The following is a 115343-nucleotide window of genomic DNA, read 5'->3' as shown; positions in this document are numbered from 1 at the left end:
GTATCCAGCCGGATAGTCTCGATGCGATGAACAATCTGGGTTTTGCTCTGATGAATTTAAATGAAATCGGCAAAGCCATTGAGACTTTAACCGAGGTGATTAAGCGAGAGCCGAAATATCTGAATGCCTATGATAATCGTGGACTGGCTTGGCAGAAACAAAAAGAATTTGCAAAGGCAGCAGAAGATTTTACAACCGCGATTCAACTCAGTCCCCAGAACCTGAAATTTTATCAGCAGCGGATGGTTGTATATGAGAAGATGAATCAACCGAAAAAAGCGAAGGCAGATGCAGAAAAAATTAGTTGGTTAAAGAAACTGGCAGTCATCAACGAAAGGATTGCCAAGTCACCTAAAGATGCAGATCTCGTATTAGAGCGTGCACAGTTTTACTTGAAGTCAGAGATGCGTGAAAAAGCAATGCAGGATTATGCGAAGATTGTTTCACTAACCCAGGATACGGGGCGTGGCTATTATATTCGTGGCGCACTTTACCTGGAAGAAAATAAACTTGATCGATGTATTCAGGAGTGCTCTCGAGCTATCAACATACAACCGAATCCAGAAGCCTATTCAATTCGCGGTGATGCTTTCATGAAACGCGGTGATATTGAGCATGCGCTCCGTGACTTCGAACGAGCCAAACGCATCGATGAAATTGTAGCGAAGGCCTATCTGATGCGATCGAAGACGCTCAAGAAGCAAGGCAAACTGAAAAAGGCCGCCGAAGATTTTGAACGTGCCGTCGCCATCGATCCTTCTTTGGGCCCCACTAAATTGAATGAAGAAAAAACGACTGCCAAGCCTGTCATTCGTCCCATTGATTGAGATCGAACTTTCATTCTTAAAAGCTGGTTAGGTTGAACGAAAATACTTGTTCGTTGGTTCGAGTGCTTTAAACGTTAGCGAGGGTCAAATGAGTGACGGTTTTCTGGATGATATAGAAGACTCAAGTGGGCGCTCTCCGGAATCTCAAGCACTTTCGATTGCCGACATGCTTTTCGTAAGTTTTAACTCACGCGTGATTGCACTGGATCGGGATACGGGCGACATGATCTGGAATTGGAAAACACCAAAAGGCAGGTCGAATTATGTTTCGATTTTAGTAGACGATGATCAGTTATTCGCGTCCGTTGACGGTTACACGTTTTGTTTAGATCCTCTCACAGGACGCCAAATCTGGTTTAATCCTCTGAAAGGATTCGGGTATGGAATTCCTTCATTGGCCACTGCGCAATTCAACAGCAACACCTCTCCCGCTGCTGAAATCCTCGCGCGCGAACAGCGCAGACAGCAAACGGGAGGGCAATAGGTAAGGTTTATCAGGTAGCATAAGAGACATTTTTTACGATAGCAACTCGGCATTCGTTAAGTGCCACCGGTCAGAATCGAGAATGGGCTTGATATCGAAGTCTGGCTTATGCTGATTGGCATGCACAAAGACTTTGATGGTTGAGCGTCTTTGAAAGAACCCAAATCTTGTCAGTAGTTTCATGACTTCTTTCTTCCCAAAGTAATTGAACACAATAGAATCGATCCCAATTCGCCGTGTATATTCACAGAATATTGCTAACATCTGTTTCAATGATTTCTGATCGCGACAAAAGAAGTCCTGAATTCCTGCGGCATAATCACCATTTCTACCAGATTCTCCCAAAACATAAACCATATAACCCAACAGTTCCTGTTGTGGATTTTCTAACGTTAGAATATGAAATCTTGTGTCTGGCTCATGGCGAAAACGCCATTCCAGAAATTCACGAGTTCGCTCTACCATTATACTTCCATCGGAATATTCAGAGAACAACGTCCCAAAGCGTTCATCAATCGGTGCATCAAAGTTGACTTTGATACGATGAGATAAAAACGTTCTCGTTTCGAGAGAATAAATTCGTAGTGAGAGATCAACGAGAGATGAAATGCCTTTTCTCAAGATCGTAGTTCGAATTTTGTCTTTTAATTTATATTCACTTCTAATTGGTTTTACCCAATATTGGAAGTTTCCGATTTCTTGATATCGGCATCGTTTAAAAACTGCGGCAGCAGTCTCTGTCATCCCAAATACAAAATCAAATTCTGTGTCTGGTAAATGGGAAATTAAAGCGCGTTGTAGTTTGAGCGCAGCTTGAGCACCACGATGTGCTTCATCGACATTGATTCCCTCAGCCTGACCCACTAAAAAAGGTTGTTTCGGTGAACTCATACGACGGGGCAATAAACCGGTCGAACCAACTAGTTTTCCAGCTTCTTCTCTGGCTAACCAGCAATAGTTATCACCAAAAGGGTTTTGCTGATGAGACCAGTTAAACCATTGAGAATCAGTTTTCTTAAAATTCCGATTAATCAACGAAAGCAGTTCTTCATGATCGTCACTCGGAGTTGTCTGAGTGATTGAATAACCCATACAGAATGAACCCGTCTATACATGATAAATGACTGAGAAAACAGTAGTTATTAACATTCATGAAGTCTAGGCCACAGGTGTTGGAAGTCAAATTCGATAAACGTTGATTGATGTTAGTGATCAAAGTCATGCACTTTATCAGATCGTATCTTTTGATAGAATTGTTATCATTCTGAAGCATAAGTGTTTACGAGGAGTTCGATGAGACTCTTGTTAGCTTCAGGGAATCGTAGATCCAAAAGGTGTTTTGCCGGAATCCAGTGGAATCCCTTCAGATTTTGATCGGTGAAAACTGTCTGAGTCTCAACGGGTTGGCATAACCAGAAATGCAGTTGAACGTCAGCATGATCATATGCATGCTCTTCATAACGTATTTCTTGCAAGGCCGTGACTTTAAGGCCCGTTTCTTCCAGACATTCTCTTACCGCGCATTGCTCAGCAGACTCATCTGGCTCACATTTTCCACCTGGAAATTCATGGAACCCTGCGAGTGGAGCGTGTGCATCCCGGACCCCAATCAGGAATTGCCGTTGATATTCAACAACGGCAATTCCGATTCGGTTTGATTTTCGAGCGCTCATCGCTTCAGTCCGTTTCGTTCCGGAAGCAGTTCAGAGAGACTTAAATAAGAGCACTTAACGACTTTCAGTCACGCGTCCAAAAATCATGCGGCCTGCGCTACTTTGCAGAACACTGGTGACAACAGCATCAACGTCGCGACCTACTAAATGGTTTGCTTGTTCGCAAACCACCATGGTTCCGTCATCCAGGTAACCTACACCTTGGGCCTGAGACTCTCCTTCTTTAATAATCTTTAATTGAAGATGTTCGCCAGGCAGGTAACGTGGTTTTAATGAGTTTGCCACGTCATTGAGATTGATAACATCAACTCCCTGTACGCTGGCGACTTTGTTCAGATTAAAGTCATTCGTTACTACTTTTCCACCAAGTTTTTTCGCGGCCACAACCAATCGTTGATCGACTGTCAGACCTTTTTCTTTGTCCGTTTCCTTAGCTTCATGCATAGAGATATCTACGTTCGGATTGTTCTGTAAAGTAGATAGAATATCTAACCCACGACGTCCACGAACGCGGCGCACTTTATCACTACTGTCAGCAATATCTTGTACTTCTTTCAAAATAAAGTCGGGAACAATCATTTCTGAGTCCAGAATTTTGGTTTCGACTACGTCAGCAATCCGGCCATCAATGAGAGCACTACTGTCGAGAACCAAAGGACGCCCCCCTTTTAATTCACGCGAAAATTCCACATAAGGTACAATGAACCTGAAATCATCTTTAGTTTGTAAAAGAAACGTGATACATAGATAAGGCAGTGTTAAAGTGGTAATCATTACCACTCCCTCACCCCACGGCGTCTTTGAAATCACAGGTCCTAGGGCCTGTATAAGTAGATAACTAAGTAGCACCCCTACCAATAACCCAAAATAGATAGCTGAAATGACTTCGATGCGCTTTCGACTGATGAGCAGGTCCAGGCAGGTAACGCCCTGGGTAAAGATCATCAAGAGCACAAATGCGACCAGAGGGTATTGATCGACAGGGCTGGGGGGATTGGAACTGACATAGGTTGCAATTGCTCCTGCACAAACAAAAGCGTAAAGCACTCGGATACTTATTAATAGCATTTTAAATGGGTCACTTTGAGTCTAAGACAATGGTACTAGTTATTTGTCCCAATTAACTCTCCCCACTCTAACTCCCACTTTAACAAAAGTCTGTCCAAGTCCGATGTGATAATTCGGACATGTTCCAGAAACATTCCTGTTCTCCGGTAAATGGTGTTAGACATCCAGAGAGTTTGGGAATGATTTTGACATCGACAATAACAGGTTTTAAAAAATTGAACCAACAAAATATTGATTTGATTTTCCTGACGAACTTGACTGATAGAGCGTGATTTACGCAAAACAATCTAGTTCAATCTATTAACAATTCGACATTCCAAGATCGCTTTTATTTAGTTTAAGTTAAGGACCTCGCCTATTCCTTTACTAAAACTTCATCATTCAAACAAACGAACGGAATGTGTTGCTGCTAACAGATGTCGAAGCAACAAAATCATTGTGTGATCTCCCAAACACACAACATATTGCAGCCTTCATTTCTCGGTCACATCAACTTTGAAAACCTAAGCTGTTATATCAAACTACTTTCTCAATATGAGAAAATAATAATCGTACACTATAGCTAATCAAAATTACTCCCGCCACTGAAAAGGAAATAGTATCAACTGATTCTGTAACTTAATCTCAATAAATACACAGGTAATCAGAACTCTTTCCATCTGAGAACGCGATTCCTATTCTCAGCTACCTTTGTATACAGGTCGTGATCTTTAACTCAAATCACTGTCGAAATTCAAGGAGTAGACATACAGATAGTCTTGCGTTAGAAACCAAAGAGATTGGTTATTGCTACTCTCTAGATGCAAAAAGAAGTGCAAAGGTTCCGAGAACGAGTAAAGAACTTAAATCTTAATAGATTTCCTGGAGTACCAGAGAAACTAATTGAACTTCCAAAGACACTGAAAGTCTTGTATTTAAGTTCCAGCAGTGGGGCCACCAACGGGAGGTGCAAACTTGATTTTCTCTATATAACGGATGATGTGTTTTCCCGAAGAATCAAGCCGACCTGTGCAAGCACTGACTGCTTTCAAAGTGTATTCAAAGTGCAGATTGTAGTCCGCTTCAATTTCGACTTCCATATCTTTTGTAATTGGATTACCGGGTCTCCCGATAATTTTTAAGATCTCATTATTCAAACCAGCAAAGACATTCGGTCCATTTCCCAAATTGACCTGTCCCAGCCGAATGGTATTCAGTGATCCATCTTCATTGGCTACGAGCCTGACTTTAATGTCAGGGAACTGAGGCATATCATCAGAAGGCTTAGAGTCATCAGTGATCGGCATGTTGACATTAAAATCACCTTCCGGTTCAACAATATTCAGTGTCAACATAAAGAAGATCAATAACTGAAAGACAACATCAATCATCGGCGCCATCTGCGGCTCGATCTTTTCTGCTTCCCGGCCTGAACTACGTAACTTCATAGGAATATAATCCTGTCATAAAGAGATCTGTAGAACCTACAGAAATTCTTAACTATACTTTGCTATTGAGTCTTTTGCGTTGCCTTGAATGCAAACTTTGTAAAACCATTCTCTTGAGCGAGCTTAATCAGATCCTGTATCAGACCCGTATCTACTAAAGCATCCGATCTTAGTATGACGGGAACGTCATTCGGATCCTGATTTTTCTGCTTGTAGATACGTGCTTCCTGTTCGAACTTTGGTCCAAATTTCAGTACTGGAATTTTTTCACCAGTATAAAAAACATAAGCCTCGGGGTCTGTAATTTCACCCTGCTGATTACGTTCAAAGCCAATATTCAAAACGAGTTCATCGGCTGCTTTGGTCTCAGGAGGTTTTGCCAGAGAATCCGAAGGCAATTTCACTCGTTCGTCTGCCTGAATCTGCTCAAAATTGGTAATCACCATAAAAAAAGCGATTAGTTGAAAGACTATATCAATCATCGGTGTCATGTCGACATCAGCGACTGCCGCTTTTTGAGATTTAATTCGCATTGGATAGTTCTCCACTCAAACAGAGTTGTGTTCTGAACCGTATTTGCTGCAAAACTGTTTAATTAGTTCAGGCTCTATTTACTATTAGCAGAAAAACGGTTCATCAGGCTTTCGCTAATCATTCCTACTTCCAGCGAAAACCGAGCTACACGATTTCTTAGCAGGCTATAGAAAATCATTGCTGGAATTGCGACAGTCAAACCTTCCAAAGTCGTAAACAACGCCGTTGAAATACCGTCTGCCAATTCAGAAGGTTTAGGTGAAGTTGCAGAACTTGCGATCGTCTGGAAACTCAAAATCATACCGTAAACAGTTCCCATCAGTCCGATCATGGGAGCGATGGCACCAATCAGTGCCAGATAGCTTAGCTTGTGCTCCATTGCCATGTTTTCGTCTTCGCCAACTTCCTGCATGCCTTCAATAGCCTCCGCATAACCTTGATTCAGCTTGCTTAAGCCTGCAGCCAACACGCGGGCAACGAATGAATCATCGCTTTTGGCTAATTCATAGGCGCCTTGATAATCTTTGCTATTGATTTTTTCTTCAAAGGCGCCGATCAGATCGGGAGGCATCAGATTGTCTCGTCGAATTGAGAGCACATTTGCCATGATCAAAGCAACCATCAAAAACGAAAGTAAGAGCAGGATTAAACCAAAGAAACCTGAGGCACGAATCATCCAGGACAGAAAACTTTCCGTTGCTGCTGCAGGAGCACCATTTTCTGCAGGAGGGTTTTCTGCTGCAGGAGCTTCATTCCCAGCTGCCGGTGCTTCGCCTGCCGGTGCGGCTTCACCACCTGCGGGGGCCTCTCCTGCGGCGGGAGTCTTTTCATCCTGATATGCCCAGATTTTTGAGTTCAGGCCAATCGGTGTAAAAACGACTGCGCAGAGAAGTAATATACTCAGGCTACGATAAGCCAGTGAAATCTGATTCCGTTCCAAGGAATTCCCCATCATCATTGCTGTGGTCTCCGGTCTTTTGAAAGGAGTGTAAATCGTGGATTTGTTGTGTTTCAAATATGAAGTATTTTTAACTTCGTTCATTATTTATAGGTCAAAATTGCATTGTAAAGGGAATACTGACTGAATCTTTCCAGCAATCTGACATTCGTACTAAAAAATTAGCTTCCTGTCGCTTTTTGCGTCCATTCACTGTTGGGATATTGTTGTTGCAAGACGGCACGCGCTTCGACGCCACGCTCGGGTTTCTGAACTTTCCCCCACAAATTAGAAAGGCGATAAAGCGCTTCAGCATGGACTGCAGGCTCTGTGGGGAACAAAACATCAATATGAAGATAGGCAATTAATGCTTCTTTGGACTCTCCTAATTCGCGGTAGCAGTCTCCTTTTCTTAAGTAGGCTTCTGCTAGTAAGGCGCTTTGTTGGGAATTAGCACTTTTGATGATTTCATCGAGCTTCTTGATCGCTTCTTTAGGCTTACCTTCTTTTTGTAAACACCAGGCACTGCCTAATTGTGCTGCTCTTTTACTGGCTAATTCTGATTCTGATTTGGCATCCATTTTGGCAACGGTATTGAATGCCGCTAATGCGCCGTTGACATTCCCTTGTGCAAGCAGAACGCGTGCTTTCAGATTTTTGGCATCCATCTGGTAGTCTTTCCACGGGGATGTTTCCAAAGTACTGAATGCTTTGTTTGCTGCAGCATAATCCTTTTTTGCCAGATAGGCTTCTCCCAGCAATTTTGTTGCCGGGTAATATTGATAATGATCACCGTTGGCTTTTATAAATGTATCGAGCATTTTAATAGCGTTATCCAAGGCGGCAGCGTCTGATTGTGCGCTTTTGGTAGTCGCGCGGGCAATCATGAACTGCAAATCCTTCTTGAGGTTGGCACTGCCACTCGCCTGTGACTTTTTATATTGTTCTAACGCTGCAGCGTAGTTCCCATTCCGCTCTTGATTTCGAGCAATATTCAATTGTGGTGGTTCGCCATCCCAGCGTACTCGCTCAACTTCATTTGCAGGAATTTTAACGCTTTTCGTGCCCCGTTTTAAAGTCAGTTCAGTTTTCGTATATCCAGTGACATCGCCTAGCAATGGGCTGCTACTGTTGTACTGATAAACCGAATCTGCGGCTTCGAGATTTGAAACCAGTAGAATTTGAAAACTTGCCAGCAGGCTTAAACAGAACCAGATTGGGCGTTTCATCAGTTTTTGCTCCTCAACGATAATATAGTCTCATCACGGATACGTGGTTTTGTCTGTTTAAAGGATATCAAGCGTCCTTTGATTCGCTTTCCGGACGAGGTCGTGACTGTTTTTGTTGTTTTGCTTGTGCGGCTTTTTTCTTGGCAATTGCTGCTTTACGAGCGGCTAATTCTTCTGGAGACATTTGGGCCAGCTTCGCTTTACGCGCCGCAATTTGTTCCGGTGTTAGTTTTCGTTTTTCCTTACCTGATTCCTCTTGCGCAGGTCTTTTTTTACTTTTGACCTTCTCTGACTCTATTGGGGATTGTGATTTTTCCACAACAACTTGCGGCTTGGAGGACTTGGTCTTTGTAGAACGATTCGGTTTGAGCGCCGGGGGTGGCTCAGGAATCTGTGAAGGCATTGTGACATTTGAAGCAAGTTGATATGACGGCCGGGCTTTTTTGCCAGGCTTTAAGCCAAAGAAGTAAAACGCGGCAGCACCTCCAATTCCCAGAAGTATGACAACCAGGAATAAAATCGTATTAGACCCGGCTTCTGTCTGCGGCGCTGTTGCAGATTGTTGTGCTACTTTTTGCTGTGTGTTTGCCGGAGTTTCTGTTTTTAACTGTGCCGCTCCATTTTCAGCTATCGTTTGTGCTGCGGTCTTGCGACGTTCCAGGTTTTGTGGATCTTCACCCAAGTCAGTTTGAATTTGTCGATAGAGTTGGTTAAATCGCTCCCAGACTTCATCTGGCAAATCAACGCTAATCTGACCAAAGACATTTGTTTCATATTTAGCACGCTTCAATTCATCTTCACTGTTGATGGCAATTCCATATTTCCGCCGAGACTCGATGCTATTGAATTGTGAATCATAATACATTTTCTTTAAATCATCGCGCCCAGTAGCAGCGATCGAATTTTGTAACAGACGGGCTAGATAACCCCAACCGCGAACAAGAACACCATCTGAAAGTGTAGTTCCATTAATGGCGTCCAGATATTTTTTGTGAGAATCACCCTGACCACTGCCAGCCCAATCTTGCAAGATGGAAGCTGCTTCAAACTGAACTTCAGGCGATTTGTCCTTCTCTTTAAGAACTGGAGTGATTAATTCCAGTGCTTCTTCGAACTCACCTTGCTGACGTTTACAATTGACAAGTCTCAGAGTAATTCCAACTTGAAAATTTCCAGGGATGAAATCGCCTGAAGCGTCTTGACGTTTCTGGATCTCTTCAAAGGCTGCTGCTGCTTTGTCAAAGTATTTTCGGGCGATGGCTGGGTTCTCACTGGCTCCTTGTCCCATCCCAAAATAAGTTTCTCCGATCCAAACTAAAGAACCGTATGTCTGGTCCTTTCGCTTGAAGATGTCAGTTAAAAATGTTTCCAGTGACTTGCGTACGTCATCAATGCGTTTGGTATCACCAGCTGCTTTCAGACGTTCAATCTCTTCAGTAATCTTCTCGCCCAGTTGGCGATACATTTCGGTAATGGATTCTCCGCCAGATCCCGATGCAGATTCTTCAAGTTGCTTCATCGCTTTCCGAGCTAATTCAATCTGTTGTAAGCCAATAAAAGCACGCAATTGAAGTTGATACACCAGATTGGCAAATTCGCTACTTTGAACTCCCTTGGCAGGTCGCTTTTTGCCTTTCGCGACGTGAATTGCTTTCAGGACGGAGTGTGGTTCTTTCGACAAAATATCGACAGCTTCCTGATAGTTGCCGTTGTTCAAAGCGATTTGAGCAAGTGAAGCTTTCGCAGCGGTGAGATTTTCTGGTGTCGCTGCTGTCTTAGGTAGAGATTTTAAAGTTGCTGAAATACCCGTTCGAAGGTGTTTCTCTGCGAGTTTAGCCCACTGATTTACATCAGCCGGTTTATCGTCAGATCTTCGCGACATTGTCGTTAGATAGCTATTCCAGTAAGCCTGCCCTGCTCTAATCTGGGCATCGACATATTGTGGTGCTGTCGGAGGGACTTGTGAGTACCACTTGGCAGCTTCTACCGGACGGTCTGTCTGACTGTAAATATTACCCAGTTGAATGCGGGCGTCGTTGGCGCGATCACTGTCAGGCCATTTAGCCGTAATCAGATTACAGATGCTCTCCATATGCTGATTATCAACATACCGCTGTTCTTTGGGTGAATCATTGTAAGCCTGTAGATAGCCTGCCAGCGCAAGGTAAGCCGCATCCAAAGCGATTTGCTCACTATCTTTGTGATGGAAGTTAGCGATAAATTCGCCAAGAATTGCAGATTCATAACTTCGTCTCAAATTATAGTATGTATAGCAGAGTAAAAATCGAGCGTGATCTAATTCTTTGGGATCTGTTTTGTTGTCGGCCAATTTCAGGGCAATTTTCAGAATGCGGGCCGTTTCTTCCATGAATTGATTGAGTTCGATCTGGGCATTCTTTTTATCTTTTGCTGACTTAGCAGCGGCAAGTTTGTCCTTCAGGGTTTTGGTCTGCTTAACACGGTCCTGCCCTAAGCCATAGGCCGTCTCAAAATCTTGAGGATCTCCTCCGGAATTTCCTTGTAACTTTGCGGTAATACGACTAATCAATAACCGGGAAACATCACGGTATTTGCCTCGGAATGCGTTAACAAATCGAGCATTCTTCAAAGCTTGTCGTAGAATTCGTTCCTGCTCGTTTTTCTTTTTTCCCTCGGTATTGGCTAACGCTTCTTGAGCACGCGCCAACTCCCAGGTGATTCCCTGACCGATAGAAGTACGATTCCGTGAACGGTTTGCTTTCAACCATTCCTCTGCTTCATTGATCACGAGTTCGTAATCTTTTTTCTTATCATCGTTCAGACAAATTAAACGGAACTGCAAGATATTATCTTTTAACTGTTTGATCGGCTGTGATTGTCCTGGGTGGCCTAGCAACTCATTATAAATTCCCAGCGCGCGGCCTAACTCTCCCTGTTCTTCAAAGCATTTGCCTTGCCACATACGGGCATAAAGTCCACCTACCTGGCTGCGATAGCGTTCGTGAATTTTGGCATATTCTTCTGAAGCCTTCTTCAAGAGGCGATTAAAGTCGGCACTACCAGGATCGTAGGTTTGTGCTTCTGCATAAGTACATTGTGCGAGATCGAGCTGCGCGCTCATGAACTGGATTTCTGCGTTTGCTCTGGCTTTGTATTTTTCAGGCTCCTTTTGTTTGTCAATAAAAGTAGCTGGGAACGATTTCCAGGTCTTTTCGTGCAGATTGTAAGCCTTCTGAAAAATTGCACGTGCCTGGGCAACAAGTTTCCTGGCAGCAGCCTGAGCTTCTTTTTTCTTTTTTACCTCTGCTGTGGCTTTAGCTTTACGAACTTCAACTTCCGCTTTTTCCAGAATAATCTTTCCCTGTTCGGTACTCGCTGTTCCCGCTTTGGGGTGATTAGGGCTCTGTTGGGTAAACAGTTTTAATTGTGCTAACGCCTGATTGAGCGTTGCTTCCTGATCTTTCGGGAGCTTCTGAGTTCGTGAAAACATCATCAGAGTCATAGCACGCTCAAAAGGAATCAACTCACGAATCTCTTTGGGCGTTGTTTGATCAATGTCGATTTGATCGAGATACTGCAAAGCTGTATCGTGATAGTTTTTGTCTCTTAGACCCTGCAGGAACTCAAGATACTGCTCTTCTGCATATGCAGGAGCCAGAGAAGTGAGTATGGCAGCAAAACTCACTATTGAAACTAAATGGAATAGACGCATATTACAAATTCCATCGCTAATGAACGGATGAACTAAGGCCGTGATAGAAAGGACTCAAACCCACGAAATCACACGATTGGAAGAAGCCATACAGAATGGAAACACCTTGACAATCATTATACCTACCTTATTAACAAAATGTTCGCTATCTGATTTCGATTTTCTTAAAGAGATGGTTTTCCAGAGGTGAGAGAGAACCATTCTTAGCTGAAAATCGTTAAATACCAGCATATCCCGAGAGAGAGGTCTCTGCAAGAAAGATGCTGGTAATCGTTGATAATTCAGCTGTTAAACCAATACGTCTTTGGTTTTATCTGGTACCTGATAAGGTCCCCGAATCTCTTACGACATTTTCATTGGGAAAGTTGGCAGTGAATGTAACCTGACCTCAAAATTGTACACCGCTTATTTGAAAATGAAGAATAAAAGCCCAGTCAGCCTTCGAATTTGACGTTGGACAGTGATGTCTATATAAAGAATGACACACGTCAGGCGAAACGGAGAGGTGACAGAGTGGCCGAATGTGCCGGTCTCGAAAACCGGTGTACCGCAAGGTACCGGGGGTTCGAATCCCCCTCTCTCCGCTTAGGAAAAATACAGGCTTGCAAACTGATGTATAAATTATGTTTGCAAGCCTGTATTTTTTGTAATCTGATATCTAATCTTTAAGCCACGACAGTTTTCTCTCTCGCCGTGATTCTAAAAAACTCACACTTACATATGAAACTTCTTCATGCTTTGAAGACTCTCGCCGTCGCCTGCGAGCGTGAGCAGGATTGGAAAGCCGCTATTCGAGCCCATCAACAGATCATTCAAATGGCGACAGATTTCAAAAAAAATACCGGCAGTGATCGGTTCCAAAACGCGATGCATAGCGCACATTCCAATTGTGAAAGGCTTTCGAAAGCGAACTTACTCCAGATTAAATCATCTTTGTAATATGGTAATGTTGATCTTCTGAAATTTCGACTTCTGCCAGATCGCCTGCTTTTTCGATCATGCGTTTGCAGTCGGCGTTGAGATTTCTCAGGTGTAATTCTTTTCCTTCCTGCCGATAGCGTTCCGCAATTTTGTTAATCGATTCAATCGCCGATTGGTCATAGACGCGAGAGAAGTAGAAATCGATGGCAACAAAAGGTGGATCATTCACCGGGTCTAGTAGTTCCCGGAAGCTACTGACTGATGCAAAAAACAAGGGACCATGTAATTGATACACTTTGGTGTCATCTTCAAAATGAATATCAGCCATCATATGTGTGGCATGATGCCATGCAAAAATGAGTGCCTGAACGACAATCCCCAGCAGTACCGCGATCGCGAGATTGTGAAACAGGACTGTATAGCCTGCGACGAGAACCATCACGAAGACATCACTTTTGGGAACTTTATTCCAGGTATGCAGCGTGCTCCATTCGAATGTTCCAATCACAACCATGAACATCACACCGACCAGCGCCGCCATGGGAACCATAGAAATGACAGGCTTCAAAAGTACAACCAGGGTCAATAAGCCTACTGCAGCCACAACGCCCGAAAGTCGACCACGTCCTCCGGAATTGACATTGATTAAAGATTGTCCGATCATCGCACAACCACCCATGCCTCCAAACAGTCCACAGACAATGTTAGCCGCTCCCTGACCAATACATTCGCGGTTTCCGCTGCCGCGTGTTTCGGTGATTTCATCGATTAATGTGAGAGTCATTAACGATTCAATCAATCCAACTCCGGCCAGGATCAATGAGAAGGGCATGATGATCATGAATGTTTCCCAAGAGAGGGGAGCAAGCACATACCGAGAATCGAGAAAGAACAGCATCGGTAACGGTTCTGCTGTTGCTTTCACGGAAGCCATAGCTGTGCTGATTTGTTCCTCGTTTAATACGGAAAGATCAGCAGTTATTTGTGGATCGTTTTGAATCTCAGGATTTTCAGAAGTTTGAACTGCCAGAGCAGCATCTTTAACGGCTTTCGCTTTGAGGTTATTCATCATCAGATCGTCAACAGTTTGCACAACATTTGCCTGCCCTGTTGGATTCCAGTTCTCAGGAGCAAATTTGTTGATCCCGATAGCGATCATAGAAACCACGATAATCGCAGCGAGCGAACTCGGAATGGCTTTCGTCATCCGGGGTAGCAACAAGATGATAGACATCGTCAACGCAACAAGGAAAATCATTATGGTTAATGAAGTTCCCGGTAGGAACGTCATTTTTCCATCGACACCCAGTGTTTTGAAACTTCCAATTTGTGCCAGGCCAATCACAATCGCCAGTCCATTCACAAATCCTAACATCACGGAATGCGGAACCAGGCGAATCAGTTTTCCCAACCTCAGTACACCCACGGTGATTTGAAGTAAGCCACACAGAATAACGGCGGGGAACAGGTATTGGATGCCATGCATGGCGACTAGCGAGACAACCACGACAGCCATCGCTCCCGTAGCACCAGAGATCATACCCGGGCGACCACCGGTCAGCGAACTGATAAACCCTATAAAGAAAGCAGAATACAATCCCACAGTAGGGGGGACACCAGCAACAAAAGCAAACGCAACAGCTTCAGGCACTAAAGCCAGTGCCACAGTGAAGCCCGATAAAATATCATCCTTGACAGAAGCAGTATGCTTCGAAAAATACGCTAACATCAAAACTCCAATAAACGTTCTCGAAATCGATCCGCACGGTCAGCCTGTACGACGAACGCATTCGTCTTCAGACTCTCCCTGCTGACGCGGGAAAAGGGGTGCACTTTGAACAATCCGCTCGAGTGCAAAAGCAGACTTGTAGTTCAGGATTACCGTTAAGCAAAAGTGAATTACAAGATTTAACAACACCAACTGTAAACCGTTTGATTCAAACGGGGACTCCAGACAATCACATGATTATTTCGGGGGTGTTGCAGGGAATCAGGTGGGGAGTTGAGATGATCAACCAAACTACTAAAGGGTGTCAAACTTCCTTTAGTTGTTAAATAGAACCCACTCGCCATTTCTAGTACATTCCAAATTTCTTCACAACCTCGATTAAGTAAGAACTTCAGAATTTAGGTCATGTTCATGGCCTATTCACGATAATCGTTACAGAAATTAATGATTGTCATCTCGACAATATGTAAATATGTACTGATTGATATTATTCGTTGTTCAAAATGAGGGACCATCTATCATTACTTTCCTGATTTGTAAATTTACATTCCAGAGATTTGATCTCGCACTTCTTCCCATTTCAGATCTTCAGGAATATCAAGAACCACAGGATTTTCTCCTACGGTAACCTCTGCAATCTTGGAACGTGCTCCCGTGATATAAGCATAGACAACATACTCACCCGGTGGAACTGCAGAGACGTAAGTGAAACTGACGTGATCATCTCGTACCGGCATCACGTGCGGCTCCTCTTCCTCCTTTGAAGGCCAGTAAACCACGTTGAGTACATCACCATTGGCTAATTTTCCAGAAACTTTCGTTCCTTCAGGAAGTACAACCTCTGGTTGTCGAGAGCAGGCAGTGAAAACGATTAATGCGCAACTCACAAACATGACTCTGAATAGAATATTATGGTTGTTAGAATACATAGGTATTGATACCTGAATTAGGAATGCTTGAATTTTTAATTTCATACAACTGTAGCATGTCACTTAGAATTCCCCGAGAACTTCGTTACCCTCTCGTGTTCCCAGAGCATGAGAAATCGTTCGGTCCAAATTATCGCTTAGGAATCGAACCGAACCATCGGCTAAAAGTCCGTGAGCACCTCCTGTGTGCATACTACGCATCGGTAATGCATATGCAGGTCCATTCACTGTACCAGGGCAATGTGGGCAATTTCCATCGCGCTGGCAGTCCGCGGCGGGATAGTTTGGTGGCCGTCCCATAATGATGTAGTTACGACCTTCTTTTGTAGACCAGTCTTTCCCTCGATATGTCAACGTGTTCGAACCATTGTTGGTAGAATCTGCCAAACAGTCTGACGCAGCGGCTGACCCTCCCTGATTCCAATATTTGTCTAAATGGTTCATTTCGCCATAGGCAAGCGTATTCGACAAACCATCGGTGACATCGCGGAACTTCAGTTTGTCAGTCCAAAATAACCCTCCCTTTAATCCATTAGCGGGATTGCCCGGAGCAGCAACTTGATGAGATCCGGAAATCGGCAAATAGGAAGTCTGTCGTTTGTTATTAGAAATTTCCTTATCGGAAGGGCAATGCAGTGGAACAAGTCGAACATTCGTATTAGTGCGATTGGTTGATCCTCCCGATGTGGAATAGTAGTCCTTGGGAGGGTTCTCAAAATCGAGCAGGTTATACAAGTTAGCTTGATCCAGGTTAGGCAGTAAGAAAGCCGTTGTACTCCAGCCACTGGAATAACTGCAGGGACCCCAGGATGCAAAGTTGTAATTGCGGGAGCATGTTCCACCAGGGGGCAGAACACTATGGGTCTCATGATAGTTATGAATAGCTATGCCGATTTGCTTCATATTATTTTTACAACTACTACGCCGTGCTGCTTCTCGGGCTTGTTGTACAGCAGGCAGTAATAGTGCAATCAAGATGGCAATAATCGCAATCACAACCAATAATTCAATTAGTGTGAAAGCCTTACGATGTCTTAGGGGAAATTGCTTTCTAAACATGGGCACGCTCCGTTCAGAAAAAAAGAATAAGTTTAAGGAGAGATATCTTGTTGATAGATACTGAGGCGGGGGGAAAGTTTTTGGCTTAAAAAATTATGCAAACGATGGAATATCTTAAAGTTTGCTTTTTGAAATCATATATGAATTTTATTTCACGATCAGTTCGATGTCAAATTCTTGCCATTAAGCATGATTTCTAATAATGACACGATAATTGGGGACGCTCGAAAGTAAAGATGAAATGAATTCATTAAGAAACAAAAAGAATACTTTTGAGCCGATTTCATTAAACGGAAATTAGTATCTTGGTAAATATATGCTGTCTTCTACTAATGCTCTATGGGTTAGTGATTACTGTTTCGCTGGATTTCACCGAGACGATTTATGACAAAAAATCGATTTCAAATTTATTTAGTCATCAAGTCGTTTTTTAAAATTCGAGTTTTAAGACAAAAGAATGTTTTATTGAGCAAGAAATCTTGTTGATTCAAAAATGGTGAATTCAATTCAGATCTGAATCTTCCCTTAGTATTTATCTCGATGAGTCAAATCATGAAAAGAAAAAAATTCCTGCACCTTTGCATCATCTTTACGACTGGCTTTGTCTGTCTCTTTCTGATTGGCTTTGCCTTCTTACAAGTGGTGAATTCGGTTATTGGAAGACTAAGTATTCCCGTCGATAGTATTTTGCTGTGTCTCATGCTTTTCATTACACTCCCCATGTTTGTTGCCATCTTTCTGAAAGGCAAAGATTGACGGTATCGTACATCTGATTTGTTTTATTAACAAATTAAATAAATCAATCCTCGTTTATTGAGTTGATTCACAGCTTTTGTTTACTGGCGTCACGTCTCTGCATTGGTTAATCTGAAACCATCTGTTAGTGGTATTTTTCATTATTCCTGAAGGTGTTTTCATGATCCGCGCTTTGACTCTGCTCTGTCTTCTATTTGTTTCGTCTACCAGCTTTGCGGCTCAGCGGCCGAATATTTTATTCATCTTCACCGACGATCATGCACCGCATGCAATAGGTGCTTATAAGGGTTGGCTCGAACAAGTCAACCCGACTCCTAATATCGATCAGCTGGCAGCAGACGGGATGCTGTTCAAAAACAGCTATTGCACAAACTCCATTTGTGGCCCCAGCCGTGCTGTCATACTGACTGGCAAGCACAGTCACCTGAATGGTTTCATGCGAAATGGTAACCGTTTTGACGGCGACCAGCAGACGTTCCCAAAACTGCTGCAAAAAGCAGGCTACCAGACCGCCATCATCGGTAAGTGGCATCTGTCTTCCGATCCGCAAGGCTTCGATCATTGGAAAGTTCTGCCGGGACAAGGGAACTATTACAACCCTCATTTCAAATCCGCCAAAGGACGTGAACAGATTCCCGGTTATTGCACCGACCTCGTTACTGACATGGCGTTGGAATGGTTGAAAGAAAATGCCAACTCCGACAAACCCTTTATGCTAATGTGTCAACACAAGGCACCACATCGAACCTGGATGCCTCCGCTCAGGCATTTGAATCTGTACGACGACATCGAAATTCCCGAGCCCAAAACGCTATTCGATCAATGGAAAGACAACGCCAGCCCCGCCCGTCATCAGGAAATGGAAATCGACGGTCATCTGAATCTGGTCTACGACGTCTTCGGCCCTCCCATCAATGGCTGGGACCCCAATGCGGGAAAGTCCGTCGATAAATCCGGATTCCGTAACTTGAAAAAAATGACACCTGGGCAACTTAAAGTCTGGAACGCCGCTTTTGATCCTAAAAATGAAAAGTTGAAACAAGCGGGTCTCACCGGTAAAGATCTGGTTCGCTGGAAGTATCAACGTTACATCAAAAATTATCTGCGCTGCATTAAAGGCGTCGACGAAAATATCGGTCGCATGCTCGATTACCTCAAAGAAACGGGTCTCGATCAAAATACCATCGTCATCTATTCCTCAGACCAGGGATTTTATCTCGGCGATCATGGCTGGTACGATAAACGTTGGATGTATGAGGAATCGTTCCAGATGCCTTTAATCGTCAAATGGCCTGGCGTCACCAAGTCCGGAACTGTCAATACAGACCTGGTTCAAAACCTGGACTATGCAGAAACCTTTCTGGAAATCGCCGGTGCAGATATTCCTGCCGATATGCAGGGACAATCGCTGGTCCCTCTCTTGAAAGGTGAAAAAGTAAAGTGGCGAGATGCCTTGTACTACCATTACTACGAATTTCCCAGCGTACATATGGTGGCGAAACATTTTGGAATTCGAAATCAACGATATAAGCTGATTCGCTTCTATCAGTTCGATGAATGGGAATTCTATGATTTACAGGAAGACCCTGAGGAACTGACGAATCAGTATAATAATCCAAAATACGCTGACACGATTGCGAAAATGAAAATTGAGCTCAATGAGCTGCGTAAATCGTATAAGGATGACTCTGATATCAGTGTGATGCCCGTCGAATGGCGTAAGAAGTTTCGACCCGAATTACGTTAGCATGAATCAAAGTCTGGTGAACAGTTCCGAATTCCATTCAGAGCGACCAACCAGACAACAGGAAATTACGGTTCAGACGTATCGAGATTAGTTCATCTGCCGACCTGATCTTCCATTAATTGACGAGCTTCCAGCGTGGCAGACTCCCACTCTCCTTCATGGGCCTGTGCCACAATTTCGTTCAGCCAGTTCGCTTCAGATTCAGTAATTTCTTGACTCTCAAGCGAACTCTGAATCAGTTTTGTGACGGTTTCCAGACGTTCCTTACTTTTTTGATTGCAGATCGAATACAAGGCCTTGGATATCTCATAAGTTTTAGGCGAAACCTCGGGATAGCCACACGCGTTTAATTGCAGGACAACAGCGGTCAGCAGTGTGATATCGAAGCATTTTTGTAGTGATCTTTGATTCATCTTAAAATTCTCCAATCACTTCACCTTCGTTGATACTCGAAAGTTCAGCAAAGAGAAGTAAGTCGATATTTTCTGAAACAAATCTCACGGAACCATCGCCCATACAGACATGTCCCCCTCCGGTATGCTCTGAATACATTTGCCCCACGTGAAATGTGGGGAAATTGATGGGATGCACAATCGGAAAGCCGGTAATGTCCAGTTCTCCCCCGGAGGGACCAGCATGCACCAAACACAGGGTCGCTGCGGCATCGGAACCATTTTCCGGACTGGAAAATTGAGGATGAGTAAACGCACCAGGAACGACTCCCACCCAGGTTTTGTCACTCAGCTTGGAGGAATGTTCGCCCAGGAAGATTGTGTTGGAAGTTCCATCAGTGACGTCTCGCATTTTAGTTCGGGAGTTACGGAAAAAAGGGCCATCAGCAACACGCGAGGCATCACCATTGATGGTCACTGTCGTTGTTGTTTTAGTATAGATATTCGTAAAAATAATACCTGTAGGGACGGCTCCGCACTCTCCCCAACACGATTCCTGGCCATGACTGGCTACATAATGTGAACGCCCAAACCGAATTTGTGATCCCCCTATCACCAGTGGCGCCCCTGGTTCGTCTCGTACGAGAAACGGTTCATCACTACCCGATGTTGAGGGACACAGGAAGACAGGTAACTTCGTTTGTACTATCGCAGCATGCGACGAATCCCAGCAGGCGCGATTCACTTCCAATGCATTATAGACAGGCGCCTGATCTAAATAAGGAAGTAGCATCGAACTCCAGGACCATCCAGGAGCGGCGTCCCAAGTATCTGGATCAATGTTTGCCCACGCAGGTCCTGAACCGGTGCTGGTCGCATACGAAAAATAACCGGCGGGAAATGCGGAATGAGTATCATGATAGTTATGCAAGGCAATCCCAAGTTGTTTCAAGTTATTCTTACACTGACTGCGTCGTGCGGCTTCGCGTGCCTGCTGAACGGCGGGGAGTAACAAGGCAATCAAAGTCGCAATAATGGCAATCACGACCAGTAATTCAATCAAAGTAAAACCCCGGCGTGTTTCGGGGAAAGTTAGTTTTCTCATCACAGCAGTCTTTCTGCTTCAGGTTGGTTTTGGTAGGTTGATAAATTGTAGCATCGGCTACATTTTTAAATATTGTAGCCAAGGCTACATCTGTGTCAATCAACAATGGAAAAAAATAATATCCAGAGACTTATTTTCTCGAAATCATCATTTCTGTATCGCATTCTTAGCTTCGTACGTTTCCTGCACACAACAGGAGAATTTACCGTAAGGGATTGATTTACAGGGAGATAGAATGCACTTGACACGCCCATGTCTCTGGAGAAACTAGCTCTTTGCGTCGCGCGCGCGAGGATTAAAAAATGATATGGTGCAAATCTCAGCACCTGTCTGCTTTTCACCATAAAACCCGCTGGTTTCAGAGCGATTTGGTTAATGCGTATAGGAGTTGGTTCTCGATGAGCACTTCTTTCTATACCACTTTCGAGACAGAGACGCGCATAAATTGAGTCCAGAGTAACCGCTCTACTACCACATCTCAGACAAAACCGCGCAAATCTTTGCTTGACACCTTCATGCCGTTCGCGACGATGATTCAAAGTCAGAGGATAGACGAGAATTGCAGACCAGAAAGCCATGCTTCACCTCATGTAAAAAACAACTTGTCAGAATCGCGCAAGTAATAATCGAATGGCCAAAGAGTCAGCACATAGTATTTCCATACAAACAAATTCTCCGCAAAAATAGATCCAGCACGAACCGTTTGTGGACAAGGCAAGCGAATTTTACCTGATTTGTTTATGCCGGGGAGAGATGAAAATCCGGCAGTCTTCATACAGACAGCAGAAATCAATTCCTTCAAAAACTATCAGGCAATGGAAAGTGGCACCACCTATGCAGGTATGGCATCCGCACAACGAGAATGGGTACTGCTGTTTAAGAATGACCTGCACATTTCAGTACATGGCGAAAAATCATTCATAGACCATGTTTGCGCATCTCTCGAACAGAAAAAGAAAAAATAAGGGGAGATGCGACGGTCTCGGCTCGAATTTATTACCTAATTATGCGGGTTTTGTGGAGTTCTGGAGTTGTTTGCTCATCTAGAAAAAAAGGTCACTTTCATGAATCATAAAGTTAGTTAGGTGCATCATTTGATGATGCACCGCTTTCGATATCACGAAACGGGTTGAACGACGTATTCATGGGTTGAATCAGTGCCTTACATTTCTCGCAATAGAAGGTACCTTCATAGAGTTCATACAATACAAGTCCCAATTCTGCATCACCGTGGCAGACTGCAAGTGCCCCCAGGAGGGGACGCAAGTGAGGTGGGCCTTCAACTGCCGCAAGTGATTGAAGAATCAATTTTCGTGTGAAAGGTATTGTGGCCTCAAACGTATTAATGAGTTCTGGAGCAGCAGGGGTTTTGTTTAGTCGCAAGCAGGCAGTTGCCCAGCCGAAGAACTTAAGCAGAAAAATCCTGTTTTCGTTTTCCGGGGTCGTCTTATTACAAATCGCTGTGAGATGTGGGAGCGTCGCATAAGTTGAATTGTAAGTACTCCAATCATGACAGATTTCCCAAACATCTCCGGTCTGTTCATAATCCAGTGGCTGGTTCTCCATAATCGCCTTTTCAATCAGACGCAGGGCGGGGGGAATTTTCGATGCAGAGCCAAAGCCATATTGCAGCGATTCCCACATTGGATCATCTAGTGGAATCATCAATCAAAGATCCTTTAGACAAGTGACGAGGGTCGCAGATAAACTGCCAAGCCGTAGGTTTGGGTATAAGCATCATTAGAACCGTTCAGTGCTCGAAAGTTCAAGGACTTATAAGTTGTGAACCGAGATTCTCCCGAATTGCTGTTTAGCAAGTCATCTGGAAGTAGCTCATTTCAATACTTAGAGTCTGCTAAAAAGTTTTGATTTTTTGAGTGGACACATTGGGTTGTTAACCATATTCAGTATTGGTAATCCGATGCGTATTGACTCCAATCAATGGATCGAATTTGTGCTTGAATCTTGTCGTCAATAGGAAATGCAAATTCGGCCTGAAACCAGATGATCGATAATGTCGAGGCGTCCATATTTTTGTCCTGCACAGTGTCGAAACAATCAAACTTCGTGATACACGTAATTTCAGGAATGGATGCGGGAGTACCAAAAGGATAATCGCGGTCTACTTTGATCAGTGTTTCCCGTGGCTGTATCAGGTAGGGAGCAAAATGCCATTGTTGTTTTACCCCTTCAATTGTGCGTTTGATGATGCGTTCATTCATTTCTTTAGTAGGGACGCCTTCCAACAGACCACCGTAGGTTTCCCATTGATCAATTCTCTTAAGATGAATTGAATGGCCATTATCGAGTTGAATTTCTTGACGGTGCGGCATGTGTAGTACCTTGTTTGAGTGGCATCACATCTGCTATCAGAGGATTGCAGGAGTTGACGATCTATTTGAAAAATTCTCACCACGGCCACCCTGATGTATGGCACGGTGATTCGCCGATTCAGGCAGTACCGGGAACACTTTCTAAGTCAGGAGCCGTGTGTCGGCTACACCACACACCTTGCGTTTAATTGGATTGGCGAAACCGATGACGAATACAGCCATTCCAATCATGGCACCGATCATAAAGCCACCAAAAAGGCAAATGACGCGAGTGAATATGCTATCATTTGCCACCAACAGATAAACGCCTGATGCAGTCAATACAGCCGCAATCAAGATGATGCCAACCATGAATTTTTTGGAGCATAGGAAATGCTGTACGTCGGTGGCATCTTTAGTATAGCGAGTATAATAGTCGCGAATATTCTCGCCTGTGTCCAACCATTCAAAATCAGACATGGGAAACATCGCACCACAACTTGAGCATTGAGTTTGTTCCATGCTGGACATCGGATTTGAAACAAGCTCGAATGGTTGGCCACTAACGACTGTGTCATTACCGCACTTGACGTGGCGATATGTCCGAGATTCAGGAATTTCTTGTTCGGGCATGGATGTATGCTCCAGGATTTGTATGTTGGATGACTAGTTTGTAACTAATTCTGCCTATTACCCGTCAGCCGCAAATCATCATCATTAATGAGATTGTATCAGCCATGGTTTGATTGTAAAGAAATTTTAAATGTGCTATGTGAATCTCCCTGATGTTCGCGAGAGGTGGTTATCAATCAATGTTCGGAGCTAGGAACACCACCTCAACTGCTCGACTCACGTCTTGACTTCTACTATTATCGCAGTTACTTTGAGATGTAGAGCACTTTCATTTTTCAGTTCGCACTCGAAAACGAAAACACTCTTTAATGGTAACTTAGTTGAGAAGATCACTACTCAATTTTGTGATGAACTTACAAAGTGAAAATAAGTGAAGCTGTAGCTTTGAAAACGGATTCGGTATCAGGGCTCATCCGAGTCTGCCAAAATTTTTCTTGTCTGTTTTTCGCTACCTGTCAGGAGATGTGGATTTGCTTTCCGGTCTGCTGGAAATTGGACTCAACGCACCATTGCATGTTCGTGAGGAACGGCTTTCATCGTGTCCCAATGCGTGTCGTTTAGCTTACGTCAGTGATATCCACTTGCGGACCGGCAGATCTGCTCACATTGTGCAGCAAGTGATTGATGCCGTGCGTTGCTGCAACGCAAATGCAATCCTCCTGGGAGGCGATTTGGTAGATCACTTATCCGAATTGGATCGCTTATGTGAGCTGGTTGAGCAGCTTACCCGATTCGCGCCGGTGCTTGCGATCGGTGGAAACCACGACAGATACGTCGGCGCTAACAAAGTACGTGATGCCGTTTTCAATGGAGGTGGTGTATGGATACATGATAGTAATATTGACATCACACACCATTCTCGTGTGATTTCAGTCTATGGCCCTGACTTTATTGATCAGCCAACCGGTGATGTGCGGGTGCTTTGTGCGCATAACCCCCGAATCTGGAAAACATCACGAAGTGTTGACTATGACCTCATACTTGCCGGACACTTGCATGGGTGCCAGTTTGTTGCCTTCGAGTTTCGCAACCGCTTATTTCCGGGAGCATTTTTTTACCCATACAATTATCTGAGTCATCAATCCGGTACAACACGTCTTGTCGTGAGCCGCGGCATCAGCGACCTTGTGCCGATTCGCTGGCGGTGTCCTCGCGAAGTTGTTCTCTGTTATGTCTGACATGGAAGTGGAGGAAAAGACAAGCCTATGATTTCTCCAATCAATTATGACTTTGAAAAGGCCGAGCCACAGCCAGGTCATCTCGCATCCAGTCTGGTTGCCATGATCAGTTTTTTTCGCGGGTTACCGTTTTTTATTTCCCGTCGGCCAAGAACTCCGCTCCGCGTCTTCTGTATGATGGCATTCGATACCGTTCACGTACTTCGATATGCGCGGCGAATGCCGTCAGACAAGTTACAAAACCTCGCGTTGCTACTCGATTTCGGCGCGAGTGCGAATGATTTCTTCGATAAGAATGGTTTCTCTCGTCAGGAATATCGAGTAACCCGGTGGCTACTCGAAAGGGCTGAAGCTAACGTGGCGATCGATGAATACATGAGTCGGTTGCGCTATCTTGAGAATCGACGCCCGTCGTTGAGTGGTGATAGTTTACAGCCTAAGAAGATTCGAACATATCGGGAATCGGTCATCCGGCTGTCGTTGGGAATGGTCGCTGCGACGGCACTCAACAACTTGACTATTGAAGACGGCATCCAGGCGACACACTGCGACGAAGATCTCGAAATGTTATACCGAATTGTAATGCTTTGCCAGATCATCGACGATGTCCTCGACTTTGCAAAAGACACCAGGGACGGACTGCCAAGTTTTCTGACAGCGCACATATCACCAAATCAAGCTTTAGCACTGACTTTAAAAGCAGCGATGCGATATGCTGACCTGGGCAGTTTGCCATCTTCGCCATATGTGTTTCCATTCCGTTTAGCGATGCTAGGAATGTTAATACTTACTAAGGTGGCAATCATGTTTGGGCGCTGGCGATTGAGATTCTACGTGCTGCGAAACCGGATCACATCAATCACAGGCTGGTACGCATCTACTGATGCTCATTCATGATGCGGAGCAAGTAATTATTTAGATCAATCGGCCATGATTTGGATTGTGAGTAAAGCAACTTAGTATTTACGATTTGCTAGTATCCGATAATTATAAGGCCGGTGATTCCACGATGCGAGGTGGTAAGTAAATTGTGAATTCTGTTCGGTTTTGGATGAGGACGCTATGAACGTTAAATATCTTACCACGTTCGACTATCCCAAGACGATCGAGTAGGTCGAAGCGTGCTGTCAGGACGTTGCCGACAGTTGTTTGAAGCCGGTCATGCCAAATTGCGTATGAGCCAAGTTTGCCATCTCGACGAAAGTAGTAACCCATTCGCGGATGAGTCAACAAAACCAAGCCCGATTCCAGGTTGTCGAAGCCTTTGAGTTCCGTTGGTGGATTCCCTGTATCAGTGAGTTCAACGTGCGCATCGGCCCAGCTATTGGTCGTTTGCATTCGGTAGGTCGTGTAGCGTTTCGCAGAAGTATCGAATTCACAATCGAATTGGATATTGGCTCGATGCCATGGCAGTTTCCACAGATGTCGAGGCACTGAAACGGTCCAGGAATCAAGAGAAGTGCCGATGAACCAGGCAACATGCGCACCTGTTTCGGAATCAGTTACGTAAATACGATAGTTCGTCTGCCCAAATCGCCACTTCGGCCAAGAGATTTTGGAAAAGCGAAAGTCCTGATCAACAAAAGGAACAACAGAAAGCAGCGCCCATTCACGGCCATCCACTTTGATGAGATCAAGATGGAAACGTGGATGGATCTGCTGCCGAACCGCATCGGGATTCACGAGGCAGGTAATGATGGCGAAGTGCGCGAGCGTCGTGTCGACATCAATGCCTGTTGGAGGCTTGCGAGAAAGCAAGCCATCGCTAAATGCTAACGTCTCGATTTTGTTCATTTCGTCGGTTTAACTTGTTTATACGCCGCTTCTGCCTATCACCTGCAGGCGGTAAATTGTGTAAATGAAATTGTTACAGCTTGTAAGGTATAAGTGATTAATGAAGCTACGTCCCACATCAGTAGTCTAATCGAATTTCATTTTTTTAATGTGCGCCGCTGCGGCGTCTGCCAGTACGTCGCGGAACATTCGGTCGGGATTGTCGAAAAAGGCGATGCTGATTCCCCGATCGACGGAGCGGGTGGCCAGCAAGGTTAGCATCGGTGTGGGAGGCACATAACGCTCCATATAAAGGAGCCGCATCCCATTCCCTTTAATGTGCAGCAGGTGTTCAAAGTACTGCATGGCAAGATTGTCTTTGCGGGCCAGCACGGCACCCTTCACTGAGACGCGCAGTTTCTGCCATTCTTCGGGCGTCATTTCTTTTTTCCAGGCCATGACCTGCCGGTGCATTGCATCGAGTTGGCTTGCCGCTGCTCCTGCAATATTCGCTTTAATCATGGGCAGCATGCTCCGCGTGAAAGTATGCAGCTCTTCGGTGCTGAACTGCTGTTGTTGAATCACCTTTTCCAGGAACTGCTTCGAATCAGCCAGGAGCTGTTTCTGCCGTTTGAGGTTTGCACCTTCCAGACCAATATGATCAATCTGTTTTTCGACCCGGTCGATTCGCCCGCGATATTCAGTTAGTTGTCGAAGGCGTTGAGCGTCGAGCTTGCCGGCCCCGGGGGGGCCGAGCATGAGGTAGATCGCGACAGGCATATGTGCAAAGACTTTTAATGTATCGTACCTGGGAAGAAGCATTTCGGATGTGGTTTCCGAATTGTTGCGGACCAGGACGAGTTTTCCATCGCGTAGTAAAATGATCGGCCCGCCAGAAGCGAGATCTAACTTTCTAGCGACCGTGTGAGCATTAATGAAGTCACGATTCAGATTATAAAGTGCAGTGCTCGTTGCTTCATTGATCTCTTCCGAATAAGCCGTGTGTGACAATAAAATGAAAATGAGGCCAGTGGAAAAAATTCGTCTCATGTTCCTGTCTCCCTGATTCAGAATAAGCTTACGGATCGACTTACAATAACGTGTTGGGTTGAAATAAAATCGTAGCAACTCGTGGCTCGGTTGTCGAATCTTTGTGATCAGAATCTTCACGTTGTATCTGAGAAGTCGTTATTGCTCTCCTCTTTGTGGATGCAACGCATACAGTCGATCTGGATAATCATAATCGGGCAGCATGACATCTTTCTCGTAGGTCATCCCGATTTTCTCAATCACCCGAATCGAGGCTGTGTTGCCAGGGTCGACCAATGCGATGATTCGAGTGAGGGAAAGCATATCGAACGCATAATCTCGCACAGCGATTGCGGCTTCCGTCGCATAGCCTTGTGACCAGAAACATGGTTCGAAACGAAAACCGATTTCAATTTCCTCTTGACCTTCAATGTCCGGAAATTCTGACAAGCCACAATAGCCGATCATGCGATTTGTCTTTTTCAACACGATGGCCCAGATCCCAAAACCGAGTTGGGAGTATTCATCAATGCGATTCTCTGTCCACCTCTTCACATCATCCGGAGTCTTCACTCCACTGCTGAACTTCATGACCTCTGGATCGCATAGAATCCGGCAAGCCGCTGTAACATCCGACATCTCAAATGGCCTAATAAGAAGGCGCTCAGTCTGGCTGATGATGCTTTGTCGCATGGATTTCTTTGTCTTATATGAGTTCAACTTATTACGAGTTAGCCACCCTTTTGCGGACTGGGATGGAGGTTGAATATTGTTTTAAATCACATTGTAGCAGTTTTTAATGTCATATGATTGGACATTCCTGAATGAAAACAGATGGTTTGTTTCTGTCACGCGTAATCCCAATCGTCTGGACTGTAAAATGACCAGAAATGACGTTATGATATTGCCCCGCATATAATCAATGATATTAAGGCGATTCAGGATGGCAAAAAAGCAAAAACCGAAGAATCAGCACGAACGCACACGTGTCGATCATGCCACGGAAATTGCCGAGGATTATGTCGAAGCGATTGCGGAAATCCTCGAAGAGCAGGACGTCTGCCGGGTGAAAGATCTTGCCGAGCATTTTGCCGTGAGTCACGTCACCGTGAATCGAACGGTGGCTCGTCTGCAGCGGGATGGTTATGTCACGACTGAGCCTTACAGTCCAGTAGAATTAACCAGCCAGGGAGCAAAGCTGGCGAAAAATTCCCGGCGTCGCCATGAAATTGTCCTCAGTTTTTTGATTGCGCTTGGTGTGACTGAAGAAACTGCAGCCACCGATACGGAAGGCATTGAACACCATGTCAGCCCTGAAACTTTGAGTGTGATGGAAGCCTTCATTTCAAAAGCCCATCACTAATTTGCGGCTGTTCAGCCGGTTGTTGAAAAACTCTCACTACGACCAGGATTCTTTACTGAAATAGGGTCAAGTCTCTGCTAGGATGGATTGAGATATCAGTTTGAGATTCCCTTAGCCTCAATGGAGATGATTAATGATTCGCAGTCTTGGTCGATTTATCACATGTGCATCTTGCCTCGCGTTATTTTTTCTGTGCACCTCTCAGATTACGCCAGCAGCAGAGACAAAGCCCAATGTCCTGTTTCTAATTTGTGACGATTTGAATTGTGACCTTGGCTGTTATGGTCATCCTCAAGTGAAGTCTCCTAATATTGACCAACTGGCAAAGCAAGGCGTTCGATTTCAGAACGCATATTGTCAGTTTCCCTTATGTGGACCGAGCCGCGCTTCTTTTATGACGGGCCTCTATCCTGATCAGACTTTGATTCATCGTAATGCCATCTACATTCGAGAACATGTTCCCAACGTCCAGACGATGTCGCAAATGTTTCGCAATCATGGATACTTCGCGACACGTGTGGGGAAAATTTACCACTATAATGTTCCCAAACACATCGGAACCAGTGGGCACGATGACCCTTATTCCTGGAATCAGACTTTCAATCCCCGTGGCCGTGATGTTGATGATGAAGACAAAATTTTCAGTCTGACTCCCGGCAGCTTTGGTGGAACCTTAAGTTGGCTGGCTGCTGAGGGGACCGATGCAGAACAGACCGATGGTATCGCTGCCAAGATTGCCATTCAGCAACTCAAAAAACATGCCGCCCAGAAGACTCCCTTTTTCATGGCTGTCGGATTGTTTCGACCACATACTCCTTACGTAGCTCCGAAGAACTATTTCGAAATGTATCCTACTGAAAAAATCAACGTTCCCCAAGTTCCCAAGGGATACCTTGATACGATTCCTCCACCTGCCCGTAAGAGTTTGTTGCGCAAAAAAAATCAGGTGAATCTGCCTGACAAATTAGCGCGCCAGGCCATTCAGGCCTACTACGCTTCGATTACTTTCGCTGACGCACAGATCGGCCATATTCTCGCGGCTCTTAAAGAGACAGGCCTTGATGAGAATACGATTGTCGTTTTCACCTCCGACCATGGTTACCATATGGGAGAACACGGATATTGGCAGAAAACGACGTTGTTTGAAAATGCCGCTCATGTGCCTTTGATTATTGCCGGTCCCGGAGTCTTAGCCAAAGGACAAACTGCGGTTTCTCCTGCTGAAATGGTTGATTTCTATCCGACGCTGGCAGAACTATGTGGCTTGAAAGCACCGGCTTCGATTTCCGGGGTCAGTCAGGTACCAACTTTGAAAGATGCCACAACGTCTTCTCGTAAAACCGCTTTGACACAATATGCAAACGGTTACAGCATCCGTACGCCGAGCTACCGCTATACGGAATGGGGAGAGGCAGGCAAAGAAGGAGTAGAACTCTATGACCACAATACGGATCCCGCTGAAATGAAAAATCTGGCAAATGATCCTGAAACAAAGCAGTTGCGGGACGAATTATCCCAAATATTACAGGCACGAATTCAACACGCAAGCCAGAAACCAAAAGGGGTCAAGCAGATCAAATTCGAAAATCGAAGGCGCGTTCCCAGGTAAAAACGGGTTTGCCCACTTGTAATTCCCGACTATGTTGAATTGAATAAAATGAGACGACTCGAACCAAACTGATACCGAATAGAAATTGGAATCAACCATGAATCTATCCCGCCGTGAATTTTCCAAATCACTTGCGCTCGCTGGACTCGGCTGTGTGACCGGACAATGGGCAACCAAAAAAGCTCTCGCAGCAGAACCGAAAATTGAAGCAGGTACGGGCTTCATTGATATGCACACGCATATTGGTACGTATACCGATCCTAAAAAGAATCTCTCCGTGGAAGGTTTGCTGAAATGGATGGATCAGTTTCAGGTCGAAAAATCCGTTGTGCTGCCACTGACTTCACCAGAATCAACCATGTATCTGCAAACGACCGAGTCGGCATTGGCAGCCGCCAAAGCATATCCCGATCGGTTGATTCCCTTTTGCTCGGTCGACCCGCGAACGACTCATGCCGGGAGTGTCAAATCTTTAGTGAATATGCTCCAACGTTGGGTAGATCAAGGGGCGAAAGGATTTGGCGAACATAAAGTCGGTCTGAATTTCGATGATCCTCTGATGATGCGGGTCTATGAAGCATGTCAGGAAGTAGGTATTCCTTTGCTATTTCACATCGATAACATTCGTGGCAAGGATGTTCCTGGCCTCAAGCGTTTGGAAAATGCACTCAAGACATTTCCCGAGTTAAATTTCATTGGACATGGCCCTGGCTGGTGGGCTTCCATTTCCGGTGGCCTCACTCAGCAGGAGTTGGGTGGCTATCCTAAGTCCAAAGTCAAACCGGGAGGTGCCATCGATGACTTAATGAGCCGCTATCCAAATCTCTACGGTGATCTTTCTGCTGGTTCCGGCGCCAATTCCATTTCACGTGATCTCGAATTCGGTACGAAATTCTTGATTCGCCGACAGGATCGCATACTGTTCGGAACCGATTATCTGGCCCCCGGGCAACATGTTCCTCAGTTCGAACTCTTCCAGAAAATAGAACTTCCTGCTGATGTTCGTTCTAAAATCTATCGTGAAAACGCCATTAAACTTCTCAAGTTGACTTAGTCTGAAAAACTATTGACTCAAACTTGTGGATGAAAAATAGATAAATAGATTATGTGTGTTATACACGACAGAAATGTGTTCAATTGTTCATTTTAATCTGTTTTTCAATAAATACTTGCGGAGTTCCGGTTGTTCTTTCCGATCATATTTGTATATCCTAATATATAAAGTTTCCTGCCTAAGTTACTCGCCACATAGGTACTAAATAAAGAACTGTCTCAGTCGAAATCAGCCGTTTTTAATGTGAGACCATTTTTTATCTAATCCTAATTAATAATCGACCATCGATTTTAGATATGGGAGAGTTCGGATGTCTCAACCAACCAGTTTCCCAAACAATCCACACCAACTTCATCACGCCGGTGGAAGCTCATTTTCTCATTTCGCACCGGGTAGCGATCTGGTTCACGTGGGGAGTCGGCGTTGGTTTCTTCAAATGGGCATGGCCGGAATTGCCGGGCTGTCTGTTCCTCAACTTCTTAAGCAACAGGCGCTGGCGTCTCCCGAAGCGAAAGTAGATCAGAAGGTACAAGCCAAGTCAGTGATTCTGATTTGGCTTTCTGGTGGGCCCAGCCAACTGGATACCTGGGATTTAAAACCGCAAGCTCCTAAAGAAATTCGTGGTCCTTTTAATTCCATTTCCACCTCGATCAACGGAATTGATATTTGTGAGCATATGCCGAAGCAGGCAGCGATGATGGATAAGTTTGCCATCATTCGTTCTATGGATGCCACGGCCAGCAATCACACACCAACGACTTTCCAGGCTGCGAATCCCAAGTCACGTCGAACGAACGACAATCGCGATGGCGGAGGTTATCCTTCGATGGGATCTGTGGCTGCCAAATTCCGTGGACCAAACGTACCTGGTATGCCAGGCTTTGTGGCACTGGCTGACAGCATGAAATCCGATATTTACGGTGCCGGTCATTTGGGGCATCGTTATGAACCATTGGATGGCGTGAAATCCGCGGGTAAGTTTGGCATGCCTGCCGGAGTTCAAACTTCCCGCTTGAATGACCGTAACGAATTACGTCGCCAGTTTGATCAGCTCCGAAAGCATGCGGATCTCTCGACTGAACTTTCATTGCAGGATCGTTACGTGCAGGAAGCTTACGATATGGTGTTGTCAGGAAAAGTTGCGAAAGCATTTGACCTGAACCGCGAACCACAGAAGCTTCGAGAAAAATATGGTAGCCACTCTTTTGGACAGAAGTCGTTACTGGCGCGCCGGCTTGTTGAATCGGGTGTGACTTTCATTACGATGAGTGATGCCTGGGGGCACTGGGATCATCATGGTGATGAAGTGAAATGGGGTGGCATTGAGAAAGGTCTCAAGCCCATGTTGCCGGTTCTCGACCATGGGATCACCACTTTGGTCAGTGACCTTGATGAACGAGGGCTGCTCGATTCGACGCTAGTGCTGGTACTTGGTGAATTTGGCCGTGGTCCGGTCATGACCAAAACCAATGGCCGTGGTCACTGGACTCCGGTGATGTCGATGTTGGCAGCCGGTGCAGGTGTTCCCGGCGGACAAGTCATTGGTGCCACAGATCGACGCGGTGGCGAAATTGCAGAGCGACGATTAGGCCCGGGAGACCTCGGTGCTACCGTATTCAAAAAATTGGGCATCGATCCTTACGGTCACTGGATCAAACCGGGTGGACGTCCTACACCATTGGTCGATGGTCCTGCTGGTCCGATTGCGGAACTTGGTTAATCAGTGATTGCAAACTCCAGAAAGCGAGATTCACTCGCATTCGGAGTGTTCGATTTTCTTTTCGATAAATCAATGGCAAAAGGACGTTCGATGCTATTTCCTGCCAGATCTTCGAGCACGGTTCCTGCAACCAATCGATAGTGACCTGTCTGCCACGGGCTGTCTGGTATGAATCGCCAAACGGACTCATGTTGACCGAGTTGAATCTGTCCTTTGACAATAGCCCCCTGCTCTGTCTGCACTTTCATCTGATCTTTGAGTAGTACGTAGTCCAGAGGTTCGCCCAGTTCACAGATCAGTGGCTTTCGTGTTCCTTTGAGGGGAACGCTTAATTTCCAGTCCTTCACGAATGGCTGACGTTCATCGATGGCGACTGCTGAGAATGGTTTCGAAACGGGTGTTCCCAGTGCGTGCCCCGATAATGAGGCCCACTTTGGGTCGATTTTCAATTCGTACTCGTCTCCCTCATTCAGAATCGCACCCAGTTCGACGTTCAGATTGACTCCTGCCTTCTGTCTCCCCGGATGGAACCAGAGTGTTAACTGTTTACCATCGGGAGACCAGAGTTCGGTATGGCGAAATGGGCGGGGGACTTGTTTGTTTTGAGTTTTGTTGAACAGAGAAAAATAATCAAAGATCTCTCCCTGCTGCATCGGCTCGGAGAATTGAATGTAAAATTTTAAGTGATTCGCGGGGAGCCTCTTTCCCGAAGGGTAAATCGCCAGCACACGGGGAGGCTTGAGATTGGGTAATGGAATATAATATTCGGCTTGAAGTAATTTTGCCTTCGTTTTTGCAGATAACTCTAACGGTTTTGGATCGAAGATTGCTTGATAGCGAGTCCCTCGGACTAAGGGAAACGCTGGCTCGAATTCCAGACGGTTTGTTTTAATGCGATAACGTCCCAGCATTGCTGGAATATTTTGTCCGGACTGTTTTTGCAACTTGAATGTCAGCACCTCATGAAGCTTTTCTTCATCAGCTTGTTTGAGAGAACTCCAGAACTCGGGTTGATTTGCTGTGACAACAACCAGACACTGTCGTGGGTCTTTGGGATTTGCAGTGATCTTTAATGTGAATGGTTCAACCGGTTTACTCGCATGAATCTCTGTCGGGAGTCCCCAACAGCAAATCAAAAGTACGGCCAAAAACTGCCTGCGATGCCTCTCTACGATTTGTTGGTGTGGTTTGATCATAGCGCTGACTGTTTTTGAAAATCTGATATTAAACAGCGAAAAAACCCTTCCCTGTTCGCAAAACAGAACAGGAAAGAGTCTATAGCTGACTCACAACATCTATTAAGGAAGCTGTGAAATTTCCAGATCGAGGTGTCCGTCATTATCACGGAGTACAACGATTTCTTTTTTATCCAGTTTATCAATGTGCACTGCACCGGCAAGCTGATCGACAATTTCGATTCCATCCGGCCCTGATTTCTGTTTCACATTTCGCCGAACGGCATCTTCATTCACGTCTTCCGCTTCGAGGTAGTCCATATTGACGCGGACGCCCCACCACTTACTAGGACCATACATATTCCTTTTCCAGTGGAACCGAAATGTATTGGTTAACAGCCACTCTTTGCCATCACTTTCATAAGTCAACATATCCAAGGGGCGATTTCCTGAACCGAGTTCGACCACACTCGTCCCTTTGACTTTGCTGCCCGACTGTAATTCATCCAGCGGAAATTTGGCGATAGGCGTACAGGCAAACGCGCCTACAATGTAGTTCTTGCCTTGGTTGGTATACGGTACAAAAGATTGAATGGGCGCCTTCGTTTCCCACCTGCGATGTGCTACATGGTACGTTTCGGCACTGTAGATATCAGCCGAGGTTCCATGTGTGATCGGAAGAGGAATCGAATAAATTTTATTGACAAATTCGGCATTGGATTGTGCTGCTGCCAAAAGACGATTACTGGCCAATGCCACTCCTGTAATATTTCTGATTTTAGAATTCTTACCACCGGGCAGACCAACCTGCACAAAATCGACCTCAGACAGATCGAAGTTTTTGACCTTACCTTGCGCGTCAATGACCAGGATGGCGGGTTGCCCATCAGTCTTACGGCGAACGGAAAGATAGACTTTACCACTTTGTGAGTTCACGGCCATATCTGCGATTTGAATTTGGGAGGGTTCAACCCCCATACTGGCGGCGACAGCAACATCAATTTTAGGAATTTTCTTTTCCAGCTTTTTTAAGGGGCCCAGATCATGAGTGTCAATTACAGTTACAGTCGCTTTCGCGGGGTCCGCCACCACCAGCAATCCGCTGGGTCCAAAGGTTATTTTCCCAACCGATTTGAAATCGGGATTTCCCTTCTGTACTTTTTTGAGATACTTGCTCGCCGCATCCTTGGTCACACCGGCTTGAGCCATTTGGCTACCTGTGAGTAGCAGCAGGAGCGCCACAATAGGGGCGCCTGCTTTCATGATTCGCGATCTGATCATCAAACTGGTTCCTGAAAAAAGTGTTGTAAAATTTTGGGGATCCGCTCCCCTCCAACTGACTTCAATCCTAATTCCCTCAAATTTGAGAGTCAACTAGATTGTGAATTTAACATGGTTTTGTACTAATTCCGTCCCACATGCGGAAAAACCGTGATGGGTACGAATCGGGAAAGGTTCTCAATTTCATTAGGATTTTTACGCGCTTGACATCATTGATGCGTTTTTTGTTATAATGAGATTTCTTCCACAAGTCTCCTTCCTTTATAAACGAGCAACATTCAGTCATGGTTGTTTCCCGGCATCGACTTTTATTTTTGCTGTTTAACTGTCTGATTGTCTTGATTGCCAGATCTTTACCTGTCTACTCGACAGAGACCTCTACAGAATCTGCCCAGTCGACAAGCATTGTTTATGAAGTTGATATTCAACCAATTTTCCAGGCACATTGTGTCAAGTGTCATAATCAGAAAACACGAAAAGCAGAATTTGACCTGAGTTCTCCTGCAAATCTACTGAAAGGTGGCGAATCGGGATCGGGATTAGTCAAGGGCAAACCAGATGAGAGCCTGTTGTTTGAATACCTGCATGATGGTCAGATGCCTCCCGAAGGTTCAAAGCCATTATCGAAACAGGAGCTCTCCAAAATACGTCAGTGGATTCTTACAGGATTGAAGTTTCAGCAGAGCCCCGAAGCACATGCGCCTGCCATACTCACTCAACACGATGTTCTCCCGATCTTGTACCGACGTTGTGTCATGTGCCATGGTCCCGAGTACCAGGAGGGAGGACTCGATGTTCGCTCCAAGACAAAAATGCTCACAGGAGGCGAAGCAGGGGCGGCAGTCATCGCAGGCAAACCAGCTGAAAGTCTGTTGGTTAAGTATATCGTCGAGAAGACCTGTCCGCCGAAGGGAGAAATCAGTCGGGCTGGCATCGAGCCGATGACTGATGAAGAACTGGCAACGATCACCAAATGGATTCGCCAGGGGCTCTCGGAAGTGAAAGTGGAAGCTGAGGAGTTCCGCTATGAACAGGATCCATTGGTTTCAAAAGCGGATCGCCAATTCTGGTCGTTTCAACCTCCTCAGCAGGTCGACCCTCCGGCTGTGATTCATCAGTCGCTGGTTAAAAATCCAATCGATGCTTTTCTTCTTCGAAAATTAGAATCGCAGAAACTGTCTTATGCTCCGGAAGCGGATCGAAGCACGCTCATTCGTCGCGCGACATTTGTCTTAACAGGTTTACCTCCCACTCCGAGTGAAGTGCAGGAGTTCCTCGCAGATGAGAGTGAAAAGGCTTATGAGAACCTGATAGACCGTTTGTTACAGTCTCCGCGCTATGCGGAGAAATGGGGGCGATTTTGGTTGGACTTAGCCGGCTATGCCGATTCCGAAGGAAAGCGGAGTGCCGATTTGATTCGGAAATACGCTTACCGCTATCGTGATTATGTCATTCGTTCTTTCGGTGAGGATAAAGCGTATGATGTCTTTCTCACCGAGCAGTTGGCGGGTGATGAATTAGTGGATTACGCGAACCCACAAAATGCGACACCGGAAGTGATTGAAAAACTGGTGGCGACCGGTTTTTTGCGCATGGCTCCCGATGGAACTTCAGCGAATCCGGTGAACCGGGTTTCAGACCGCATGGAAGTGATTTCGGACGAACTCGATGTACTCGCTCGTGGCGTACTTGGATTGACGATGAATTGTGCGCGTTGCCACAGCCACAAATACGATCCGATTCCGCAACGAGATTATTACCGGATGATGGCAATCTTCAAGGGGGCTTACGACGAATACGACTGGATGACACCACAACCATTCAGCAATCAGTGGAAACGAGCCCGTAGCCGATTATTAACGGTGATCCCTGAGCAGGAACAAGAGGAAATCGACAAATACAATGCACCCATTGAAAAACAAATTGCGGAATTAAAAGCAAAGCTTAAAAACAAGGAGCTCTCTAAAAAAGAAAAGAAGGCGCTCGATAAAGAACTGAAAAAGCGAACCGCTTCATTGAAGACTCCCAATTTGATTCGAGCATTATGGGACCGTGGTCGTCCCTCGCCGACTTATATTTATCGTCGTGGTGATGAAAATCAGCCTACAGGCCTTGTACAGCCCGGAACGCCTTCTGCCATTGCGGATGGAATCTCGCCCTATCATATTGAGCCAATCACACAAACAACTTTCAAAACCGGGCGCAGACTGGCATTCGCCCGCTGGCTCACTCAGCCTGATCATCCATTGACTTCACGGGTGATCGTCAACCGTATCTGGAATAAACATTTTGGAAACGGAATTGTAAAGAGCCTCGATAATTTTGGTGCCTTGGGCACTCCACCCAGTCATCCGGAACTACTCGACTGGTTGGCTGTGAACTTTGTAAAAAATGGATGGAGTTTCAAACAGTTACATCGTTTGATTATGACGTCGCGTGCGTATCGCCAATCTTCGTCTATCACTTCACTCCATCAAAAACGAGATCCGGAAAACAGGCTGATTTCCCGCATGCCCTTACGTAGGCTGGAAGCAGAAGAACTGCGAGATTCGCTCATTTTTACCGCGGGACAACTTGATGAGACACCATTTGGTCCACCGGTTGATGTGGAAGTTCGTTCGGATGGTCTGGTGACTTCAAAGCGAACCGAACAGGGGTGGCGGAGAAGCGTTTATGTCAGACACCGACGAAAAGAAATGCCGACGTTTTTGGAAGTGTTTGATCTTCCACAAATGAATCCGAATTGCACGGTTCGTAAAAACTCAACCGTTGTTTCACAGCCTTTACTTCTCGTGAATAATAAAATGGTGTATGACATTGCCGCCTTGTTTGCCAAACGGGTTCAGGCGCAGGCAGGTGATGATCCGAAGAAACAGATCGATGCTGTGTATCAACTTGCATTTCAGCGCGATCCATTGCCTGAGGAGAGAAAGATTGCTCTGGCATCGTTACGTCTCTTAGGCCAAAGCAAAGAAGCAACAATGCCTCTGGTTGCCAGGAAGCCAGAAGAGGCTAAGAAGCAGAATAAAACCGCCCATAATGGCCTCTCTAATTTTTGTCACGTGTTACTGAACTCAGCCGAGTTTCTTTATATTGATTGAAAAACCATGCCTCCCTCCTCAAACCAAAATTCGATCATGGCTGCCATCTCGCGTCGAAGTTTTTTCGACCGCATGACAGATGGGCTGTATGGTGTTGCGTTGACCTCATTGATTGGTCAGCAAAACCTGATGGCTGAGAATCAGAAGCAGCATAACATACATCGAATCCCTGAATACCTGACCCCCAAACGACCTCATTTCGCACCTCGTGCAAAATCGGTCATTCATCTTTGCATGCAAGGCGGCCCCAGTCAGGTTGATTTATTTGATCCTAAGCCGGCGCTGAAAAAGTTTCATGGAAAAACGGCTCCTCGAGAATTGACCGGAAATGCGGTTTTCGAAAAAGATCGCACTGGAAAATTAATGCAAAGTCCTTTCAAGTTTCAGCAGCATGGCAAAACGGGCGCGTGGGTTTCTGAAGCGTTGCCTCACATTGCGGAAGAGGTCGATCAGCTGACGATAATTCGTTCCATGTATAACGTACATCCCAACCACGAACCGGCCATCTACAAACTGCAATCGGGGCAAACTTTTCCCGGGCACCCCGTCCTGGGCTCTTGGATTACTTATGGCCTGGGTAATGAAAATCAAAATCTACCCGCGTACGTAGTCCTGGCTGACCCCAGTAATCGCCTGCCAGTTAATAATGTGGATAACTGGATGTCGGCGTATCTTTCGCCCCTTTACCAGGGAACACGGATGAAGGCCACCGGTTCACCTTTACTGAACCTGGCACCTGATTATTCTGAGTCCGAACAGGTTGCCCGGACCAAACAGCGGTTACTCAAGCAGTTAGACCGCATGCATCAGAGTCAACGTCCTGGTCAACAGGAATTAGAAGCCAGGATTCGCAATTATGAGATGGCTGCGAACATGCAGCTGGAGGCAACACAAACGCTGGATATCTCACAAGAGACTGAGCAGACACTTTCCATGTACGGAATTAATGAGAAAGAGACTGACAATTTTGGCAGACGTTGTTTACTGGCCCGAAGGCTGGTTGAGAATGGGGTTCGGTTTGTTCAACTTTATACGCGCGGCCAAGTCTGGGATAACCATCAGAATATTCAAAAATCTCTGAGTAGTGCCTGTCGTCAAACAGACCTTCCCATTGCCGGTTTGTTGAAAGACCTCAGACAAAGGGGATTGTTAGATTCTACTCTGGTACTGTGGGGAGGAGAGTTCGGACGCTTGCCGACCGCGCAGATTGCCTCTGAATCGAAAATGCAGGTGGCGGGACGCGATCATGGTCCTTATGGTTTCTCAGCTTGGATGGCAGGCGGAGGAGTGAAACAGGGACTGGTTTATGGCAACACCGACGAAGTGGGATATGCTTCCGTAGAAAATCGAGTCAGTATCCAGGATTGGCACGCCACCATTTTGCATCTCTTAGGTATGAACCACGAAAAGCTGGTTTACGAACGTAACGGTCTGGGTGAACGGCTCACTCATCAGTTTCCGACACGTGTCGTACACGACATCATCGCGTAGCTTGGGCGATAAAGAAAGTTGAGTGGTGAAGTGCTTAATAAAGAAGTTCGCCATTGACTGACAAACTCTTTTTCTGATTTCATAATGAACTAAAAGCAGAAAGCAACAACTATTTGTAATCGGTGGGGTTACCAAACAGCCCGCCACCGCTTCCACTGGCTGGATCACCTGCATTGCCGCCCAGTAGTGGGCCTTTCCGTTTTCGTTCGTAGGCGGGTTGTGCTTCTGCTTGCTCTTCCGCAGGGGCTTCCGGTTTATCAATGAGGGCTTTCAAAGATAAGCTAATGCGCTTGCGGTTTAGATCTACTTCAAGTACCTTTGCCGATGTTTCCTGTCCCACGGTCAGGACTTCTGTCACTCTTTTGACACGACGGTGATCCAGCTCGCTGATATGAACGAGTCCTTCCAGGCCCGGTTCAAGCTCGATGAAGGCGCCAAAGTCAGTGGTGCGCGTGACCTTTCCTGTGACGGTAGAGCCTTTGGCATAACTTTCCTCTGCCGCTAACCAGGGATCCTGTTGCAATTGTTTCATTCCCAGACTGATACGATTCTTCTCGCGATCGATCTTGAGGATCTTTACATTGATCTGTTGCTGTTCACTAAGTGCATCTTTAGGGTGTTTAATACGATTCCAACTGATCTCACCGATATGCAGAAATCCATCAATGCCTCCGATGTCGACGAACGCACCATAGTTCTTGATATTCTTGACGGTTCCCGTAACTTCCTGACCAACGGCGAGTTTCTCCCAGAGTTCCTTTTGAATTTCTTCCCGTTCTGCTTCCAGGTACTTTCTGCGGCTTACGACCAAATTTCGTTTCTTAGGATTGACCTCCGTAATTTGAACGGTCAGTTTTTGCCCTACGAACGGTTCCAGGTCTGCCACAAAATAGAGGTCAGCCTGACTTGCTGGGAGGAAGCCTCTCAAGCTTCCGACATTGACTTCAAGACCGCCTTTATTTGATTTATTCACAACACATTCCACAACTTGTCCTGCAGAAACAGCATCCCAGTTTCCGGAAGGCTTATGACGTCCGCGTGGTAGGGAAAGTACAATGAGCCCTTCTGTTTCTTTGATACTGGTGATTTTGACTTCGACCTCTTGGCCAACTTCAGGAGCCTTGTCACCAAATTGTCTTAGTGGAACAATACCCGGAGTTCCCAGAGCACGAGTTCCTAAATCAATGAAGACATCATCATTGTTGATCGATTCAACTTTTCCTTTGAGCCGATCCCCTTCTGCGAGAGAATCACTTGCTTCACCAGCGGGCGTTGCCGGTTGAGGTTCTGCCGTGGCGGTTTCCTCAGTCGCTTCTGCGGCAATTTCTTCGTCAGTCAGAGTCTTTGGGAGTTCCTGTGCTCCCTGGTCAGATAAGGCCGCGGCCAGTTCTGCTTCCAGATCCTGGCCGATATCATCGACTTCGGGGGGAATATCAACGGGCTCTGCTGCTTCTGCAATCTGTAACAGAGCCGCTTCTTGAAGTTCTTGTTCACTGAGCTCTTCTGCGTCACCCTTTTCGCCATCTTTTGTTTGCTGCTGAGGTGGACCACCAGAACCAAGTGAAGGAACGGCTTTAAACTGTTCCGGGTCGACTTTAGGTTTTAATTGAACTTTACGTTCTTCTTTGGCGACTGGTTCTTTCTCTGATGTTTCAGCCTCAGTCGCTTGTTCCGGGTCGTTGTTTTCTTCTGCTGTTTGTGCAGGCTCAAGAGTCGTTTCAGGCTGCGGTTCTGTCACCGGCGTGGAGGCAGCAGCTTCGGTCGCATTCGCTTCTTCAACGATTTGATCCTTATCGCTCGGACCCTGATCTGCCGACGGATTCGTATCTGGTGTTTCTTCGCTGGCCTTGATTTCTTCAGTTGATGGTTGTTCTGAACTCATGGGAGACAAACTTTCTCGCCTTATTTACATACTTTAAAAACAGAAACGACTTGAGGTGAATGAAGTAACTCAACACGAACAGGATCTCACTTGAGCAAAAAACTTCTGATTTCCTGTCGAAAGTGGCCCAAACTATATAAAAGAGTATCACCGGCGCTACACTCCTGCAATTCGTAGAGCCTAGTTTTCCGATTTTTTAACTTTTGCTTTAACACAACGTAAACCTAATGCTGGGCTATGAGTTGTTGGACTTACTTTTCTACGAAATGCAGATCTGAGATAGTCATATCGGTCAGTCCACGCTCCGCCTCGGATCACACGCGGCGATTCTGGGGTTCCAGTCCCCCAAACTTGACCGTCTTTGGGTGCATTTTTATAGTTATCGTGCCAGGGATCTGCCACGAATTCCCAAAGGTAACCGTGCATATCATACAGTCCCCACGGGTTCGGTTTCAGAGCCCCCACCGGGGGATCATTGCCCGCTGCATTGCCTGTATGCCAGGCATATTCATCAAGAATGCGAGCGAGTTTACCCTTATCGCCTGTTTTTTGTGCTTGATCGCCAAAACTGTATTCCGTCGTCGTTCCCGCGCGGCAGCAGTATTCCCATTCGGCTTCGGTAGGCAGGCGAATTTCCTCATCGGGTCTAATTAATGATTCTTTTCGCAATAGCTGGGTTAATTTCTGGCAAAATTGATTGGCCGTACGCCAATCGAACTCTTCAGCAGAGTTGCGAGGTCCTTTCCAGCGGCTGGGATTATTGCCCATGACCGATTCATAAAGGTTTTGTGGCACTTCATACTTACCAATCCAAAAATCAGTAGTGAAAGTGACTGTGTGGACAGGTGTTTCGTTTGGCAGTCCCTTTGTAGAGCCCATTTGAAATGATTGGGGGAAGATTCCTTTGCCCGGAGTAATCGGCACCAGCTCTTTGACAAATTGTTTGAGTAAGGCAGATCGCTGTTCGTCAGCCGAAAGATCTCCTGTTCCGAATGAGAGAAGCAGTAGAACTCCAGACAGTAAAACAAAATGTCGCTTAAGACCAAGGGCAAAAAAATTGAGATGATTCATGTGCTTCACTATATGTTACCAATTTGTTAGGGTACAACTTTGAAACTGTATTTTATCAATGCGGAATGGAATTCGAAAGCAGATTCGCTGTTGATTCTTTCTTTTACCACTCGCTCTACTATGCAGTACAGATCTTATAAAAATAACGGATTCTTCAATGATTATTAAGTATATCTTGAGCTTTCCGCTGTCGTTTCGTTAATCAGGTCAGCACATGACAGAGACTTCCCCTTCGTTCCCTCGCAGTATTGATTTACTTTCTCATCAGGAATGTCAATTAGTCGTCGTTGATGTGCAGGAAAAGCTGGTGCCTGTCATTCCTATAGCGAAAGAACTTGTGTTTCGGATCAAACAATTAGCGCAAGCTGCAAATCTCTTTCAAATTCCCATCAGTAGTACCGAACAATATCCCAAAGGTTTGGGACCCACTGTTTCGGAATTGGCAGATCTACTGCCGGAACCGAAAGAAAAGGTTCGTTTCAGCGGCGCAGAATGCTTAGGTTGGGGGTCGATTACCAACACGATTGACAGTCGTGTGAAAATTGTACTGACCGGGATCGAAGCGCATATCTGTGTGCAACAGACTACTCTGGATTTGTTAGCAGCAGGCTATCGCGTTATCATTCCCATTGATGCCGTTGCCAGTCGTAACAAGCTCGATTGGAAAGTGGCGATCAAACGTATGGAAAATTCGGGTGCACAGATCACTACCACGGAATCGATTTTATTTGAGTGGTGTGAAGTTGCTGGGACGGATGAATTTAAACAGATCAGTCGTTTGGTGACTGAGAAACAGTAAGCGACTTCTACTATTGTTGTAATTAGAATAGTCAATTAATTTAAAGTTTCTACCAACCATAAAGAGTACATATAATGACAATCGAACATCATTTTCACAGTCCTATTCAACCTCCTCGCCGCACACTGATGGGGCCTGGTCCGAGTGATATTGCTGCCAGTGTACTGACCGCGATGGCGGCACCTACCGTGGGCCATCTAGATCCCTACTTTCTGAAAGTCATGGATGAGCTCCAGGAAATGTTAAGGACGCTCTTTCATACTACAAATGAACTGACGCTGGCGGTGAGTGGTACCGGGAGCGCAGGAATGGAGGCCTGTGTGGTGAACCTGATCGAGCCAGGTGACAAAATGGTTGTCTGCACGAATGGTGTATTCGGCGGCCGGATGGCTGATGTGGCCAGTCGGGTCGGAGCTGAAGTAGTTGAGATTACCCGTGAGTTCGGTGAGGTGTTTTCAGTAGAAGAGATTGCCGAAGTCGTAAAAAAAGAAAAACCCAAAGTTTTGGGAATTGTACATGCCGAAACATCGACTGGTGCCGCACAATCGCTCAAAGAACTGGCTGATGTCGTACATGATGCAGGCGCATTGCTGCTGGTCGATTGTGTGACCTCACTGGGCGGAATGCCTGTCAAAATCGATGAATGGAATATCGATGCCGCTTATAGTGGCACGCAAAAGTGCCTCAGTTGTCCTCCTGGTTTGGCTCCCGTCACATTTAGTTCACGCGCTGTTGCTGCCATGGATGCCCGTAAGACGAAGGTCTCCAGTTGGTATTTAGATATGTCGATGGTTCGTTCCTACTGGGGAGGTTCACGTGCGTATCACCATACTGCTCCCATCAATATGAACTACGGTTTGCATCAAGCGCTGCGATTGGTTCTCGAAGAAGGTATGGAAAACCGATATTCCCGGCATTATGCAAACCACTGTGCGTTGAAAGCAGGCTTGCAAGCGATGGGAATTCAGTTTGCCGTCGCGGAAGACCATCAATTACCGATGCTCAATGCGGTCAAAATTCCTGAGGGAATCGATGACGCTGCTATTCGCAGCCAGCTTTTAAATTGGTTTGGAATCGAAATTGGGGGAGGGTTAGGATCAATGAAGGGTAAAACCTGGCGGATTGGTTTAATGGGAGAAACGAGCAGGGGGTCTAACGTGCTCATGTTTCTGGCCGCACTGGATCAATGTCTGCTACATGCTGGCTACCAACTTAGTCCTGGTGCTGGTGTAGCCGCTGCAAATGATTTTTACCGTACAACAATTACAGACTAACCAGAGGATGTTGCCAACTTTGGATTTTTGATCGAAATAACGTGTTATTTTTAATGTGTTTAGGTAAGAATTCCGATTCATAAGATACGATTTTTATATGACTTGTCGTACCTTTACTGTCTGGTTATATTGGGTGTTGAGCTCAGACAGAAGTCAGATGAGTTAAAATGAGAGAATTCGAACATTCTCATGAATTTTTGTGTCGAATAAGTGGCATTCACGAAAATGATTGCCTATTATTTCCGACCACCTGCGAGGGGCCGTAGCTCAATTGGTTAGAGTACCGGACTGTCGATCCGGGGGTTGCGGGTTCAAGTCCCGTCGGCCTCGCTTGATGAAACGCTCGTTGTCAACAATGACAGCGAGCGTTTTTTTACTTACCTGGCTGTGCTAGTGATCCCAAAGTCTCCTGCCTCCAATTGAATATCGTGCCGCGCCTTTTAAAGCAAGTCTTATCAGGACAAAGAATGCGACGTTTTTATCTTTGTTAATCGCACTCTAATTTGACACAATATGGCAGCTCCATAATGTATCTCTACGACTTTTTCATTCTTAACTGAGATTGAACGCCGATGCCATATGAATTACTCATTCCGATTATACTCTTTTTTGGTATCATTGGATTTTTCTTTATTTTGATCGTCACAGTCTGCTTGTGGGAAAAGCGTCCCATCCAGCCATACTATATACCAATTGACGGAGAAGAATATACGCCCTCTGATCTGGCTGCAGAAGCTAATAATGATGCATTTAAAGCTGGCTACATTAACGGTGGATTGTTTCACTGTGGAAAAGCGAAAATGTATCGGATTCGCTGTGACTTCTGGATTTCCCCAGATTATTTAACGTTTGTCGTTGTCAGTAGTGGAACTGTCGCCAAAATTCCAGCAAACGGAATATCATTCTATTCATGGGCAGAAGAGGGGAAAATCTTGTGTACCACCAACGAAATCGGTGAGCAGGACATTTCTGGCGTTGAAGAACAAATTACCTGGCCTAATTTAAAATTTCGAGAGCTAGCACAAAAGCATAACAAACGGTTAGAGGAGACTCTAGTAAATCCTTTCTCCGCTGATTCGCCTTTGACTAATTTTTTTGAAATCAGAAGAATCAAAGTCAATGCATATGTATCACGAAAGTTTGGCTACTTCATCGATGATGAGGAAATGGTATGGCGATTTTCGTTTAAAGGTGCCCTTGCGTTTTACTTCATCACAGTTTGGGTACGTCCTCTTCGTCGTTTCTTACGATCGTTGGGGCTCGTCCGGAATTAAAGATTAAAAAGTGAAACATCAATTCTTAGGATTGCCGAACATCCTTAAGGAAACTCAACTGGATCAATTCAATAAAGATGTACTGATAGTAGTATTATCCTACAACCTACATTAAATCGTCTAAATAGAAATAGTCGATGGCAATAGAGGCGAGTATGATCGAAGGATTGCTTGGCTCTTTGGTTACAATTCGTTCGCCAGCCAAAACTTTATTCGGACGCAGTAGATTTGAGAACATCTTAATCACTAATCATGCAGCAGAGGTGTCATAATGGGTTTAACAGGCTTGATCACATTCTTGATAATTGGTGCCATCGCAGGTTGGTTAGCGGGAATCATCATGAAAGGCGGAGGCTTTGGACTGCTCGGTAACATGGTGATTGGTGTTCTCGGTGCCGTTGTGGGAGGGTTGCTCTTTGGATTACTCGGGATTGCAACGGTGGGATTTCTCGGTTCGATTGTCACCGCAACCGTTGGATCAATCTTGCTGTTGTTCATAATTGGGAATATGAAAAAACGCTGATTACCGAGAGTCATGGCTTGAAGTGTAATAGTTGATACATTTTATTGACGAGTTCCAATTGCCTGGACGACAGCCCCGATTCCGAAATGATTAGTACCCTCTATGACCTCACGCTCTAGTTCAACCAAGTGTCGGAACTTCAGCCCTACGAGCTCTTTTTCCAAGATTGCTTTGGACATCATCATTTCTTCTGTGGGCGGGCCGCCTGTTTTATGTTTGAGTTGATCGGGAGTGTAAGCTTCGAGCAGTAAAACTCCGTTACTTTTCAAGCCTTTCACTACTTTTTGATGTAGTTTCTTTCTGATGGGATCAGGAATATGACAGAAAATGGAGACGATTCCATCCCATTGATTCTCACCAGGGTCATAGTTTTCCAGGTCGGCGTGAATGAACTCAATGCAGACGTTGTTTTCATCTGCGAGTATCTTGGCCTTTTTCAAACCAACAATAGAAGCGTCAACCGCAGTCACATGGTAACCCTGTTGAGCAAGAAATACCGCATTCCGCCCTTCTCCCTCTGCCAGACAGAGGACTTTCCCCATTGGAATGATGCCGAATTGCACTTTCAGAAAGTCGTTAGGCTCTGTTCCATAGACGTAGTGTTTTGTATCAAATTTTTCATCCCACATGGGGAGCTCCAATTTAAGTAGAGGCGACGCATAGAGAACTCGTTGTTGTATGGTTCGAGACGAAATCGCATCTGAGATCTCGTTGGATTCATCTACAACAAGGCTCAAAAAATCCTAACGATCCGAACCAGTTTGTCAACAAAGTGCTCTAAACGGTCGTTGTGCCTATGAATGGTTGGTTGATCTTCACGTTGAGGAGAATCTCCAGAGATAGATTGTTACCCGGACTTAAAAAATAAATCCATTCAAGAACTGAAGCGAATTTATACCAGAGCATGATGACAAGCTCAGAGGAGAAAGTGAATATGACTGATTTCAGCGACACTCTATTTCCAGGCCATCTAAATGAGTCGTCAAGTGATCGAATAGTCTATGTTCGGCCGGCCAGCGCCATGGAAAATAAGAGTATGGTGGATATGGAATTATGGCAAATATTTGCTGCTCATCTTTAGGATCAGGATATGTTTACATTACAATATTACAGTGGCGCTTTTTGCATTTTAAAATGCGATAACCATGCATTTCACATGGCTTGAATTCAGTGGTAAACCCGTCACTCTGAATATTTTCGACCAGCTCGGAAACCGCAGAAGTCGAGATGAGTGAAACGTGAACTTGCCCCACAATGTATTCCTACATCCTAAGTATGTGAAGAGACTTCTCGTGATTTTACGAAAGTCTTCAGCGGTTGTCAAAAATTTATATCAATATCGATATTTGGTCTGGAGAAACCGATTCATGTTTTCCGAGACGATGATCATTGTAGAAGCGTCCGAGTAACGGACAATACAAAAAGCGGAGGCCAGTCAAAGTTGTGTTCTTTCCTGCTGAGGCAAGTGCCGCAGTGCAGGCCATTTCGCAAAAGCAAGGAAAAATAGTAGCACAATGTTCAAGACCGGGATCAAGACTGCAAGACTGATCCAACCGGGGAAGCCGGCTTTGGAACAGATCATCCAAAATGGAATCACGGTGAAAAATATAGAAATAAACCCGATTATGATCAATTCAAACAAGCCAGGCATTGATAGCTCTCCTCTATGTGATGTTAACTCATGAACGACTTACTGTTTTTCGCAGATCAATGGAATTTCTTGGGCAATATTCTTTAAAATTCTTAATGATCGCTAGTGCTCAAATTATTGAGCTCCCGCTGAAATGCCAACAATTTTTTTGCAAAACGGGCAACAAAATACTCTGTTAACTGAAAACCAACCTCGATTGACTTCGACTAATTTGTCTAGTTCTTTTTCACAATGGGGGCAAATAGGCTTAATGTCTTCTTTTTCAATTTTTACCATAATGACATTCCATGTTTTAAAAATATTTTTTGTGAACTTAAAATGTTATTGATATGATAACATCTCAGCTATTCTTCAAAAGTGGAAATAGAAATGTGCGTCATCAAACGGGCGTCAAATACTTCGTTAGAACTACAATCAGTTTGAATTATTGAAAGGGAGAGTGATATGATTCTACTGGCGACACGGTCCGCACCTTCCACTCTCTTTATAATCTTATTGATAACTGCGGTTGTTCTACCTCTGTCTACCATTGGTGCTCAAAATAAGACAAAAACAGAGGAAATATCCAAAACTTCAGCCCAGAAAAAAAGAAATGTCGGGAGGTCCTCTGCTGCAAGCATGGCAGTAGCCGCTGAGACTACTCAAAATGCCACATTATCTAAGAAAGAAGCTAGTCATACTTTTTTAGACGCCCCGGCTTCAGATGTACTTAAAGAACTTATTCGCGAAGTCCAGAAAAATGAGCAGTTGTATTCTGATCTGAAACTCACCATGACCAGCGTCTATGAAAAGCTACCTAAGCATGTCGACGTCAATAAACAAAATCAAAGTGAGTCAGAAATATCTATCGACTTGCAGGGGCAGAAGTTTTGTAAACATGCAAAAGTAAAGAGCCATTTTTGGGGAGCTGCCTTTTTTGGTATATCTCCAAAACCGACAGAATCTTCTAGTAGCGGAACAACGGAAACGATTAATGTGTTTGATGGAAAAACACGTCGTAGCTTTTGGAAGAGTGATACTTCCCCCACCACGATAGGCGAGCCACGACGTGTAAGAAGCAGGGGCCTGATATCAGATGAACCGCCGAGCCTGACAAATTTAGCGCGTCCGCATATGTTCCTGCTTGATAGTGGGTGTCCGAAAGTCCCCCTTTCAATCTATCTTAAAGGAATCAAGGCCATATCGGCATATCCAAATCCATCTTACTTCAGCCGTGATTGGGTTATTTCTGTGCACATTCTCGGTGATGCAGAATTTAAAGGATTACAATGTATTAAGATCTTAATCGACACGACTTTAGCAAACGGTATCCGACATAATGGGTGGGAACTTTGGCTTGCCAAGGACCGAAATCTGATTCCCGTGCGTAATTTCAGCTACACGTACCGTTGGTCGAAAGAGATGCCAATTGCGGAGTCGACTGTTGATGAATGGAAGGAGATTCGTCCTGGTGTTTGGTTTCCAATAAAAGCGCACACTGACCGCTATCATTCACGAACAGTAAAACGTGAGGGAAAACAGAAACTTTCATGGCGGATGCAGTACCACGTCAAAAGTGTCTTGCTTGATCCACCTCGAATAACACAGGATGTATTTACTAAACTGGAGTTCCCTGAGGGAACCCCCATTACTGTTCGTAATCATGGAAAAGTAAGTACTATCAAAAATGAGGATAAAAATTCAAAATAACCTTTTGCTGATCTCCTCAGAGAATTAAACCCTTTTACTTTTCGAATGAGTATTGCGAAAATGGAACCCCTGCCAGCGCAACCGAGCTTGATTCTTCAAGTCGGTTTTATTGTATTGTCTATCCTACTCGTTGCGATGTTTGCCATAGCGCTTCGATCACGGTGGGTATTCGGAATCGGTATAGTCTGGTTAGTGTTCACAGGTATTATTGGTTCGTCTGGTCTACTGAGCGTTTTTGATTCAACTCCGCCGCGAATTCTCTTGCTGCTTTTTCCGACCTTCGCGGTGACGATTGTATTGGGACTTTCGAAATGGGGAAAACACTTATCGCTCCTGCCGTTATCTTTACTGGTTGGATATCAGGCGTTTCGTATTCCCGTTGAGATTCTGATTCATCTTGCTGCAGAAGAAGGAGTGGCTCCCCCTCAAATGTCTTGGGATGGAATCAATCTGGACGTTTTATCGGGAGCATCCGCACTGCTCTTGTTTCCCTTTGTGAAGCGGATTCCTAAATGGGGTATTCTTCTCTGGAATACTCTCGCACTTTGTCTGCTTATTTGGATCGTTGGCGTCGCGGTATTGAGTTTTCCCAGTGCATTCCAGCGTCTTAAACCAGATAATATCTGGGTGACATATTTTCCTTTCGTCTGGTTGCCGACAATTGCGGTTCCCGCGGCTCTCATTGGACACATAGCCGTTTATCGGAAACTATTGAGCAGGAAAGATCAACAGACTGAGAATAAGCATTGATACAAACATTGTTTAATTTTTAAAACAGTTCTAGTCCCCTCTCTGTATTATTGCGCTACGTTTTCCTCAGAGTTGCGCTGGAATGCAAGGTAGATCATGCCGCGTTTTTCAAAGCGGTTGATTAGTTGAAGTCGCTGATCTTTCGCTGCCTGTTCCACGTCATTTGGTGAGAGTCGGAGTTTGGAATAGGAACTCACCGACATTTCCCAGCCGTCTGAGGCCTTTGTATGCAGGATGTCATGCACGCAAACGAAATCTGGTTGATATTCAAGAAAACAGGTATGAATGCGTTTCTCATCTGATCGCACGGGAATGAATCTTGCATCCCCCTTGAGTTCGTTGGTTGTATAGTCGCGAAATGACAAACAGAGGATGCCGTTGGGAGCCAGAGCTTTTGCCACGTTTTTAATCAGTTGGATAATTTGATCCTGCGAATCCAAATGTGTCAGTGTATCACCCATACAAACGATTGTTTCTATCGGCTCATGTATATAATTGGTAAATGTAAGTAGATCATCATGGACAGTTTGAATTTGTAAACCTTCCGCTTTAGTTTCAAGCTCGTCGAGCAGGTGCTGGCAGGTATCGAGGGCAACAACTCGCAACCCTCGCTCAGCAAGTGGAATCGTCTGGACTCCATGCCCACAACCAAGGTCAATAGCACAACCTGACGAGTTTGTGGTAATTCCGATATGGTCAAAGTAGTCAGACATACTGGCTGACGCAGTATGAAAGTCGCCCACCATCCACGAATAGATTGGTCCCAGGTGATTTGCGTAGTGATCTGAAACTGTCGATGTCATGTAGCCTGACCAGAGAATTAAGTGATGAATAGATTCCAAGTATGATGCCGCAGTGGCAGCAGACATTGTTATCGTATTCATCCGAAGTAATCTGTCAACGCAGGCTGTTCTATCAGCGTTTGTTAATGCATTGTTTATAATCATTCATTCGGAATAGAAGACGCCGGAAAAATGTATGCTCAAATATGCCTTACGCTATGAAAGAAATTTCCAATCGTGTTACAATTTTGATAAGTAGAACGAAATTTTTCAGAAGGAGTTTCTATTGCCGTTAATCTGGAACTACGATCAAGAACATATTGAATGGGAAGTGCTGGCTCATTTATACAAAATTGCTCCTCTTGGAGAGAAGAAAGCGGCTGATCTTCAGAAGTCTTTTAGCAATAGTATGTATAAGTGTTTTGTTTTTGATGGCACACAACTGATTGGTGTTGGTCGGGCGCTCGCGGATGGGGTTGACTGTTCCTATATTTGTGACGTTGCCATTCATCCCGACTATCAGGGCAAAGGAATTGGCAAAAAGATCATTCAAAAATTAATCAATCTCTCTGAAGGACACAGAAAAATCATTCTGTATGCAAATCCGGGCAAAGAAGGTTTCTATAAAAAACTGGGTTTCAAGCGGATGAGTACGGCAATGGCGATTTTTCAAAACCAGACTCATGCGTTAGAGGTTGGTCTGGTCAATGAATCATAATCAATTACAACTACACATCTTATTGAGCAGTATTTTAAGATTATTGTCAAACAATCAACTCAACATTGAATCAGATCGTGTCAATTTTTAAAAGGAAAAGTCATGCAACTCGGCGCATTTTCAATCAGTCTGACAGTCAAAGACATTGAAGCTTCTCGAGCGTTTTATGAAAAATTCGGCTTTGAGATCTTCGGTGGAGATGCCTCGCAGAACTGGCTGATCCTCAAGAATGGTGATCATATTATCGGTCTTTTTCAAGGTATGTTTGAAAAGAACACATTAACGTTCAATCCGGGTTGGGACAGTAATGCGACACAACTCGATTCGTTTACGGATATCAGAGATCTTCAACGTGAGTTGAAATCACAGGGTGTGCAGTTAGTCAGCGAAGCGGACGAAGCCACGACGGGACCAGCCAGCTTTGTGGCAATTGACCCCGACGGAAACCCGATTCTCGTTGATCAGCACGTTTAACAAAAGGGCATGCTACTAAGTTAGAATAGATTTCTGAAAGTGAGTCCCATAGAGAAATACAGATATGACGAATCGTGATCTAACTCTCTGTTTTATTGAACGATTTTGTGCAGGTGACGTGGAAGGTCTGGTTTCGATTCTGGCGGAAAATTTGCAATTTCGAGGGCCATTCCACCAATTCGAGTCCCGAGAGGGCTATCTTACGTGTTTGCGACATGATCCACCTGTTCCAAGTCAGTTTCAGGTCGTGAGCATCACTGAAAGTGAAGATCAGGTGGCAGTCTTCTTTGAGTATCAGAAATCAAATGAATCTGTATTGATCGCTCAACTTTTCAAGTGTTTCGATAACCAGATTACTGAAATTTTGTTGGTCTTTGATGGGCGAGGATTTGTGCCAGACTAGTTCTGGCACTGATTCAAGCTTATGATTGAGTACTCTTTGTGAGCTTACGCTTAATTGTTCGGCACGATAAAACTCATATGCATTTCGGCATGGCGAAGGTTGAAGTCTTCCCATTCTTTGTTAGTCAGTTTACCAAAACCGGGATGTGGTACGCGATTCGATTCTTGTTTCTGTCGTGCGACTGCTTCCCGCAATGCAGTGAGCCCATCTTCGGTAGATGTTTCATCAGGAATGAACTTTGCAGTACTCTTGAATCCGGCCGGGATCGACTTTGTCAAAAATTTGCGTTTCATGAATAATGACATTAGAAATCGTACTGGAGCGGGCAACTTAAAATCACTTCCATCGATAGATGAGTCCAAGGCCATCGCGATGTGTTTGAGGTTCTGCCCTAAAGACCAATTGCCTAAGGTGCGAATATCACTGGTTGCCAACTGCTCAGCTTCTGCCAGTAATTCATCGAGTGTTTCGTAGCGCACGGTACGACGGCCTTGAACTTTTTTAGTAACAACCGACATTTGATTTCTCCTTGGTTCTAACAAAACTCTATGGGCTTACTATGATTGTCGTTACTTCTTTTTCTCTGGAGACAGCTCATCAAGCAAGTCCCCTAGTGCATCCAGTGATCCTTCCCAGAACTCACGTTGGTGAGTGATCCAGTCTTGAGCCTCTTGTAGTGGTTTAATCAGTAACCGAAACCGGTGTACCCGGCCATCAACCCGGCGTGAGATCAGGCCAGCAGATTCCAGAACTCGTAGATGTTTCGAGACTGACGGCTGAGCAATTTCAAATGGCTGTCCAAGATCACTGGCTGTGGATTCCCCCCGTTTCGAGAGCATGGAAAGCATCTGTCGGCGCGTACTGTCTCCCAGAGCATGAAACGTGCGGTCGAGTTGGTTTTGATATTTAATCGCCATAGGATTTTTTCGGATCGAACTTTGTATTGTGTTGACAATAGATAGCCATATGGCTATATTAAATTGATACTACTATTTTTGTCAAGTTCAAAGAGGTTTTTGAAGCCATGGTTTCCGAATCAACAAATGAAGTCCTGGTCTTACGACGCACATTTGCGGCGTCACCAAAAGATGTCTTTCAAGTCTGGACGACACCCGAATATATGCAACGCTGGTTTCGACCGAGTAAGGATTTTGTTCATCCATTTATTGAGGTTGATTTGCGTGTTGGTGGGCAATATCGCGTTGGGTTTGAATCACCGGAGGGAACAGTCGATGTTGTCAAAGGTGAGTTTCTTGAAGTGAATGATCCACAAAAACTAGTCTATTCATGGTCGTGGGAACAGCCTAACGAGTTTGCTGAAATTGAAACGCAAGTCACAGTTGATTTTCTTGAAAAAGATGGTGGCACTGAATTGGTTCTGACACACGAACGATTCTCAAAACCTGGTATGCAGGAACGGCACATGGCAGGTTGGACAGGAGCGCTGGAGCTCTTGAGCGAATCTATGATAAAGGATTGAAAGACTTTGTTTGCTTGCACATGAATGGGAAAGACATGTTCGAATTCAAAAAAATCATACTCGGAACGGTTTGCTATGTGGCTGTCACATTTCCGCTTGCTTTTTTGTGGCACCTTGTGTTCTTCAAGGGTACTTATGAGCAACTGGGATATTTCAGTCGTGAAGAACCGATTATTGCCTTCGGCTTTGCATCGATTCTGATGCAGGGTTTTATTTTGGCTTTGATTTACCCGTTCCTTTGCCATGGCAAGTCATTCATTGGGGGAGCGATCACAATTGCTTTGGTCATGGGTATTTATCATTGGACGATGCATGTGCTCTCGGAAGCAGCAAAACACTCAATTGAACCCTTATCACTTTGGTTTAGTTTAGAAACGACCTATCTCGGAATTCAGTTTGGTTTGGCAGGTTTGCTATTGGCTTTTGTGTATCGCAAGTCAAACTCACAAGTGGTATAAAATTATTTAATTACAGTTCTCGGTAGAAATACCTCGCATTACAGAATTGCAACATCAATATTTATTATCAAAAAAGGAGGCACTCACATGTCGATTAACCCGGTAAATTGGTTCGAAATCCCTGTTAACGATCTTTCAAAAGCGAAATTGTTTTACGAGTCAATCCTGGGAGTGGAACTAGTCGAAAATGAAATGGGACCCAATAAAATGGCGTGGTTTCCCATGGAACAAAATGGTGCAGGTGCAACAGGCACATTGATTCATGGTGATGGCCATACCCCTTCGCTAGCAGGGACGATTGTCTATTTGAGCGTGGATAATATCGAGGCAACACTCGGCAAAATCAATAATGCTGGTGGCAAGACACTCGTTCCAAAAACAGATATTGGAGAACACGGTTTTTTCGCCCACTTTGAAGACTGTGAAGGAAATCGGGTGGCACTTCACGAGTATCCCAAGTAAGTGAGAGAAATTCAGTGGGTGGTGCATGTTGGCACAGACGTGCAAGACATCACCGCCCATTGAGTCGACGCGGCAAAATAATTCACTGAATTCAGAGTTTACTGGGATGGATTAGTTCTTTTGAAGTGGTGATGCGATTGGCTTTTTAGCAACGATGCGTTTGATTTCTTCTAATAGAAGCTGATGCCCCGGCTTTCGCATGGTGTTGTGTGTGAAGCCGTCCAATTCAAAGAGTTGTGTTTGTTTGTGTCCGACTACTTTGAGTAAGCGATTCAAATAAGCGTTTTCTTCGTAGCGGGTTGGGAATTCCAGGTTCCGATCACCGGTTATGAGTAAGATTGGTGGTGCGTCTTTACGTGCGTGAAACAGAGGGGCCATGTCATCAATGATCGGTTGATTGCGTGGGATTCCCATTTCTTCACGGACTGTCATATGAGTGATACAGTGTCCGCTGTAGGGAATTAGCCCGGCAATGTCATTCGCATCAATTTTGTGTGTGGCGAGCCAACGTTTATCCAGACCAAGCATGCTGGTGAGGTAGCCCCCCGCAGAATGCCCTGCCACAAAAATCAATTTAGGATCACCACCGAAGTTTGCGATATTTTGAAATGTCCAGGCGACAGCCGCAGCAGCATCTTCCAGATAAACTGGTTTTTTTGCTTTGGGGTACAATCGATAATTGACGGCGACAATGGCGATACCCTGCTCCTTCAGTTCATCTGGAACGCTTTTCTTTCCCCCTTTTAAGCCACCCCCATGAAACCAGACTACGGTGGGGTAGTTTTTGATAGAGGTCGGATAGTACAAATCCAGCTTGCAGCGCTCACGCATATAATCTGTCTGCGGAGTTTGAATTCCACTGCGATAAGAGACCTCGGGTTTGGTTTTATAGTCAGCTTTCTGTTCCTGAGCGGGAACGGGCTGCAAATTGATCAGCAACAGTGTGATCAAAAAAAGTGTGGGTCGAATCAGTCGTCGTCCCATAGTTGTTCCTCTTGTTGTATGACTAAAGCTCTTTAGTGGTCGGTGACTAACCTAAGTCAGTGATTCTCTTGATTGGGCATCTTTTCCAAAACAAGATAGTTTCATGATTCACCTAAGCGTGCTTTTAATTCTGGGTAGGCTTCATCAGTGTCCCCCACTTGTTTTTTAAGTTGATTTAACCGTTGTTTTAGTTTTTTCACGATTGGTGCATAAGCGGGATCGGCAATCACATTCTTTGTTTCATGAGGATCTTTTTTCAAATCGTATAATTCCCAGTGTGGAGGCGTCGGTTTTTTTACAGCACCAGGCGCATCCAAAGGCAGACCATAGAAGAAAATCAATTTAAAATCGTTGGTCCTGATTCCATAGTGGGCAGGGTTATCATGGTGCGCCATATGCATCCAGTAACGGTAGTACGTTGCTTTTGGCCAATCAGCGGGAGCCTTTTCACCTTTTAAGATTGGTAAGAAAGATCTACCTTGCATGAAATCAGGTTTCTTTGCTCCTGCCATCTCTAACAACGTCGGTGCAAAATCAACATTGTTAATGATGTTTTCATTGGTAGACTTTGCTTTGATCCATTTCGGATAGCGAACGATGAATGGCATGCGCAATGATTCTTCATACATCCAGCGTTTGTCGATGTAATCGTGTTCGCCTAACATAAAGCCCTGGTCGGCAGTATAAATGATGATTGTATTCTCCAGTTCTCCCGTTTTTTCGAGATGCTCTACAAGACGTTTGATATTATCATCGACACCACGTACACAGCGCAGAAACTTTTTGAGGTAACGCTGGTAAGCTTCACGGGTGTATTCATCAGAAGAGAGGCTGTCGTCAACAAACATATGGTGCCCCATGTTTCGCCTCTCGTTGCGTCGACTGACTGATGTCCCATAGCGCGCTAAGTCAAGGGGGCCGTGTTGTCCCCGGTTCCACAGTGTTTCCGGTTCAGGAATTTTTACATCCTGATAGAGCCAGTCATATCGTTCTGCATTTTCAAAATTGTCATGTGGTGCCTTGAAATGATGCATTAAAAAGAAAGGTTTTTGTTTCTGTTTTCGATTCTTCAACCACTTCAATGAGAGATCGGTAATCACATCCGATGAATGTTTCGAGTCATATCCACCTGCACGAAATTCATTTTTTGGCCACGGCTTAGGGCCTCTCACGCGAAACACGGGATTGAAGTAACTTCCCTGCCCCGGCAGAACCGTATAATAGTCAAATGCGGCTGGCTCTTTTTTGAGATGCCATTTACCAATCATTGCAGTTTCATAACCCGCATTTTTGATGAGCCGAGCCAGATGTTGGTTCTCCTTACCAATTGCCCCATTTAAAGTGGTCACACCATTCATATGCGAATATTGCCCCGTCATTAATGTGGCGCGACTCGGTGTGCAAATTGAGTTGGTACAAAAAACGTTCTTCAGCAAAATTCCTTCTTTGGCTAGACGATCCAACGTTGGTGTTGGATTCAGAGACGCCAATCGTCCTCCATACGCGCCAATCGAATGAGCAGCGTGATCATCAGACATGATGTATAAGATATTGGGTTGTTTCTCTGCCGCTTTAACAACAGAATCGAGCGTATACAACAGAGTAAAGCAGCTTACGAATAAACAAACACAGTACTTGGTTGGCATTGTGATTCTCATAATTTTAAGTTTGAAGGAGTTTGATGACCTGTCGACAGATGATTCTTTTCAGGAATCTGTTTGCACTGTAACGGTCGAATGAATAGACTGAAATTATAACAGCTAGCATAGACGACAAAACATCCCTCTGTATTTCAAGTCAGATAAATTGTCGTAATTAGTTTCTTAAGTTCCTTACTTTTAGGTGTCATAATAATGTCAGTGGTTAAGTGTTTGTTGGTTCTGAGTTCCTGTTTTATTTCCCAGTTCTTTTGTTGTTCAATTACTGATGCGAAGGAAGCAAAACACGTGAATGTCATCCTGATCATGACGGATGATCAGGGAGGTTGGGACTACGGATTTATGGGGAACAAACATCTCAACACTCCTAACCTTGATGCTATGGCTGCAAGGGGGGCACGATTGAATCGATTTTATGTCAGTCCTGTCTGCACACCCACGCGGGCCAATCTGATGACAGGTCGTTATAACTATCGCACACGTGCCATTGATACTTACATTGGTCGTGCGATGATGGAACCTGAAGAAGTAACTATCGCCGAAGTTTTAGCTCCTGCCGGCTATCAAACCGGAATCTTTGGAAAGTGGCATTTGGGCGATTCTTACCCCATGCGACCTCAGGACCAGGGATTTCAGGAAGTTCTCGTTCACCGCGGAGGAGGCATCGGGCAACCCAGCGATCCACCTGAAGGGGCCGGTCAATACACGGACCCGGTTCTGTTTCATAATGGCGAGCAGAAACAGATGAAAGGGTATTGTACGGATATTTATTTTGACAATGCTTTGAATTTTATTGAACAAAATGAATCGCAGAACAAACCAACGTTTATGTATATCGCGACCAATGCACCACATGGCCCATTTCACGATGTGCCTGAAGATTTGCGGAAAAAATATCTAGCGATGGATCTTACTGATGCTTATGGCTTTGATATGAATTCCAGGCGAAAAAATAAAAAACAGTTTGATCGAACGTCGCGCGTTTTTTCAATGATTGAAAATATCGATCAGAATATTGGCAAACTGTTTCAGCGCCTCAAGAAGATCGGGGCTTACGAAAATACACTCGTATTGTTTTTGAATGACAATGGCCCCAATGGCCCCCGTTTTGTCGGTGCGCATCGTGGCATGAAAGGGGGCGTGAATGAAGGTGGCATTCGGTCTGTGTTAGTAGCACATTGGCCTGATCAATTGAAAGCAGGCGCTGTGAATGAACAGATCGCCGCTCATTACGACCTGTTCCCCACGATTCTTACAGCCACAGGGGTTGAAAAACCAAAAACGTTAGATTTGGATGGTGTCAATATTCTGCCACTGTTGAAAAATGAAGCCGCAAGCTGGCCTGATCGTTCTTTGTTCCTGCAATGGCATCGTGGTGATCAGCCCACGCCACATACCAATGCCGCCGTTGTCACACAAAATTTTAAGATGACATTTTCGAAGCAGAATGAACCAGGAAAATTATTTGATTTACGGAATGATCCTGCAGAGAAGCGAGATCTTAGCAGTGAGAAACCGGCACTCGCCAAAGATCTCACACGTCAATATGACACCTGGTTCGCCGATGTCAGTTCCACGCGTCCTGATAATTATGCACCACCACGGATTCATGTGGGCAATGTAAAGGAACCAACTACGGTTTTAACTCGTCAGGATTGGCGGTATGCAGGTCCCAAAGGAAAAGGTTGGACTCGCGATGCACGAGGCCATTGGTTGATTCATATCGAACAAGGTGGTTCATACGACATCAAAGTACAATTCAAAAAACAACAGGATCAGAAAGAAACGGAATTGGCAGTAAGTGTCGGTAAGGATCAGTTCCATGCCAAAGTCCCCGCAGACAGTTCTGAATATGTCTTCCACAATGTGACTTTACATCCTGGTAAACAAACCGTTGATGTTAAAGTGACCGAAGGGGAAACTGAACGTGGTCCGATGCTGGTTTATCTCACCAAAAAATCCGCCGGGAATTCAGCGCCATAAATCGGCCAGAAAACTGTTTGGGTATCGAGACCAGATGATTTCATGAGCCTACTTTCTTGAAAATTCTACGAAAGTAGGCTGATCTGGAATGGCGATAAGCTGTGATTAGAATTACCATAAATAAGGAATGTTAAATTAGCAGTGATCATAATGGATTGCCGTTAATTCCTGCCGTTTCCTCTTCACAAATATCCAGCAGAATGTATGAAGAAACGTAAAAGTGAAAGGGAAGACAATTGTAGTAACAATTTCGTTATCAATGAAAACAATCACACCAATTTGCCGATGCGTCCATCGGCCTGCCTTTTTTCCTGGAAATGATTAATGCAAAACCATTCAAATTTCAGTCGCCGTGATTTTCTTAAGTCGACCACTGCAGGAGCAGCCGCAATTTCTACAGGTATTTGGACGGGGCTTGCACCCGCTGCTTCCAAATCTGCCAATGAAAAACTGAATATTGCTTGTATCGGAACGGCAAATCGGGCGGCAGCCGACATTGATGGCGTCAAAGGGGAAAATATCGTTGCTCTAGTAGACGTTGATAAAAACTATCTTGACCGAGCTTCTTCCAGTTTTCCGAATGCCCGTGTCTACGCTGATTATCGTGAGATGCTCGAAAGTGAAGATGGAAAGATTGACGCCGTTGTGATTGGTACGACCGATCATCATCACGCCCCTGCTTCAATTCGTGCGATTCGAAAAGGCTTGCATGTCTACTGTGAAAAACCACTCACTCATACGGTTCAGGAAGCACGCATCATTGCTGAAGAAGCAAAAAAGCATGGTGTCGCGACACAACTGGGGACGCAAATCCATGCTGGAGACAATTACCGTCGTGTTGTGGAAATCGTTCAGTCGGGAGTCCTGGGTGATGTCGGTGAAGTACATGTCTGGGTTGGAAAAGGCTGGGGTGGCGGTGATCTTCCTACCGATACCCAAGAGCCTCCTCAGAATTTAAATTGGGATTTATGGCTTGGCCCCGCGCCCGTGCGTCCTTTTGCTGCAGGTCGCTATCATCCTGCTCAATGGCGTCGCTGGTGGCAGTTCGGTCAGGGAACGTTGGGCGATATGGCCTGCCATTATATGGATTTGCCTTTCTGGGCACTTAGCCTGCGTCATCCTACACACTGCGAAGCGGAAGGACCAGAAGTTCATCCGGAAGCGTGTCCACATGGGTTGAAGGTGCGCTATCAATTCCCGAGTCGTGATAAACTGATTCCCGTCAATTTGACTTGGTACGATGGGAATATGATTCCGAAAAAAGTTGCAGGACAACGTGTCCCCGGTAGTGGGGTCATGTTCGTGGGAACGGAAGGCACCATGTTTGCAAACTATGGAAGTTACAAATTATTCCCCAAAGAAAAATTTGCCAACTTCACACCACCCAAACAAAGCATTCCCAAATCGATTGGTCACCATGCCGAGTGGATCAAGGCTTGTAAGGACGGTTCACCGACAACTTGCAACTTTGATTATTCTGGCGCTTTAACAGAAGCAGTGTTGCTAGGAAACGTTTCCTATCGTGCGAAACAGGCACTGGAATGGGATGCCGCCAATCTCAAAGCGACAAATTGTCCCGAAGCCGACATGTACATCAGCAAAGAGTACCGTGAAGGCTGGGAAGTCGCTTAGTTAGAATTAGTCCAGACATATGTCCGGCTCCTCATTTGCTGAGTGAGTCGGGCTACTGGCCTTCAATGTATTTTAATTGAATTTCGGTATTCGGCAGTTTCTGTTTTAAGTCAGCCACTCCTTTTTCTGTGACTGCAGTACGTGTCAGCTTCAGGTCTTTGAGGCTCGTCAATCCTTCCAGATCAGCTAATCCAGCATCAGAGACCGCTGTAGAACCAAGGTGCAGAAACTCCAGCTGTTTCATATCTTTCAAATACTTCAACCCTGCATTACTCAAGCGTGTATTATCCAGATTGAGCCAGCGTAAGTTAGTCAATCCTTGTAAGGGTTCCACACCGGCATCAGTCAGCCCCACACGCCAGAGGTTGAGTTTTTGTAGCTTACTCAATCCAGACAGGTGTTCCATACCTGTGTCTGAGAGCAGACTATTCTCGCTCAGGTCAAGCTCTTCGAGTTGAGGGAGCTTCGCCATGATCGTAAGCCCTTCATCAGAAATCTGGTTTTGAGATAAACGCGTTTTTTTCAACTTGGGAAATTGTGTCAGTGTGGTCAAGCCTTCATCATCAACCAGTGTCTTTGCCAGATACAACTCTTCCAGGTGATTCAGATCTTTCAACTCTGAAAGGCCATCTCCGCTGACCCAGAGAAAGTCGAGCATTAACGCTTTTAAGTTCGTTAGTTGATTGATATCTACCATCGCGTCGTCGTCGATATCAGAATTGCCGGACAGCCGCAGTGCTTTGAGTTTTGAGAGTCCTGTTAAATGGGAAATGGCCTTATTATTTAAATTGCAGTTCCGTAAATCCAGATTCTGTAACGTGGCTACTTTGCCAACAGGCTCCAATCCGGCATCAGTGATTTTGGTTTCATTTAGCAACAGATAACGCAGACGTGATAAACCCGCAATGTCCTTGAGAGCGTGATCATCGATTTGCGTACCCCGAAGATCGACTTCGATGACATAACCATCTTGGTCTTTTTTTAGCTTAGCTCCTGCCGCTTTCAATGAATCGGCCAGATTCACTTCTTCAGGTGGAACCTGTGTTTTTACAGGTTCTTTTACCTTTATTGCCCCTGAAGACTTTTCGGACGCAGTTTGTTTCTTCTCAGATTTTGGTGTGCACCCTGCAATCAGTGATAATGCAAAAACGAGAACCACTGTTCCCTGTAACGGTTTCATATCTCATTCCTTCAATCTTAGGTCTAGATCGTTTACGTTAGCAGTAAAGCATACCGATTCTGTAAATGACCCAAAACCGACGGCAGGGAATCAAATTTCTTTTTTAAAGAATTGTTCGTGATGAACTAAAGAAAAAGAGGAATATGAGATTGAATGAGAAATGAAAGTTTCCCACTTGCATACTTTCGAGATTAATCAAGAGTCTTGCCCGCTTCAACTACCTGATTCGACCCTGCTCGTGGATTGAACTTCAGCGAATAGAGGTCTGCGTCCTCCATTACAAAGTGAATTTTGATCGGTTTTCCTTTCAGGCTTGAGACGTCTATTCCGTTCTTCCATTTCACGGTTCGTGCGATATGATCTCCATAAATGGGCTCACAATCATCAAGTGTAAAGCCAGAAATAGGTTTACCATTATCATCTTGGAGTTCTACTAAGATTTGACCGGCAGCACTGGTGGAATAATTGATCTCAAGTTCATTGCCAACAAACTTCAGCGGTTTTGTAGTAAGCGTCCCTCCTTCTAATGGTGCATTCACAGAAGCAATTCCATCAAGCCTCATCGCGTAGCGCCGGCCACCAGTCAGAAAAAATGACATTTCGGCTGGTCCTGTCTGATGAATGCCAATCGCTGCATAATTGGCACGATTCGCCCAGCCACTTTTCCCAATACCGGGACGAATGAAGGACTGGGTAAATTCGCGATCGAATTGTGCACTTCCGCGTGTGCTCATAAAGAGAATGTCAGTAGCAGCACCCCGTTTGGCCATAAATCTTGTTGGCAAAGCAAAATAGATATGTGGTGCACGGAAATAGGGTTGTGTGCAGGCTGTATAAAGGTGCTCATTGGGCAAATTCGCGTTCATTTCGACAAAGGGAGTCCAGCTAATGAAATCCTTTGAGGTGGTGCGGGCGATACCACGATACCCTTTGATGAAGCGACGAAAGTAACAGACATAAGCCTGCTCACTTTCAGACCAGAACGCATAATTCTGAGAGTCAAAATACTTCCCCCATGCTTCAGGAATGACCGGTTTTTCCTGGAGCTTCTTCCAGTGAATCCCATCAGGCGAAACAAATGCCTTAAGACCACCTGGACCGCGTCTTTTTTTCACTTCCAGGTGTTGGTTGGGTTGGTATGCCAGGCCTCCCAGCGCCTTGTATTTTTCTTCTGCTGGTACGCCAGGCTGTGTATCAATAAATGGTGTGAAATTATGTGTGATCAGAAATTCATTCATAAGGACAACATTCCCGGACGGGAATGTGGGATGATCTTCATAAACGCCGAGTTTCGGTAGAGTCCAGTGAATTGCATCTTTGCTTTCAGCATAGAGCGTCACTTCACCATCGTGATATTGCTCCCACCCTTTTTTCCAATGATTACCCGGTTTGGTATCCCCTCGATAATAAAATTGGAATTTGTCTCCTGCATTCAAGACTGTAGCGTAATGGCCGTGTGGTCGTGCTGGTGTGACCGGTGGCATCAGTTGGGGAGCATGAAGTTTGAGCGTTGCGTCTTCCAATTTGTCTACAATAAACCGATCTACGAATAATTCCCTGTGAGAACCGACGTCAATAACTTCATCCGCGGCGAAGGAAGTGCTAAGTGAAACGAAAAACAGTATGTACAAAATGAAGACAAATTTTGTTTGAATACTTTCAGTTGAGTTCATACTAAATCTTTCTGTTCGCTTAATTATACTCAGGAATAATAGATAGTGATTATGCATTAGCGGTTTTAATCAATTTCAGGATCGGGCTTAAATGAACGTTCATTGCTTGTAAGGCGGATGCACTGTCACGATCTGTAATCGATTTCACGATGTCAGCATGTTCATGAACCATTTTGATTGTAGGAGAGGGAAAGTACGTTTCACCCTGATAGAAGTATTTCACAAGTACCTGGTGGAATTGCGAAATCAAATCTTGATTGGCTGCCTCGAGAAGCGTTTCGTGAAATAAGAGGTCTTTCTGAATGAACTCTTGAAATACGCGCGAGGGATCTTTTTGCTGATCTTCCAGCAATTGTTTTTGCTCGGTAACAAGCAGATTCAACCGATCGATTTGCTCTGTAGTCGTATTTTCGATGGCTAAAGGCATGGAACCGATTTCAATCACGACACGAAATTTCGCAAGTTCAAGCCAACCTTTTTTATTGGTTGTACGAGGGATGAGCGCTTTTCGTAGTACAGATTGAACATCTCCTTCGGCAACAGACAGACCGAGTTTCGGGCGTCCTGTGATGATTCCCAAGCCGCGTAAACTGCCGATGGCTTCTCTGATGACAGTTCGTGAAACACCAAATTGCTCGGTTAACTTGTCGACAGTTCCCAGATAAGTCCCAGGCACTAATTTCTCATCTTGTATCCGTTCACAGATGCGCTCGGCAATTTGTGCACTAAGCGACATTGCCGGTTCCAACATATTCTTATTTCCCGATTCGAAAGTGTTCGACATCAAAAACCTCGTTTGTGTTAGCACCGTTTTCAATGCAATGTCTATTGACCTCACGTTTATTTAAACATTTTAGTAATATGATAATACTATTACAATTATTTATTAAGAAGTGAATAAGGAATCCTGAATGTAATTCTGTTGTAAATATTTATTTAGAATCACTTTAGGAAATATTTTGATTCATTTTAAAATTTGAAAGTGAATCAATTGATGATGTATTTTGTTGAATTGAACTAATTTCGAATTTTTTAACTAAGTTTTGTCGGTATTTTGAGAGGTTCATTTCCCATTTTAAGAGGAATTCCTCCTTTGCTGACAGAACGACCTTAAAGTCTTCAAAGTACTTATAGTGATTGCACTTAATTAATAAACACCGTTTCGAGAATGGTGTCTTTAGGGTTTCCAGGAGGTGTTTTTTTTAAATGCTTTCATCTGGAATCAGGATTAATACTATTTTTTAAAGTGTGAAATGAAACAGTACCAAAGTGAGAATCTTTTCTTGTTAAATCAAGCAGAAAAGAGTTTTGATTTTTGGAGTATCTATGAAAGCAATTCATAGGAACACCGTCTCGTAATACCAGAGCCATCACGTGACTTACAATCCCTACAATCTGACAACCAATTCGACATTAACTGATCTTGAGTTACGTGATGATTCTCTCACTCCGGAGACTCTTGGCTCAGAAGTCGAGCGGTTTTTTAAATCCCGGCCGGATATCAATGGTGTGTTGATACGGGATGAGCATCAGTTTTATGGTTTACTCTCAAGAACTTCCTGCTTTGAGAATATGACCCAATCATTTTGTGGAACCACTTTTTCACGGAGACCCGTTAAGATGCTGGTTGAGCATCTAAAAACGACGTCGCTGCAACTGAATGAGACCGCGCCAATCAGTGAAGCCGTCCGCGAGATATTAGGTCGTCCTTCAGCGGGGGCTTATGAACCCATCATTGTGAAATGTGATAACGACGAATACCGTTTTCTCGATATCACAACTCTCATGAGTGCACAGTGTGACCTTCAACTCAGACAGAAAAAGATTGCTGAAGATGCAAATCATGAGAAGAGTAACTTTCTGGCCAATATGAGCCATGAAATACGCACACCGTTGAATGGAATTTTGGGTTTTACCGATGTACTGAGACGTGGAGTTGAATCAAAAGAGAAACAGCAAGAATATTTAGATGTGATCTACAAGAACGGAGAGCATCTCCTTGGTTTGATCAACGATATTCTAGATCTTTCCAAGATTGAAGCTGGCTGTATGGAGTTCGAAAAACTGGATTGCTCACCGCATAAGATTATCTCTGATGTACTCTCAACGATGCGTGTTCAAGCAAAACCTAAAGGCCTCTATCTGGAGTGTCAGTGGGAAAGTGGCGTTCCCGAAATGATTAACACGGACCCTACTCGATTACGACAGATATTGATGAATCTGGTTGGAAACGCAGTGAAATTTACAACAGAGGGTGGTGTGAAACTGATTGCAAAATTGGACGTTTCACATAATCCACCACAATTTATTGTTGAAGTGCATGATACAGGGATTGGGATTAAGCCCGAGAACATGAAAAATATCTTTTCTGCCTTTACACAAGCGGATTCTTCTATCACACGCAGTTTTGGAGGAACCGGACTAGGACTGACAATCTGCCGCCAAATTGCAGAAGGGTTAGGAGGTGACCTTGCTGTAGAAAGTGAAGTCGGTCAAGGGAGTGTGTTCCGGCTTCGAGTAGATGCGGGAACAATGGAAGATGTGAAGATCTTTGATGTACCACCAACAGAGGCGCTTACTGCAGAATCGTATACGAAACGCAATTATGAAGCATCAAATCAGCTTCAATCCCTCCGAGTTTTACTAGTTGATGACGGTAAAACGAATCGGGATTTGGTTTCGTTGGTGCTAACAAATGCCAATGCGGTAGTGACATGTGCAGAAAATGGTGAAGAGGCACTCTCTGAATATGAAGACGGTTTATTTGATCTCATTTTGATGGATATGCAAATGCCGGAGATGGATGGTTATACGGCGACCCAAATTTTGCGATCGCGTGGCTGCTCATTACCAATCATTGCACTTACAGCAAATGCAATGCGTGGAGATCGTAAAAAGTGTCTTGAAGCAGGTTGTTCTGACTTTCTCACCAAACCGATCAATATCGATAGTTTACTTCAAACGGTAGGCGTGTATTCACCCCTGAGTGATGCGATCACACAGTCTCAGCCAGAAGAAAAACCTTATTGTCTGACTACAAATGACAATATACCTATTCTGTCAGATCTTCCCACAGACATACCGCAATTATTTCAAATCGTCGAAGAATTTATTCAACGCTTCAAATTAAAAATTGAAGAGATGCAGATGGCATTGGATAAGGAGAATTGGAAACTGTTAGAAGAGCTAGCACATTGGCTAAAGGGCACCGGAGGTACCGCGGGATTTGGTTGTCTGACAGAACTTGCATATCAATTAGAATCAGCTGCTCAACAAAAAGAAAAAGAATCTGCGAATTTGTTAATTTCCGAACTCAGAACGATGGGGAGTCGCTTAACAACGAAAAACGCAGTTTCTAGCGTCTAAGGGTTACGAAAGAGAAAGACAGAAATATGATCGATTCGACATTGAATAAATCTATGGTTGAGAACCCAGAAACACTAATTAACTGCAATGAGTTTGATGGGTGTAGTATTGCGATCATAGATGATGAGAAAATTAATCTCGATATGATTCAGTATTATCTGGAAATGGAAGGATTTACGAATCTGATATCGACAGAAGATTCCTCCTCAGCATTTTCTATGATTGAGTCGGAGCGGCCTGATCTGATTTTGTCGGATATTAATATGCCAGAGGTGTCGGGTTTGGATATTTTGGCACAAATTCGTGGCCATAGAGAATTGGCGGATACCCCTGTCATCATTCTCACAGCTAGTTCTGATAACGAAACCAAAATATCTGCCTTGAGACAAGGGGCAACTGACTTGCTTGCCAAGCCGATTCATCATGGAGAGCTGATTGCACGAATTCGAAATGTTTTAAAAGTGAAAGTATCTCAGGATCAGCTTAAAGCACATTCAGAAAGCCTTGAACAAGCCGTGCGATTGAGAACGAAAGAACTTGAAGCATCACGATTGAGTGTGATCCAGTGTCTGGCGCGTGCTGCTGAGTTTCGAGACGATGATACAGGTCAGCATGTAATTCGAGTTGGTAAGTATGCACGTATTATTGGAGAGGAATTAGGATTCTCAGAACGAGAGCTATGGCTGTTAGAACCTGCTGCCCAATTACATGATGTTGGCAAGATCGGGATCGAAGATTCAATTCTGCTCAAACCTGGCAAACTGACACCCGAAGAGTATGATTCGATGAAAAAACATTGTGGTTTCGGAAAGAGAATTGTTGACTGTCTACCCGAGCATGAAGCGCAATTGATTCGGATGCATACTGAAATGGGAGCGAAAATTATGGATATTCCCGACTCTCCTATCCTCTCTCTGGCAAAAGTCATTGCCATGACGCACCACGAGCGCTGGGATGGCACGGGGTACCCTTTGGGCTTAGAGGGCAAAGACATTCCGATTCAGGGACGAATTACTGCGGTCGCTGATGTTTTTGATGCTCTCACGAGTAAACGATCTTATAAACCTGCTTTTTCCCTAACAAAGTCTTTCAAAATTCTTGAAGAAGGTCGGGCGACTCAATTCGATCCAGAAGTGCTAGATGCTTTCTTTTCGCGTCGGCAGGATATTATCCAGGTTCAAATTGATTACGCGGAGACCGAATGAGTTGTAAGGCATTTTTACACTCATGCTCATCTTCAGCGGCTTGAATTGCTGTTGAATGTGGTTCGCGAAAAGAGGTACTGACTAGACGTCGAGACGAGCCTGAAATTGAATACCATATTCCCAGAACGCATCCAGGATTCTTCGTTTGCGAACAATTTTGGAACTGAACCAGGTATCCATGGACTCACTCAGAGGAAGTTTCAAGAACAGTTCTTCTTGTGCAATATGATCAGGGCAAATCAACGAGATCCCGGATTGAGAAACGGAGCGTCCCAATACTGTAATCATTTCACCGGAATAAATTTCAATCGGTTCAGAAAAGTCGATAGAAAACGAGACGACTATCAAGCCGCGGAAATCAATTCTCGGATGAGCACGCTGCTTCCCGTAAATGTGCTTAGCTCGCTCCTCAATCTGAGAGAGTAAGTTGACGACTTTGGGAAGGAGTTGTTGCTGTTCGGTTGAGTACTCGTAAAAATCTGTAAAACTCTTCAATACAATGAATCCTCTCAATGCTAGTTGTGATGTAACTTGATATGTCTATGAAAGGAACTGAGTATTAAAACCTAGTTTAAGAACGCCATAAATCAAATTATTTTTTACTGTGATTACCTCCATATACACTCAAAATATGAGTTAAAAATGATTTAGTATGAATGATGCTTCATTAGCAACTCTATCAGTTCTACCAATTAGACCGTTTATACTTACGACTTGATTGTAAGCCTTGGTCAGATGATTAAGGAATCGGAAAGCGCCTCAAAAGCGGAACTGATAAGCCTGCTGTTCTGCGTCAGTGCCGAGTGCATCGAGCATTTCAATTTCTGCCCGTTTCATTGTGATATAGTCAGTGATCAGGCTTTCGCCAAAACCTGCCTGCAAAACGTCATTCTGAGCCAATGCATCCAACGCTGATGCCAGATTCGCAGGATAGCCTGTTATGCCACGGTCTTTTCGTTCTTGTGTTGAAAGCAGAGCGGGATCTGTTAATACTGGTTCTCCTGGATCGGCTGCTTTCTCAATGCCATCCAGACCTGCACAGATCAGGCCGGATAACGCCAGATAAGGGTTACAGGTGGGGTCTGAGGGTTTATATTCGAGATTGACAGTCGCTGCTTCGTGTCCTTTAAAACCAGAGGCAGCACGCACCGTCGCCTCACGATTGTCCGGACCCCAGCAAATATAACTCGAACTCCAACAACGTTCCACAAAACGCTTATACGAATTTGTGGTCGGTGCCGTAAATGCCATCAATGCAGGGAGATGGTCAAGGATGCCTGCCATGAAATGGCGGGCCGTTTGAGAAAGACACTGATCTCCGTCAGCATCGTAAAATAAGTTTCGCTGGCATTGAGCATCCCAGAGACTAAAATGAATGTGACAACCATTTCCTGCTGAGTCTGGCGAGGCTTTGGGCATGAACGACACACGGAAGTCGTTCGCTAATGCTATCCCACGTACTGTCTCCTTAAACACAACTTGTTGATCAGCGGCCTGTAAACCAATCTGATGACGAACGGGAATTTCATGCTGTCCGTGGCCTGCTTCCGGATAGTATTTTTCAACCATGACGCCCTGTTTTTCGAGCGCAGAGATCATTGGTAGAATGTAGGGACTGGCCAGATCCATGGCAGTCGAACTGAAACAGTTTAACTGGTCCAGAGGTTTCCATAACTGTTCCACTTTTTTGAATATGGTAAATTCATTTTCAAAGGCAGTGCGAATCGTCATTTCTTTTTCAGCTAGTTTGGCAAGAAATGACTTTAATAGACTACGCGGACAAAGTTCCCAGGGCTGGCCATCGATGGTTTCGATATCCGAAAGCATACGGGCATGCCCTGCGAGATATGGTAACACTTGGAATGTAGAGAGATCAGGCCGAATACGAACTTCTCCCACCGGCTGAAATTTACTTGTTTGTGGCAAATGATCAAAGACATTCACCGAAGCTTGTGCTTGAGTCAGCCCTAGACCAGACTCCATAATTTCATCAAGATTACCGGGGCGAAACGCTTTTCCACGTGAGATCCCATCCGGTCCAACATAAATGGCACGTATCAGTTCGATGTTCTCAGATTTTAACTGTTTCTCTATCGTTTCGCGGTACATCTGATTCTCTTCTGAATAATAAAAATCGGTCTACATTTTTTGTATAAAGAGTTATCTCATAACGACAACACTCTTCTTAATTTGATTGTGGCAGGCGATACAGGTCATTGTAAGGTGAAGATAACTGAGAGAAGCACCGTCAATATTTTTGTTCTGAGCATTCTTTAACAACTGCTTTGCCGCATTACGGAATTCTGCACTTTGTTGTGCAAAGATCGGTCCTTCCACGACTTGCCAATCGGTGGCGTTGCTCATGGCGATCATTTTTTTAGTTCCTTTCTGGATAAGACTGAAATCCTCTGTAACTAGTCCTTCCAGGACGTCTTTAGAACTATCTAACTTCGCTTGCATGAATTTAGAAACGTTTTTTTGTGTTGGATTCTTTTTAACTTTAGGTTTCTGGGATGGTTCCGTTTTTTCTACAGCAAAGATCGGAGAAGAATGGTCTATTCGGCTCCCTGAAAGCATTATCAAAACTCCAGAGACTACAATCAGCATCAAATATTTCATCATTGGCTCCTTAGGTTATATCTTAAAAATTGGACTATCGTTTTTTAATTCTCAAGTTTAGTGACTCTCTATTCGTTCTTTATCAGGTTGGGGGATCACTGGTCAAGACTTCTCAGACGTTTCATCGATTACTGGATCATTTGAGGGTGTACGAACTATTGTGAGTAGCAGTGCAGCCGACTCCAGGCTTTCGACAGCATGGGGCTCGGCATCCGGCAGATGTAAAAACTGTCCCGGAGTGAGTTCGTGAGTTTCTCCCAGACATTGAAAAAGGACGCGTCCCTCAAGACATTGAACAATTAAGATTCCAGGCGCGATGTGGTTTGGTAGTGATTTACCAGACTTCAAAATCAAACGAATGATTTCCAGGTGATCTGTTTTCACCAGCGTGGTGGTATTCGTTGATTCCAACTCAGATCCGAGCGGCTCTACACTGACTACTTCACCTGCCCTTGCATGCGACAGAGCCATAATGTCAATCCTTCTGTGAAAATATCACGTTTATTACTACTTTTATTTTAAGACTCTGTAGCAAGACATGAAAGGCTCGGTTGAGCCTTGTTTTATTTGAATGACATACTCACTACGCATCCAACGGTTTTAGACGAATGTTGACTCTTATAGTACAACCAAGATTTCGTTTTTAAGATTCTTTTATTTGCTGTATTCCAGTTTCCAGAATGCGTTGCGCTTCGAGACCAAATTTGGGGTTGCAGAGTAACCAGGGTTCTTCGCCGGTTCGGACGCAATGTGCGAAATGTTCGGTGGCGGTTTGCAGGTAAAGCAATGGACATTGGACTTTGACTTCTGCTCCGGCTGGCTGTTCCTCAGTTGCTAACATCAAAGGTCCCTTTTTTCGTGGCTCAACCATCAATGTTCCTTTAGTACCATAAATGGCTGTTGTGTAAGCCGTCAGTGTGCCGATTTGTGACCAGGAGCCTTCTGCCGTCGCGATTGCTTTAGGATATTGCATGGTGATTAGAGCATTATCTTCGACTCCTAGAGATACTGGTCGATATTGCCCGGCAATACCAGTGATTGATTCCGGCACGCCTAGTAAAACACTCGCGAGAACACAGCCATAACAACAGTAATCCATCATGGCACCCGCTCCATTTAATTCCGAATTAAGCAGCCAGTCACAGAAGTAATCGCTACAGCCCAGCTCTTTAGGGCCGGCATGCGCAGCACGATACTTGACCTGCCAGATGTCTCCAATGTCTCCTGCCTTAGCCATTGTGATCGCGTGTTGCATTTGTGGCCACCAGGCAAAGGGCCAATTGACCATCAGGCAGACATTCTCTTCGTTGGCAGCAGTCAGCATGGCTTCTGCCTGTGAGAGATTCGCCGCCATGGGCTTTTCAATCATCACAGCCAGTCCATGCTCGATAGCCAAAAGTGCAAGCTGTGCTCCTTCATGATTACTGCTGAAAATATAAACGCCATCCAACTCGTGGTTCGCAAACAACTCCTCAGCCGAAGCATAAGTCGGGCAGTCATATTCAGCATTGATCTGATCACGTAGCTCTTGATTCCTGTCAAAAGCAGCAATCAGTGTGGCATTTTCGGAATGTTGTAATTGCGACAAATGGTCCCAGGCATGGTCGTGAATCAGACCCAGGATACCGATACGTAAAGGTTGATTTTTCATGGTATTGCTCTATCGATTAGAGATGCCTCATTGATTTATGTCTCGCTATGTTCAGCCGCATAAAATGATTTAAAGTTTCTTTTGATAGTGTTTACTTCTTCATCCAAATAAGTTTGAGTTTGGGAATGTCCCCATACAGGAGCGGGCCAATAGGGATCATTGTGTTTCCTGCCGATGATATGCACATGTAATTGACTGACGACATTGCCCAGAGCTGCAATATTCATTTTGTCAGGGAGAAATGACTGTTGAATGAATCGAGATACCAGATTGATTTCTTTCAGAATTGCGGTTTGCTGATCGAAGGGTAAATTCGTTAGCTCAATTTCATCACAATGAGGTACTAAGATAAACCAGCTTACCAGCGAATTATTCATCAACAGAAGCGTTGATTCTTCAATCTCATATAGAAGGTGACAGTCTGCCTGCAAGCGATCATCGAGTTTCATGTTTGAGTCCGATTAACGAATAAAAGAAAATGAGTTCTCATCCCGCTCGATTGATCAAAAAAGTTGCCATCTGATCGAAGAACGATTTCAGTATTTCAGCGGCCTCTGTTGGTAAGTCGACTTCAAGCATAGCTTGATTCATTAATTCGATCCACCGATCCCGGGCACTTTGGTCAATGGCAAAGGGAGCATGTCGCATTCGCAATGCAGGGTGCCCGCGCTCTTCGAGATAGCGTTGTGGACCTCCCAATCGATAAACCAGAAATTCCTTCAATCGATATTCTGCTCCTGAGAAGTCATCAGCAGGATACATGGGTTTCAGAATGTCATCCGATTTTACTCTGGAATAAAACGCAGCGATCAGTCGTCGCAGTTGATCTTCACCTAAGTGCTCATAAAGTTCTTCTGTACTCATTTGACTCATTTTTATTGTGTTTTACTCAGGCTAGCTCATCTTATTCGCAGATGAATGTGACGTAGTATTTGAATTCAAAAAAACAGTCATTCGTATCAGTATAATGGAGGTTTTCCTAAATTACGTCGAATGACCGCCCATTGTCCGGCATGCATCATCCAATGAGTTGCCTCTCCGGCAAAGACGCAACCAATGGTTGGTCCCAGATAGCGAACTGTTTCAGGCGATGGCTTTTGCAAATCTTCATCACTGAGGTCAGAAAGGACATTCAACGTTCCCTGACGTTGCTCCTGCATCAGTTGAATGTATTCTGCTTTTGAATGAAAATCAGCGGGATTCTCACTGGCTGCCGTTTCAGCGGTGTACCGTTCTTTAAATCCAGAAGGGAGTTCCGGCATAGTACCTGGATAAACCGCGGTCACATGAAAATGCTCGCTATGAATCAAGTGTCCCAGTTGCCAGGCGAGATGATTCATCTTCTCAGCAGGCCGGACAAATAGATCGTCATTTGTTAGATCTTCGAGATAACCATTAACGATAAATGTGGGAAGCTCCAAAGACGCTTTGATATGCAACGCCAGACTCATCAGAATCCTTTCAGGAATTAAATTTTCGGGATCGCATTTTTACGGAACGGAATAATTTCGTTTTCGATACCGAAAAGCTCAATTAAAAATTTCTACGGGTTGCTTACGGGGAGCCCAGAGTGCTTCTGCATATTTGACGCGGCACGTTTGACCGCGATATCGGGCTAATGTTTCTTTGCCCTGTAAGGCTCCATGGGCCTGTGTGGGATCATAGTCAACGTTCCTCTGCAAAGCCATATAACGGCCGAGCCATTCCATTGATTTATTCCAGTAATCGGTCACATCGACAAATGTGTCTGGCTCAAATCCAACCGTATGCCCCGGGCCATTATCATAATGATAAATCGTGCGTGGGTTTTTGAATCGATCTTGATTGAGCACTCGCCCACCGTGATTGAGGGCAATCTTACTAAGCTGAGATGCAACAGTATGATCGTGATGATGATCGTATTCCCACATTTGCAGGGCAATGTCCGGCTTGATCTCGTGAACAGCGGCAGCTACTTTTTGTTTGGTTTTTTCGTATGTATCATATTGATGAGATGCGAAATCAAGAAATCGGGTTTCGACACCAAAATTATGAGCAATACTGATCACAGATTTTCTAAATGCCTCTTCGCGACCTTTAGTGGGAGGCCAGTTGCTGTAGTCGCCAATCAGAATGAGCTGGACCACTCGATAGTTTTTCGCAACTGCTTTTAACATGACACCAGGTACACCATACACGCAATCATCAAAATGAGCACCAATTGCCAGTAATGTCTTTTGATCAGCCATAGTAGAATTTCTCTTAAGAAGTAGGAACGATATCACAAATTTTTACAGGAAAAATCTTTTGATTCTACCTTTACTGATGATAATCAGCTTATATGCAGACTGCTATCAATAATGCATGATTTGCAATGAAGAGAGGCTCAAAAAAGAAGGTAAGAAGGTGGGGAAGGTAAATAAAAAGCCAACCAAACCTGTAAGCATTGGTTTGGTTGGCGTTATATGGTCTGTGCAGTATTATTGAGAATTATGCCAACTCGGCTCGCTTCTGTGAACTGGTAATGAAAAATTCCAGGTATTCAGATTGAGCTATGATAAGATTATAAAATTCTTCTGCAGCTTCGAGGTTCTTTGCTTCAATGATGTCTTTGACGACTTCACATAGTGTTTCTGCTGGCGTACAAATATCGATCGGAGCGGCCTCTGAAAGTTCTCCTAACGTCGTTCGTAAAGTTTCCGAGAATACTGTTTTGAGTTCTTCTCGATCGCGAGATTTATAAATTACGCCCGTAATTCCCAGCTTTTTGGCAAGTTCCAGCCTTTCGACGAGTCGAGTTTGTGATTTATCGGAAGGTTGTAGAGTAGTCATGACAAAAAACATAGGTGCTTCCAATTGACCATCATCTGTGTAGTGTTCTTGTTTTTGAACCTTAAGGAATAAGTCGAGTCCATCAAGTTCTCTCATCACTAACTCAGAGAAAACAATTCTGATTTCGCTGTCTTGTTCCAAAATGGTCAATGCTTCAAACCCAGATGAGGCACACACAACTTCATAACCAAGCTCTTCTAGGAGCCGGGTATGCACATAGCATGTGTATCCAACTTCATCAACAACAAGGACTCTCATACGCCTCCTTTTCGAAAGTAGGTAACTTCAATAGTTATCATTCACTTTAAAACGGAATTGTTTCTAATGATCACTGACAAACTGTTACAAATATAAAAAAAGCCCGTTTCTCAAAATGAGAAGCGAGCGTTAAATTATCGAATGTAGATTCTGCTACAGTGAAAATTTCAGCAGTTCGAAAAATGATTCCTATTGTGTGTGAATTTTTATTCATGATGCGTCTCTGAAAAAAGTATAACACACTTTTATTCAGAGTTTGAAATATTTCAACAAAGCAGATTTATTTTGTTGTCACGTATCAACATGAGATCTGTGCTATTTCTCAAAATGTTTGTAGATCTAAAGCAACAACTTAAGATGAAATAGTAGGTAAATGTGAAAAATTTGCTTCAAATAAACAACTTAACGCCCTTGTGCAAAATGATGCAAAAAAGAAACAACACTGTGTTTTTTGAGTATGATTTCATAAAAGAAATTTCCGTTGAAGTTATTCAGGTGGAAGATGTTACATTGTCTGGACTTTGCATGTAATGCTGATTACGATTGTACCGGGGTTCCGTTTGTATCAAATCAGAAGCTTTTTTGTAAGTAAAATCAATTAAGTAAGTATCAGTAAAGGATGAGTTATGAGTGAGGTCACGAGACGTAGTTTTCTTCAAACCAGTGCTGGTGCTGTTGCGGCCACTTCATTACTGAATAATACAGCCCGGGCTGACATCAATGGGAAAATTCGAGTCGCTGTGTTGGGAGTGAACGGCCGCGGTAGAACGCATATCAAGGCTGTCGGCAATATTGAAGGTGCTGACGTTGTGTTACTCTGTGATCCGGATAAACAAGTTCTCGAAAAACGTGCTGCCGAATTTGAGAAGAAGTATGGTCGCAAGGTCGAAACTGAGACCGATATGCGTAAAGTATTTGACCGGGATGACATTGATGTTGTTACAGTAGCTACTCCAAATCACTGGCATTCATTGGCGACGATTTGGGCATGCCAGGCCGGAAAAGATGTTTATGTTGAAAAACCAGGTTCACACAATTTATTCGAAGGTCGCAAAATGATGGAAGCGGCTGATAAGTATAAACGCATTGTGCAACATGGCGTACAACTTCGCAGCCAACCTGCAATTCAGGAAGCAGTCGAGCATCTTCGCAAAGGGACCATTGGTAAAGTTTATATGGCTCGTGGTCTCGTCTTCCGCTGGCGTCCTTCAATCGGAAAAAAGCCTGTTGAAAAAGTACCCTCCTATCTCGATTGGAACCTTTGGCAGGGACCTGCTCAGGAAACAGACTTTTCACGGCGTCTGGTGCACTATAATTGGCACTGGACCTGGGATTATGGCAATGGTGACGTAGGAAACCAGGGGGTTCACGAGACCGATATGTGCCTCTGGGGGTTGGATGTCAAACTACCTTCGCAAATTAATGCCATGGGAGGCAAGTTCCTGTGGGATGACGATAAAGAGACACCGGAACTTCTTACGACAAACTATTTTTATCCTGAAGAAAATAGAATGATTCAGTTTGAAGTACGTCCCTGGAATACGAATACCGAAGACGGAGCGACTGTGGGTAACATATTCTACGGATCGGAGGGTTATATGGTTGTTAAGGGATATAAATCTTATGAGACCTATCTGGGACGAAAACGGGAACCCGGGCCGAAGAAGAGCGGAGATGATCCCGTCGAAGCACACTTCACCAATTTTCTGGATGCTGTCCGATCACGGAAGGCTGAGACTTTGAATGGCCCTGTCGAAACAGCTCATACCAGTTCCGGCCTTGCTCATTTGGGTAACATTGCCTTTCGCTTGGGGCGTCAACTGAACTTCGATCCCAAAACAGAACAGTTTGTAGACGATCCAGAAGCAGACAAATACTTAACTCGCCAGTATCGTAAACCATTCGTGGTTCCCAACGAAGTCTAAACGATCGTGGCACGATCAATCAAATGAGATCAAAAAGATAAAAAGCGCATCGGAATGAATTTCCGGTGCGCTTTTTCTTGATACTTCAAAAAAGGCTGACCCACAGTGATGCAGGTCAGCCCCGTTCAAATTTCGTTAGGATCGAGGTGATCCTCACGAGTGGTGGTTGTCTCTGACAACCCGCCAGAAGTCGCTAAGTACAACCACCTTTCTGGCTACAACAATAACTGTCCACTCAATCACCTCCTTTTCTTAGATAAACTCCCTGTTTCATCATCGGTTTGTAGCTCCAATCTTGAATACAGGCTCTAGTCCTATCGCACTGCGTGGGTGCGATACATGATCTACACCCTATTTTTGCAAATCCCAAATTTGAGGCAATACCTTTTTAGTTCGAATCAGCTGAAATCCAGAGGGCCTGCAATAATCAAAAATCGTAACTTATTATAGAGGTGTAGGATAAGACTTTAGTGAGTCTCCTGATTTTTACAGGCAATCACCGTGTTTTCACTCTGGTTTTAGATTTGACCTGATTTCTTGTGTAGTGAAATTGTCATAAATAAAACATCGTGTATTCATTGACTACTGATCCTCGGGAGCCATATGCGGTTCGAAAATGGTACGCCCGGCTTTTTCTGCCTGCTTCACGGCTGAAACCGCTTCTTCGTACAAAGCCTGCTGACAGCGTACACGTTTTTTATCTTTACCCGGAGTGACGCGTTCGTAAACGCCATCGCTATTTAATACTCGACCTTTGGCATTATCGGCAAAATAACTGTTCAGAATTTTCACTAACTTTCGCTGACTTTTTTCTTCCTCAATCGGCACCAGTAACTCAACGCGTCGATCTAAGTTCCGAGGCATCCAATCGGCACTGGAGATCAGAACTCGTTCATCACCACCATGATAAAAATACAGAATTCGTGCATGCTCCAGAAACCGATCGATGATGCTAACGACTTCAATATTTTTGCTTAACTTGGAGACACCGGGGCGCAGACAGCAGATCCCGCGAATATTCAATTTGATTTTAACTCCGGCTTCTGAAGCTTGATACAATGCATCAATAATTTCTGGATCCACGAGTGAATTGACTTTTGCGATAATTCTTGCCTTCTGCCCTTGTTTCTTGCGTTCTGTTTCATGGTGGATCAGGTCAAGAATTTTGTCTCTCAAACCGATGGGGGCCGCTTCCAGTTTTTGATATTTTTGTGGCAGAGAATACCCTGTGATCGAATTAAAGAAGTTAATTGCATCAGATGCTAAAACTTCATCACAGGTGAAGTAACTGATATCGCTATATATTTTCGCAGTCGCGTCGTTATAGTTGCCTGTGCCAAAATGAATGTAACGCTGAATTCCATGCGGTTCACGGCGAATAATGCAGCAGATCTTCGCATGTGTTTTAAGCCCTTTTACACCATAAATGACCTGTACTCCGGCATGTTCCAGATTCTTAGCCCATTCAATATTCCGCGCTTCATCAAAACGAGCTTTGAGTTCAACAATTGCGGTCACATGTTTGCCTTGCTCAGCCGCACGAATCAATGCCGCTACGATCGGGCTATGTTTACTGGTTCGATAGAGAATCTGTTTGATGGCCAACACATCAGGATCAACGGCGGCTTCTTCGATTAGCCTGACAACTGGCTCAAAGCTTTCGTAAGGATGGCATAACAGGATATCCTGCCTTGAAATATTCTTGAACATGCTGATGCGAGGGTTCACATCCGGAGAGGGTTGAGGTGGCCAGGCTTGATCTTTCTGTGATTCAAATCCAGAGATATCAGTCAGTCTCATAAAAGCGGTCAGATCCAGGGGCCCGGGAATGCGGTAGACATTCTCATCGCGCACACTTAAGCCCCGTTCCAAAAATTCCAAGGTCTCAACCGAAACGTTTTCGGCGACTTCCAGACGGATACAATCTCCCTGCTTCCGCTGATCCAGCATATCCTCCATCTGATGCAATAGATCAGAAGCAAATTCATCTTGCAGACTGACATCTGCATTCTTTGTCACACGAAAGGGAATACTTTCCAAAACATGCTCACCCTGAAAATACTGTTCAATAAATAAACTGACCGCGTCTTCCATAGGTAAATACTGATACCCACCCTCGGAAGGGAGCGTAATAAATCGAAATTCTGTTCTACCGAAAGGGATAATGGCAAATCGATTTTGCTTGTTCTCACTGTTTTCAGCCGGTGCCAGTCGAACAATAATATTCAGCGTATGATTTACCAGATATGGAAACTCCATTTCTGGTGTTACTGCCATGGGGGTGAGTACGGGATAAATTTCATCTCGAAACACATGTTCGACAATTCGTCTCTGTGAGTCAGTCAGTTCCAGAGGATTCGCTCTTTGAAATCCGGCTTCTGAGAGAGGCGGCTCAATTTCATTCAATAAACATTGATACTGTTCAACCATCATATGATGAGCGCGTAAACTGATCGCTTTCAGGGTTTCACTGGGAGTCATTCCCGATGGATCCGGCGTTGTGTTGCCACTTGCCTGCAACAAATGGAGACCACCCACGCGGACCATAAAAAATTCGTCGAGGTTCGAACTGGTAATCGCCAGAAATTTTAATCGTTCCAGTAAGGGGATTGATGCATCATGGGCTTCATCCAGCACCCGTTGATTAAATTCAAGCCAGCTTAATTCTCGGTTAAGATATTTTGATGCTTTAGAGGCCATGTGCAACCTGTTGAAAAATCGAGTTGTAGATTTGCATTTTACGACTAAGCAGCCGCGAGAAACATCGCGTCTATTTCTTTTTCCTTAAGTGGACTTTGAGTCCAAAGACTTCTTCAAATAAAGGGCCTTTTTCCACTAATGCGATTTGTTCCAGAGAAACATCTTCCACATGTGGTATTGAAATAATCAACTGTCCTTCAACAATTTCACATTCAATTTCCTGGACACGCTGACTATAAGAATGATCCAGTGCATCGGCTACCCGCAAAATCGCAGCCATTTTTGCGATGGCAATCCGACTGACTCGATCTAATGTTGAATATCCTGGATGAGTCGCTTTAGGGGAAGCACGCCGATGATAGCGCGCGATTAATGAGACGAGTAACAAATCTGACTGTCCCAAACCAAACAGATTTCCGTTACTGATTAAATACATCGAGTGTTTATGATAGCCGCGTTGGTCCACATACATTCCAATCTCATGCAGTAGAGCGGCTGTATAGAGTAAGAGCCGATTTTTCAAATCAAGCTTATGTTCATTCTGTAGTGACTGAAAAAGAGTATCGGCCAAAAACGCAACATGTCGAGCATGCGTTTCATCAAAGTCAAAGCGTTTGCCAAAGTCTACCGTCGAACGAATCACTTGTCTGTTAAATTCGTCCGACCAGTTATTCTGATCTGCCATTTCTTTCAAGAGGCCATCACGAAAATTGGCTTTTGTTACATAAATATGTTTCAGTTGGTATGCTTCTGCCAGTTTTGTATATGCTAATAACGCAGGTCCCAGTGTTTCTGCATCTGTAAAGGAAAGGTGATAGTTTTGAACCAATTGGTCTTCATCTTTTTGTAGAATTTTGTTTGTGAATTTACTCAACTCAGAAACTTTGAGCCGATCTAGTTCATCAGCTGAATCATTGGGACCAGGAATTTCGTCTTCGGGTCGTAATTGAGATAGTGCAAATCGAACATCCCCGCCAAGTACGACTAGTTTGAGCGATTTATCACCGGGAACTTCATGAACAATTTGTTCGATCACACGCTCAATTTGATTCTCCATAATCGTACGTTCTTTGGACAAGGGAACGCGATACCCTTTCAGCATTTCACGCAGTCGTAATGCTCCGAGTCGATAGTTTTTGGAGAACAGCACGTCTCCATGTTGTACTAATAAAAGTTCAGTGGTTCCTCCCCCGATTTCAGTAACGATGGTTCGTGCTTCGTCCAAATTGGGTTTTGCAGTCAGGTAAGGCCGAATTCCCTGGTAGGTAATCCGGTTCACTTCGGCTTCATCCAGAGGTGCGACTTCAAAACCAGTCGCGATAAAAATTCGGTCGGTAAATGCAAGTCGATTGTCGGCTTCTCGAACAGCACTCGTGGCGACAACACGAATTTGATCATCGCGAGTAATCTGATATTCGTCCAACCTGCGTCGATAGCTTTTGAGAATTCGTACACACTCTTCCATTGTCGGTTTTTGAATATTACGGGTCTGAAAAGTATCTTCACCAAGTGTCACTGCTTGAGAAAGCCTCTCCAGTGTATTGACGCTGCCGTCTTCTTTAATTTCTGCGATGGCCATGCGAATGGCTCCCGTACCGATATCGATTACAGCGATCAATCGATTGGGAGCCGAATCTGGACGATTGGAACCGGCAGTCGTTTCGGCGAGTGGTGAATCTTTTGTGTTCATACTTTCGTTTCAATTCTCAACGATGGCGTTTCTTGAATCACTTTTTGTGCCCAAGCCGCGGCTCCCATCACAGTGGAGTCATCCCCTAATTGGGCGGCTACGACTTTAAACGAATCTTTAAATGTTGGCATCACTTTCTCACGAGTGGCTTCAGCGACTGCTGGTACTATCAGATCGGGCATGGCTTCGATCAATCCGCCTCCCAGAACAATTACTTCAGGCGAGAATGTATGCACCATATTCCCGGCAGCGATTCCGATATATTTTGCTGCACGTAAAATAATTTTTTTAACGCTTTCATCTCCTCCTTGAACTGCAGCAGCTAGGATTCCACTCCTGATATCAGAGAGATCGGTTCCTGCCAGCTCACGTAACTTAGGTGCATCACCACGATAAGCAGCCTGTGCCGCAGCTGCTGATATTGCCAGGCGACTGGCAAACACTTCCAGACATCCATACTGACCGCAGCCACATTCGGGGCCACTGGGTAAAACTTTAGTATGGCCAATTTCCATGCAGGAGCTTTTACTTCCCTGGACCAGTTGACCACGATAAACGGCCCCTCCTCCGATCCCCGTTCCGGGGAAGATACCCATTGAAGAAGTAGAATCTTTGGCCGCTCCAAAACGGTATTCACCGAAAACACCAGCATCGACATCGTTGCAAATGACAACGGGACAACCAAACTCTTTTTCCAGTACTTCTTTGACGGGAGCATCATACCAACCCAGATTGGGGGCTTCGAAGATAACCCCTTTTTTTAGATCCAATGGACCCGGGCAGCCGACGCCAATGCCCGCTAACCCCTCTGGCTTCAGATTGGCTTCTTCCAGAGCCTGATGGATTGTTTGCGCGATACGCTCCAAGCCAGATTCCACGCCTGAATGACCTTTGGTCTTTCTCCGTTTTCTGCCCAAAGTTTGGTATTCAGAATCGAAGATTTTTGCGAGCATTTTGGTCCCACCCAAATCAAAACCAGCCCAATATTGTTTACCGGCGTTAATTGAATCAGTAGACATGTATTACTTTTTCTATGTTAAGGATTTTGTCTTCACTCGAATCAAATTAACGGCATGGCTTTGTTCGTGTGTATGATGTGCCTTCGAGCTACCTCTAGTATACAGTAAAGCTCATATGTCGTGTATTCTGATGAATTTAGAACTTAATAAACAAGTAAGGAGTATGAATTTTTATAATCGTACCAATAATGTAGATTTGTATCAGAGATTATCCCTTTGAAACTCGCACACTCTAACAATTCAGCTCTTTCAATAGTTTAAGAGAATGCAGCACGCGGTTGACTTTTGAGACAGCCGCCGCTTGGATAAACTGTCTTTTTGCGAGCTTTCTCAACAGAGATCTCAAAAAACACCCCATACTATACATCAACTTACTACACCCCGGGATTCCTTCCATGTATTTCCAGTTTCCCTGTGAAAAATGTTCCAAGAAACTCAAAGTTCGTGACGAAAATATAGGCAAAAAGGTCCGATGTCCGTATTGCCACCATGCAATGTTAGTGAAACGGCCGGAAACACCAATGATTGACACGTCCGTTGATCTATCCTCTTCGAGTTCTTCCGGCCCTACTACAAAAACCTCAGGCAGCCGAGGCAGTAAGAAAGCCGCATCCAGTGGCTGGGCTGACGGAACCGAAGTCAGCCTTTCCAAAAGTGCTACAATTGCGCTTGTGACTTCAATCGCATTTTATGTGTTGATTTTTCCGATTCGGGGTTATTACCTGGGTGAACTCTTTCTAGACCGCGGATGGGTTCCGTTTGTGCTTGTGTTTCTGATGAGTTGGTCCGGTGCGATTCTGTTTCTAAAGTCTCGCAAGTTAGCCAAGCAAAAAGACTCGATGCTCTTTGATACACTGCCGATTGATATTTCAGAAGAAATTTCAGAAAAGACGGTCTCAAAATTCATTGAACATGTGAATGGACTTCCCGTTGATCCTCGTGAAAGTTTTTTGATCAATCGAGTCTTGCGAGGTTTAGAGCATTTTAGTGTTTTAGGAAGTAGTTCCGAAGTCTCCAGCCGATTACAGTCACAATCAGAAATTGACGCAACCGCCATTGATTCCAGTTATACCATGCTCAAAGTATTTATTTGGGCCATTCCGATCCTGGGATTCATTGGTACCGTGATGGGGATCAGTGAGTCTGTGGGAAGTTTCTCTGGATCCATGGATGCGGCTCAGGATATCTCTGTCTTGAAAGATTCTCTAAACGGTGTGACCGGTGGGTTGTCAACTGCCTTCGATACGACATTGGTCGCACTGGTGATGAGTATGCTCGTTATGTTTCCCAGTAGTTCGATGCAAAAATCGGAAGAAGATCTACTCAATTGGGTTGATGAATACTGCAACGAAAACCTGTTAAAGCGGCTTAAGGAAAGTGATCATGCCAGTAGTGGCTCTGAGAAAGATCATCGACGTCTGATTCAGCGAACGATAGATAAGGCAATGGCCGACCATCATGCAGAGCTACAAACCTGGACTCAGAAACTGGAAGGCATCGGCAGTACCCTGTCTCAGCAAGTTATGAAGTCCTGGGGCAAAATCGATGATAAAATTCGGACCCAACAGGAAGAACAACTCAATAAAACCCAACATGTCATTGAGAAGTTGACTGCAGAGCACAATTCTGTAATGGAACAAATGGAAGTAGTGCAAGCAAAAATGACGGAACTCCAGTCCGAGCAAGTTACTCAACTAGAAAAAATGAATGGCGATGCAAATGAGATGGCGCAAGCCGCAGAAGTACTTTCTCAGTCCTTCAATGGTGTGCAACAGGGGTTAAACGGGCTCAACACAGTTTTGGCTGACTTGGGAGAAAAGCAAGTGCTCATTCAGCAAGTAGAAGCACCTCGTAAAAAATGGGGGCTCTTCGGTAGTTCAAGGAAAGTACGATAGCGTGGCTAAAAAGAAGAAAAGCAATGAAGACGCGGTTTCATTGTTTCCGTTTCTGAGTATTCTGGCATGTGTGATCGGTGTGTTGACACTCATGATCACAGCGCTCGCGTTAAGTCAAATGGATAATCAGGACGATTCCTGGAAGCGTGCCGAAGAATTTGAACAACAACAGAAAAAAATTGAAGCGAAACAGGAAGAAATCGATCAGGTGAAAGACCAGATCGAAGATATTTCAAAATTGAACCGTGATTTGATTTTAGCCTTGGAAGAGTTAAAGAAACTCAAACAGGAAAAAAATAAAATACCGAATGAGATCAGCCCGGAGGAAAAAGTCAAACTACTGGCAGAGGCCAATCGTCTTGAAAAACGCATCGAAGAGATCAAAGACGATCCTATGGAGCTTCAGCAGGAAATTGATAAGCTCAAAAAGGAATTAAATAAACGGGAAAATCCTGTGGCCGCTGAGGTGAGAATTCAATCAGGTGGTACGGGAGTAGACCTGAAGCCAACATTTATTGAATGTACAAAAAACGGAATCGTCGTCCTGGATGGTCCTGCAAAGTCCTTACGAGTCCGTAGAGATGACCTAAGGAAAAGTCTACCGTTTGTTGAGCTGCTCGATAAAATCGGTGCGCAAAAGAAAGGGACTGTGATTTTTCTGGTTCGCCAGGATGCGGTTTACACTTATAACATTGCTTCAAGTGTAGCCCGTTCTCGCTATTGCCCGAATGGAAAATTACCAGTCGAAGGGAATGGAAAAATTGACTTGAGCAGGTTTAAAAACACTACTGGCTAAAGTTAAAGTAGAAGCTCAACAAAAAATCCCTGTCGATGAAGTTCGGCAGGGATTTTCTATTTCACTCGAATTCAAATTTGTGTCTATTTTTTCAAATCATAGCACATTAACACATCCTGCTCTCGCAGATAAAGTTTCCCACCACAGATGACAGGTTGTGCCCAGGCTTTGCCCAACACCTGGTCTGCTTTGAAGCTGCCTTTCAAGATGTATTCTTTGGGAGTCGCTTCAATTAAAGCTAAATCACCACTTTCATAGCGGAAAATCAAATTTCCATCGGCAAAAGAAATCGCAGCGGAGCCTGAACCTTCACCACGAATCCTTCCGCCCCAGACCACTTTGCCCGTTTTCAGATTAATACAGATCGGAAACCCTTTTCCATGTCCATGTCCGCAATAGATGTGACCATCGTGCAGAATCATGCCTCCATGATGGTTTTGCAACGTTTTGGCGTTCAGAAAATAAACTTCTTCTGCCTTGATGCCGTCTCCGTCTTTGGACAATTTTACCAGTGCACTGCCGGTTCCATATCCAGTTGAACAAAAAACATAATCTCCAGAGACGATCGGAGTTGGAATATTGGCAACTTTATTTGCAACAGGATTATAATTCCAAAGCAGTTTACCATCACTGGCACGCACGCCAATCAAACCTCTACCGGTGAGTTGGACATATTGTTTTACTCCGCCAGCATTGGAAATCACGATTGAGGAATAGCCGGCTCCATCTTTCCCTTTTTCTCCCAGGTCTGATACTGAAGTTTTCCAGACTTCTTTTCCTGTGGTTTTATCCAGGGCAACAATCATTGCATCTTCCCCGCCGGGAGTACACAAAACCAGATTGCCGTCTACCAGGGGAGATTCTGAAAAGCCCCAGCCAGACATCATTTTTCCATCCCACTCTTCTTCAAAGGTTTTCGTCCAGATAATTTCTCCATCGGCGACACTAAGACAAGAGATCGCACCATTCGTAGAAATCGCATACAGCCGATCTCCATCGATGGAAGGTGTGCAACGCGCACCGGGATAACCGTGCTTGGGGTTCGAATCAATGAGATTCGTTTTCCATAAAATTTTGCCATCATCGGTGTTGACTGCGATCACGGCCTGGCCTTCGGGAAGATTACCGGTTGTAAATAAACGGTTATCCTTAATCGAAACACTGGCATAACCTTTGCCTAAACCAGTGGCTGTCCAAACCAGCTTGGGGGGATGTTCATTCCAATCCTGAATGAGTCCTGTATCTGTGGAATGATTCTGGCGGTCTGGTCCTCTCCATTGTTTCCAGGACTTTGAGAGTTGAGTACGCTCGGCAGAATGAGATGACAATGTGAGTCCACTAACCAGCAAAGCTGCCAAAAGTAGGCGAACGGGCATCGAGTCAGTCATAGTGAATTAATCCTTTTGTGAGATCTTGGAGATCGGGTGGGTTGTTAAATTTGAGACCCATGTTGCTCGTTTCAGCTTGTGGAAGCTGAGCTATGGCCTCTCGGGGAATGACACAGATTCAATTCATTGTCAGTAATTATATGCGTCTGCACGAGTGGCTGCAATCAATGACTGAAAATTCCTGTACAAGATGCCAATGATCGTGGATCAGTCTGAGAAAATTAAAGAGAGCTGAGGGGGAAAATCAGTTTTTGGGGTCATCAGTGAACCAGCAATGCTACTCCACTTACTTTATAGACTTTGCTATCTGGCTCTGTAATTCATCTAGTGAAATTTCCGTGATGCGAAAGATTTTCAAGGACGTTGCTTCGCCTTTATATAGCTCGATTTGCGACCGTTTCAGTTTAAGGCCTTCATGAATGACTTTAAGCAAGGCTTTGTTTGCTTTTCCCTTCTCGGGGATCTGCGTCACACAGACCTTGAGCCGACCATCGTGTATACCGTCAATCTGATTCTTACTGGATCTGGGCTGAGCCTGAACAGGAAGTAGAACGGCCGTGCCGACCACCTCAAGCTTTACTTCTTCGGTCACGTTAATTTCTCAATATCCTGCTTATTATTTTAAGCCCTCGTATAGCGCACTACCTATGCGTACGAGAGTCGCCCCTTCTTCTATTGCGACTTCAAAATCTCCACTCATCCCCATCGAGAGCTCCTTCAATTGTATCTTTGCAGGTGAACTTGCCTGAAGTTGACTTCGCAATTCTGATAGTTCATGAAAAACAGGTCGTGCTAATTCTGGATCTTGATGATGAGGTGCCATTGTCATCAGGCCGTCTATACAGACATGTGATGCGGTATAAATCGATGCCCAATTAGCAAGGAGATCTGCTTTGCTAAAGCCTTTTTTATTCTCTTCACCGGCAAGATTCACTTCGATTAGAACATGTGGCTGTAATCCACATTCGGCGGCAATGCGATCAATGGTTGACAGCAACTTCAAAGAATCAACAGAGTGAATAAGGCTACTATTCAGAATTGTGCGTCTGACCTTATTGCGTTGCAGGGGGCCAATAAAATGCCAATGCAGATCATCTGGCAGCATGGCGGCACGCTCATTAAGTTGCTGAGTTCGGCTTTCACCTAAATGGGTACAGCCCAATTCAAGCAATATTTTCACCCATTCCATTTGGGCATATTTTGTAACGGCCACTAATGTTACCGATTCTGAATTGCGCTGGCAGCGTAAGCAGGCCGCTTTGATTCGACTTTGGATTTTTGAATAGTTATTTTGAATGATGCCGTTCAGGCCTTCCATTCCCGGGCTTTCCACTACTTAGGTTAAGACGTAACGTCTCATGAAGAGGTAGAACCAGATAAGACAATTCTGGTCGATTTCAACTAAGAACACGAGCAATGAAGCGGATTAAATAACCACTTTTCCAAGAAACTTGACTCCATACTCCCAGAACTTTTCTTCTTCAATTTCTTTTCGTCTCACAATTTCTGAACGAAACCAGCTCACCTGATCGTCGGTTACCGGAACTCCCACAAGAATTTCGGTCTGATGTATTGGAAAGGGATAGACGAATGAAAGACCAGATTGAGAAATTGAGCGAGACCAGACATTGACGGTATTGACACTACATTCATCAAAAGGTGTATTGTTTGAACTTGAAATAGGAACGTCGTTTGGAATTGAAATCATCACAATCCCACGAAAGTCCTTGCGTTCATGGACTCGTTTTTCTGAGTAATGGACGCTCATTCGCTTTTCCAAGTGGTCCAGCGAATCCAGAACGCGCGATAAAGCACGATTCTGTTTTTCAGAGTACTGATCCAGATTAAGAAGGCACATCAGCCGCGTGTTTAAAGGGCACATTGGCCAGCATCCACCTAAAAAATGAGAAATTGAAAACGATTAAATTTGAGTTGATTTAAACGAAGGTATGATTTGTATATCTCTGCATACAAAAAATATAGGTCGTATCAGAGTACAGTCAAATCCCTCCTTATACGAATTATTAAACAATCATCATTTATTGCATTAAGTAAATTATTTTAAACGCTGATATTTAAACAGTTTCCAGCGTACTCAAAAACTTTTTCAGACTGTCGACTTCTTCATTTAAGCACTCTACAAATTGCTCAGCAGCACCTGCATTTCCAGAATCGATAATCTCCTTTACAGCGTCTTTTAAACTTTGTGTGGGGGTATATAAATCTAATGATTTTCCAGCAGCAGTGGGGGCTCCCATTGCCATATCTTTTAATGTTTGTTCGAGTTCATCCTGGTCTAATGGCTTGAACATAATCTTGCCGACACCTAGTTCTTTCGCCAGCTTAAGTCGTTGGACATCTTTATCTTGAGAATTTTTTTGCATTCTCAAAGCAGTCATCAGAACAAACTGGGGAGGATCTAGTTCTCCTTCATCGGTAAATCGTTCTAGATTCTGTGCTTCTTGAAACAAGTCCACGCCATCCATACCACGCATCATCAAATCAGTCACGACAATGCTGATATCATTATCAGTTTTCAGGTAATTCAATGCTTCATATCCGGAAGTCGCCGAACAAGCGGAATAACCAAATTTTTCTATAAGTCGTGTATGGAAATGACAAGTATATCCAACATCATCAACTACTAAAATTTTCATAAGGGTTGCCTTTGGGTTTATCCTACATGCTGATGAGAAGCTGGAACGTTGTAACACTCTTGAGCCATCAATGCTTTTATTTCTAAAATCAATTGAGTGATTTCTTTTTCCAGTAAACAATATTTGCCTTGGGATTCTTCAATGTGATTGGATTTCCCATCATTTTCCAGTGATTGTAAAAGTAAATAGGGCTCCAGTTTTGTATAATTCCCCACTGTTCCTTTACACGCGTGAGCTGCCTCAGCTATAGCTTGAGCATCATTTTCTTCAATGGCCTGCTTAATTTCCTGCATCTGCTTGGATACGCAGCCCAAAAAAAGTTCGATCAATTCTGAGAGAAATTCAGTATCCCCCATTGCCATATCGAGTACTTGCTCCCGATTAATCAATCGCCAGCGCGCTCCTGTGAGTGATGGAGTTAAACTTGACATGTTTTAAAAGTCCTTTTGTAAATAAGCGTATCACTAAACCAAGGCCCAAAGCCGTTGAACGGACAGCGCTCCTAGCGAGCAGAGAAATAGAATGCAGGCCTGTTATCAAGATTAGTTTCTAATTTTGATGAAGGATTAAGATCATCGATAACTAATCCAGAAGGAGGGATGTACTGGTATCGATTGTGTGGACATTACTGATTGATGCAAATATGAGGAGGTCTGAAGCGAAGAAATCTTGTATGGTAACTAGAATTAATACAGCTATGATAGCACACAATTAGAGTTGAATATCCGATTAAATCATACATGAATATACAGTGACAACGCCGTGACTTAAATCTGAAAATCATCGGAGGAAACCGAGCGTTTCAGTTCATCAAGGACTTCTCGAACTTGTGCTTCCGGGATCTCTTTGAACACTTCGACGCGACCCAGACAAGTTGGAAGTACAAACCGTAGTTGCCCCCCTACTGTTTTCTTATCTAACTTCATACGATCGATAATGTCGTCATTGCTGAGCTGAGTTCCTTCGGGCAATAGTGTTGGCAAACCCAATGCCTGCAACAGATGAACTTGACGTTCTGTTTCCTGATGGGAGATTAAGTTCAGTTTTTCTGCTAGATAGCTGGCATAGATCATGCCAATGGAGACGGCTTCGCCATGCATTAGTTCTCCATAACCACAGAGGGCTTCAAATGCGTGTGCAAAGGTATGACCATAATTGAGTATGGCCCGTAGTCCGGTTCGCTCATGTTCGTCTTGTTCCACAACTTCAGCTTTGAGTTCACAACTACGGGCAATTACCTTGCGCAGCACCTCCGCAGAGCGTTGATTCAGCCCATCGATATTCTGTTCAAGATATTGAAAAAAACGTGCATCAAGAATCACACCATATTTAACAACTTCTGCCAAACCGCTACGATAATCACGATCTGGAAGTGTTTCGAGTGTTGAGGTATCGATGAAGACTCCCAATGGTTGGTAGAAAGCACCAATGAGGTTTTTGGCCTGAGGATGATTGACGCCCACTTTCCCTCCGACAGAACTATCGACGTGCGCTAACAGTGAGGTTGGGACTTGAACGAAAGGTAGCCCACGAACATAGGTTGCTGCTACAAATCCGGCTGCATCACCTATCACTCCACCCCCAACGGCAATCACGATTGTCTGTCGATCAGCCTTCATGGCTACCAGTCGATCATACAGGTCAGATATGACAGCCAGTGATTTGGATTTCTCTCCTGGTTCAATAACCGCAGTTTCCCATTTCCAGCCGCGCGTTTTCAGACTCTTTTCAACTTTAGAAGCATGCAATGTTGCAAGATTTTCGTCTGTTATGATCAGTGCCGATTTGTTTCCTTCTGCAACTGTATTTCGAAAAGCAGGATTATGATTCAACCAACTTTCCAGGGTTTCAGCGAACTGATCAAACCTGTCACTGACTACCGAAATGTGGTAACTCCGCGGTCCCAAAGCAACATTCACATCAATACAATCAGAATTATCAGGCACTATGTATCCTTCAGCGTTACAAAATCGGGGAAGTCAATAGGATAAAGCCGCAATCACTGTTTTTTCATTTCAGTGAATCATCAATTCTCTATCGTATCTTTGCAATGCTCTGAAGTCACGTCGGAAGATCCTAAAAACGAACTCCCAATCAGGTTTTTCATGGTGAGCGCGTGACAATTTTAAATCGATTGCTAAAATTATTCTGAACATGACCAAACCAATCGACAGTCAGATTGAGTCGATGCAGGATCTGGTTCCCGTTTTAAGCCAAAGCGAAGGATTCGCAGCAGTTGTTGCAGCCCTCCAATCAGGTCAGAGTGGGACGATTGACGGAGCCTGGGGAGGATCGTGCGCGCTGACTGCTGCGGCAATTGCCGAATCTCTAAAATCCCCCTTACTAATCGTACTTCCGCGCTTGGGAGAAATTGATGAATTTGCGGGTGACTTTGCCAGTTTTCTGGGAAGAATTCCTGAAATATTTCCGGCCTGGGAGACCTTACCGGGTGAGTATGATGTAGCCGATTCGGTCTTTGGAGGGCGCTTGCGTGTACTCAATCAGTTAGGACAGGCAGATACCCATACGGTCCAAAAGCCGCTTGTGATGGTGTCTTCCTTCCCTGCTCTTCTACAACCGGTTCCTAGCCAAAGTGAACGGCGCGAAGCCACCCGTACTATCAAGGTCGGAGACGAAATTGATACCGATGCTTTTATGAGCTGGCTCATTGAACGCGGTTTCGAACGAACCACTGCGATCGAACTCCCTGGGGAATTCAGTATGCATGGTGGGATTCTCGATATTTTTTCTCCTGATGCCACACTTCCCATTCGTATCGAATTTTTTGGTGATGAAGTCGAATCGATCAGACGGTTTGATGTAGAAACGCAGCGAACAGTTGAAACCTGCCAACAAGTCGATCTCATTCTGGTTTCACCCGTGTCATCTGATCAGAAACGTTCACAACATCGGACAGTGGTGGCTCAGAGTGAAGAAGAACCGGTAGCAGAAAACCTGTTGGATAACTTGCCTGCCGATACTCGCATTGTGTTAATTGAACTTCCCGAACTGATCGAAGAAGGTAAACGTTATCTGGAACGTCTTGAAAATCCGCGTGGACTATTCAGTGTACCAGCGACTTTGTCTCGTTGCACTGATTTTCCTTCTGTGACAATTGCTCCGATTTCGGCTGAATCGACTGAGGTATCTTGCCATTTGCAGATTGAATCGATCGAACGGTTTACACGCGCCAAGTCCGAAATGATCGAAGAGCTGAACTCGATTACTGGGGTTCAGGATCGAATTCTGATTTGCTGTCATAATCAGGGTGAAGAAGATCGTTTGCAGGAAATACTAGGTGAGTCTGATCTCGATATCACCGATCGCATTACGACTTGTATCGGAAATCTGGCATTAGGTTTTCGGATAGTGCCCGAACATCTTGTCGTTCTCAGTGACCATGAACTCTTCGGACGAGCTGACATCAGACATAAACCCAGAAAGCGAAAAGTCGAAAGTCGGGCGATCGACAGCTTCCTGGATTTAAATGTGGGGGACTTTGTCGTTCATTTGTCACATGGTATTGCACGTTTCAAAGGGCTTGAACTGCTTGAAAAAGAGGGACATCGCGAAGAACATCTTTCTTTAGAATTTCGTGACAAAGTGCAGATGTATGTTCCCGTGTCTCTGGTTCATTTGGTGCAAAAATATATTGGTGGTGGAAAACATATACCACAGCTTTCGAAACTAGGAACCAAAGGCTGGGCTAATAAAAAAGAAAAAGCAGCGCAAGCCGTTCGAGATATGGCCAGCGACATGTTGCGATTGCAGGCAATGCGGTCTGCACAACCAGGGCTGGCGTATCCCCTCGATAGTCATTGGCAAAAAGAATTTGAGGCTTCGTTTCCCTACACGGAAACAGAAGACCAATTGCATGCGATCAATGATGTGCGACTCGATATGGAACGGCCTCAACCCATGGATCGTCTCATCTGTGGTGATGTCGGTTATGGCAAAACAGAAGTTGCTATTCGGGCCGCCTTTAAAGCCATCGATGCAGGTAAGCAAGTTGCTGTTCTGGTCCCTACGACAGTTTTAGCCGAACAGCATACCCGCACTTTCAGTGAGCGCATGGCCGATTATCCGATCACAATTGAAGGCCTGTCTCGTTTCAAAACCAAAAAAGAACAGAGAATCATTCTTGAAGGGATGGCCTCCGGTAGTGTTGACCTGGTTATTGGAACGCACCGCTTAATTCAGAAAGATATTAAATTTAAAGATTTGGGATTGTTGATCATTGATGAAGAACAACGCTTTGGTGTAGAGGCGAAGGAAATGCTGAAACACCTTAGATTGCAAATTGAAGTGCTGACTCTTAGTGCGACACCGGTACCTCGTACACTACATATGTCTTTATTAGGGATACGTGATATTTCTAATTTGACGACAGCCCCCCGTGATCGCGTTCCCATCGAAACCAGAATCACTCGCTTCGATCCCGAACTGATTCGGCATGCGATGGTCCGTGAACTGAATCGAAATGGGCAGGTTTACTTTGTGCACAACCGTGTTCATGATCTTAAGACTTACGCAGATCGAATCCAGCAGATAGTTCCCGAAGCTAACATTGGCATTGGTCATGGGCAAATGAAAGAATCAGAGCTTGAAACGGCAATGCTCGACTTTGTTTCAGGAAAAAACGATATCTTCGTTTGCACGACCATCGTAGAGAGTGGGCTTGATATTCCAAATGCGAATACGATTTTCATTCACGATGCCGGGAATTATGGACTATCTGATCTACATCAGTTAAGGGGACGCGTTGGTCGATCACATCATAGAGCTTACTGTTATCTATTGCTCCGCGATGGTCAGATATTGACTCCTGTTGCCGCCAAGCGACTCAAAGCCATTGAGGAATACAGCGAGCTCGGTGCCGGCTTCAAAATTGCCATGCGTGATCTAGAGATTCGAGGAGCCGGTAATATTTTGGGGACGGAGCAGAGTGGGCACATCGCCGCTGTTGGCTATGAACTTTATTGTCAACTTTTAGAGAATGCTTGCAAAAAACTGAAAAATGAGCCCATTCGGGAACATCACCATGTCGCCATTGATTTACCTTGTACTGCATTCCTCCCCTCGGATTTCATTCCTCCTGGCCGAATCAAAATTGAAATTTACCGAAAATTGTCAGCGGTTCGCTCACTTGAAGAACTTTCCGAGCTGGAAGAGGAAATCCAGGACCGATTTGGGAATATTCCCAATCCTGCATGTAACTTAATTCTTTTAAAGGAATTACAGATCCTGGCGCAACTCTGGCAAGTTGACAGTATTCGGCTGGAAGATCATTTTGCGGTTTTGGGTTATCGGGATAAAAATCATATGCTCGCTTTGGTAAAAAGTAATCAAAATCGAATACCTATTCGCATCGTAGATCATAAGTCGGCATATATTCCACTACCTAGTTCTGCCGTAAATGTTGAAGCGGTCATGCAAGAGCTCAAATCGGTATTGCAACAAAGTTTTGATCTGACCTATAATCCCGCACCATCGCCCTGATAGGTCGAAAAAACGAGTTTTTTAAGTCGTTTGCTTCCTGGATGGATGATATCGATTTAGTAATGATTTGTTTCCCTCCCTTACAATTCCTTTGTAATTTGACTTATTACTGAATCTTATTTTTAAAGTCTCTCTAATTCCCGGAAAATTAATTCGTTCATCGACTGCAGGATGCTATTAATGCGCTACGCGCAATTATATTTTTTGTTTGTTGTTTCAATGAGCCTAGTAGGTTGCGAGACTACCCCTAAGGTAGACAATCCTGTTCTGGGGCCGCCACCTCCACGTCTGGAGTCTGCTCTCAAGCAACAAAAGCTAAAGCAGTCCGAGTATGCTAATAGAACTCCCGATAGAAAAAATCTCCTGTCGGGAGATTTTGAAGACTCAGAAAATCCCTTTGAAACTCGTATCATCACGGCTTCAACGACCTCATCCAGCATCTCCTCCGAGAGTTCGCCTGAAGATTCTGAAGAACCTCTGACTGACAGCACTGTGGTTGCGATGGTCAATGGATCTCCCCTTTTTGTGTCAGATGTCATTGGAGTTTATGATTTTCAACTCCAGCAGGCTGAACAGAGAATGCCACCTGAAGAATACCAAAAATTGCGACGTGCCCTCATTAAACGTGACCTGAAAGGGCATATTGAGCGTCAATTATTGATCCATGAAATGAAAAGTACTCTTAAAAAAGAACAGTTGGAAATGCTTCAGGAACACTTGGAAACCGCATTTGAAGAAGAGCGAATTCCTGAACTACAAAAACAATTGAAAGTAAATTCTTCTCAGGAGTTGGAAGAAATATTGAACAATCAAGGTCGTTCAATTTATTCTGAAAAAGAACTTTTTATGAAACAGCAATCAGCTATCCAGTTTATGGCAGTCAAAGCGAAGGCGACTAACGATTTCAGTCGTGAAGAAGTTCTTGCTCGCTATAAGGCAAATATTGAAGATTATGCAGTACCATCCAAAGTCCGTTGGCAACGTATTCGAATTTCATTCAAAAAGCACGGCGGTAAGGAAAAAGCCATTGCTGTACTGCATGAAGTGATCCATAAACATCAGGCAGGTGAAGATTTTGGTGAGTTAGCCAAACAATATTCAGATGGAACACGCGCTGAGAAGAACGGTCAATGGGGATGGACTCGCAGTGGGAGTCTGGCCGAGCCAGACATTGAAAAGGCGCTATTCGAGTTACCTGTAGGACAAGTCAGCCAGGTATTTGAAACACCAAATTCCTATCAAATTGTAAAAGTTAATGGTCGTAAAGAGGCTGGATATACTCCTTTTGCTGATGTGCAGGGGAAACTCGAACAAACGATGATTACAGAAGCGCGTATGAAAGCGACAAAGGAAATTTTGGACTCTTTATATGCGAAAGCCGTGATCGAAACGAAATTTAAAATCGAAGATGAAAATGTAAAACCTACAAATAGCGAAGCTCATTAAACCAAAAACATGAGCACAAATTTAAGATCTACCTTATAAATGACAGCCTGAAAAAATAATTTGAAAACTATGCAAATTTTTTTGAAATATTTGTCATAACCATATTGACCTGATTAGCACAAATCAATTATTACCCGCACTCACTTCTCTCAATTCTTAAATACAATTCTACTACTCATATCTCTCACTACCATTTGTTAGTTTTGTCGACTGACAAATATTAATAAGACATCTCGTATTTCTAAAATCCTGATTGGCTGTACAAAATTCGTATGGTACTAAATTGGGATTTCAGATTAAAATTCCTACCCACACTAGATAGCGAATTGGAAGTCATGATGACTCCTCAAAAAAAACATAATCAAAGTTGGTGTTCTGGCTTGAAGGAGGGACCTACATTGGGCAAGGCATTTGGAGTACTAGCCTGTACGACGCTGATCGCAGCGTCAATGTGGCTGGCCAATCTTGGCAACACGACCAGGAAGGTCGCTGCTGACGTTGAGAAGAATGGTCAACCGATCTCTGGGCGTCAACAACGCTCAGCTCGTTACTATTTGAGTCTTGGGACTCAATATTACGAGAGAGGACAATTCGCTGAAGCAGTAGAAGTGCTGGAAAAAGCTTCTGTTTCTCCAGGACGATTGTCATCTGCAGAATTTCGAAAGATGAACGAGTACCTTGGTCGTGCTCGTCAGCGAGCGGCAGCTCCTCATAAGAAACAGATCGTACGAGCACAGTCGCCTACCTCCGATACAGGATTTTCTACCAACGTTTCAAATCGAAGTGGAAAGTCTCCTGCAGAGATGAAGCAACTTGCCCGCCAATTGCTGCAGTCTGCTAGGGAAGACATTAAGCTGAATGCATTTGCCAAGGCTCGCCAAAAAGCAAGTCAGGTTGTCTCCATGCGTTTGGAATATGGTCCTTTTGATGAACGCCCGGAACAAGTTCTGGCTGCAATTGCGCGTGCAGAACAACGCAATCAAAAAGATTCACCCATTCAACAGGCTGGTGGATTTTCAAATCAGAACTCACATGTTGTTCAAGTTGCGAATGAAGAATCAACAAACGGCAATGCTTTTGGAAATCCCTTTGATGGAAGTCAAACTCAAAATTTAACAGAAAAGCAACAAGCGACAGCACTCTTGAAGCAAGCACGACAGGCATTGAATGCAGGTCACTATGATGATGCCCGCACGCTTGCTATCCAGGCTCAGGACTATGATATTGCTTATAAACTGTTCGATGAACGGCCTCAACACATTCTGGCTGAAATCGAACGAAAAACCGGTGCTAAAATTTTTGCCGGTCAATCTAAACGGTCAATGCCAATTGCTCAGGCTTCACCTAACGGTTCTGACAAAGACCGAGCCGCTCAATTACTAAAACAGTCACGCGCTGAGCTACAATCAGGTCGCTATGACTCGGCCCGTGAACTAGCGCTTCAAGCAAGTCAGCTTGAAGTTGCCTATCGATTATTCGATGATCGACCAGAGTTGGTACTCGATGAAATCAAGCGTGCCCAGGCAGGCAGTGGTTCTTTGGCAGCAGCCAATACTGGCCGCTCTGCAGTGACTGTTCCAGAGGGATCACCTAAAGCACAGGCAACAGAACTACTGCGACTTGCGCGACTGGATATTAAAAAGCGAAACTTTGATAATGCCCGTCAGAAAGTGAGTCAGGTACAGCAAATGCAAGTCTCTTACGACTTGTTTGATGACCGACCAGAATTGGTACTTGCCGCTATCGATCGAATTTCTGATGAAGCAGCCACTAGTTCCGGCATCAAAGGTTTGCAACAAAATCAAGACGCGGTACGTCCCCGTATCAATCGTTTGATGGAACGGGCACAGGTTGCCTTGCAACAAGGGAATAAAGATGAAGCTTTGATGCTTGCTTCATCGGCTCAAAAACTTGCTCAGACTCTCAGAGTGAAATTTTCACCTGGCAGTGAATCTCCGGCTGAATTCATCCAACGTGTTGGTATCAGCTCTGAGACTAGGTTGAATCCGGGAACCACTCAATCTACTAAAGGTAATTCCAACCCCGAGTATGCACGACAATTGATTGCATCTGCTCGTGAAGATCTTGCCAACAACAGAGTGGAAGAAGCACGACAAAAAGCGGAAGCAGCACAAAAGATTGATACTGCTTATACTCTGTTTGAAGATCGTCCTGAACAGGTTCTGGCAGACATTCGCAAGATGGCAGGTCAACCTGGTGGGCTCTCTCGTGAACAGCTTTATGCTGCAGAGAAAGAACGTAAGAAGCAGTTTTCACAGAAACTAATCGCTCAGGCAAGAACTGATATCAAAGCAAGACGTTTTGAGTCTGCTCGTGTCAATGCTCAGGAAGCATTGAAGGTCGGTGCGGAATTCAAACCAGGTGAAGACAGTCCTCAGGCGATCCTGAGAGATCTGGAAAGTAACTTTGGAGCAGAGCCTGCTCAAGTCGCTCAAATGAAAAACAATGAGGCAAGTGAAATCGCCGTGATTCACCCTGGTGCTTCAGCATTAGAGCTTTACAACCTTGGAATGCAGCGGTTGGGTGAAGGGAACCGGAGCAGCGCTTATCAGGCGTTTCTAGCTGCTTATCAGTCTGGTGAAAAACTCGATACTCACCGTGCACAACAGCTTCAAGATGCTGTTCGCGAGTTGGCTCCCTCTCGTGCTGAGAATATTCGACTGGTTAAGAGTCAGACGTCAGCGGTTGACCCAACTGACATGAAAGAACCAAGTACAATTGATCTGGTGCAACAGAAACAGGCCATTCAATTCAGTCGTCTGCGATCTGAAGTTCTCAATGCGATTTTCAAAGCAGAAAGAATGCGTGAATCTGCTCCAACGGAAGCTTTGGGAGTGATTGACGAGACGATGTCCAAAGTGGAAAGTTCCAACCTCGATAAAAAATCGATGACGACACTCATTGGTTCTTTACAACGGACGCGTGAATCGATTGATTCTTTCCGCAAACAGGTTGCTCCTCTGGAAGAGTTGAAAAAACGTAACCAGGAAGTGAAAGACCATTACAATAAAGAAATCAAAACCAGAATTCGTGTCGAGCAAGAAGTTGCTGACCTGGTTCAGAAGTTTAATGAATTGATCGATCAGCGACGTTATGCAGAAGCTGAAGTCGTTGCCAAACAGGCTAAAGATCTTGATCCACAAAACCCTGTTACAGTAACAATGGAGTGGAAGGCACGATTCATTCGACGAGAAGAATCAAATAATGCGATGCGTGAACGCAAAGAGCAGAACGTTTGGAATCAGCTCAATGATGTCGAAGAAGCATTAGCCGACGCCTATACACCTGACATTAAATTTGGTCATGATGCTAAGGAATGGGCAGAACTAACAAAACGTCGCGATAAATATCATGCAAAAAATCATACGCAGAAAACCGAAAAAGAGCTCCAGATTGAAGAAAGCTTGGATCGTCCAGTGAATCTTCAATTTGAAAGTGAGTCTCTGGCAGAGGTGATGAACAAGATTCAGACGTTAACTGGAATCAATATTTTCCTCGATACTCAGGGATTAGAAGAAGAAGGTGTTACAACTGATGCTCCCGTTACGATAAACGTGAATGGTATCAAGTTGAGAAGTGCACTCAATCTACTCCTGGAACCATTGAACCTCTCTTATACAATTGACAATGAAGTTCTGAAAATTACCAGCCGAATTCGTCAACAGGGAACTTTGAAGACAGAAACTTATCCAGTAGCAGACCTTGTGGTTCCGATTCCCAATTTTGCTTCAAATGGAAGTATGGCAAGTAACCCATACAGCCAGATGGGGGCAGTAAGTTATGGATCAGGCTTCGGAGGAAATCAAGCGGCACCTGGGAACTTCCAGGTAGCCGACCCTGTCATGGGTGGAATCCCCGGTGGCCCTAATCCTTGGGATAACAATGGATCTACTGCTCAGGTAGCCGGTGGTGGTTCAAATATTGACTTTGATTCTCTTACGGAATTGATTGTCTCCACTGTAGAACCCGATTCCTGGGAAGAAATTGGTGGTGCCGGTAGTGTGCGACCTTTTGAAACAACTTTAAGTTTGGTAATTCGTCAAACGCAAAAAGTTCATGACGAAATTGCCAACCTGCTTGAGCAGTTAAGAAGATTACAGGACCTGCAAGTCACGATTGAAGTCCGATTTGTTACCGTTTCCGATCGATTCTTCGAGCGTATCGGTGTCGATTTTGACTTTAATGTTCAGGATACTGTTGGAGGTCCTACCATTGATGACAACGGAAACGCTGTCCCCGCCTTCGGTCAAGTAGATCTTTTAGGAAATGCAAACCAGGGCGGACAGAATCAACAAGGTGGCCAACAAGCACAACAAGGTCAAACGACGACGGGCCAGACGGGTGGACCGGGAGTTGCCCCCTTTAGTAATCCGCCCACACGAACGCTGCTCAACTTTGATACTTGGCCTAAAAAAGGTACGATTGCCGGGTTGAGTTCACCAGAATCATTTACACCAGACCTGGACGTTCAATTCCGACAGGGATCATTTGAAATCGGTGTACCGGAATTTGGTAGCTTCAATGCGAACGCAGGTGTGAATGTTGGTTTGGCAATTCTGAGTGACATCGAAGCCTTCTTCTTCATCAATGCCGCTCAGGCAGATGAACGATCAAACCTGTTGTTTGCTCCTAAAGTGACACTGTTTAATGGTCAGGTTGCCTTTGTGACTAGTAACGTATCACGTCCGTTTGTGATCAGTCTGGTTCCAACCGTAGGTGACTTTGCTGTCGGATTCACACCTATCATTGCAAACATTCCTGAAGGGGTTTCTCTGACAGTCTCAGCCGTGATCTCAGCAGACAGACGATATGTAAGACTTTCTGTTAATCCGAACTTTACCAATGTTACAGACGTCTTCACCTTCTCCTTCCAGGGAGGCACAGGTGGCATTGGTCAGCAAGGTCAACAAGGTCAGCAAGGACAACAAGGTGGCCAGCTTGGTCAACAAGGTGGCGGTAACTTTGGTAATGGTGTCGGTGCAGGTCTTGGTGGTATTGGTGGTGTCGGAGGCCAGGGTGGCGTCGGCGGTCAGCAAGGACAACAAGGTCAGCAAGGACAACAAGGGCAACAGGGACAACAAGGTGGTGGCTTAGGTACAACCACAATTCAGCAGCCCGTTGTTGAACAGGTTACTGTAACTACAACTGTCAGTGTGCCCGATGGTGGTACTGTGCTTCTCGGTGGTGTAAAACGACTCCGTGAAGGTCGCAGCATGGCGGGTGTACCAATTCTGAACAAGCTTCCTTACATCAGTCGTCTGTTTAAGAATACAGGTGTCGGACGTGAAACGGAAAGCTTGATGATGATGGTCACTCCCAGAATCATCATTCAGGAAGAAGAGGAGGAAGCACTCCTCGGATACTAAATAATAGGAATCGTCTCGCTTTCAGATGATTCTCGAAAATTGCAGATCGCGGGATCTGCAGAGGGGCTGATCGTCAGCAGCCCCGGGCTCTGGCCGTCGCGAATTCTCCCCCCCTTGATTCGCGGCGGCTTTTTTATGCTTTGAAGCCAATGCCTTAATTCATCTTGCTTCCGTTTGGGTAAATCCAAATTTCTCTTGTTACGAATGCCTGAAATCAACTAGACTTTAGTCTGTGTCGATTATAGTTCAGTTCGATTTTTAACAATAGGAATGAATAGTGTTTTCAAAAACGGCTTTCCTGATTGCAGCAAGTACCTTAGTTTCTACCATGCTCATGAACTCTCAAGCAGAAGTTTATGCGAAGGCTCCTGAAACATACCGTGTAAAAATGGAAACGACTAAAGGCACTTTCTACATTGATGTCACGCGTAGTTGGTGTCCTATTGGAGCTGATCAATTTTATAATCTGGTGAATTCCGGATTCTATAATGATTGTGCATTTTTTAGAGTGATCGAGGGCTTCATGGCGCAAGTCGGTATCAATGGTAACCCCGAGATTCAAAAAAAATGGCGTGATCAGACAATTCAAGATGATCCGGTTTCAAAATCCAATCTTCGAGGTTATGTCTCCTTTGCTAAAACAGGAGCACCACATTCAAGAACAACTCAGATTTTCATCAACTTTGGGGATAACCGCCGACTGGATAAATATGGTTTTGCCCCTTTCGGTTATATTTCAACTCAGGGAATGAAAGTTGTTGATTCTTTGTATTCAGGTTATGGTGAAGGAGCACCCAACGGGCGCGGCCCCTCCCAGGGGCGGATTCAGGAAGAAGGGAATCAATATCTGAAACAGGATTTTCCCCGTCTCGATTATATTACCAAAGCGACGATTGTGAAAAAATAAGTAGCAAATCCGAGTTGCTATTTTTCTAAATGAGGCTGAATAAAGAGAGCCTTCTTTTCACCAGGCAGTGTGAAGTCGAATCCGCAGCTTTGAAAAAATACATCAGACGACGTGACTACCATGATTTCCAAAATATTTCTTTGACGCGCTCGTTCAATACAAGCGGCAACCAGCTTTTTCCCGATACCACTACCCTGACGATGTTCTGCAACGACGAGGCTCCGAATTTCAGCCAGTTTTCGAGAATAGATTTCCAGCGAGGCGAATCCGATGATTTCCTCATCTTCAACGGCAACGAAACCCGTTTCCACTAACTCGTCTAATTCATCTGAAGTACGGGGTAGAATCTTCTCCTGTTCCACAAAAGGGATAATGAATTCAGCGAGTTTTTTAATATCGTCCTGTTTTGTAGAACGTATGTGAATATGATCTGTCATTTCAGAAGATCTTTATCTAAGAAGTAAGTATTTGAACTACATGACACTTTTCAAATCTGCCAAATTAAACCATAAATTAGGGATTTCAGAGCAGCTCTGACTGATATCGTTTTTCCAGGATGATATCGGCCCGAGTCATTCACTCTTTTTCTGAAGTCGTAAAAAGGAGGACATCTTGATGATGCAAGCTGAAGATCGATTAGTTATGGTATCCGTCAGGCCCGTTCCTGTGAATAGGACCGCAGTATAGTTAATTGCCCATGTATAAGGTAATATTCTAATGAAAAAATCTCAGTTTTTAATTTTATGCGGTGTGATTTGCCTCACTTTTTCTGGTTGTGGTGGCTATTTAAAGCCAGACGCGAAAACAGATACGATTGTAGCGGATCCCCAAACCACTTCCTCTGAATCCAGTCAAAAAGAAATGGATAGTAACATGAATGACGAAAGTGAACCTGGATACTCAACAACTCCCTCTGGATTGAAATATCGTATTGTTAGAGAGGGTAGTGATAAAAAACCCGGATCTCAAGACAGTGTCACTGTTCATTATCGTGGGACGCTGGAAGATGGAACCGAATTTGATAGCTCCTATAAACGAGGAGAAACGATTTCGTTTCCTTTAGGTGGTGTCATTAAAGGTTGGACAGAAGGCTTGCAACTCATTGGTGAGGGCGGAGAAATCGAATTGATTATCCCACCAGATCTGGGGTATGGTGCAGCCGGTTCTCCTCCTGTTATTCCAGGTGGTGCGACCCTGCACTTTAAAGTAGAACTGTTTAAAGTCAATTAGCTGACATCGCTCGATTCCAGTCAGTTATTCTATTTCATTTAGCTAAAAAAAATTCAGGAGAGTATAGTGACCCACTGCTGGCACGATGTGACTCCCGGGCAAAACCTGCCTCGCGATTTCACTGCCGTGATTGAAATCCCTACTTTTTCCAAAGTGAAGTATGAATTAGACAAAACGACTGGTCTTCTAAGACTGGATCGTATGCTTTATTCGGCAGTTCACTATCCCGCCAACTATGGATTTATTCCACAGACCCTGGCTGAAGACGATGACCCGCTGGATGTGCTGGTTCTTTGTCAGGAGCCAGTTGATCCTTTGACTATCCTCGATGCACGTGCCATTGGTGTGATGACTATGATCGACAGCGGCAAACCGGACCATAAAATTCTGGCTGTTGCCGTGAATGATCCGGAATATAATCCCTTTACGGAAGCATCAGAACTACCGCCACATCGATTGGCGATGCTGAGACGTTTCTTTCAGGATTATAAAATGCTAGAAGGGAAGACCGTCGAAGTCGAAGAGTTTCAGGCAGCTGCCGCTGCGTTTCCCATCATCGAAGATTCGCTGCAAAGATATAGCAGTCAACGCCGGCGAGGTTTTTTATAAGACTTCGATTTGATTCTAAGAGATAACAATAAAGCAGCGATTTCAAGTTTTTGAAATCGCTGCTTTTTTTATCGGTCTTGTGTTCTATAATTCAAGTCTAAATCGGGTTATCAACTCGCACATGAGCTGTAGGGATTCGAATCCTTTGAAGGGTGGCTCGAATCTTTTCCTGGATGGCAGGTGAGAGTTGTTTCAATTCGTGTGTAAAAACTTGATTCCCCAGAATCTGATTGACGTTTAATGAGGGACGATTCCCAATATGGTGATCCAATTCTACCATTCGCACAGATTTTTCTTTTGTGGAACGACTTAGAAAAACGCGAATGAAACGATTATTACCCTGCATATGTGGCTTAATTTGCAAGCGGAAACTCGCTTTCCCCCGCAGCGCCATTTTTAACTCTTTCAATCGTTCATTAATCATCATCTGCACGTGATCTGGCATATCAATCATCTGCTCACTGATCTCATTCAGATTTCCTTTAAAATGGTGTGTTTGCAGTGTGTCACTCTCATCCTGATAACTGATTTCAACAGAATATCCATCTTTAACACTCCCCACAAATAACAGACTGAGATTATGAGTCGTAGAGACCGGGATGTGACTGAGCCCTAAAGGCATTTTACGTCCTCCCAAAGGATCTGACTCAGTCGAACGGGAAGCTATTGGGCCATCCTGAGGTGGTTGTACATTTTTTGTCTTTTGCGGTTTCTGATTTTGACCAACGGGTCTGACTGAGAACTGATAATGTCGATAGAGTTTTTCTATTAATGTCACTTCGATGGTCTGATGCTTTGAGGCACGAATCACACCCAATTTAACTTTGCTGTCTTTGTCGGCTTCCATGACAAATTTACGTAGTACATCAGAAGAAGTGATGGCTTTACCATTAAAGGTGGTCAGAACATCAAACATTTTGATGCCCGATTGTTGAGCAGGAGAATCGGGAAGAACCAGTTTTACTCCCACACCCTGGCCAGCCTGTACCATTTCATTTAATTGCGCCGCTAAGGCTGCAGGTACGGGCTCGGTCACAATTCCCACGAAATTTCGCATTTCGGTTTCGCCAGTCGGGCGACTCGTCACGCGAAACGTCGTCTGCTTTTTAGTCGTTCCGGAATTCGTATTTTTTGCAGGAGCTCTCTTTGGTTGAGTTGAATTCTTGGACTTTGATTTTGTTTGGCCGGGCTTCTTTGCCTGTAAAGGATGTTCATCGGCAAAAGTAAGTTGAACCGCCAACAGAGAAAAAATGACTCCGCTTAAAAAGAACCATCGTTGCTGTTTCTTCATTGTACTGCCTTGGAAATGATTCAAAAAAAGACGTTACTTCCTCCTGAGACTCAATTCGTTCCAGAATTGGTAACTCCTTTTTTATGGCCCGTATTATAAATTCCTACTTATCCGCTAACCACAAAATTATTTATTTCAAAGTAATCAGACTCTACTGTTCGTTTCCACCCTCGTCATTAATTAGAGAGATTCGAGCCTTACTGACGGGAACAAAATCTATGGTCAATTCAGGCATCGACATCTCCACGTTCGTTCCCGTTTCTGGATTCTGAAAAGTGATATTTGTCCACAGAAGTTCTGTTTTCTGTTCGATGGGGCCGAACTCTGTATTGTAGAGTGTAATATCAATTGATTCATGTACGCTTTTGTTAACATCCGGAGTCATCTCTTTAGGAACATTTCCGTGATCAACAACGAGTGTTTCTGAATTGACCGAATGGGAGTTATCAGAAACATGATCGGTCTTCGATAACTCAGTTGGTACATTGATGGGACGATTCACCACAGGAATGTTCTCTACCGGTCGTATACGGGTGAAAACCACCACGGCCACAATCAAACAGGCACAAACACCCGTCATCAGCATGCTCAATTTGAATTGCCGACGAGGTTTCTTCCCGAAGCTATCGGGAACTTCGTTTCCCAGCTTGCTAACCTGCTTGGCTTGTTTTTCATACTCTTCGTCAGAAATGTCTGATAGTTCTTGCAACTCGAGAGGCATCTCTTGCTGAAAGTATTCGCGCAAAACACTCTCCAGCTCATCGTCATTCTCGAGCATTCCTGAAGTGTCAAACGGTTTCATGATCAATCCCCACTTTCTCCAACTCTTCACAAAGACGCTTTCTCGCACGAGAAAGCCTCATATCAATAGCTGATGTAGATGTGTTGAGCGCTATTGACATTCGCTTTGATGACCATCCTAGTGCATAACGAAGGACGAGAACCTCTCGATCCTCGGCTCGAAGTTGTCGAAGTGACTGCCGAATCTGGCAGTGTTTCTCTTTATTCTCCAGATCATCTGTTGGGTCTGAAGGTTTGCCTACAATATTATCCAAAAAATCTGCGGGCCTAGCTGCATGGTTCTGCCGACGGGCATAATCACGCAACCAATTTTGTGCAACAGTCAAAACCCAGGCCCGGATATTTCGAATTGACTGAACTTCTTGAGTTTGTAAACGTACGAATGCCTCCTGGAGCGCGTCATATGCACGATCAGAATCAGAGCATTGGGCATACAACAACGCCCAAATTTCTCGACCTTCTCGTAAATATACCGCCTCAATTTCTGCCGACCACCGTTTGGCCTGCTTATCAGGCATGCAAATTCCAATACATTAGAAGAGGGATAATCTAAGTCTATTGGAGAGTGTTAACGGCCTTTTATTATTCGCCAGCTTAACAACACTCGTCTAACTCACATGCACTAGAATAGACGGAAAGTCGATCAGAATCTAACGTCGATTCAACATTATTTCCGTTTCCTCATAGATTCAATCACCCCTCATCACTAGACTTTAACAGCCCCCATTCCCAATTGGAACGGTTAAGAGTTTGTATCATATTGCAAAATAAAGACTTATGGTAAATTGCCCACGTTGCCTATAGTGTTGGCAGACCATGAGTAAATTTCCACTCTGCGCCAAAAAACAAATTCGAAAACATGATATGCCAGTTGGTTTATGAGATCAGTCTCAATCGACATAGTTAACACTGGGGCTATTGAATCGTAGAAAACGGTAAAGGCTCTAGATATTTGTTCCTGATCTTGGAGACCGTTCCCTTGTATTTATCCATTTTTTTCATGCGATTCCAATCGGGATGCGCACGAAATCCGTCCCAGTGTTTTTCGTGGGCGGCACCGTCTGGCGCAGAAAGCATATAAGTCAGATTAGGCACATCATCTCCGATTAACATCTCACCAAAAAAAACGGGACCGAGTTTGACATCTCGCATAATGTCAATTTCTCCATTATTGAACATATCCACTTTCAAGCGTGCCAACTTCTCATTGGAACTTTCATAGGTCCGCAACTCAAACAGATGAGGGGCTTTGCCCTTGGGAATTTCTAAGACGGGCATTCCTTGAAATGCTTTCATGAAGCGACTTTCAATCCGAGAATAGGCGGGCGACTTTTTCGGTTGATTGAAGTATTCTTTAGCCGCGCTTTGGTAGGCTGCATCCGCTTCTAACACATCATTCAAACGCGAGAACTGTTCCAGCGAAGAAAAGGGAATGAGTACATACAACGAGTAGTCCCCTTTCGCTTCTTTCTCTTTGAAGACACCCACCCGGTTGATGCCCATCCGTTTTAATGCCGGCAGCAGTGCTTTCTCCAGATAGTGGTTGACAATTTTTTGTTTGGCAGGATCATCAATGCGATAGGTTCGCAGTTCGTAATACTCCTGTGCTTTTTTCTCATCTGCCGAGTGTACAACCTGACCAATACCAAGCGCCACTGCAGCACCCACAGTGCCTGTTAAAAATTGTCTTCGGTCTGTTTTATTATGATTCATAATATTCCTCGTTCTGATTTTGTATTTCCAATGTGATGATTAACGGATAGCTGCAAAACCACTTTATGGATTGACTGGCGCCAAAATCCGTGATGCATGCTTTCCACTATGATGAATTTTATTGTTCGCCACAACGACTTTTTCAGGGAACTCAATCGTTATCGGCTCACCCGTATTCGGATTCGGTTCATAAAAAGGGGCTCCCGTTGAAGCCACGGTCACGCGAATTCGATGTCCTTTGTTAAACACCTGACTCAGCCAGCCTACGTTAAAGGCGACTTTGTAAACCTTGCCGGGTTCCATAAACTTCTGTTGCTCAAATCCATCGCGATAGCGACCTCGTCGAATCATGTCGATAATTAAAATCGAGCGCCCATCAGGATACACGTCTGTCACACGTACAATGAAGTCGGTATCTTTCGCTGAAGAAGAAACCAGTAGTTCCGCTTTCACATTTCCTGTCCATTCTACTGGTTCGGTCAGTGGGTCCGTCGTGAATGTCAACACGTTTTCCTGTTCTTCAACGACGCGCGCGTCGCGCGCTCCGGGAAAAGCGCGTCCCAGAATTTTTGCAGGATTCAGTGGATCAGCAACGATTTTGCTAAAACTCCCCTGCTCCGTTGGTTTTGACAGAGATAATTTTCCCTCCGGTTGTAAATAGTAAGAAGTCTCCACAGTTTTCAAAGGCCAGTCATCCAGTGCTCGCCATTCATTTCCGGGGGCATCGGCTTCGCCCACGGCTCCCATTGCATAGTAGCGCACGTTAGCATCGTCATCGATGCCATTATCAACGCCTTTCAAGTAATGGTCGAACCAGCGAATCATCTCGGCCATCATGTCGAAATTGGCATTGTTGGGATATACCATTTCCCCAACTTTGTTAACCTTATTGAAGCGACCATGTAACCAGGGGCCGACATACAATTTCTGCTGTCCTCGTGAGTTCGGACCTCCTTTATATTGACGTCCGATGAAACTCTGCACCGAACCGACGCACATATAGTCGTACCAGCTACCAACGGTAAAACAAGGCACGTTCATTTTATCAAAATGCAATGTGCAATCTTCCGCTTTCCAGTAGTCGTCATAATCAGGATGGGAAAACCATTCTTTCATTAACGCCCGGTTGTGCGCGGGTACCCGGCAGACCGCATCCATCCCCTTAAAGCGATCGGGTTTCGCTGCTCCACCAATAAAATAGCCTTCATGGTACAAACTCAAGCCTGTATCGATCATAAACTGACAGACCAGGTGTGGTGGTTGTGTGATCGCCAGATAGTTTTGTGCATATCCTGCCTGGGAACTCCCAAAGGTTCCGATCTTTCCGGTCGACCAGGGCTGCTTGGCCAGCCACTCAACGACATCGTAACCATCCTGTTTCTCACCCCACTGTAAAGCACGATAGCCGACCCACGTTCCCTGCGACTTCTGTGAACCACGAAAGTTGACGGCACAGACGACATAACCATGTGATGCCATTTCCGCAAAGGAGAGTCGTGAGCCTTTTCCGCGCAGGCTGGCATACCGTTGCTCCATCAATACCGGCCAGGGACCATTCCCCTTAGGAAAATAAAGGTAGGCCGACAACTTGACACCATCCCGCATGGGAATCATCACATGTTTTTCCGTCACACCCTTTTCCAAATCGAGAGGCTTATCTTGAGCAAAAAGAGAAACGGGAAACACAAGTAGCAAAACAAAGATCAGGCAGGCGTGGGCCAGTTTATACATAGGTTGTCTCCGGCTGGAATATCAGGGTGGGAATTGATTTCCTTCGATTGTGGCGAACCTCGTCGCATTCAGCAAGCATAAACAACGGCTGTTCAAAAGACTGTCCGTCAATGACACAACAGGGACAGCCACTATGATTCAGTAATGGGTGCTGTTTTGGGATCGATTCTCTCCCTAAATGAGGCCCTGAATTCACTTGTGAAATTATGTTTTCAGACGCGAAAAAGGGACAGTATCCTTTCGAAAGTAACAAAAAACGAGTATGCTACCGCAATATTTAATCTCTGAATTATCATCTCAATATCTTTACTACCGGCTCCAGCAATGCGAACCGAAGCCTCAGTTATTGAGTCATCATTCCAATAAGTGGAATCAAAGCCGCCGTAGCTCAGTTGGCAGAGCGACGCATTCGTAATGCGTAGGTCAGGAGTTCGACTCTCCTCGGCGGCTCTCTAAAAGACTGTCATAGTAGTGTTTTACGAAATTTGCTTACTCACTGCTAGTATTTGAAATCGGGCTGGTACCAAAATTGGTACCTAAAATTGCATCGATTGCTTACTCTTTTTGAATCAGAACTCTGAGTCATGCCTAAGAATTTCTACCAGAGGCTAAGAGAGTACTATGAGCATGTCGGTGAAGCACTTCGGGGCGAAGCCAGTGCTAGTGCAATCTTCTCAAATACTTCGGACGTAGGCACTCACCGCGAGCGAATATATGCCGAATTCCTACGGAATCATCTGCCATCTAGTTGTAACATTATGTACGGTGGCTTTCTTTTCAATATTGATGGGGACGAGTCAAAGCAGTTAGACCTGATTATTTCGAATAGCACGAGCCCTCAATATAAGATGATTGACAGAGATTCAGAGGGGAAGTCATTCGCCTGTATTGAAGGTTGCTTAGCAGTGGTTTCCGTAAAGTCCACACTTGATACCAAGCAGCTATATGACGCGCTTAAGAATATTGCATCAATCCCTGAGAAGCAATCGATTGATGAAGTCAGGATTAACCCGCAAATGAATTTGCCAAACTATGAAGAATGGCCATATAAGATTATTTATGCTTCTGATGGGATATCGGGCGAGTCATTACAGACTAGTCTCAAACAATTTTATGATGAGAATTCAGATATACCATATTATCACCGTCCAAATCTAATTCATGTCGGAGGAAAATATAATATCATTCGGATCTTCCCAGAAGGAGGCAAAAATATTGGAGGTGAGCAGATACCCGCCAATATTTTTTACTTACATTCAGACCAATCTGACTTTTATCCTTTACAAGTAGCGGTTCAGCACATTCAAAAAAACGCTACAGCTTCTCAGCATATTTTATTCACCTATGACTGGATCTTGAGCAATCTCATTAATCGAACCGCAGACTGATAGACGTCATAATGAATATCAAATCATCGCTTAGGTTAACTGGGGCAGAATATGGGAAGCATGCCACTTTGACCTTGCCCCATTGACTAGGTTGAATGTCCTGAATTCGTTTATGGGCTAAGGGAACTGTTACTGACGCGGCAACTAGTGTTTTTGGTTCTGCCTTGGGAGCCGCCAGCCAGAAGAGACTGCCTGAGACAAGAAACGTTCCCAGTAAGCAAAGTAAGCCAACAACGCTGATACCACCGGCCAGATGGAATAGAGCTCTACTTTCAGTCGATGATTGATACGTATACACTTAATAATCATTTTATGATCAAATTATTATCCATCGGGTAATTCATGTTCTCCTTAATTGGACTCCATATTTTTTAGCTCTAGCAATGACGATTTTTTTTAATTCTGCGAATACTGAAAAATCGCCACACAAAATATCTTCTGCATGTCGTAATGTTATTTCGAGGTAAGAATTGATTGTTTTATTTAATGATTCATCGATAAAACCGGTTGAATTATTGGAATCACTTTCAGTGCTATTTCTTAACGACAATAAATCTAGAATGTCATAAAACTCATTCGAATTTATTCTTGTTCCATCTTTTCTAGTTGGTTCAAAATCTCCTTCAGGTAGACGATATAAAAATTCACTAATACAATTTTCTCTCATTTCATACTCAAATAAAATACCTGTTGTTTCATTTTTTGCAAAAGCCTTTGGAGTGTATTTGGTACCACAAGGATAAAAATCCTCAAATCCATATTTGTTTTTAATTGGTTCAAACTCTTCATTACAAATCTTGGCTAAATTTTCATAATCAATCATAACTGGCTATGGCCTCGGAAGTTTAATAGGGGTTATTTTTAATTTCAAAAGAAGCTCTTGTTCTAAAGCATAAAAGGCACTTCTCCTTGACCGTGATGGATCAATGCCTAAATCAACAAATTTGTATCCTTCTCTGTGTTTTCTTTTTAGCCATACTTCATTACGCTTAAGACTCTTTTTCAAATCAAAATTTTTCTTAGAAAAGTTTTTATTTCATGCAGAGTACCACTTGGCATTAAAACCATCTTTTCTCAAACCTTTAGCAGTTTACTTAATACTTTCCATTCCTTCTCCTAATACAATATATTTTGCATTTTTACATAACCCCGTTCCATTATGAACCAGCACACTAGATTCAGCAACGTAGTAGGTGTGTTTGACTTGGACTTCGAGATTGTAAACTGGTTCGGGCGGACCGCGGGGGGTGATGTTGGTGACTGTTGTAATGCCGTTTAATGATTGCAAACGCTCTCCCACTGTCAGGCTATCTGCTCTGACAAACTCTTCGCGATCGACACTCCAGAAGGGGTGGTTTGGCGTGGTGCCGATCGGTTTTGATTCACCATCAACGACGATATCCAGAATCTTGGCAGCCTGATGTTGGAAGGTACCGGTAACGACCTGGAAACCGGGGCCGGGGTCAGCAGCAATGGGTGGACAGGCTTCAATTGCCAGCACTGTGGCGTTGCCATCGATGCCACATTCGGGGACAGAGATATAAACGGTGCCACCAACCTTAGCCGACTGTTGAGCTAGCCACTGTTCGGGGCGTAACAGACTGACGTTGGCGAGCGTCCCATCCAGTTTGGGAGCATCGAGTGTCAGCAGCTTCCTGGTCGCCGGATCAACGTCTTTCCCGAACTCCGTATCATCCTCTTCGGCAGGATTGTCGGCTTTGACCCATTGACCGGGTTGGATATTCTGAATCCGTTTCGAAGTCAAAGGCACGTCGTCTGAAGCAACAACGGGCGTCTTCAGAGCAGTCGTAGTATAAGTCTTAGGAGCCGCCATCCAGAGCAGGCTGCCTGAGAAGAGCAGCGTTGCTAAAAGGCTCACTAAGCCAACAACACTGATACCACCAGTCAGACGAGGTCTGGTTCAATGGTGCTCGTACTCGAGATACTAAGTGTCATACTATTGAGTCCCGACCCCTTTTTGACTTTTTTAGAATAAAGATTATTGCTTTGTATGCCACTAGTAGAAAATGAATTTTTATTACTGCTCGTTCTCTACAACCCTAACTCCTAAGAGTTTTAACAAAAGAGTAATGTATCGAAAGGTTGCATCCCAATCCTCTTGAGACAATTGTGGAAATGCAGCTTTAATGTGATCAGGGATAGGTTCGCCTTCTAAATGGTTTGTAATATCTGCTAATTCTGTTTGCTGACTTATTAAACGGAAATAATAGTCTGTAATCTGATCATTGCCTTGTGGCGCAAATTCAATTCTTGAAATTGCATCAAGGTTATCTTCAGAATGGGATCCATGTAAAAGGAGGTTTTCATTAAACT

The 115343-nt window shown here is 44.4% G+C and carries 104 protein-coding genes and 3 tRNA genes (2 of these 107 only partly in view); 42 read left to right on the top strand and 65 right to left on the bottom strand.

The annotated features are described in order from the left end of the window. Positions 1-827, top strand: the 3' portion of a protein-coding gene (locus V202x_RS07960) for a tetratricopeptide repeat protein (RefSeq protein WP_145172808.1). 634 nt of this gene lie to the left of the window's left edge; only the last 827 of its 1461 coding nucleotides appear in the window; its start codon lies beyond the left edge, outside the window; the stop codon is at positions 825-827. 88 nt (positions 828-915) lie between these two features. Further along, entirely contained in the window at positions 916-1311 is a 396-nt protein-coding gene (locus V202x_RS07955; protein ID WP_145172806.1) for a PQQ-binding-like beta-propeller repeat protein, read from the top strand. Positions 1312-1344: 33 nt separating this feature from the next. On the opposite strand, the gene V202x_RS07950 is transcribed toward V202x_RS07955, so the two are convergent. The 8 genes from V202x_RS07950 to V202x_RS07915 form a co-directional block, all read right to left on the bottom strand. Next, positions 1345-2403, bottom strand: a complete 1059-nt coding sequence (locus V202x_RS07950) for a GNAT family N-acetyltransferase (protein ID WP_145172804.1) — start codon at positions 2401-2403, stop codon at positions 1345-1347. 167 nt (positions 2404-2570) lie between these two features. After that, the gene (locus V202x_RS07945; RefSeq protein WP_145172802.1) at positions 2571-2984 is read right to left on the bottom strand and encodes a (deoxy)nucleoside triphosphate pyrophosphohydrolase; all 414 of its coding nucleotides are present in this window, start codon (positions 2982-2984) and stop codon (positions 2571-2573) included. 54 nt (positions 2985-3038) lie between these two features. Continuing rightward, positions 3039-4052: a PIN/TRAM domain-containing protein gene (locus V202x_RS07940; protein WP_145172800.1), complete on the bottom strand. Its 1014-nt coding sequence runs from the start codon at positions 4050-4052 to the stop codon at positions 3039-3041. Positions 4053-4966: 914 nt separating this feature from the next. After that, a complete protein-coding gene (locus V202x_RS07935) occupies positions 4967-5479 on the bottom strand; it encodes an ExbD/TolR family protein (protein ID WP_145172798.1) in 513 nt (170 codons plus the stop codon). 62 nt (positions 5480-5541) lie between these two features. Continuing rightward, positions 5542-6012, bottom strand: a complete 471-nt coding sequence (locus V202x_RS07930; protein WP_145172797.1) for an ExbD/TolR family protein — start codon at positions 6010-6012, stop codon at positions 5542-5544. A gap of 74 nt (positions 6013-6086) precedes the next feature. Next, positions 6087-6971, bottom strand: coding sequence for a MotA/TolQ/ExbB proton channel family protein (locus tag V202x_RS07925; protein WP_145172795.1), 885 nt, complete (start codon positions 6969-6971; stop codon positions 6087-6089). Positions 6972-7132: 161 nt separating this feature from the next. Further along, positions 7133-8179, bottom strand: a complete 1047-nt coding sequence (locus tag V202x_RS07920; protein WP_145172793.1) for a tetratricopeptide repeat protein — start codon at positions 8177-8179, stop codon at positions 7133-7135. A 67-nt stretch (positions 8180-8246) separates the two neighbouring features. Continuing rightward, a complete protein-coding gene (locus V202x_RS07915) occupies positions 8247-11870 on the bottom strand; it encodes a hypothetical protein (RefSeq protein WP_145172791.1) in 3624 nt (1207 codons plus the stop codon). A 499-nt stretch (positions 11871-12369) separates the two neighbouring features. Between V202x_RS07915 and V202x_RS07910 the strand changes: the two genes are divergently transcribed. After that, a tRNA-Ser gene (locus V202x_RS07910) sits at positions 12370-12454 on the top strand. Between the two features lie 130 nt (positions 12455-12584). On the opposite strand, the gene V202x_RS27420 is transcribed toward V202x_RS07910, so the two are convergent. The 4 genes from V202x_RS27420 to V202x_RS07895 form a co-directional block, all read right to left on the bottom strand. Next, on the bottom strand, positions 12585-12743 hold the full coding sequence (locus V202x_RS27420) for a hypothetical protein (protein WP_197993284.1): 159 nt from the start codon (positions 12741-12743) through the stop codon (positions 12585-12587). Positions 12744-12792: 49 nt separating this feature from the next. Next, positions 12793-14520, bottom strand: a complete 1728-nt coding sequence (locus V202x_RS07905; protein WP_145172789.1) for a SulP family inorganic anion transporter — start codon at positions 14518-14520, stop codon at positions 12793-12795. 542 nt (positions 14521-15062) lie between these two features. Further along, complete coding sequence (locus V202x_RS07900) at positions 15063-15449, bottom strand: hypothetical protein (protein ID WP_145172787.1); 387 nt, start codon at positions 15447-15449, stop codon at positions 15063-15065. Positions 15450-15512: 63 nt separating this feature from the next. Next, the gene (locus V202x_RS07895; protein WP_145172785.1) at positions 15513-16508 is read right to left on the bottom strand and encodes a DUF1559 domain-containing protein; all 996 of its coding nucleotides are present in this window, start codon (positions 16506-16508) and stop codon (positions 15513-15515) included. Positions 16509-17060: 552 nt separating this feature from the next. Between V202x_RS07895 and V202x_RS07890 the strand changes: the two genes are divergently transcribed. After that, the gene (locus V202x_RS07890; RefSeq protein ID WP_145172783.1) at positions 17061-17264 is read left to right on the top strand and encodes a hypothetical protein; all 204 of its coding nucleotides are present in this window, start codon (positions 17061-17063) and stop codon (positions 17262-17264) included. Positions 17265-17424: 160 nt separating this feature from the next. Then, the gene (locus V202x_RS07885; RefSeq protein WP_145172781.1) at positions 17425-19011 is read left to right on the top strand and encodes a sulfatase; all 1587 of its coding nucleotides are present in this window, start codon (positions 17425-17427) and stop codon (positions 19009-19011) included. A 92-nt stretch (positions 19012-19103) separates the two neighbouring features. Here V202x_RS07885 and V202x_RS07880 read toward each other — a convergent pair whose 3' ends face one another. Together V202x_RS07880 and V202x_RS07875 are read right to left on the bottom strand one after the other, a co-directional pair. Continuing rightward, positions 19104-19424, bottom strand: a complete 321-nt coding sequence (locus V202x_RS07880) for a hypothetical protein (protein WP_145172779.1) — start codon at positions 19422-19424, stop codon at positions 19104-19106. Position 19425: 1 nt separating this feature from the next. Then, positions 19426-20508: a DUF1559 domain-containing protein gene (locus V202x_RS07875; RefSeq protein ID WP_145172777.1), complete on the bottom strand. Its 1083-nt coding sequence runs from the start codon at positions 20506-20508 to the stop codon at positions 19426-19428. Positions 20509-21248: 740 nt separating this feature from the next. Between V202x_RS07875 and V202x_RS07870 the strand changes: the two genes are divergently transcribed. Continuing rightward, on the top strand, positions 21249-21473 hold the full coding sequence (locus V202x_RS07870; RefSeq protein ID WP_145172775.1) for a hypothetical protein: 225 nt from the start codon (positions 21249-21251) through the stop codon (positions 21471-21473). Positions 21474-21585: 112 nt separating this feature from the next. Here the strand turns inward: V202x_RS07870 and V202x_RS07865 are convergent, their stop codons facing one another. The 3 genes from V202x_RS07865 to V202x_RS07855 form a co-directional block, all read right to left on the bottom strand. Continuing rightward, entirely contained in the window at positions 21586-22173 is a 588-nt protein-coding gene (locus tag V202x_RS07865) for a hypothetical protein (protein WP_145172773.1), read from the bottom strand. A 239-nt stretch (positions 22174-22412) separates the two neighbouring features. Next, the gene (locus V202x_RS07860; protein WP_145172772.1) at positions 22413-22841 is read right to left on the bottom strand and encodes a hypothetical protein; all 429 of its coding nucleotides are present in this window, start codon (positions 22839-22841) and stop codon (positions 22413-22415) included. Between the two features lie 141 nt (positions 22842-22982). Further along, the gene (locus V202x_RS07855) at positions 22983-23453 is read right to left on the bottom strand and encodes a hypothetical protein (protein WP_145172770.1); all 471 of its coding nucleotides are present in this window, start codon (positions 23451-23453) and stop codon (positions 22983-22985) included. 464 nt (positions 23454-23917) lie between these two features. Between V202x_RS07855 and V202x_RS07850 the strand changes: the two genes are divergently transcribed. Continuing rightward, a complete protein-coding gene (locus tag V202x_RS07850) occupies positions 23918-24631 on the top strand; it encodes a metallophosphoesterase (protein WP_197993283.1) in 714 nt (237 codons plus the stop codon). A 27-nt stretch (positions 24632-24658) separates the two neighbouring features. Next, complete coding sequence (locus V202x_RS07845; protein ID WP_145172766.1) at positions 24659-25528, top strand: hypothetical protein; 870 nt, start codon at positions 24659-24661, stop codon at positions 25526-25528. A gap of 90 nt (positions 25529-25618) precedes the next feature. Here the strand turns inward: V202x_RS07845 and V202x_RS07840 are convergent, their stop codons facing one another. The 3 genes from V202x_RS07840 to V202x_RS07830 form a co-directional block, all read right to left on the bottom strand. Next, entirely contained in the window at positions 25619-26425 is an 807-nt protein-coding gene (locus V202x_RS07840; protein WP_145172764.1) for a DUF2071 domain-containing protein, read from the bottom strand. Positions 26426-26551: 126 nt separating this feature from the next. Beyond that, positions 26552-27454, bottom strand: a complete 903-nt coding sequence (locus V202x_RS07835) for a hypothetical protein (RefSeq protein WP_145172762.1) — start codon at positions 27452-27454, stop codon at positions 26552-26554. A 138-nt stretch (positions 27455-27592) separates the two neighbouring features. Then, positions 27593-28126: a GNAT family N-acetyltransferase gene (locus V202x_RS07830; RefSeq protein ID WP_145172760.1), complete on the bottom strand. Its 534-nt coding sequence runs from the start codon at positions 28124-28126 to the stop codon at positions 27593-27595. A gap of 250 nt (positions 28127-28376) precedes the next feature. On the opposite strand from V202x_RS07830, the gene mntR reads away from it, so the two are divergent. The 4 genes from mntR to V202x_RS07810 all read left to right on the top strand — a co-directional run bounded on the left by mntR (position 28377) and on the right by V202x_RS07810 (position 33179). Next, positions 28377-28796, top strand: coding sequence for a manganese-binding transcriptional regulator MntR (gene mntR, locus V202x_RS07825; RefSeq protein WP_145172758.1), 420 nt, complete (start codon positions 28377-28379; stop codon positions 28794-28796). Positions 28797-28929: 133 nt separating this feature from the next. Next, positions 28930-30405: a sulfatase gene (locus V202x_RS07820; RefSeq protein ID WP_145172756.1), complete on the top strand. Its 1476-nt coding sequence runs from the start codon at positions 28930-28932 to the stop codon at positions 30403-30405. Positions 30406-30502: 97 nt separating this feature from the next. Continuing rightward, complete coding sequence (locus tag V202x_RS07815) at positions 30503-31459, top strand: amidohydrolase family protein (protein WP_145172754.1); 957 nt, start codon at positions 30503-30505, stop codon at positions 31457-31459. Between the two features lie 310 nt (positions 31460-31769). Continuing rightward, positions 31770-33179, top strand: a complete 1410-nt coding sequence (locus V202x_RS07810; protein WP_145172752.1) for a DUF1501 domain-containing protein — start codon at positions 31770-31772, stop codon at positions 33177-33179. Here the strand turns inward: V202x_RS07810 and V202x_RS07805 are convergent. Both V202x_RS07805 and V202x_RS07800 read right to left on the bottom strand, forming a co-directional pair. After that, positions 33176-34375 carry a hypothetical protein gene (locus V202x_RS07805; protein ID WP_145172751.1) on the bottom strand — a complete coding sequence of 400 codons (1200 nt, stop codon included), beginning with the start codon at positions 34373-34375 and terminating at the stop codon, positions 33176-33178. The two genes, V202x_RS07810 and V202x_RS07805, sit on opposite strands and share 4 nt — an antisense overlap. A 102-nt stretch (positions 34376-34477) precedes the next feature. Then, complete coding sequence (locus tag V202x_RS07800; protein ID WP_145172749.1) at positions 34478-35635, bottom strand: hypothetical protein; 1158 nt, start codon at positions 35633-35635, stop codon at positions 34478-34480. Positions 35636-35919: 284 nt separating this feature from the next. On the opposite strand from V202x_RS07800, the gene V202x_RS07795 reads away from it, so the two are divergent. Next, positions 35920-38736 carry a PSD1 and planctomycete cytochrome C domain-containing protein gene (locus tag V202x_RS07795; RefSeq protein WP_145172747.1) on the top strand — a complete coding sequence of 939 codons (2817 nt, stop codon included), beginning with the start codon at positions 35920-35922 and terminating at the stop codon, positions 38734-38736. A gap of 36 nt (positions 38737-38772) precedes the next feature. After that, positions 38773-40227 carry a DUF1501 domain-containing protein gene (locus tag V202x_RS07790; protein ID WP_232098906.1) on the top strand — a complete coding sequence of 485 codons (1455 nt, stop codon included), beginning with the start codon at positions 38773-38775 and terminating at the stop codon, positions 40225-40227. Between the two features lie 109 nt (positions 40228-40336). Here the strand turns inward: V202x_RS07790 and V202x_RS07785 are convergent, their stop codons facing one another. Both V202x_RS07785 and V202x_RS07780 read right to left on the bottom strand, forming a co-directional pair. Beyond that, a complete protein-coding gene (locus V202x_RS07785) occupies positions 40337-42109 on the bottom strand; it encodes a 30S ribosomal protein S1 (protein WP_145172743.1) in 1773 nt (590 codons plus the stop codon). Between the two features lie 180 nt (positions 42110-42289). Then, positions 42290-43180, bottom strand: a complete 891-nt coding sequence (locus V202x_RS07780) for a formylglycine-generating enzyme family protein (RefSeq protein ID WP_145172741.1) — start codon at positions 43178-43180, stop codon at positions 42290-42292. A gap of 214 nt (positions 43181-43394) precedes the next feature. On the opposite strand from V202x_RS07780, the gene V202x_RS07775 reads away from it, so the two are divergent. The 5 genes from V202x_RS07775 to V202x_RS07755 all read left to right on the top strand — a co-directional run bounded on the left by V202x_RS07775 (position 43395) and on the right by V202x_RS07755 (position 47050). Beyond that, positions 43395-43979: an isochorismatase family protein gene (locus V202x_RS07775; protein ID WP_145172739.1), complete on the top strand. Its 585-nt coding sequence runs from the start codon at positions 43395-43397 to the stop codon at positions 43977-43979. A gap of 74 nt (positions 43980-44053) precedes the next feature. Continuing rightward, positions 44054-45253: a pyridoxal-phosphate-dependent aminotransferase family protein gene (locus V202x_RS07770; protein ID WP_145172737.1), complete on the top strand. Its 1200-nt coding sequence runs from the start codon at positions 44054-44056 to the stop codon at positions 45251-45253. A gap of 256 nt (positions 45254-45509) precedes the next feature. Next, positions 45510-45583: transfer RNA gene (locus V202x_RS07765), tRNA-Asp, on the top strand. Positions 45584-45825: 242 nt separating this feature from the next. Next, positions 45826-46527 (top strand): hypothetical protein, encoded by a 702-nt coding sequence (locus V202x_RS07760; RefSeq protein ID WP_145172735.1) that lies wholly within the window; start codon positions 45826-45828, stop codon positions 46525-46527. A gap of 271 nt (positions 46528-46798) precedes the next feature. Then, entirely contained in the window at positions 46799-47050 is a 252-nt protein-coding gene (locus tag V202x_RS07755) for a GlsB/YeaQ/YmgE family stress response membrane protein (RefSeq protein WP_145172733.1), read from the top strand. A gap of 41 nt (positions 47051-47091) precedes the next feature. On the opposite strand, the gene V202x_RS07750 is transcribed toward V202x_RS07755, so the two are convergent. The 3 genes from V202x_RS07750 to V202x_RS27415 all read right to left on the bottom strand — a co-directional run bounded on the left by V202x_RS07750 (position 47092) and on the right by V202x_RS27415 (position 48977). Continuing rightward, on the bottom strand, positions 47092-47679 hold the full coding sequence (locus tag V202x_RS07750; RefSeq protein ID WP_145172731.1) for a class I SAM-dependent methyltransferase: 588 nt from the start codon (positions 47677-47679) through the stop codon (positions 47092-47094). A gap of 806 nt (positions 47680-48485) precedes the next feature. Further along, positions 48486-48701: a hypothetical protein gene (locus tag V202x_RS07745; RefSeq protein ID WP_145172729.1), complete on the bottom strand. Its 216-nt coding sequence runs from the start codon at positions 48699-48701 to the stop codon at positions 48486-48488. Positions 48702-48815: 114 nt separating this feature from the next. Next, positions 48816-48977: a hypothetical protein gene (locus V202x_RS27415; RefSeq protein ID WP_197993281.1), complete on the bottom strand. Its 162-nt coding sequence runs from the start codon at positions 48975-48977 to the stop codon at positions 48816-48818. Positions 48978-49145: 168 nt separating this feature from the next. Between V202x_RS27415 and V202x_RS07740 the strand changes: the two genes are divergently transcribed. Together V202x_RS07740 and V202x_RS07735 are read left to right on the top strand one after the other, a co-directional pair. Next, positions 49146-50390, top strand: coding sequence for a hypothetical protein (locus tag V202x_RS07740; RefSeq protein ID WP_145172727.1), 1245 nt, complete (start codon positions 49146-49148; stop codon positions 50388-50390). 60 nt (positions 50391-50450) lie between these two features. Then, positions 50451-51140, top strand: a complete 690-nt coding sequence (locus V202x_RS07735; RefSeq protein WP_145172725.1) for a hypothetical protein — start codon at positions 50451-50453, stop codon at positions 51138-51140. Between the two features lie 47 nt (positions 51141-51187). On the opposite strand, the gene V202x_RS07730 is transcribed toward V202x_RS07735, so the two are convergent. Beyond that, positions 51188-52024 (bottom strand): class I SAM-dependent methyltransferase, encoded by an 837-nt coding sequence (locus tag V202x_RS07730; RefSeq protein ID WP_197993280.1) that lies wholly within the window; start codon positions 52022-52024, stop codon positions 51188-51190. A 184-nt stretch (positions 52025-52208) separates the two neighbouring features. Here V202x_RS07730 and V202x_RS07725 point away from each other — a divergent pair, with 184 nt between their 5' ends. The 3 genes from V202x_RS07725 (at position 52209) to V202x_RS07715 (ending at position 53517) form a co-directional block, all read left to right on the top strand. Further along, positions 52209-52640: a GNAT family N-acetyltransferase gene (locus V202x_RS07725; RefSeq protein WP_145172721.1), complete on the top strand. Its 432-nt coding sequence runs from the start codon at positions 52209-52211 to the stop codon at positions 52638-52640. A 102-nt stretch (positions 52641-52742) separates the two neighbouring features. Next, positions 52743-53114 carry a VOC family protein gene (locus V202x_RS07720; protein ID WP_145172719.1) on the top strand — a complete coding sequence of 124 codons (372 nt, stop codon included), beginning with the start codon at positions 52743-52745 and terminating at the stop codon, positions 53112-53114. 64 nt (positions 53115-53178) lie between these two features. After that, positions 53179-53517 (top strand): nuclear transport factor 2 family protein, encoded by a 339-nt coding sequence (locus V202x_RS07715; RefSeq protein ID WP_145172717.1) that lies wholly within the window; start codon positions 53179-53181, stop codon positions 53515-53517. Between the two features lie 50 nt (positions 53518-53567). Here V202x_RS07715 and V202x_RS07710 read toward each other — a convergent pair whose 3' ends face one another. Both V202x_RS07710 and V202x_RS07705 read right to left on the bottom strand, forming a co-directional pair. Continuing rightward, entirely contained in the window at positions 53568-54035 is a 468-nt protein-coding gene (locus tag V202x_RS07710; protein WP_145172715.1) for a DUF1569 domain-containing protein, read from the bottom strand. A gap of 51 nt (positions 54036-54086) precedes the next feature. After that, positions 54087-54434: an ArsR/SmtB family transcription factor gene (locus tag V202x_RS07705; protein WP_145172713.1), complete on the bottom strand. Its 348-nt coding sequence runs from the start codon at positions 54432-54434 to the stop codon at positions 54087-54089. 107 nt (positions 54435-54541) lie between these two features. Between V202x_RS07705 and V202x_RS07700 the strand changes: the two genes are divergently transcribed. From V202x_RS07700 to V202x_RS07690, 3 genes are all read left to right on the top strand, one after another. After that, positions 54542-54997, top strand: coding sequence for an SRPBCC domain-containing protein (locus V202x_RS07700; protein WP_145172710.1), 456 nt, complete (start codon positions 54542-54544; stop codon positions 54995-54997). A gap of 35 nt (positions 54998-55032) precedes the next feature. Then, complete coding sequence (locus tag V202x_RS07695; RefSeq protein WP_145172708.1) at positions 55033-55455, top strand: hypothetical protein; 423 nt, start codon at positions 55033-55035, stop codon at positions 55453-55455. Between the two features lie 87 nt (positions 55456-55542). Further along, complete coding sequence (locus tag V202x_RS07690) at positions 55543-55917, top strand: VOC family protein (RefSeq protein ID WP_197993279.1); 375 nt, start codon at positions 55543-55545, stop codon at positions 55915-55917. 111 nt (positions 55918-56028) lie between these two features. Here V202x_RS07690 and V202x_RS07685 read toward each other — a convergent pair whose 3' ends face one another. Continuing rightward, positions 56029-56901 (bottom strand): alpha/beta hydrolase, encoded by an 873-nt coding sequence (locus tag V202x_RS07685; protein WP_145172706.1) that lies wholly within the window; start codon positions 56899-56901, stop codon positions 56029-56031. Positions 56902-57002: 101 nt separating this feature from the next. Continuing rightward, positions 57003-58547 carry a sulfatase gene (locus tag V202x_RS07680; protein ID WP_145172703.1) on the bottom strand — a complete coding sequence of 515 codons (1545 nt, stop codon included), beginning with the start codon at positions 58545-58547 and terminating at the stop codon, positions 57003-57005. A gap of 300 nt (positions 58548-58847) precedes the next feature. Here V202x_RS07680 and V202x_RS07675 point away from each other — a divergent pair, with 300 nt between their 5' ends. Together V202x_RS07675 and V202x_RS07670 are read left to right on the top strand one after the other, a co-directional pair. Beyond that, the gene (locus V202x_RS07675; RefSeq protein ID WP_197993278.1) at positions 58848-60542 is read left to right on the top strand and encodes an arylsulfatase; all 1695 of its coding nucleotides are present in this window, start codon (positions 58848-58850) and stop codon (positions 60540-60542) included. A 324-nt stretch (positions 60543-60866) separates the two neighbouring features. Then, complete coding sequence (locus V202x_RS07670; protein ID WP_145172699.1) at positions 60867-62174, top strand: Gfo/Idh/MocA family oxidoreductase; 1308 nt, start codon at positions 60867-60869, stop codon at positions 62172-62174. Positions 62175-62226: 52 nt separating this feature from the next. On the opposite strand, the gene V202x_RS07665 is transcribed toward V202x_RS07670, so the two are convergent. The 3 genes from V202x_RS07665 to V202x_RS07655 form a co-directional block, all read right to left on the bottom strand. Next, positions 62227-63354 carry a leucine-rich repeat domain-containing protein gene (locus tag V202x_RS07665; RefSeq protein ID WP_145172697.1) on the bottom strand — a complete coding sequence of 376 codons (1128 nt, stop codon included), beginning with the start codon at positions 63352-63354 and terminating at the stop codon, positions 62227-62229. A gap of 191 nt (positions 63355-63545) precedes the next feature. Then, entirely contained in the window at positions 63546-65027 is a 1482-nt protein-coding gene (locus V202x_RS07660; RefSeq protein WP_145172695.1) for a hypothetical protein, read from the bottom strand. 49 nt (positions 65028-65076) lie between these two features. Next, entirely contained in the window at positions 65077-65811 is a 735-nt protein-coding gene (locus V202x_RS07655) for a FadR/GntR family transcriptional regulator (protein WP_145172693.1), read from the bottom strand. Between the two features lie 590 nt (positions 65812-66401). Between V202x_RS07655 and V202x_RS07650 the strand changes: the two genes are divergently transcribed. Together V202x_RS07650 and V202x_RS07645 are read left to right on the top strand one after the other, a co-directional pair. Beyond that, complete coding sequence (locus V202x_RS07650; protein ID WP_145172691.1) at positions 66402-68393, top strand: response regulator; 1992 nt, start codon at positions 66402-66404, stop codon at positions 68391-68393. A gap of 26 nt (positions 68394-68419) precedes the next feature. Then, positions 68420-69598 carry an HD domain-containing phosphohydrolase gene (locus tag V202x_RS07645; RefSeq protein ID WP_145172689.1) on the top strand — a complete coding sequence of 393 codons (1179 nt, stop codon included), beginning with the start codon at positions 68420-68422 and terminating at the stop codon, positions 69596-69598. Between the two features lie 81 nt (positions 69599-69679). Here V202x_RS07645 and V202x_RS07640 read toward each other — a convergent pair whose 3' ends face one another. The 10 genes from V202x_RS07640 to V202x_RS07595 all read right to left on the bottom strand — a co-directional run bounded on the left by V202x_RS07640 (position 69680) and on the right by V202x_RS07595 (position 76937). Then, positions 69680-70093, bottom strand: coding sequence for a PilZ domain-containing protein (locus V202x_RS07640; RefSeq protein WP_197993277.1), 414 nt, complete (start codon positions 70091-70093; stop codon positions 69680-69682). 264 nt (positions 70094-70357) lie between these two features. Continuing rightward, the gene (locus V202x_RS07635) at positions 70358-71707 is read right to left on the bottom strand and encodes a glutamine synthetase family protein (protein WP_145172685.1); all 1350 of its coding nucleotides are present in this window, start codon (positions 71705-71707) and stop codon (positions 70358-70360) included. 51 nt (positions 71708-71758) lie between these two features. After that, the gene (locus tag V202x_RS07630) at positions 71759-72220 is read right to left on the bottom strand and encodes a hypothetical protein (protein WP_232098905.1); all 462 of its coding nucleotides are present in this window, start codon (positions 72218-72220) and stop codon (positions 71759-71761) included. Between the two features lie 99 nt (positions 72221-72319). Next, complete coding sequence (locus tag V202x_RS07625; protein ID WP_145172683.1) at positions 72320-72688, bottom strand: cupin domain-containing protein; 369 nt, start codon at positions 72686-72688, stop codon at positions 72320-72322. Positions 72689-72860: 172 nt separating this feature from the next. Then, entirely contained in the window at positions 72861-73868 is a 1008-nt protein-coding gene (locus V202x_RS07620) for a Gfo/Idh/MocA family protein (protein ID WP_145172681.1), read from the bottom strand. Between the two features lie 35 nt (positions 73869-73903). After that, complete coding sequence (locus V202x_RS07615) at positions 73904-74317, bottom strand: HIT domain-containing protein (RefSeq protein ID WP_145172679.1); 414 nt, start codon at positions 74315-74317, stop codon at positions 73904-73906. 37 nt (positions 74318-74354) lie between these two features. Further along, the gene (locus V202x_RS07610; RefSeq protein WP_232098904.1) at positions 74355-74732 is read right to left on the bottom strand and encodes a globin; all 378 of its coding nucleotides are present in this window, start codon (positions 74730-74732) and stop codon (positions 74355-74357) included. Positions 74733-74827: 95 nt separating this feature from the next. Then, positions 74828-75319: a DinB family protein gene (locus V202x_RS07605; protein WP_145172675.1), complete on the bottom strand. Its 492-nt coding sequence runs from the start codon at positions 75317-75319 to the stop codon at positions 74828-74830. Between the two features lie 78 nt (positions 75320-75397). Then, on the bottom strand, positions 75398-76096 hold the full coding sequence (locus V202x_RS07600) for a PIG-L deacetylase family protein (RefSeq protein ID WP_145172673.1): 699 nt from the start codon (positions 76094-76096) through the stop codon (positions 75398-75400). A gap of 241 nt (positions 76097-76337) precedes the next feature. Beyond that, positions 76338-76937, bottom strand: a complete 600-nt coding sequence (locus tag V202x_RS07595) for a two-component system response regulator (RefSeq protein ID WP_145172671.1) — start codon at positions 76935-76937, stop codon at positions 76338-76340. Positions 76938-77563: 626 nt separating this feature from the next. Between V202x_RS07595 and V202x_RS07590 the strand changes: the two genes are divergently transcribed. Beyond that, positions 77564-78862, top strand: a complete 1299-nt coding sequence (locus V202x_RS07590; RefSeq protein WP_145172669.1) for a Gfo/Idh/MocA family protein — start codon at positions 77564-77566, stop codon at positions 78860-78862. A 582-nt stretch (positions 78863-79444) separates the two neighbouring features. Here the strand turns inward: V202x_RS07590 and ppk1 are convergent. The 3 genes from ppk1 to V202x_RS07575 all read right to left on the bottom strand — a co-directional run bounded on the left by ppk1 (position 79445) and on the right by V202x_RS07575 (position 84271). Beyond that, positions 79445-81562, bottom strand: a complete 2118-nt coding sequence (gene ppk1, locus V202x_RS07585; RefSeq protein ID WP_145172667.1) for a polyphosphate kinase 1 — start codon at positions 81560-81562, stop codon at positions 79445-79447. A 70-nt stretch (positions 81563-81632) separates the two neighbouring features. Further along, a complete protein-coding gene (locus V202x_RS07580) occupies positions 81633-83252 on the bottom strand; it encodes an HD domain-containing protein (protein ID WP_145172665.1) in 1620 nt (539 codons plus the stop codon). Continuing rightward, positions 83249-84271 (bottom strand): ROK family protein, encoded by a 1023-nt coding sequence (locus V202x_RS07575; protein ID WP_145172663.1) that lies wholly within the window; start codon positions 84269-84271, stop codon positions 83249-83251. The genes V202x_RS07580 and V202x_RS07575 overlap by 4 nt, the downstream gene beginning before the upstream one ends. Before the next feature lie 521 nt (positions 84272-84792). On the opposite strand from V202x_RS07575, the gene V202x_RS07570 reads away from it, so the two are divergent. Together V202x_RS07570 and V202x_RS07565 are read left to right on the top strand one after the other, a co-directional pair. Next, complete coding sequence (locus tag V202x_RS07570) at positions 84793-86166, top strand: MotA/TolQ/ExbB proton channel family protein (protein ID WP_197993276.1); 1374 nt, start codon at positions 84793-84795, stop codon at positions 86164-86166. A 1-nt stretch (position 86167) separates the two neighbouring features. Continuing rightward, on the top strand, positions 86168-86962 hold the full coding sequence (locus tag V202x_RS07565) for a hypothetical protein (RefSeq protein ID WP_145172659.1): 795 nt from the start codon (positions 86168-86170) through the stop codon (positions 86960-86962). A gap of 83 nt (positions 86963-87045) precedes the next feature. Here V202x_RS07565 and V202x_RS07560 read toward each other — a convergent pair whose 3' ends face one another. The 7 genes from V202x_RS07560 to aroB all read right to left on the bottom strand — a co-directional run bounded on the left by V202x_RS07560 (position 87046) and on the right by aroB (position 92953). Continuing rightward, on the bottom strand, positions 87046-88350 hold the full coding sequence (locus V202x_RS07560) for a PQQ-binding-like beta-propeller repeat protein (RefSeq protein ID WP_232098903.1): 1305 nt from the start codon (positions 88348-88350) through the stop codon (positions 87046-87048). 286 nt (positions 88351-88636) lie between these two features. Continuing rightward, positions 88637-88942 carry a DUF167 domain-containing protein gene (locus V202x_RS07555; protein WP_197993275.1) on the bottom strand — a complete coding sequence of 102 codons (306 nt, stop codon included), beginning with the start codon at positions 88940-88942 and terminating at the stop codon, positions 88637-88639. A gap of 24 nt (positions 88943-88966) precedes the next feature. Continuing rightward, positions 88967-89668 carry a YggS family pyridoxal phosphate-dependent enzyme gene (locus tag V202x_RS07550; protein WP_145172655.1) on the bottom strand — a complete coding sequence of 234 codons (702 nt, stop codon included), beginning with the start codon at positions 89666-89668 and terminating at the stop codon, positions 88967-88969. 108 nt (positions 89669-89776) lie between these two features. After that, positions 89777-90232, bottom strand: coding sequence for a PilZ domain-containing protein (locus tag V202x_RS07545; RefSeq protein WP_145172653.1), 456 nt, complete (start codon positions 90230-90232; stop codon positions 89777-89779). A gap of 193 nt (positions 90233-90425) precedes the next feature. Then, positions 90426-91007, bottom strand: a complete 582-nt coding sequence (locus tag V202x_RS07540) for a response regulator (RefSeq protein WP_145172651.1) — start codon at positions 91005-91007, stop codon at positions 90426-90428. 17 nt (positions 91008-91024) lie between these two features. Continuing rightward, positions 91025-91438, bottom strand: coding sequence for an Hpt domain-containing protein (locus V202x_RS07535; RefSeq protein ID WP_145172649.1), 414 nt, complete (start codon positions 91436-91438; stop codon positions 91025-91027). Positions 91439-91774: 336 nt separating this feature from the next. After that, positions 91775-92953 carry a 3-dehydroquinate synthase gene (gene aroB, locus V202x_RS07530; RefSeq protein WP_232098902.1) on the bottom strand — a complete coding sequence of 393 codons (1179 nt, stop codon included), beginning with the start codon at positions 92951-92953 and terminating at the stop codon, positions 91775-91777. 208 nt (positions 92954-93161) lie between these two features. Here aroB and mfd point away from each other — a divergent pair, with 208 nt between their 5' ends. From mfd to V202x_RS07510, 4 genes are all read left to right on the top strand, one after another. Further along, positions 93162-96506, top strand: coding sequence for a transcription-repair coupling factor (gene mfd, locus V202x_RS07525; protein ID WP_145172647.1), 3345 nt, complete (start codon positions 93162-93164; stop codon positions 96504-96506). 180 nt (positions 96507-96686) lie between these two features. After that, positions 96687-97952 carry a peptidylprolyl isomerase gene (locus tag V202x_RS07520; protein ID WP_197993274.1) on the top strand — a complete coding sequence of 422 codons (1266 nt, stop codon included), beginning with the start codon at positions 96687-96689 and terminating at the stop codon, positions 97950-97952. 335 nt (positions 97953-98287) lie between these two features. After that, positions 98288-103339, top strand: coding sequence for a hypothetical protein (locus tag V202x_RS27410; protein WP_197993273.1), 5052 nt, complete (start codon positions 98288-98290; stop codon positions 103337-103339). A 277-nt stretch (positions 103340-103616) separates the two neighbouring features. After that, positions 103617-104246 (top strand): peptidylprolyl isomerase, encoded by a 630-nt coding sequence (locus V202x_RS07510; RefSeq protein WP_232098901.1) that lies wholly within the window; start codon positions 103617-103619, stop codon positions 104244-104246. Positions 104247-104263: 17 nt separating this feature from the next. Here the strand turns inward: V202x_RS07510 and V202x_RS07505 are convergent, their stop codons facing one another. Next, positions 104264-104683 (bottom strand): GNAT family N-acetyltransferase, encoded by a 420-nt coding sequence (locus V202x_RS07505; RefSeq protein ID WP_145172643.1) that lies wholly within the window; start codon positions 104681-104683, stop codon positions 104264-104266. 280 nt (positions 104684-104963) lie between these two features. On the opposite strand from V202x_RS07505, the gene V202x_RS07500 reads away from it, so the two are divergent. Together V202x_RS07500 and V202x_RS07495 are read left to right on the top strand one after the other, a co-directional pair. Beyond that, complete coding sequence (locus V202x_RS07500; RefSeq protein WP_145172641.1) at positions 104964-105476, top strand: FKBP-type peptidyl-prolyl cis-trans isomerase; 513 nt, start codon at positions 104964-104966, stop codon at positions 105474-105476. Positions 105477-105542: 66 nt separating this feature from the next. Continuing rightward, a complete protein-coding gene (locus tag V202x_RS07495; protein ID WP_145172639.1) occupies positions 105543-106085 on the top strand; it encodes an inorganic diphosphatase in 543 nt (180 codons plus the stop codon). 97 nt (positions 106086-106182) lie between these two features. Here V202x_RS07495 and V202x_RS07490 read toward each other — a convergent pair whose 3' ends face one another. The 5 genes from V202x_RS07490 to V202x_RS07470 all read right to left on the bottom strand — a co-directional run bounded on the left by V202x_RS07490 (position 106183) and on the right by V202x_RS07470 (position 111621). Continuing rightward, complete coding sequence (locus V202x_RS07490; RefSeq protein ID WP_145172637.1) at positions 106183-107376, bottom strand: PDZ domain-containing protein; 1194 nt, start codon at positions 107374-107376, stop codon at positions 106183-106185. A gap of 151 nt (positions 107377-107527) precedes the next feature. Continuing rightward, positions 107528-108178: a hypothetical protein gene (locus tag V202x_RS07485; protein ID WP_145172635.1), complete on the bottom strand. Its 651-nt coding sequence runs from the start codon at positions 108176-108178 to the stop codon at positions 107528-107530. Continuing rightward, positions 108165-108695 (bottom strand): RNA polymerase sigma factor, encoded by a 531-nt coding sequence (locus V202x_RS07480; RefSeq protein WP_144982399.1) that lies wholly within the window; start codon positions 108693-108695, stop codon positions 108165-108167. Before V202x_RS07480 ends, V202x_RS07485 begins: the two co-directional genes overlap by 14 nt. A gap of 397 nt (positions 108696-109092) precedes the next feature. Continuing rightward, positions 109093-109890 (bottom strand): NIPSNAP family protein, encoded by a 798-nt coding sequence (locus V202x_RS07475; RefSeq protein WP_145172633.1) that lies wholly within the window; start codon positions 109888-109890, stop codon positions 109093-109095. Between the two features lie 63 nt (positions 109891-109953). Continuing rightward, positions 109954-111621 (bottom strand): CocE/NonD family hydrolase, encoded by a 1668-nt coding sequence (locus V202x_RS07470; protein WP_145172631.1) that lies wholly within the window; start codon positions 111619-111621, stop codon positions 109954-109956. A gap of 377 nt (positions 111622-111998) precedes the next feature. Between V202x_RS07470 and V202x_RS07465 the strand changes: the two genes are divergently transcribed. Further along, positions 111999-112071: transfer RNA gene (locus tag V202x_RS07465), tRNA-Thr, on the top strand. A gap of 134 nt (positions 112072-112205) precedes the next feature. Continuing rightward, positions 112206-113009, top strand: a complete 804-nt coding sequence (locus V202x_RS07460) for a DUF6602 domain-containing protein (RefSeq protein WP_145172629.1) — start codon at positions 112206-112208, stop codon at positions 113007-113009. Here the strand turns inward: V202x_RS07460 and V202x_RS07455 are convergent. From V202x_RS07455 to V202x_RS07440, 4 genes are all read right to left on the bottom strand, one after another. Then, a complete protein-coding gene (locus V202x_RS07455; protein ID WP_145172627.1) occupies positions 112990-113307 on the bottom strand; it encodes a hypothetical protein in 318 nt (105 codons plus the stop codon). The two genes, V202x_RS07460 and V202x_RS07455, sit on opposite strands and share 20 nt — an antisense overlap. A 42-nt stretch (positions 113308-113349) precedes the next feature. Next, the gene (locus V202x_RS07450) at positions 113350-113832 is read right to left on the bottom strand and encodes a hypothetical protein (protein ID WP_145172625.1); all 483 of its coding nucleotides are present in this window, start codon (positions 113830-113832) and stop codon (positions 113350-113352) included. 267 nt (positions 113833-114099) lie between these two features. Then, on the bottom strand, positions 114100-114888 hold the full coding sequence (locus tag V202x_RS07445) for a polymorphic toxin-type HINT domain-containing protein (protein ID WP_145172622.1): 789 nt from the start codon (positions 114886-114888) through the stop codon (positions 114100-114102). A 159-nt stretch (positions 114889-115047) separates the two neighbouring features. Continuing rightward, positions 115048-115343, bottom strand: partial view of a hypothetical protein gene (locus V202x_RS07440; protein WP_145172620.1) — the 3' portion only. 100 nt of this gene lie beyond the right edge of the window; the window shows 296 of its 396 coding nt (coding positions 101-396); its start codon lies off the right edge, out of view — the gene reads right to left on this strand; its stop codon occupies positions 115048-115050.

It is taken from the genome of Gimesia aquarii, from assembly GCF_007748175.1.
GTDB classification, from domain to species: domain Bacteria; phylum Planctomycetota; class Planctomycetia; order Planctomycetales; family Planctomycetaceae; genus Gimesia; species Gimesia aquarii_A.
The sequence above is the reverse complement of the archived record's forward strand: the minus strand, read 5'-3'. Positions and strand labels throughout refer to the sequence as shown.

Bases quoted from the DNA above. Each gene is read 5' to 3' on its own strand.
- V202x_RS07775 (WP_145172739.1), top strand. From the start codon at position 43,395: ATGACAGAGACTTCCCCTTCGTTCCCTCGCAGTATTGATTTACTTTCT.
- V202x_RS07870 (WP_145172775.1), top strand. From the start codon at position 21,249: ATGCCGGGGAGAGATGAAAATCCGGCAGTCTTCATACAGACAGCAGAA.
- V202x_RS07760 (WP_145172735.1), top strand. From the start codon at position 45,826: ATGCCATATGAATTACTCATTCCGATTATACTCTTTTTTGGTATCATT.
- V202x_RS07625 (WP_145172683.1), bottom strand. From the start codon at position 72,688: ATGGCTCTGTCGCATGCAAGGGCAGGTGAAGTAGTCAGTGTAGAGCCG.
- V202x_RS07820 (WP_145172756.1), top strand. From the start codon at position 28,930: ATGATTCGCAGTCTTGGTCGATTTATCACATGTGCATCTTGCCTCGCG.
- V202x_RS07475 (WP_145172633.1), bottom strand. From the start codon at position 109,890: ATGAATCATAATAAAACAGACCGAAGACAATTTTTAACAGGCACTGTG.
- V202x_RS07580 (WP_145172665.1), bottom strand. From the start codon at position 83,252: ATGAACACAAAAGATTCACCACTCGCCGAAACGACTGCCGGTTCCAAT.
- V202x_RS07835 (WP_145172762.1), bottom strand. From the start codon at position 27,454: ATGAGACGAATTTTTTCCACTGGCCTCATTTTCATTTTATTGTCACAC.
- V202x_RS07770 (WP_145172737.1), top strand. From the start codon at position 44,054: ATGACAATCGAACATCATTTTCACAGTCCTATTCAACCTCCTCGCCGC.
- V202x_RS07460 (WP_145172629.1), top strand. From the start codon at position 112,206: ATGCCTAAGAATTTCTACCAGAGGCTAAGAGAGTACTATGAGCATGTC.
- V202x_RS07590 (WP_145172669.1), top strand. From the start codon at position 77,564: ATGAGTGAGGTCACGAGACGTAGTTTTCTTCAAACCAGTGCTGGTGCT.
- V202x_RS07815 (WP_145172754.1), top strand. From the start codon at position 30,503: ATGAATCTATCCCGCCGTGAATTTTCCAAATCACTTGCGCTCGCTGGA.
- V202x_RS07470 (WP_145172631.1), bottom strand. From the start codon at position 111,621: ATGTATAAACTGGCCCACGCCTGCCTGATCTTTGTTTTGCTACTTGTG.
- V202x_RS07895 (WP_145172785.1), bottom strand. From the start codon at position 16,508: ATGTTTAGAAAGCAATTTCCCCTAAGACATCGTAAGGCTTTCACACTA.
- V202x_RS07925 (WP_145172795.1), bottom strand. From the start codon at position 6,971: ATGATGATGGGGAATTCCTTGGAACGGAATCAGATTTCACTGGCTTAT.
- V202x_RS07550 (WP_145172655.1), bottom strand. From the start codon at position 89,668: ATGGAAGGCCTGAACGGCATCATTCAAAATAACTATTCAAAAATCCAA.
- V202x_RS07690 (WP_197993279.1), top strand. From the start codon at position 55,543: ATGTCGATTAACCCGGTAAATTGGTTCGAAATCCCTGTTAACGATCTT.
- V202x_RS07535 (WP_145172649.1), bottom strand. From the start codon at position 91,438: ATGTCAAGTTTAACTCCATCACTCACAGGAGCGCGCTGGCGATTGATT.
- V202x_RS07890 (WP_145172783.1), top strand. From the start codon at position 17,061: ATGAAAAGAAAAAAATTCCTGCACCTTTGCATCATCTTTACGACTGGC.
- V202x_RS07685 (WP_145172706.1), bottom strand. From the start codon at position 56,901: ATGGGACGACGACTGATTCGACCCACACTTTTTTTGATCACACTGTTG.
- V202x_RS27410 (WP_197993273.1), top strand. From the start codon at position 98,288: ATGATGACTCCTCAAAAAAAACATAATCAAAGTTGGTGTTCTGGCTTG.
- V202x_RS07680 (WP_145172703.1), bottom strand. From the start codon at position 58,547: ATGCCAACCAAGTACTGTGTTTGTTTATTCGTAAGCTGCTTTACTCTG.
- V202x_RS07575 (WP_145172663.1), bottom strand. From the start codon at position 84,271: ATGTCTACTGATTCAATTAACGCCGGTAAACAATATTGGGCTGGTTTT.
- V202x_RS07540 (WP_145172651.1), bottom strand. From the start codon at position 91,007: ATGAAAATTTTAGTAGTTGATGATGTTGGATATACTTGTCATTTCCAT.
- V202x_RS07800 (WP_145172749.1), bottom strand. From the start codon at position 35,635: ATGATCAGATCGCGAATCATGAAAGCAGGCGCCCCTATTGTGGCGCTC.
- V202x_RS07615 (WP_145172679.1), bottom strand. From the start codon at position 74,317: ATGAAACTCGATGATCGCTTGCAGGCAGACTGTCACCTTCTATATGAG.
- V202x_RS07830 (WP_145172760.1), bottom strand. From the start codon at position 28,126: ATGCGACAAAGCATCATCAGCCAGACTGAGCGCCTTCTTATTAGGCCA.
- V202x_RS07730 (WP_197993280.1), bottom strand. From the start codon at position 52,024: ATGAATACGATAACAATGTCTGCTGCCACTGCGGCATCATACTTGGAA.
- V202x_RS07935 (WP_145172798.1), bottom strand. From the start codon at position 5,479: ATGAAGTTACGTAGTTCAGGCCGGGAAGCAGAAAAGATCGAGCCGCAG.
- V202x_RS07745 (WP_145172729.1), bottom strand. From the start codon at position 48,701: ATGCCTGGCTTGTTTGAATTGATCATAATCGGGTTTATTTCTATATTT.
- V202x_RS07750 (WP_145172731.1), bottom strand. From the start codon at position 47,679: ATGTGGGATGAAAAATTTGATACAAAACACTACGTCTATGGAACAGAG.
- V202x_RS07505 (WP_145172643.1), bottom strand. From the start codon at position 104,683: ATGACAGATCATATTCACATACGTTCTACAAAACAGGACGATATTAAA.
- V202x_RS07780 (WP_145172741.1), bottom strand. From the start codon at position 43,180: ATGAATCATCTCAATTTTTTTGCCCTTGGTCTTAAGCGACATTTTGTT.
- V202x_RS07635 (WP_145172685.1), bottom strand. From the start codon at position 71,707: ATGTACCGCGAAACGATAGAGAAACAGTTAAAATCTGAGAACATCGAA.
- ppk1 (WP_145172667.1), bottom strand. From the start codon at position 81,562: ATGGCCTCTAAAGCATCAAAATATCTTAACCGAGAATTAAGCTGGCTT.
- V202x_RS07755 (WP_145172733.1), top strand. From the start codon at position 46,799: ATGGGTTTAACAGGCTTGATCACATTCTTGATAATTGGTGCCATCGCA.
- V202x_RS07915 (WP_145172791.1), bottom strand. From the start codon at position 11,870: ATGCGTCTATTCCATTTAGTTTCAATAGTGAGTTTTGCTGCCATACTC.
- V202x_RS07875 (WP_145172777.1), bottom strand. From the start codon at position 20,508: ATGAGAAAACTAACTTTCCCCGAAACACGCCGGGGTTTTACTTTGATT.
- mfd (WP_145172647.1), top strand. From the start codon at position 93,162: ATGACCAAACCAATCGACAGTCAGATTGAGTCGATGCAGGATCTGGTT.
- V202x_RS07705 (WP_145172713.1), bottom strand. From the start codon at position 54,434: ATGGCGATTAAATATCAAAACCAACTCGACCGCACGTTTCATGCTCTG.
- V202x_RS27415 (WP_197993281.1), bottom strand. From the start codon at position 48,977: ATGGTAAAAATTGAAAAAGAAGACATTAAGCCTATTTGCCCCCATTGT.
- V202x_RS07860 (WP_145172772.1), bottom strand. From the start codon at position 22,841: ATGCCGCACCGTCAAGAAATTCAACTCGATAATGGCCATTCAATTCAT.
- V202x_RS07450 (WP_145172625.1), bottom strand. From the start codon at position 113,832: ATGATTGATTATGAAAATTTAGCCAAGATTTGTAATGAAGAGTTTGAA.
- V202x_RS07560 (WP_232098903.1), bottom strand. From the start codon at position 88,350: ATGACTGACTCGATGCCCGTTCGCCTACTTTTGGCAGCTTTGCTGGTT.
- V202x_RS07945 (WP_145172802.1), bottom strand. From the start codon at position 2,984: ATGAGCGCTCGAAAATCAAACCGAATCGGAATTGCCGTTGTTGAATAT.
- V202x_RS07855 (WP_145172770.1), bottom strand. From the start codon at position 23,453: ATGCCCGAACAAGAAATTCCTGAATCTCGGACATATCGCCACGTCAAG.
- V202x_RS07950 (WP_145172804.1), bottom strand. From the start codon at position 2,403: ATGGGTTATTCAATCACTCAGACAACTCCGAGTGACGATCATGAAGAA.
- V202x_RS07670 (WP_145172699.1), top strand. From the start codon at position 60,867: ATGCAAAACCATTCAAATTTCAGTCGCCGTGATTTTCTTAAGTCGACC.
- V202x_RS07520 (WP_197993274.1), top strand. From the start codon at position 96,687: ATGCGCTACGCGCAATTATATTTTTTGTTTGTTGTTTCAATGAGCCTA.
- V202x_RS07610 (WP_232098904.1), bottom strand. From the start codon at position 74,732: ATGAGTACAGAAGAACTTTATGAGCACTTAGGTGAAGATCAACTGCGA.
- V202x_RS27420 (WP_197993284.1), bottom strand. From the start codon at position 12,743: ATGCATCGCGTTTTGGAACCGATCACTGCCGGTATTTTTTTTGAAATC.
- V202x_RS07735 (WP_145172725.1), top strand. From the start codon at position 50,451: ATGGAACCCCTGCCAGCGCAACCGAGCTTGATTCTTCAAGTCGGTTTT.
- V202x_RS07605 (WP_145172675.1), bottom strand. From the start codon at position 75,319: ATGAGTCTGGCGTTGCATATCAAAGCGTCTTTGGAGCTTCCCACATTT.
- V202x_RS07595 (WP_145172671.1), bottom strand. From the start codon at position 76,937: ATGAGAGTCCTTGTTGTTGATGAAGTTGGATACACATGCTATGTGCAT.
- V202x_RS07795 (WP_145172747.1), top strand. From the start codon at position 35,920: ATGGTTGTTTCCCGGCATCGACTTTTATTTTTGCTGTTTAACTGTCTG.
- V202x_RS07900 (WP_145172787.1), bottom strand. From the start codon at position 15,449: ATGTATTCTAACAACCATAATATTCTATTCAGAGTCATGTTTGTGAGT.
- V202x_RS07485 (WP_145172635.1), bottom strand. From the start codon at position 108,178: ATGAAACCGTTTGACACTTCAGGAATGCTCGAGAATGACGATGAGCTG.
- V202x_RS07715 (WP_145172717.1), top strand. From the start codon at position 53,179: ATGACGAATCGTGATCTAACTCTCTGTTTTATTGAACGATTTTGTGCA.
- V202x_RS07810 (WP_145172752.1), top strand. From the start codon at position 31,770: ATGTCTCAACCAACCAGTTTCCCAAACAATCCACACCAACTTCATCAC.
- V202x_RS07905 (WP_145172789.1), bottom strand. From the start codon at position 14,520: ATGTTAGCGTATTTTTCGAAGCATACTGCTTCTGTCAAGGATGATATT.
- V202x_RS07955 (WP_145172806.1), top strand. From the start codon at position 916: ATGAGTGACGGTTTTCTGGATGATATAGAAGACTCAAGTGGGCGCTCT.
- V202x_RS07710 (WP_145172715.1), bottom strand. From the start codon at position 54,035: ATGTCGGTTGTTACTAAAAAAGTTCAAGGCCGTCGTACCGTGCGCTAC.
- V202x_RS07920 (WP_145172793.1), bottom strand. From the start codon at position 8,179: ATGAAACGCCCAATCTGGTTCTGTTTAAGCCTGCTGGCAAGTTTTCAA.
- V202x_RS07885 (WP_145172781.1), top strand. From the start codon at position 17,425: ATGATCCGCGCTTTGACTCTGCTCTGTCTTCTATTTGTTTCGTCTACC.
- V202x_RS07845 (WP_145172766.1), top strand. From the start codon at position 24,659: ATGATTTCTCCAATCAATTATGACTTTGAAAAGGCCGAGCCACAGCCA.
- V202x_RS07655 (WP_145172693.1), bottom strand. From the start codon at position 65,811: ATGTCGAACACTTTCGAATCGGGAAATAAGAATATGTTGGAACCGGCA.
- V202x_RS07645 (WP_145172689.1), top strand. From the start codon at position 68,420: ATGATCGATTCGACATTGAATAAATCTATGGTTGAGAACCCAGAAACA.
- V202x_RS07930 (WP_145172797.1), bottom strand. From the start codon at position 6,012: ATGCGAATTAAATCTCAAAAAGCGGCAGTCGCTGATGTCGACATGACA.
- V202x_RS07865 (WP_145172773.1), bottom strand. From the start codon at position 22,173: ATGATTCCACTAGATGATCCAATGTGGGAATCGCTGCAATATGGCTTT.
- V202x_RS07880 (WP_145172779.1), bottom strand. From the start codon at position 19,424: ATGAATCAAAGATCACTACAAAAATGCTTCGATATCACACTGCTGACC.
- V202x_RS07620 (WP_145172681.1), bottom strand. From the start codon at position 73,868: ATGAAAAATCAACCTTTACGTATCGGTATCCTGGGTCTGATTCACGAC.
- V202x_RS07490 (WP_145172637.1), bottom strand. From the start codon at position 107,376: ATGAAGAAACAGCAACGATGGTTCTTTTTAAGCGGAGTCATTTTTTCT.
- V202x_RS07660 (WP_145172695.1), bottom strand. From the start codon at position 65,027: ATGAACTCAACTGAAAGTATTCAAACAAAATTTGTCTTCATTTTGTAC.
- V202x_RS07840 (WP_145172764.1), bottom strand. From the start codon at position 26,425: ATGAACAAAATCGAGACGTTAGCATTTAGCGATGGCTTGCTTTCTCGC.
- V202x_RS07480 (WP_144982399.1), bottom strand. From the start codon at position 108,695: ATGCCTGATAAGCAGGCCAAACGGTGGTCGGCAGAAATTGAGGCGGTA.
- V202x_RS07545 (WP_145172653.1), bottom strand. From the start codon at position 90,232: ATGTGCCCTTTAAACACGCGGCTGATGTGCCTTCTTAATCTGGATCAG.
- mntR (WP_145172758.1), top strand. From the start codon at position 28,377: ATGGCAAAAAAGCAAAAACCGAAGAATCAGCACGAACGCACACGTGTC.
- V202x_RS07500 (WP_145172641.1), top strand. From the start codon at position 104,964: ATGAAAAAATCTCAGTTTTTAATTTTATGCGGTGTGATTTGCCTCACT.
- V202x_RS07630 (WP_232098905.1), bottom strand. From the start codon at position 72,220: ATGATGAAATATTTGATGCTGATTGTAGTCTCTGGAGTTTTGATAATG.
- V202x_RS07665 (WP_145172697.1), bottom strand. From the start codon at position 63,354: ATGAAACCGTTACAGGGAACAGTGGTTCTCGTTTTTGCATTATCACTG.
- V202x_RS07570 (WP_197993276.1), top strand. From the start codon at position 84,793: ATGATTGACACGTCCGTTGATCTATCCTCTTCGAGTTCTTCCGGCCCT.
- V202x_RS07695 (WP_145172708.1), top strand. From the start codon at position 55,033: ATGTTCGAATTCAAAAAAATCATACTCGGAACGGTTTGCTATGTGGCT.
- V202x_RS07700 (WP_145172710.1), top strand. From the start codon at position 54,542: ATGGTTTCCGAATCAACAAATGAAGTCCTGGTCTTACGACGCACATTT.
- V202x_RS07805 (WP_145172751.1), bottom strand. From the start codon at position 34,375: ATGATCAAACCACACCAACAAATCGTAGAGAGGCATCGCAGGCAGTTT.
- V202x_RS07720 (WP_145172719.1), top strand. From the start codon at position 52,743: ATGCAACTCGGCGCATTTTCAATCAGTCTGACAGTCAAAGACATTGAA.
- V202x_RS07790 (WP_232098906.1), top strand. From the start codon at position 38,773: ATGGCTGCCATCTCGCGTCGAAGTTTTTTCGACCGCATGACAGATGGG.
- V202x_RS07600 (WP_145172673.1), bottom strand. From the start codon at position 76,096: ATGGCTGATCAAAAGACATTACTGGCAATTGGTGCTCATTTTGATGAT.
- V202x_RS07940 (WP_145172800.1), bottom strand. From the start codon at position 4,052: ATGCTATTAATAAGTATCCGAGTGCTTTACGCTTTTGTTTGTGCAGGA.
- V202x_RS07785 (WP_145172743.1), bottom strand. From the start codon at position 42,109: ATGAGTTCAGAACAACCATCAACTGAAGAAATCAAGGCCAGCGAAGAA.
- V202x_RS07740 (WP_145172727.1), top strand. From the start codon at position 49,146: ATGATTCTACTGGCGACACGGTCCGCACCTTCCACTCTCTTTATAATC.